Below are 115,343 nucleotides of genomic sequence, written 5' to 3' on the forward strand. Positions count from 1 at the left end.
GCCCAGGAGCTTCATGCAACAACAGAACGCCGGCTTTGGCGGCGCTGTCTCCGGCCGCATAATATCCGATACATTCTGTATCTCCGGCGTCATAACGCCGCTCAACACCCCGCATCTCAAACACCTCCCCGTGTTAAGCTATTGATGATCGGCAGGCCAAAAACCATGGCGTGAATGCCCATGCTCGATATCTGTTTGCACACATCGAGCACTTCCCGCGCGCTTGCGCCATGCTCCAGCGCTGCCCGCACATGTTGACGCACACCGACCGGATTGAGTTGTGTGACCTGCGCATGAACCGCAAGCGCGATCAGATGCGCCTCCTTCATCGACAATGTCGCATCCGGGCCCCGCATTGGGGCGGCCGCGAAATTGAGCCAGCATTGATAGAATTTCGGATCAAGCTTTATTCCGGCCTGAACTTCTTCCAAGACGGCCCCGAAAACGGCGAGATGCTCCTTGCGCACCATCGAAGCTGACGGCTCATCGACAACAATTTCCCCGGGTGCGAACTCGGCAATTGCTTCCGCGGCAAGCAGATAAGAGTGAATGCCCATCGCGCTGACCGTTGCGACCACGCAAAGAAGCTCTGACGGGCTAGCCCCCAATTCCAGTGCCTGCCGGGCGTGGTTTTTAAAGCCCTTTTCGAACATATGTGTGGGCGAACAATTCGTTGCCACATAGATCAATTCGCGCATTTTTGGCGATATCGACCCTTGCTCGTCGGAATAGACGGAGAAATCGAGATAGGCCGCAACATAGGCTGGTGAGTAGGAAAGCATCGCCTCCCAGTCATCATGCCAGTGACCACGCCGACGTTTAAACTCCGCACGGATCCAGTCTGGATCGAGCGACGACCCTGCTGATGTCAAGATGGTCTCCATGGCAGTCAGAACGGGCTGAGCGGGGCAAGCCCGAAGTGAAGGCGTGCGGCGTTGACGGCGGTGCGCGACCGTTGCTGAACAAAATGGGTTTTCTGCACGGCCGCGTCTCGATAGATACGGGCAAGCATGGATTGCTTGGCCCCGGTGCTCGTGCCCGCCGTGGTGAAGATGATTTCCAACCCGTCCCACGCAAGGCGGCAGGCCTCCTGGGCGGCAGCAAAGAGCCGTCTGTCGGTCTCTTCGGTGAAACCCTCGCCAGTTTCCTGGTGCAGGCTGCACGCTTCGAGATAGCGTTCCGTCACCTTCAAAAGCAGCGCTTCGGCGGAATCGATCTTGGTTTGGGCATCGCCATAATATTGCTGGAACTCGTGGCTCTCGTACAAGCGCTGCTTTGATGAGAACCGCATCGGCTTGTTGCGTAAAATGTCTTCGAAAATATCGAGCGCACCCTTTACAGCGCCGACGACAACCGCACCCAGCTCAATCACAAAATACGATGCTTTGCGACCGTTATACATTGGGTTTGCATGCACAGCCGCGCCACGCTCGCCCCGCCACATGACGATGGGAGCGGTGCGATATTCCGGCACGAACACATCCTTGACCACAAGCCGGCGAGAACCGGTGCCCTGCATCCCAATCATGTCCCAGTTATTGACGATTTCATAATCAGAACGGTCAACCAGCATCAATCGGGGCGTCATACTGCCGTCGGCTTCCGGCGTCAGACCACTGACCATGGCGTGGGTTGAGACATCGCAACCCGATGCATAGTCCCAGCCGCCGCTGACACGAAATCCGCCCTTTTCAAGCGTCACCGGAACCGGCGATCCAACCGAGGGACACCGGTAATCTCCGTCATCGCCATAGGCTTCGATCTGAGCACGTTCGCTGAAATCAGCCAGCATGATGGGATGGCCGGACACAAGCGCAAGAACCCAGCCGCTCGAAGGGCAGCCGCGGGCGATTTCCATCATCACCTTCACGTAAGTGGTCAGGTCAAATTCGTAGCCACCGAAACGACGCGGCTGGACAACACGATAGAACCCAGCCCGCATGAACTCCTGATGAGTAACCTCCAGCAGGCGCCCACCGGCCTCGGCATCCGCCTGGCGCGCTCTGAGTGTGCCGATCATGGCCGTAGCTCGCGCGATCATCTCATCTGGCTGCAAGTTCGGCTCCGGCGGCTCCAATCCAACAGTTTCGAACTTTCGCTCAACATTTACCATTAACGCACCTCACCCTCCGCATGAGCCCTCGCAATTGGGACGAGTACTCTCCTGAGGATGATTTGAAACCCGCCATTGGCAATCGACAACAAGGGTCAAGGCCATGTCCGGTATGTGTACACGGATACATCTGCCGGACGCCTGCGTCAGCCAAGATGTAGGGTGCTGCTGAAGGCTTTAGTGTTCAAGTCACGCAGTTAAATGGTTAATTGCGCCCGTCTCCGATATTCGGAACGTTCTCGATATCAAGAGGTCGCCCAATGAGGCTGTTTCCATTTCATTCCACACATCCTCGGTATGGCCGAGCCATCCTGGCCGCATGCTCGCTTATCCTATGCATGAACGCGGCGTTTCCCATCTACGGTGCAAGCGTGATCAACACGTCCATGGTCACATCGCTGGGCTGGGATCGCAGTCTCCTCGGGCTGCTCGTGTCCGTCAACATGGCCGTTACCGGCATTACAGCGCCGCTCGTCGGATCCGCAGTCAATCGCTTTGGTGCACGCCTCGTGCTGATCGCAGGCAGCCTGTTGTTGCTGCTTGGAGCGAGCGCAATGGCTTTCTGGGTTGAAAAGCCCTGGCAGGTCGTCGTTGCATTTGGCATCCTCATGGGCTTGGCCATGAGTGCTGGTGGTTTCGTTGCCAATCAGGCTTGTGTCGCAGCCTGGTTTGATAAAAAGCGGGCTCGGGCCTTTGCGGTGCTTTATGCCACAATGGGCGTTGGCGGTTTTGTTGCGGCACCGCTGATTAGCCGGTCCATTGCCCTTAGCGATTGGCGCGCCGGATGGCTGGTCTTCATCGGTGCCGGAGCCTTGGCTTTGTTTCTGGCAATCTTCGTTGTGCGCGATACGCCACCGGGCGCAAGCGATGCCAATGTTGCGAAATTCGCACAATTCGATGCTTCGGGAGATCAAAAGGGCTCGGTCTACAAATCACCGGCACTGTGGCTGGTGATCACATGCATTGTCACGGCTGGTGCCGGATGTTCATTCTATATCGCCCATGGCTTGGCGCTTCTGCATGATTCCAGCTTTGCCCCGACGGATGCTGCAGCATCACTATCCTTGATGGCCGCCTCGACCTTGCTGGGCAACTTCGCCGTTGGAGCCTTCAGTGAGCGTTTGGGAACCCGCAATATTCTCGCGGCTGGCCTCCTTGTCTTTGCTTTTGGTATATTGACACTCGGTTACGCTCATAATTCAATCATGCTCTATGCCTATGCCGTATTGTTGGGCGCGGGCTATGGTGCGGTGCAGGTGAGCTCAATGGCCCTGCTGAGCGAAACCTTTGATTCACGGCATTTTGCTGCGGTCTCCGGCTTTGCAATTTCAATGATGACGATCGCAAGCGCTGTCGCGCCAATCGTTGTCGGACAGTTGTTCGATCACACCCACACCTATATGCCGAGTGTCCTGACCATTGCCGCGCTGAATGGTATTGCCGCAGTGCTGATGGCCACCAATCGTCGGGCTTTTTTGTCCGGCACCCCCCAGGTACACGCCACCTAAATGGTTGAGGGGCGGCGCCCGCGCCCGCCCGGCCTTACAGGCGTGGTTACGCACTCGTAACGGGATCAGGTTGCGATGAAAGAACAGGAGAAGGTCGACGGTGGCGAAAGCCATGTCGGCCTTCTCCTGTTTGGGCAGGCCACTTCCACGGAACCCTATTCTGCTGAGTGCCGACACAACCCCATGCCAATCAAACTGGTTGAAGCCTCGACACCACAACCGTGCTTGATAACCCCATCCGACCTTCATTGGTTTGCCGCTTGCTCCGAGCATTTCGAGGAGCTGAATGAACAGCTGCGTCACTTTTTGATGTTTGTCATGAACCGTCAAAACCCTATCGCTGCATGTCATCCACAAAGAAAAACCGCCGCTCTTGCGAGCGGCGGTTCAAATGACCCGGTATTGAAATCCTGTTCAGATCTCAGGCTTCTTCAAACTTGTCCTTCAGCCCCTGCAAGGCACCGGAGATGTCGCTGCCAATTCCTTTTTCTGCCATTTCCTGGATCGCACTCGGCACGTCAACAGCAATGCTATACTCAACTTTAGAGCCCGCACCTGACTCACCCACAACGAATGTCGCCAGAAACCCTTCAAGCTTCGGCGCACCTGGAGGCAGATCCTGGTTCGGAACCATTTCGTAAGCAAGTGTGCGCTTTTCATTGTCAAGCACAGCAATGCGATCAAGGATGGTGTTGCCGCGCTTCATCTTGACAATGCGCTCACCCTTGGCTGGCCCCGGAGCCGTAGATTCAATATGGGGCTGCCAAGCATGAAAATTGTAAAAATCGCTGATGAACGTCCAGACTTCCGCAGCGGGTGCCTTCAATTCGACTGACTGAGATAGTTTCATTGTCTTCTCCCTTGTTATTTCCGTCCCGGAACGAAACGGAAGATTAAAAAAATCGTCCCCACCTTTGTTCACGCCACCGCCTGATACCGACCCAATGGCGGCATCAGGCCGCTCACATCGCCTCTAGTGATTGTGCAAATGTGATGTCGATCGGTGTCAGCGCACGAATTTCATCTGGCGTGAATCCTTCTGCAATCGCAGTCACTTCAAAGCCATTTCCCTGACGCACCAGCAGCGCAAGGTCAGTCACCACCGTATCGACACACGCAAGCGCGCTGAGCGGATAGGAGCATTCGCGCACAAATTTTGGCTTACCCTTGCCATCGCAATGTTCCATGAGAACGATAACCTTGCTCCCGGACGACGCGAGATCCATAGCGCCGCCAATGCCGCCACCGGACTGGCCCGGTACGGCCCAATTGGCGAGATCACCCTTTTCACTGACCTGATAGGCCCCCAAAAGAATCGCGGACAGCTTTCCTGATCGCGCAATTTCAAAGGAGGCTACGCTGTCGAACAAGGCACCACCGGGTCGCATTTTGATGAAGTTTCCTGCCGCATCGAAAAAATCGACATCGAATTGCGTAGGATCCTGCAGCAGATCGTAACCGAGAGCCCCATTCTCCGCGTGAAGAAAGATGGATTTGTCCTGCGTGTGCGCAGCCACCAGCGTGGGCAGGCCTGAGCCAAGATTGACATAGGCACCTTCGGGCAAGAGTACAGCAGCACGTTTTGCCATATTCGTCCGGGTTAAGGCTGGTTTGCCGAAATATTCCCGCCCACTCTCAGGCGCACGGCGGCCCATCCGGCCCGCAGGGGCCGGATATTTGGCAACCGTCTGCACGACGCGCGAAACAAAAATCCCCGGCAAGCCGACGCGTTCGGGCGAGATTTCGCCAGCTTCAACAATGTGCTCCACCTCAACGATGGTCAATTTCGCCGCCCTGGCAAAGCTGGCATGAAAATGCGCACTGCTGCCGCGAAATTCGACATTGCCGAAACGGTCAGCGCGGTATCCACGGATCAGCGCAACATCAACGGGCAGAGCATGTTCGAGAACATAATCCCGCTCGCCAAAGCGCCGTACTTCCTTGCCGTCCTGAAGAGGAGTTCCGACAGTGACGGGGCTATAGAAAGCAGGCAAACCGGCACCCGCCGCCCGCAGTCTCTCCACGAGAATGCCCTGTGGCACCATCTCAAGTGCAATCTCGCCTGCCGCAATCTTTTCCTCTTCCGGCGAAGGCATGCCCGGACGGACAGAGAAAGACAGAACAAGCCTGCTCACCTGACCGTTCTGAACAAGTATCTGCGGGCGAAAATCGCCTCCTGCACCCAGAGAATTCGCGATGATGGCGAGATTCTTGGCCCCTTGTGCCTGCAACGCCAACACCAGGCTGTTGGGATAGGAATGGCCAACGCCAAAGCCAGCAATTGCAATCGATGCGCCGTCCTTGATATCCGCAACAGCGTCACTGGTACTTTCGAAGACCTTGTTCAATGCCTCCTCCTTCCACTACATCTAAAATTGAATTCGGCAAATCAGGCCGGTGTGAATCGTGGGAGAGCGGTGGCGTCGCTGCTATTGTGAAACACGACCTTTACGCGCTGACCTATGCGCAGCGTTTCCCGGCTATAGTCGACGAGGTTACTGAGCATGCGCACGCCCTCATCAAGGTCGATCAGCGCAAGAATGTAGCCCGGCGTCTCACGATAGGCACCCTCACCTTTCATGACGTCCGTGAAGCTATAGATTTCGCCCAAGCCGGACGCTTCACGCCAGTCAAGCTCAAAGCTACCGCACGCGGTGCAGAATGCTTTTGGATACCAAACCGGCTTCGCACAATGCGTACAGAACGGCAGCAGCAGCTTGCCTTTCCGGGCATTCGTCCAGAATGGTTCTGTTTCCGGGAAAACCACCGGAACAGGAATGGGAAGCGCTTGCGCTTCTTGACGGTCTTCCATCACGCGTCCTCCTGACCCAACACCAGCGTAACGCTGGCGTGCCGCGACATGCCGCCGCCGGTTCCGTGCGCCAGTGCTATGGTGCAGTTTTTAACCTGTGTATTTGGATTGGCTTCGCCCCGCAGCTGGCGCACCGCTTCGATGGTTCGCACCATACCGCCTTGATAGCCAGGATGGTTGTTGCAGAGGCCGCCGCCATCGGTGTTGATCGGGAGCAGGCCATCAAGCCCCAGCGCGCCGCTGGCAACGAATGCACCACCCTCACCTTTCGCGCAAAAGCCGAGATCCTCCAAAGTCATAATGACTGTGATTGTGAAGGAGTCATAAATCGAGGCATAGCGAACGTCTCGAGGGCTGACACCCGCCTCAATGAATGCACGGGGTCCTGAAAGCGCCGCTGCCGTGCTGGCAAAATCGCTTGGGCCATCTCCACCATGCCGGATCGCTTCGGCATGACCCAAAAGCTTCACGCTCTGGCGCTTCAAGCTGCGCGCAATTTCAGGAGCAACAAGAACAAGAGCGCCGCCACCATCGGTCACGACGCAGCAATCGAGCCGATGAAGGGGATCCGCAATGATTGGTGAATTGACAACATCGTCGATTGAAACGGGCTTGCGCAACAACGCATTTGGATTGTGTTGCGCATAGGCCGCCGCCGCAACTTTGACGGCGGCGAGCTGCTCTGCCGTCGTGCCGTATTCATGCATATGCCGACGCGCAGCCAGCGCATAAATGGCCGCATTGGTTTCGCCATAGACTGTCTCGAAGGGGAACTCCGGGGTATCCGCAGTATGCTTGGCACCGCGAATAACACCCCGCACCTTGGCCCCTTGCGTGACAAGGGCAACCTTGCACTTTCCTGCGGCAATGGCAGCAGCGGCATGGCCGACATGCGCCATATAGGAGGAGCCACCGGTAAAGGTGGAATCGATGTAGTTCAATCTCAGGCCGAGATATTCGGCCATGGAAATGCCACCGAACCCCAACTGACCATTGCTGAAATAACCATCCACGTCTTTGATGGACAGGCCTGCGTCATCAAGTGCGCCCATCGCACATTCTGCGTGGATTTGCTGCACGGAATGGTCAGGCAGATTACGGCCCGGATGCTCGTAGGCCCCAACAATGAAGGCCTTGCCACGGATACTCATATCATCTCCCCAATGTTTACGCAGGCAAGTGTTTGGTGAACAAACGACCAAAAGCCTCGGGGCTATCATTCAACCCAGCATTGCGCAGGCACCACCAGAGCATTGCCTGATTGCTGGTCAGCACAGGCACACCAAGATCACGCTCAAGCGTGGCGACGATATCGATGACGCGAATGGCCGTGCAGCTGAGGAAGTAAACGTCGGCACCGCAACCTGCATGGTCCAGCGCCCAGCGATACCATTGCCCCGGCTCCACCGACGACATCGCCTTGCCTTCATCAAGGTCGCGCCCCACAGCGCGGACCACCTCAAAACCGTGATGTTGGAGAAATGCCGTCTCACGCTCGACGACGGATGAAATATAGGGGGTGATCAGCGCGATGCGCTTGGCACCGAGAGCCTTGAGGCCTGCAATCACACCGTCTGCGGTGCTGGTCGCAGGCCGCGCCGCAATCTTTTCGATCCGCTGGCGCAGCATATTGCCCATTTCCACGTCGAACGTTGATACGGCCGTGCAATTGAAGACAATGCGATCGACGCCTGCGTCGCACAGCAAGGGAACTGCACCTTCGATTTGCCCCGTCATTCCCAAGAGTTCTTCACGGCTACTGCCGGCGAGCTTGAGCCGGGTCGTCAGGAGCGAAACCCCCTGCGGAAGCATCCGCGTCAGTTCCGGCTCGGCCACCGGGTTGCTCGACGGCAACAGCATGCCCAAACTCAGACGCCAGCCATAACCTTTGCCCCGCCCCGAATTGGTTTCTGCATTTGCCATGTTCGCTCCCGGAATAGACATGCGCTTGACGGCGCACCAATGGGCGTATTTCTGACCGTGACACGGCCTAGAGCCAACTCCCATGTGGCGCTCGTCCGCCTGGTGTCTGACCCATCCAATCCACAAAAGTTGCCGTTATGGGCACCGTCCGCTCTTGAGCGCAAAGCATATTGACAGACGTTAAAATGAGTGCCCATTTTGACGCGGGAGGAATAACAACATGTCAGAAAACATCAGAGCTTTGTCCCGTGGACTCAATGTGCTTGAGTTTCTCAGCGAAACCGGCGGCGCGACCAGACAGGCCACGGTTGCCCATTTCGGGCTCTCGCGACCCACGATCTATCGTTTACTCGGTACCCTTGAAAAAAGCGGCCTTATCTCGCTTGGTGACGATGGTGTCTATCGACCGACCATTGCTACGCGCGCCCTCAAGGAAGGGTTGACGGATGACGTATGGGCGCTCTGGGCGGCTGAGCCCATTCTGCTCGAGTTACAAAAGGAAGTGGTCTGGACCAGTGAGATCACCACCTTCGATGCTTACAGCTGTACAATGCTCAAGCGCGATACAACCCACTCACTAAACCCCTATCATATCAACCTGCTGGATTTTGATGACAACCACCGATCAATGCTGACAAGTGCATGCGGTCTTGCCTATTTGGCCTTCTGCCCCCAACAACAGCGGGCGCAGATTCTCGATCATCTCGGACATTTTGGCGATCGGACCCATTCCGATAGTCAGCGGCCCGATAGTCAGCGAGGTGCCGGTGCCCACACTCGAAATTTGATCAACAAAGTTATTAGTGATGGTTACGCTGTCGAGCAACGAAACTCGTATCCACTGATCGCGGCCATCGCCGTTCCCATTCGTTATGACAATCGTGTGCTTGCATGTCTGAGCATTGTTTGGCTTCCGCGTGCTGTAAAGCTGCAGGATGGCATCACTCAGTTTTTACCGGCTCTCAAGCGAGCACAATCTTTCATTGAACAAAAGCTCCTGGACGATGCATCAATTGAATATGATACGAATTTTACTGCCAAATATGTCCATCATGAGCAACAGCACGAGCTGATTTAATCGAAATCCTATCCGTTTATTTTTTAAGTTTCAGGCAATAATCGAGGCAAGACACAAAACCAAAATCGTCGTCTGGCGGTAAACCGGACGACGAAAAATAGTCTCTCGGAATGCGAACATTCAGCAATCAGAAGCTTATATGAGGCGGCTTTGGGCCGCATTCGTTATCGAAGCGTGCACGTCTTCGCATGCCGGAAAATTGGTGCAACGTCACGCGGAATTGCACTCACCTCACGTTGAGAATGCACTTTCCGACGTGTCAAATTGCGGTGTTTATAACCGTCAGAATGTCACTCGAAGCCCGGCATAGAAGGCGCGACCGTCGCCAGGAATGTAACCCAACGAATTTGTCAGGCCCAAACTGGGGATGGAGTTGACTTTTATAAGCGCTGCCATTGCGTTATATTTCGTATCGAAAACATTGGTTATGAGCCCGAAAATTTCAGCATTGTCACTGAGCTTATAGCTCGCATTCAGTGAAAGGAGCGCATAAGGGTCTGACTTTTTGAGCGTATTGTTTTCGTCAAATTGAGCATAGCTTCCAGCAACTCCCGTACCCAACGCGCCAATTTTCAGGCGATCATTGACGGCATAGTCGACACTCACGTTCAATATCTGGTTCGGGATATTGGGCATTTCCGAGCCCTTAGGGACAGTGATATTGCCCATTGCATCTGCAGAGGGATTATCCGAACTGAATTCCGTAAATTCCTTTTCGAAGGTTGATTTTTGCAGGATGTAGTCAAGGCCGATCGTCCAGGGACCGGTTTCCAGGGCCGCATTGAAGCGAACGCCCCGGCGCCAGCTGTCGCCTACATTGCTGAACATCGGGCGTGTTTCACGCAATACCAGCCAATAGGTATCCGAGGTCATCTGCGAAAACAGCCGCACATTCCATGAGAGGGTTGCGTCGCCGAGTACGGTGTTTTGTCCGCGAAGGCCAGCTTCAAAATTGTTCGAGTGCGTCTGCAAAAGCGGTTCGTCGGCGATCGGGAAGTTGGGAAACGCACAGGTTGATGCGAGATTGCTGCACATCGTCCCAAAAGAAGTAGGAGCCCGGCTTTCGCGGTTGTAGCCGGCATATCCCACCAAATCACTGTTGAACTTGTAGGTGAGGCCGATTGAGGGATCGACGCTGTAGTCGGTTTTGTGCATGTTCAGATCATAGTCGTAGGTGACGTTCGTTGCCGAACCGTTGTAGCGATTGAGGTCTGAAACGTTAAATCGCAGCGCACTGCCAACCGTCAGCCGATCCGTCACCGCGAGCTGATCTGCAGCATAAACCGAGAAATAAAGCGCTCGCAAATCGGCCGAGGTTGTCTGATAGATCCCTTGGTCATTGGTGTAGACATAGTCGCTGGTATATTCACCCAGGCTTCTCGAAACCGTACCAGAGGTCGTGGATCCATCGAGTGCGGCCCCAATGACGAAATCGTTCGCCCGCCCCAAAAGGGTATCGCTGACTCGTCCCTCGAGTGATGCACCGTAGGTATAAGCGTCTTCACTGTAATTGGTAAACGATGCGTAACGGTATGAACTGGAATATAATGGAAAACGATTACCATTCAGGGTGAGATAGGGCGAGCCCATCATGTTGCAAAGTGTCGCTGCGTTATCGGCGCAGGATTGCGGGGTTTCACCATCGGCCCATTGCTTGGTCCGTGACACGTGACCAATGTAGGTTTTGCCATTCACGTTCCAACCTGAGTCCGTCTCATGTTCGCCAGAAAGCTGTATCTTCCACCGTCTGTCCGTGTCGCCGCTTGGCGCTATGAAGGAACTTGAACGGTCCTTCGCAAGCATTTCGGCCGGTGTCAGACCGTTGCCGGAGGACTTAAGGTCCTGGCCACTCAAGGAAAGGTGTAGGGCTGACGTCTCATTTCGCCAACCAAGGTCACCATAGAATTCGTACTGTTTACTGTCGGTATTATCACGCCAGCTCGGATCCTGGACTCTGCTACCGGCGAAATAGGTCGAGAAATTGTCTTTGGAATTGCCGGTCTGGACGGTCTCGCGATTGCGCCCGAAGGACCCTCCCATGGTGTAGATCTCAGTCCCGATATGATTGAAGCCGTCCGGAGCCGGGCGCGGTTTGGCCAAGTCCCCAAGGCCGATCAGAATTTGATCCGGCTTCAGCGCTCCAACCATGCCCGGTGGCATCACAAAGATCGGATTGATGTTGCCCACCGCCGGAGGTCCACCAAGCGGGGGACCGAGATTGAACGATTTACGTGGCACGATCATTCCGAAGGGCGGCGGCGGCAATCCATCGGGTCCAGACGCGGCCCCCGGACCGGTGCCCGGCCCCGGCCCTTGACCAGGGCCTGGTCCTGCTCCGGAACCGGGGCCCTGGCCCTGGCCTGGAGCTGCACTTGGACCCACACTTGAACCATTGTCCACCAACGTCAGATCCGGGCAAGTCTTGGTGTTGGGATCTTTCGAACGCTTTGTCTGGTCACCGCCGGGACAATCAAGCTTCTGCGCGTCCGTCGTTGGATTTCGGTTTGCCTTTGCTATTTTAACTGCGCCATCCTGTGCGGACGCTCCCGCGCAAACCATCCCCAAAGTGAGGGCACAGCAACTCGCAGCAAGACATAAGCCTGCCTTTGAACACATTCCTTGTCCTCCCCAAGTTTTGCATGTCGTTTTTTTGGAAATAGCTAATCGTTGACCCGCTCCCATTCGGGCCTGCATTCATCAACGATGACCGATCAGGGGTCGCGCCCTGATCGGTGACGGCTTTCAGAGTGTGAAAGCGATCAAAATTGCACGATTATTCCCTTTGAATTTTGCGGCTTGCTCCCTCCCGCAAGCCCCTCAAGGGCAACGATATTCACGGCTACAGTAAACGAGAGCCCGTGCTCCTTCAGCTTCACTGACCTCGTCAACTTCTGCGATAATGAGCATATGCGTGCCAACAATCTGGGTGAAGCTGACTTGGCAATGGAACACCGCTGTCGCCTCATTCAACTCTGGAATCCCGAATCGGCTGGTCTTCCAGTCGCCCATCGCGAATTTATCGGGCAAAAATGTCCCGAAACGGCCTGCAAAGGCATCGGCTATGGGGATATGCTTGCGTGCATTCAGAACATTGAGAGTGAAATGGCGGTTTTTCTCGAGGGCCTGACATGTGCGTGATGACTGGTTGAGGCAGATCATCAGGGTCGGTCGGTCACCATCGGCAGAGACGGAACTCATTGCTGAGATTGTGACGCCCGCACGTCCTGCCGGGCCATCGGTGGCAACAATAGAAACGGGAGCCGCAACCCGCCCCATGCCAGAGATGAATTTCGCTTTCAGAGCGGCTTTTTCCTCGGCTGCGGTCAGTCCGCCTCCGCTTGTCACAGCCGAAGTCTCTATCTGCTGTGACTCTGATGTCCAGTCCGTTGCAGGAAGAACACTCTTGGTGTCTGCCGCAATTTTGTCGCTGTTGGTGTGAACGTGATGTTGCATACCCACCTCCCATTGAGTTTCGCGTGCGCCTGTTTTCCAATTCCTGTTGCTTACGGGCGGGGGCCTTGCGGTCCTTCTGGAAATTTCCGCGCAGCCAACTGCATGGCCGTTTTGTCGAATTGCAGGCCGGGATTGGTGCGCGCCATGGAAATGTCACGGTAATAGCGCTGAAGCCGTGAACCATTTTTCGCCGAAGTGCTCGTGCCGGCAGCACTATAGAGGATCTCGACGGCGTCCATCGACAGATGCGCCGCGTGCTGCAACCCTGCTTGAATGCGAAGATCGTCGAACTCCGTATAAGCGCTGGGGTCCTTCACGCCACGTTCGCAATAGTCGAGATAGGAACGAGTGCCGGCTGCGAGAGCATTGGATGCCATTTCGAGCATGCCCAGTGCGACGCCATAGGGTCGGTGGAAGTCCGGCGCACCTGGCATCGGCGGTCCGAGTTTCGGAGCCCCTGCCCGCAGTCCTACGATCCGTTCGAATTCGTCCAGCGCGGCAAAGCCGACACCCACCAAAATTGAAGTGATCTCCGCCTGGAAGAAGCCGAACATACGGCCTGAATACATGGAGTTACCGTGCAACTTGTAACCTTCGGTGCCACCATCGATATTGACGGCGAAGAAGTTTTGGCGAACCAGCAGAGCCTTGGGGATCAATTGCTTGTCGATGCGGATACTGTTTGAGCCACTGGCGCGCATGCCGATGAAGTCGCGCCAGTTGTCGATCATCTCCCAGCCAGACCTTGGAACCATTGCAATTCCAAGGTCTGGCGGTCCGTCTTTCGCTGGACCCGCGATGCGAACGCCGACGATAGCATGTGTGCTATAGGGCGAACCGGAGCAATAATCCCAGGTTCCGTCAATAATCCAGCCGTCATCACACTCCGTGGCTGTCCCGCCTGGCACGCCGCGTGCCGGGGCTGCGAATTCGCCGTCATTGCCAAAGATAATGTCTTGGCCGGCCTTATCAAACAAAGCTGCAGCATTCACGGCATGCCCGGAAGCAAGGCAGAGACACCAGCCAGAACCGGGGCAGCCCCGCGCAATTTCGACGATGACGCGAGAAAAAACGGTCAGATCAAACTCATAGCCGCCATACATCACAGGCTGTAGGATTCGATAGAAACCGGCCTTGCGAAAACGCTCATGCATTTCAGGAGAATATGTGCCTCGCTCTTCTGCGTCGGCTTGGCCGTCGAGCAAAAGCGGCCGTAAGTCAATGGCGCGCTGTATGATTTGCTCTGGTGTGAGGCCGGGTTCAGGTTGCGCCAATGGCGTCACCTGTTTTTGAGTGCTCTTTGTGGCAAGTACCACGGTGCGTTCTTTGGCAGCGACCACGTCTGAATGCTCCTTGTTTTGAACTCTTCATTCATCGTGTCAGGCCGACTTAAGACGAACAAGGATCAGACAATGTACGTCCGTCGTGCGTACAAAAATCGATTGTCAAATATAAATATATATAAAATTCAATAGGTTGTATCTATGGCTGAAGAGCGCCCAAGTATGGTGAGCGGGTGTCCCATGTTTGATGTATGGCACAGCGCCGTCCTGTTCAAAGTGCAGGGGCCGCTGGTCTAGATTTGCGTTTGGAAAAGTGTGTTGCTTGCGGTTCTGGGCGGGTTCATGGGCTGATCATTGCCCATCCTTGAGGCATGCTGACCAAGGGCGCCTATGCGCTGTCAACATATCATTCTGGTCAATATTGGCGGATGACCGAGGATCTCGCACTGGTAATTAATGCTGGAATATTCAAATTGTGTGCGAACGGTAATTATCGCACGATGCTCTCCGTCGAAACGAATGTCGCACACAATCCTGAGCCGGAGGCGGCTCTCTCTCGGGAAGAATAACAGATCTTATACAAGGACTCGAAGAGATCGACGCATCCTCGTCTTGCAAAATTCCGAATATCTCAAATGCATCAGATGATTGAGATATTCGAAAATAGAATACGAACCGTCATGTTCTCCGTGTCTTCGTATTAGACAAGCGCAGCTTTTGTTTCAGCTTCGGCTTCAGCGGGTGTGTATAGTTTGAACTTGTTCGTCAGCGGGCCGCCCATGGCAATGAGCAAACCGCCTTCGTCAATCGTGCCAAGATCAATCGGTGTCGCCTTCAGATCCCGCATCAATTGCGCAACTTGCTTCTTGGCCTCCGCATCTGCGCCAGCCAGAAAAAGCACGCTTTCATCCCCAGCGGGAGGGAGTGTTTTGTCGAACACAGGGATCGGCTCATGATTGAAAGCTTTGACCAGCTTTGCACCGGGTAGATAACCCGCGACGAGTTCACTGGCGATTGCATCGCCGATGGCGATGACATCTTCGGGCTTCGGGCCGAGACGATTGTTGGTGGCATCAATGACGGTTTTGCCGTCCCAGGGCAGACCAGCTGTGGCATCGGCGATTTGTGGCCACCGGATTGCAAGGATAATAATGTCGGCGGCCAACACCATGTCTTTGCTGGTGGCTGCGCTGGCATTTGGTCCGAGTTGAGAGACCAAATCAGCCAATGTTTCAGGTCCACGCGAGTTCGAAAGAATAACCCGCCAGCCACCGGCTATCGCTTTTGGTGCGAGCATCTGTGCGAGGCGACCTGCCCCAAGAAATCCAAGTGTTTTGGTCATGCTTTGTCCTTCCTCTGAGCCAATAGGGGCCGCCCACGAAGGAAACCCCTCGTGGGCGGGCCATATTGATGCAATCAAGCAAGGGCTAGACTGTGAGGCAAGCGATCACGCGCTCCCGTCCGCAGGGTGTATGTTTCAGGGAAGCTTGTCGAGTCCAGCGCCGGTCGTGCGAACTGTTCGTGGAGTTGAGCTTCGATCCGGTCACGCGTTGCGAGCAATGGGTCACGTATCTGATCCATTGCGTCTTCAATCGTGAGCATATTGGCCCGCCAGACAACGTTCATGCAGGCAAGTACCTTCCCATTCAAGCGAATGGGTGCAGCAAGGCTGACGCATCGCGGGTGCGGTAGTTCGTTGCAGGCGCTAACACCATCACGACGACCCGTTTCAATAATCTCCTTAATGAAAGCGCGATCGCGCGCGCCCTTATCCTCAGATGCTGATGACGCATTCAGAGCGCAAAGGATCGACTTTAGCTCGTCATCCGGGCAGTGACTGAGATAGGCACGGCCCAGCGGGCTCATCAGCATAGACCGCCGATTGCCGACCATTCCGACATCGCACGACATGGGACTGATGCGATGTGTGGTTCCCTGGATGATCATTGCAGCTTTGTGGTAAACAGCAATGTCCGACGGCCAAATGATCTCCGATGTGAGTTCAAGCAGTGCTGGCAAGGCGATTTCATCAATCCAATTCAGCCGAACGGATGACCTGTTGCCCGCCAATCGCTGCACGCCAGAGCTAAGACGATATTCGTCTCCGAGCTGACTGCGATAGACCAAGTTGAGTTCGCTCAGCGTTTCAAGAATTCGATGGACTGTAGGACGTGGAAGATTGACGTTTTCAGCAATCTCCGGCGGTGCAGCTCCTTTAACCGTATTGAGGTACTGCAACACGTCTATACCGCGCTCCAGTGCTCTGATGCTTTTGTAAGTCATGGTCTCCTCCCATTTGACTTTTTTGGAAAACATGCTCCTCGCTCTATGCATTGTCAAACCTGTCAGATATCGATGAGCGCCGCTCATTCGCCTGCCATCGCCGGCGCTTTACCCGCGAATTCATTGGATTTTCTACCCGTGGTTTCTAGTGGCGGCGTTGGTTCGCCAGGCGGACGGGAGAAAAATAAGACCAAAAAGAACGGGTCGCTTGCCCCGTTCCAAGAGGCGTGACATTGCCATTTGTCGACTGCCCTTGCGACAATCAGAAGCCAGGATTGGCGTCCGCATTCTCAACCGGATGAAAGAACTAAGTCCGCGATTAACCATCTGACGTTTTAGCCAGGTTCTGTTCCCTTTTGATGAAAGGAGGGGTGGGACAAGCCCTTCTTTGCCTGGGTTGGTTTTTCAACTGATGGTCAATGTGATTGTGTTCCGGCGTGCAAAATTGACCCCATTAGCGGGGTAATCGGCGTCCAATTTTGACCCCCTTCGGATTTATCTGACCATCCGTCTTTTGACGGCGGATGGAGAGGGAGTTGAAGCGAGTGGATACGATTGCGCGCGTCCGGCGGGCCTTTCATGTTCAAGGTTGGTCGATGAAGAAGATCGCCCGTGAACTGCATGTTTCCCGCAACACGGTCCGCAAGATATTGCGCAGCGACGAGACCGACTTCTCCTACGAGCGCGAGCGGCAGCCTTTGCCAAAGACGGGGGCCTGGCAGGCGGAGATCGAGCGGTTTCTTGCGACGAACGAAGGCAGGCCATCGCGCGAACGGCTAACGCTGATCCGGATTTACGAGGAGCTTCGAGCGCTCGGATATGACGGCAGCTATGATGCGATCCGCCGTTACGCCAAGGGTTGGGCGAAGAACCGGGGATCAGCGACGGCGCAGGCCTATGTGCCGCTCTACTATGCACCCGGCGAAGCCTACCAGTTCGACTGGAGCCACGAGATCGTGCTGATCAACGGCACGACGACGACCGTGAAGGTTGCTCATGTCCGGCTCTGCCACAGCCGCATGATGTTTGCACGTGCCTATATGCGCGAGAGCCAGGAGATGGTGTTTGACGCCCACGACAAGGCGTTTGCCTTCTTCCGTGGTACCTGCACGCGTGGCATCTACGATAACATGAAGACGGCGGTGGAGGCGGTGTTCGTGGGCAAGGAGCGGCTATACAATCGCCGCTTTCTGCAGATGTGCAGCCACTACCTTGTTCAGCCTGTCGCCTGCACCCCGGCGTCTGGTTGGGAGAAGGGCCAGGTCGAGAACCAGGTTGGCCTGGTGCGCGAACGCTTCTTCACGCCGCGCCTGAGGGTTAAGAGCCTTGAGGAATTGAACGTTTGGCTGCTCGACAAATGCGTCGCCTATGCCAAAGCGCATAACCATCCGGAACAGGCCGACCAGACGATCTGGCAGATGTTCGAAGCCGAACGCAGCAGCCTCGTCCCCTATGTCGGTCCGTTCGACGGCTTTCACTGCGTTCCGGCCTCGGTCTCGAAGACCTGCACGGTCCGTTTCGACAATAACAAATACTCGGTCCTCTCAACGGCTGTCGGCCGCCCGGTCGAAGTCCACGCCTATGCCGACCGGATTGTGGTCAAGCAGGATGGCACGGTCATCGCCGAACATCGGCGCAGCTTCGGCCGCGGCGAGACGGTCTATGATCCCTGGCATTATGTGCCTGTCCTGGCCCGTAAACCCGGCGCTCTTCGCAATGGCGCGCCGTTCCGCGACTGGGTAATGCCGGCGGCGATGGAGAAGGTCCGCAAGCGATTGAAGACAGTCGATGACGGCGATCGGCAAATGGTCACCATTCTCGGATGCGTACCGGGCGACGGTATCACGACCGTTGAGGCCGCCTGCCAGGAGGCGCTTGATCAGGGCGTCTGCTCGGCTGCCGTCATCCTCAACATACTGGCGCGGCGTCGTGATCCTGCTCCGGCTGCGCCCCTGCAAATCCCCGATGCACTGCGGCTGACCCATGAGCCGGTCGCCGATTGCGCTCGCTATGACAGCCTCAGGAGGGCAAGCTGATGGAACGCACACAGGTTCTGGAATTGATGAGCACCTTGAAGCTCTACGGCATGCGCAGCGCCTATGACGAGGTCATGGGCAACGGCATCAAGCGCCAGCATGAGCCGCCGCGTATCGTTGGCGATCTTCTGCAGTCCGAGATCGCCGAGAAGCAGGCCCGCTCCATCCGCTACCAGCTCAGCATCGCCAAGCTGCCGCTCGCCAAGGATATCGACGACTTCGACTTCACCAACACGCCCGTCAATGAAGGCCTTGTCCGCGACCTGGCCACCGGAGCCTTTGTTGCCGATCAGCGCAATGTTGTTCTCGTCGGAGGCACGGGCACCGGCAAGAGCCACCTGGCCATCGCGATCGCCCGCGCGCTCATCCGCAACGGCACACGCGGGCGCTTCTACAATGTCGTCGACTTGGTCAATCGGCTGGAGACGGAGACGCGCAGCGGCAAGCAGGGCCGGACGGCGGACTATCTCAACCGCCTCGACTTCATCATCCTCGACGAACTCGGATACCTGCCATTCGCCCAGGCCGGCGGCCAGCTTCTGTTCCACCTGATCAGCAGGCTCTACGAGCGCACATCCATCATAGTCACCACCAACCTGGCATTCGGCGAATGGCCAACCGTCTTCGGCGACGCCAAGATGACCACCGCGCTCCTCGACAGGCTCACCCATCACTGCGAGATCGTCGAAACCGGCAACGAGTCCTGGCGCTTCAAAAACCGCTCTCAAAGCTAAAGCCGAAGAGCCCCATCACCCGCACCTGTTTCGCCCTCTGCAACCCCGGCCAGCGCCGGGCGATCCAGGTGCTGATCGTCAACACGGGGGTCAACATTGGACGCCGATATGGGGTCAACTTTCCGCGCCGATTGACAAACGAGCACGTTGGGAGAGTAGTAATACTTGTCCGTGAAGTCGATGACCTTCTTACGCTCGTCGGTAATCGACATGGAACTCCAGATAACGTCGAACTTCTTGGCAAGCAGAGCCGGGATGATACCGTCCCATGCGACATCAACGATCTCGCACTTGGCCTTCATCTGCTTGCAAACGGCGTCCATGAGGTCGATTTCCCAACCCTGCCATTTGCCGCTGGCATCTTTTACTGAGAACGGTGCGTAAGGCTCAGCGGCCACGCCGAAACGAATGACATCGTCAGCAGCGGAGGGCGACTTGGTCATGCCGAATGTTGCGGCGATGACGGACAGTACAATTGCGATCTTTTTCATGTTTTAATTCCCCTTTTTTTGTTGCTGGCAGATTTATCAGGTCGAGCCGGTCTCCAGTCGGCCCAAAGCTTCGCAGACGGAAAACAGATAGTTTTCCGTGTTTCTAGGCGTTGTGATCTGGATGGATGCTGGAAGCGCACCCGCCATGGGCACCGGCATTGCAAGCGCTGGTACACCGAAAAAGTTTGCCCAGCGGCGAAAGTGACCTCCGGCCAAGCCATAAGGCATGAAGTCGTTTCCCACTGCCGTCTGCTCGTCCGACAGGCGTGGTGCAAGCCCGGGCACAACTGGCGTCACCAGAACATCGACTTCTGACAACAGTCTGTGAAATTCACCTTGGATTTGCGCTTGGTACGCGACCGCTGATTGATAGGCGGCTTCTGAAATCAAGGCTCCATTCGATAGAAACGTGCGAACCGCTGCCCCAACCCGCCCGGGATGCGCTTCGACAAGCGGGCCATAGAAAGCCGTGAACTCATACACCAGGATTGTCAGCCCTGCTTCGCGAACCTCGCGGGCAAACCGGAATGGGAGGACCTGGATTTGCGCGCCTGCCCTTCGTGCTAAGGCCAGAAACGCGTCATGTGCGGTTGCAATTGCGGGGTCAACCGCTGCTGCATATAAATCAGGGCAGAGACCAATTCGCATTCCCGCAACCGACACGCGTCTCTTCTCCGGCGTATCGATTCCTGCCATGGCATAATGAAGCAGACGGGCATCCGCCACGTTTCTAGCGATTGGACCGATTGTATCGAAGGTCGGCGCGGTGGGCATCGTGCCTGTCGGGTCAATGACACCATTGGTTGGCTTGAACCCCACGAGACCGGTCGCTGCGGCGGTGGAGCGGTTCGATCCACCGGTGTCGGTTCCGATGGCGGCAATACAAAAGCCCGCCGCTACGGCTGCCGCCGAACCGCTGCTCGTTCCGCCGGTGCCTCTTTCGGCGTCCAGCGGATTGACAACCTTTCCGTACCAGGGATTATCGTGGTTGCCTGCCGTGAGTTCGTGCAGATTGCTTTTGCCAATGATGATCGCGCCAGCCGATCTCAGGTTTGCCACACAACGGGCGTCGTTCACTGCATGGTCCCCGTTGAGCAGGCGAGATCCACCAGTCGTTTGCCAGCCACGAACATCGATCATGTCTTTGATCGCAACGGGAATACCGTGCAGTGGGCCAATTCGTTTTCCGGCTCGAATTGCCGCTTCCGCTAGTTGCGCTTCTTCAAGCGCCTCCGCACGCGCTATGAAGATCATCGCTCCAAGTTTATCGTTCTGTTCCTGGATACGCTCAAGGCACGTCTTGACGACCGAGAGGGGCGACAATCCTTCCAGAAACTGGCCTTGAGCTTGGGTAATCGTCTGAGGAAAGGGTTTCGCCACCAGGTTCACTCACTCTCAGGTCTTGGCTTTAGTCAAAATGACGCTAACAGGTCGATTTCAGACTTCCTAATTCCTGCAGGCCGTGGGTTGATTACCAATAGTTATAACGCTGCGGCCACAGCATGTGTGGATCAGGACAGACAGTTCGCTTCAATGTTGGATTTCCGTTCTGTGGCGGTAAACGATACCCGCTGGCCGTTCACTATAGCCGCGAGTTATTCTGTATTCCTCGACGTGAAGAGCACAGGTCCCAAAAAGATTCGGAACTTACAGTCCGTCCAAGAATCGCCGCTGGCCGTCTGCAAATGGCAATTTCTGCGCTTCCGGTACTCACGTACGTTAAGTACGCTCCGTTCCGGTTCTCAAAATCACCATTTTCGCCAGACCAGCAGCAATTCTTGAACAGACTGTTAGAGACCTCGTTTTATTAACTAAGTCGCTGATTTATGTTCTTTTGGGGCATCGCCCATAATATTGGCAAGTCATCCGGCCTGGTTGGACCGTGCGACAGAAGCGGCGAGCCTCTGTCGCAAAGACTGCCGCTCTTCTCTATCGCGCCATTTTTTGCAGAGATTACAAACTGTAACCACCGCGGTTTCCTTAATCGCGGTGGTTATTCTGTTGCAACGGTCTGTTCAGATTCAGGCCGTTCTGTAGCGTTCCAGCCAGTGAGCATATGGTGCGGGAAGTGTCCAGGACGGCTTGTCGATACCTAGCTCAAGCGCCGCTTGATAAGGCCAATGGCTGTTGGCAAGCAGCGGGCGGCCAAGCGACACCATATCTACAAAATCGTCTGCGATCAGTGCATCGGCCTGCTTTGGCTCGCTGATGAACCAGCTCGTGGTGGCGGGAAGTCCAACCTCACGCCGTACCCGTTGGGCGATCGGCCCCATGAAAGCAGGCCCCCAAGGAATATTCGCGGTCGGCGTGGAGAAGCCAATGCTGACATCAATAATGTCGAGGCCGCCAGCCTTGAAGCGGCGAACCATTTCGATCCCCTCTTCAAGGTCGTTCGAACCATCGAATTCGGTCACGCCAAAGCGAGCGGCAAGCGGTAGATGTTCGGGCCAGACATCGCGAACAGCAGCCAGCATTTCGAGCAGAAATCTCGCTCGTCCGTCAAAGTCACCGCCATAATTGTCTGTGCGCTTATTAGACCAGGTCGAAAAGAAGCTTTGTCCGAGATAGCCATGAGCAAAGTGAAGCTCAAGCCATTCAAAGCCAGCGGCCAGCGCCCGCTTCGCCGCAGAGACAAAGTCTGCCTTGATACGCTCGATATCGGCAAGGGTCATGGCCTGCGGCACCTTGCCAAGATTTGCTCCGAACGCAATGGCGGATGGTGCCAGCGTTTCCCAGCCACGCGGGTCAGACCCGGAAATATGGTCGTCTCCCTCCCATGGACGATTGGCGCTCGCTTTGCGGCCCGCGTGTCCGATCTGAATCCCAGGAACGGCACCTGCCGCCTTCATCAAATGCACCGCTTTTTTCCAAGGCTCAATCTGCTCATCGTTCCAGATGCCTGCGCATCCGGGAGTGATCCGGCCTTCTGGCGATACTGCTGTCGCCTCAGCGACCACCAAACCTGCCCCGCCGCGCGCGAGTCCAGCCAGATGGACGTGATGCCAGTCATTGATAATGCCGTCCTCGGCCGAATACTGGCACATCGGCGATACCGCAATGCGATTTCGCAGTGTTATGCCTTTGAGTGTGAAAGGGGTAAACAAGGATGACATGGAGACTCCAATTGATCGTTATAAATGCACATATATATTTTCGATAGTTCGATTACAATCGAACTTTGCAACAACACCTTGTGATGCTAGAATGAATCATGCGCGCCATCCCACATCCCGCTTTGAAAGACGTTACTCTCACCCAGATGCTCTACGCTCTCAGCGACCCTGTACGGCTGGGCGTCGTGCGTCAGCTTTCAAATGAGGGACAGGCCACATGCTCTGCACTGGATGGGGGCCGGCCGAAGTCCAGCATGTCCCACCACTTTAAAGTCTTGAGAGAAGGCGGCCTGGTTTTTACCCGCACAGATGGACCAACGCACTTGAACGAGCTGCGCCGTGAAGAGATCGATGAGCGATTTCCGGGTCTATTGGACGCTGTCCTGGCCGTATCAGACGAGCCGGGCTGACGGCACCGCACGGTGGTCCCATGGTGGTTGATAGCCGCCCGGCTCGGTTGTAATTTGAAGGCCAAATGGCTTTGGATCTGGTGACCAACGTCAAACGTGAAATGCCGTCAAAGCCCTTCTGCATTCATCTGCACGCCAATATCGTAAATGTTTGATCGACATCTCGGGTGCAGCCTTGAGGGGATCGAACCTACGACCCCATGGTTGATATTCGAGGGAAGGCCTAAAATATCAGGCTGTATTGAGGCTTAAAAATCCCAGTCCTCGTCCTCAGTCGCAACTGCCTTGCCGATGACATAGGACGAGCCTGAGCCGGAAAAGAAATCATGATTCTCGTCGGCATTCGGCGAGAGTGCCGACAGGATTGCCGGATTGACCTTGCAGGCCTCTGTCGGAAACAGCGCCTCGTAGCCGAGGTTCATCAGCGCCTTGTTCGCGTTGTAATGCAGAAATTTTTTGACGTCCTCTGTCAGTCCGACACCGTCATAGAGCGCCTCGGTGTATTTGGCCTCGTTGTCGTAGAGCTCAAGCAGCAGGTCGAAGGCGAAGTCCTTGATTTCCTGCCGCCGCTCCTCGCTTAAGGGCTCGAGACCACGCTGAAACTTGTAGCCGATGTAATAGCCATGCACAGCCTCGTCGCGGATGATGAGACGGATCATGTCAGCCGTGTTGGTGAGCCTGGCGCGGCTCGACCAGAACATTGGCAGATAGAAGCCGGAATAAAACAGGAAGCTTTCCAGGAACACACTGGCGATCTTGCGTTTCAGCGGGTCAGGATTGCGATAGTGTTCGAGGATCAGCGCCGACTTCTTTTGCAGAAACTCGTTTTCTTCAGACCAGCGATAGGCATCATCCACGTCGGACGTCGAACACAGGGTCGAAAAGATCGAGGAATAGGAACGGGCATGCACCGCTTCCATGAAGGAGATGTTTGAATAGACCGCCTCCTCATGCGGCGTGATGGAATCCTCCATCAGCGTTGGCGCACCGATGCTCGTCTGTATGGTATCGAGCAGGGTCAGCCCCGTGAAGACGCGGATGGTCAACTGTTGTTCTTCCGGCTTCAACGCCGCCCAGGATGGGATGTCGTTTGACAACGGCACCTTCTCCGGCAGCCAGAAATTGCCGGTCAGCCTGTTCCAGACCTCCAGGTCCTTGTCGTCGTCGATGCGGTTCCAGTTGATCGCACGCACCGGCTTGGTTTGCGTCGGGGTGTTGGTCTTCATCTGTATGTTCATGTGATATCTCGATCTCACAGCGCGCAGGATACGCAGCCCTGCACTTGCGTGCCGGCCAGCGCCATCTGACGGAGGCGAATGTAATAGATGGTCTTGATGCCCTTCTTCCAGGCGTAGATCTGTGCTCGGTTGATGTCGCGGGTGGTCGCTGTGTCGCGGAAGAACAGCGTCAGCGAAAGACCTTGATCCACATGCTGGGTGGCGGCCGCATAAGTGTCTATGATCTTCTCGGGTCCGATCTCATAGGCGTCCTGATAGTAATCAAGGTTATCATTGCTCATGAAGGCGGCCGGATAGTAGACGCGGCCGATCTTGCCTTCCTTGCGGATCTCGATCTTCGAGACGATCGGATGGATCGAGGAGGTCGAATGGTTGATGTAGGAGATCGACCCTGTCGGTGGCACAGCCTGAAGGTTCTGGTTATAAAGGCCGGACGTCATCACCACCTCTTTCAGCGCCAACCAGTCTTCCTGTGTCGGGATCGTGATTCCGGCCGTTTCGAATAGTTCTGCGACGCGCCTGGTCGCTGGAAGCCATTCGGTTTGCGTATATTTGTCGAAATACTCGCCAGACGCATATTTCGAGTTCTCGAAGCCCTTGAAGCTCGGGCCGCGTTCGACGGCAATCCGGTTCGAGGCGCGGATGGCGTGATAGGTCACCGTGTAGAAATACATGTTGGTGAAATCGATGCCCTCTTCCGAGCCGTAGTAGATGCGTTCGCGGGCGAGATAGCCGTGCAGGTTCATCTGGCCAAGGCCGATGGCGTGGCTGTCGTCATTGCCTCTCTCGATTGAGGGAACCGACGAGATATGGCTCATGTCGGACACGGCGGTCAGCGCCCGGATCGCGGTCTCTATGGTCTTGCCGAAGTCCGAGGAATCCATCACGGCTGCGATGTTCAAGGACCCGAGATTGCAGGAGATGTCCTTACCCATGGTCTTGTAGGACAGGTCGTCATTGTAAGTGCTGACGTCGCTCACCTGTAGGATTTCCGAGCAGAGATTGCTCATCGAGATGCGTCCGGCAATCGGGTTGGCGCGGTTCACCGTGTCCTCGAACATAATGTACGGATAGCCGCTCTCGAACTGGATTTCGGCGAGCACCTGGAAAAAATCACGCGCCTTGATCTTCTTCTTGCGAATGCGGCTGTCGGCGACCATCTCGCGATATTTTTCCGTGACTGAGATTTCGGAAAACGCGACGCCGTAGACACGCTCCACGTCGTAGGGTGAAAACAGATACATATCCTCGTTGTTCTTCGCCAATTCAAAGGTGATGTCGGGGATCACCACACCGAGAGACAGAGTTTTGATCCTGATCTTCTCGTCGGCGTTTTCACGCTTGGTATCGAGGAAACGCATGATATCGGGATGATGGGCATTCAGGTAGACAGCCCCTGCCCCCTGGCGCGCACCGAGCTGGTTGGCATAGGAAAAACTGTCCTCCAGCAACTTCATCACCGGGATGACACCCGAGGACTGATTCTCGATCTGCTTGATCGGTGCACCAGCCTCGCGGATATTGGTCAGGGACAACGCCACCCCACCCCCACGCTTGGAAAGTTGCAATGCCGAGTTGATGCCACGGGCGATGCTTTCCATATTGTCTTCCATGCGCAGCAGGAAGCAGGAGACCAGTTCGCCGCGTTGCTTCTTGCCGGCATTGAGAAAGGTCGGCGTCGCCGGCTGGAAGCGACCGGAGATAATCTCATCGACCATGTCCCGCGCCAAAGCCTCATTGCCCTGCGCCAGCGTCAATGCCACCATGCAGATCCGGTCTTCGTAGCGCTCCAGATAGCGCTTTCCGTCGAAGGTCTTCAGCGTGTAGCTGGTGTAATATTTGAAGGCGCCGAGAAAGGTCGGGAAGCGAAACTTCCTCGCATAGGCATGATCGAAAAGATCGCGCACGAAGTTGAACGCATACTGGTCCAACACCGCTTGCTCATAGTAGCCTTCGTCCACGAGGTAATCGAGCTTCTCCCGCAGATTATGGAAGAAGACGGTGTTCTGGTTGACGTGCTGCAAGAAATACTGTTTTGCCGCCAGAGCGTCCTTATCGAGTTGGATTTTACCATCCTCATCGTAGAGGTTTAGCATCGCGTTCAGCGCGTGATAATCCAGCGCCTGTTCGTCCGCCTTCAAAGGGCGCTCGAAAGTTGTGACGTCCAAAATCGTTCCATCCCATATTTGACATTGGCGACATCCTCGTCCGTGCCGAGCAATTCGAACTTGTAAAGGTACGGTACCCGACATTTCTGTGAGATCACGTCGCCGGCGAGACAGAACGTCTCGCCGAAATTACTGTTGCCCGCGGCGATCACGCCCCGGAGATGAGAGCGGTTGTCCGCATCATTGAGGAAGCGGATGACCTGTTTTGGAACGGCCCCTTTGCCATCGTCACCCGAATAGGTTGGCACGATCAGAACATAAGGTTCATTGATCGACGCATTGCCGCTCCGTGGGCTGACGGGGATACGTGACGCGCGCAAACCAAGCTTGCCGACAAAGCGATGGGTGTTTTCCGACGCACTGGAAAAATAGACAATCAGCCCCATCGCCAGACACTCACGCCAACGCGTTGATCATGTCGGGACGAAAACCCGCCCAATGGGTATCGCCAGCGATGACGACGGGAACCTGCCGATAGCCAAGACCTTGAACCTTGGCATAGGCATCCTCATCGACGGAAATGTCGACGATGTGGTAGTCGAGGCCCTGGCGATCGAGCGCGCGGGTGGTTGCGCTGCACTGGACGCAGGCAGGTTTGCTGTAAACGGTGATGGTCATCATATCCTCGTTGGGTTTTGATTTTTGGCCGCAGAAAGGCCTCCGAAGACGTCGTTGCCGACGCTCGTTTCTGGACATTGAGTGGGAGAATGACAGGAGCTCAGACGCTCTTCAGCGACCGTCTTCGTTTAAACGCCGGACCGTTACAGGAAAAATCACGCATGCCTTCACCCCGAAGTGTTTTGACGGATTGTCGGCAAGGAAACGCGGACAAGCGACATCATATCGCTTGCCGTCACGCGACCTTCCGGGCACCCCGCCCGTGGACGTTTTCGTTTGAGGCAGGTCTCCTGGCTCGCGGGTCGTCGCATCCATCCTCGCCTTCCCGAAACATGATGTTTCAGTGGCTTTCACTGGACAAATGCTCGCCGCTTACAGTTGCGGGGGCAGCTTCGGCATTGCCCGACCATCTCTGGTCCGGCGCACCGCATTCCCGTCTTAGCTTTCGATTCATACGGAGAATCGAAAGAACCTCGAACACTATATATGGTATACGAGGTTGAGTTTTCGTCAACAACTATACCGCCTAACGGATAGCTCTCCCCAGGAAAAATGCAGTAGCTTTTCAACCGCACGACACGATCGTTGGCACTCATGGCCGAAGGACTCGATCTGCATGACCGTGCGCTTCAGTTGTTGCGCGATGCCGAAGAAATCGAACAGGTGGCGAAAGCCGAACGGGCGGATACCCTTCGCCTTTCGGATTGGGCCTATCGGACTTGGCCTATCAGACTGGGCCTTAATCCATTGGCTGACTGGAATGAGAGAGGATGCTACGGGCGGAGATCACACTCGAATTCATGAAACTTCGTACTTGCGCGCCAGACGTTTGATGCCTAAATTTGGATAATGTCTGATCATTCGTCTCAACGGTTGTCGCCGTCAAATATCCCAATGGATGCGCTGAGCGAAGTTCTACAAGACTTTCGCTTGAGTGGGGTCAATTATGGGCGTTGCGAACTGCGACATCCGTGGAGCATTGCCCTGCCGCAGCAACAACTGCTTCGGTTCCACTTTGTCAGCCAAAGTCCATGCTGGATTCATACCGAAGCCCAAGGGTGGCAGGAATTGCATGATGGGGATCTGGTGCTACTGCCGCAAGGTATCGCACATCGATTGGCCAGTGCGCCGGATGTTGAGGGCGACTCGCTCAAAAGCTGTCAGATAAAAAGGTTGAGCAGCAAGGTTTGCGAATTGGTGCGGGAAGGAACTGGGGCGACCAGCACTCTTTTCTGCGGTTCCATGGCGTTGAGCGCATATGCCCTTGATCCTTTGATCGCCTTGATGCCGCCAATCATCAAGGGCTGCGATGTCGCTGGCAATGACCCGGTTATTGGCCCCCTGCTGGCGGCTATGACCGCAGAGGCTTCACAGCCCCAGATGGGCAGCGCGACGATCCTGTCGCGTATGGCTGACTTGCTCGTCGCGCGGCTTATCCGCTGTTGGGTCAATTGCAGCGGAGCCGCAACCACCGGCTGGCTCGCCGCCATCCGAGACCCCCATCTTGGCCGTGTGTTGGCAGCCATGCACCGCGATCCCGGCCATAACTGGACGCTTGAAAGCCTTGCCGGTGTCGCGGGCCAATCGCGCTCGATCTTTGCTGAACGCTTCAGCGCTATTTTAGGAGAAGGCGCGGCACGCTATCTCGCTCGCCTGCGCATGCAGCTTGCCCGTGAGTTGTTGGCGCAAGGTGGCATGTCAGTTGCCGAGGTTGCATCTCGCCTGGGCTATGAATCCGAGGCCTCCTTTGCCCGCGCTTTCAAACGCATTACCACAGTCTCACCCGGCGTTGTGCGCCGCACAGTTTCCGGACGAACGGACATGGTTTTCGGATTTTAAGCTACATATAGTCCCAAATCTTTCGTCTATGAAGTGCTTCTGGATTCAGGAGATACGTCAATGACGGACAGAACATCACAATTTAACAGCGCGGATATAGACCTCGATACCGCTGAGCCGGTTGCGTGGAGCCCTGCCACCTGGTTTGCCGTCCTTTCGATGGCGGCCACCAGTTTTGCACTGGTGTCGGCTGAGTTCCTGCCAGCAGGCTTGCTGACGCCAATGGCCCGTGATCTTGGGATCAGCGAGGGAACAGCCGGACAGGTCGTGACTGCCACGGCTTTCGTGGGGGCCATCACGGCCCTGTTGAGCAATGTCCTGATCGGCAGATTGAACCGCAAGACAGTGTTGGTCGGCCTTAGTGCGTTGGCAATCGGCTCCAATATTCTTGCAGCGGTGGCGACGGACTTTTGGCTATTGATGCTCGGTCGGGCAGGCCTCGGCATTGCCCTCAGCGGCTTTTGGGCGCTTTCGGTTGCCGTCGTCGCCAGGTTGGTTGGGGCCAATGCAACAGGACGGGGCATGGCGATCGTCACGCTCGGCGTCTCACTCGCAACGATAGCCGCGCCATCGATAGGCGCTTTGATCAGCGATTGGCTGGGCTGGCGCAGCGCCATGTCTATGACGGCGGGACTTGCTGCAATTGCCATGTTGCTACAGGTCCTCTGCTTGCCGACGCTGCCTGCAAGCACAAGCAACAGTCTCTCTGATGTTTTTCGGCTGACGCGGCGGCGTGGCGTTCAGCTTGGAATGTTGGCCATCCTTTTGTTGATGACGGGACATTTTGCCGGCTCGGTTTATGTACGTCCTTTCCTTGAACAGGTGACGCTGCTTGAAACCGGCCCGATTGCCCTGGCACTTCTCGGCTTTGGCGTTGCCTCGGTGATCGGTAACGTTGCGGGTGGCCGGATGGCGGACGCCAGTATTCATATGGCACTCGCGGTCACCGCCGTGCTGATGGCGTCTGCAGCGCTCGCCTTGGTGCTTTGGGGCAATTATGTCGGCGTTGCCTTCTGCCTCGTGACGCTTTGGGGCTTTGCCTTCGGCATGGCACCCGTGGTGCTGCCGACCAACCTATCGCGCAGCGCACCTGACGCCCTGGAGGCAGCGGGCAGCCTGATGGTCGTTTCTTTTCAGGTCGCGATCACGATTGGCGCGGTTGTCGGCGGCTATGTCGTCGATCATTATGGCGCTGCGGGACCCTTGACCCTGACCGCCGCCCTGGCCGCATTGACTGTCGTCTTGGCGCTGACGCAACCGCGCACCTGATCTTCGCTTTCGGGGCAGCCATCTTTTCCACTTTGAGCCTCGACGTGAACATGAACAACCAGCCGCTGCCCCCTTATGGGGGTAGTCGTCAAAACGGCAGACAGCATGAACGAAGATATCTGAGCAACTGTGATAGTCGTCAGATGGCTGAATCGATAATTTTGCAGATGCCTGTACGCACAACGTCCTTGCTGGTGAGTTGACCGGGCTGGATATCAAAGACAGCATCAATCCTGACGCCTGCCCCTTTCTGACGCGCGACAACCCGAAGGGTCTGAATCCGGCCACTACCGCTGGTTTCCTGGAAAGCGTCGATAGACGACAATTCCTTGTTGACCTTTATGCCGGAAAAACCTTCCGCTGCCACGGCCTGAGCCAGCTTTTTCAGAACAACAGTAGAATTGGCTTTCGGGTATTCCTGCCACGAGCGATAGCTTAATGCGGTGACCATGGGGACGCCGGTCACTTTGAAATTATTCTCGCACGATGCCGCTTGCGCAAGTGCCGTGGCGTTAAAAAGCAAGGCTGCGGCAATGATCGTAACTTTCATTTTTCCTCCTCGCGGCGGACCGTAATCGACCTAACGCATATTCGTTTCGATATTGAAGAAAGGCCGTTAATGCCCCAGTTAGGCATGCAATCAACGCAAACGGCCCGCCAAACCATGGGTGAGGCGAGCGCGTTGTTCAGTATGAATAGTTCAGGGCCACTGACCGCTGACCAGGCATCCGATTGCTTCCCAACCACTGTATTCATACCATGAATAATTGGGGTCGTGGCACCCTTGCGCAAAGCTGGCTGTCTGAACCATGGCAGGTTTTGCTGAATGCTGAGCCTCTGATGGTGAAGCGAGACGCGGAATTGAGGCCGAGGCGCTTGATATCGCGAATGCCATGCCAATTGCAGCAATCAATCCGATTTTGAGTGTTCTCATCGCTAGATCCTTTCGCTTTGCCCCAGCCCCGCGTGACTTCGCGGCATAGGGGGCGTAAGGTCAACTCGTACAGGTGTGCTAGTTTGCCTGATCGAACGGTATTCGGGCAGTCGGTCAGTTCAGAGTTTAAGGGGTGATTTCCGCCTGCGAATTTGCTTGCCCAGAGAATAACGGCGGCACCTCAATGAATGTAGTCTGTGATATTCCTGTGTCGATAATCTCAAAAACCGCCTTGAGCATGCCATCGACATCCTGGCGCACCATTTCGATGTCGCCACCCAAAAGCGCCACAAAGGGATCCCAGTCGAAACAGCCCATCGCTGGTAGCCGATCCGCGACATAGCCGGAGGTCTTGAGCCACTGCATGACGCCTTCCAGAGAGATGGTGGAGTTTACAAACATTCCGCCCGGAATTTCGCCTTCAACCATCGCCAGTGTTTGCAAAGCTTTTTCTGCTTTTTCCGGGGCGTATCCGCAGGTGAGTATGTGGCGTTCATCGATTGGAACGCCCATATCCTGATGGGCTGCCCGAAAACCGCGCACCCGCTCCAAGGTGTTGTGATCAGTGGCGCGCCCGCCAACGAACAGCAGGGGAGCGGCCTTGCCGGTCTTGCTGTGGCAATTTTTTAGAATACGACGGGTCAATTCCCGCGCCCCTGCAAAATTATCCGAAATAACGGAAGGTGCTGCTGTTCCCGGCAGGTCGAGATTAATGCTGCGCGCACCGGCGGAGGTGCATATTTCGGTGATTCGGTCGGGGTTGGTTGCTCCGGTCGAAACCAGCCATTCCACTTGATAGGACAGCAGAGTCCGTGCGGCCTCTACTTCAAGCTCCGGGTCACGTCGCGTGCAGGTGATAATCGGGAAAAGGCCGCGCGAGCGCGCCATGTCCTCGAAGGTCTCTACGATCGAACCAAAATAACGGTTGTCATACTTAGGGACGATCATGCCGATGATCTGGGATTTTTCCCGGCGCAACAGACTGGCCTGCATGTTGAGCGCATAGCCTTGCTCCTCAGCGATCCGTTTGATTTTTTCCGCTAGTTGGGTGCTGATCCGGCGCTTCTTCCAATTGCCATTTAAAACAGCGCTGACAGCACTGGCCGATGTGCCAGCAAGCTCGGCCAGATCGTAGATCGTCGTCTTCCTGGCGGGTTTTTTCTGATTCACGCTGGCCTCCTGTTCATACCCAACTTGACATCAAAGTCAGAAGATGGCAATTCTTGCGTCATCGATTGAGCAGTGTTGCTCAATCGATGACGGCGGTTGACTTCGGAGGGTTGGCCGGGAGACGTTCAAGCAATTCAGGATTGCTGTCGCATCATCGTGCGCTCGATGTGCCGTGATCACGGTCTTCATCGGCATGCGTCTCTCGATACTGGTTTTGGGTTCTAGAGGAGGAAACTATGAAATTTCATTCCATGATGATGGTGTCGGTTGCTGCCGCTGCCATGTTTGCAGGCTCTGCCTTGGCGCAAGAGAAGGCAACCGTTGCGTTTCTGATGCCCGATCAGGCATCGACACGCTATGAAAACCACGATTTTCCGGGTTTCAAGGCAGAAATGGCCAAGCTGTGCGCCGGATGCACGGTGATTTATCAAAACGCCAATGGCGATACCGCACTTCAGCAACAGCAATTCAACTCGGTGATTGCGCAAGGCGCAAAGGTGATTGTGCTGGACCCGGTGGATTCGTCTGCTGCCGCAGCACTGGTTGAGTTGGCGCAGTCGCAGGATGTGAAGGTCATTGCCTATGACCGCCCTATTCCAAAGAAAGCAGCAGATTATTACGTCTCCTTCGACAATGCTGGCATTGGCGAGGCTATTGCCAAGTCCTTGGTGCAGCACCTGAAGGCCAAGGGCGTGCCACAGGGTTCTGGCATTCTTCAAATCAACGGTTCGCCCACCGATGCCGCCGCTGGCCTGATCCGCGATGGTGTTCATAAAGGTCTGAAGGATTCTGGCTACAAAACATTGGCCGAATTCGACACGCCGGAATGGGCGCCACCAAAGGCGCAGGAATGGGCGGCAGGCCAAATCACCCGCTTTGGCGCAGACATCAAGGGCGTTGTGGCCGCCAATGACGGCACAGGCGGCGGCGCGATTGCGGCCTTCAAGGCGGCGGGTGTCAATCCGGTTCCGCCCGTTACGGGCAATGATGCGACCATTGCAGCGCTTCAGCTGATCATTTCCGGCGATCAGTACAACACGATTTCCAAGCCATCGGAAATTGTTGCCGCGGCGGCTGCCAAAGTCACCGTTCAGTTTCTGAAGGGCGAAAAGCCGGAAGCCAAGACCACGCTGTATGACACCCCCTCGCAGCTGTTCATTCCGGCTGTTGTGACGGCAGAAAATATCAAGGCTGAAATCTTCGACAAAAAGATTCAAACCCCTGCCGAAGTGTGCACGGGTGAATATGCCGCTGGCTGCAAAAAGCTGGGCATCACCCAGTAATTGTTCTGATCTGTGTTCGGTCCGGCATTGCCGGATCGAACATGCCTCGAACCTGAAAAGAGCGTTTCGCCATGGTGCAAAATGACCAAGCGGCCCCGAAAACGGGTGGCCCTATTCTGAAATTGCGCAATATTTCCAAGAATTTTGGTGCTGTCTCGGCGCTGACGGATATTGATCTGGAAGTCTGGCCCGGCGAAGTGGTTGCCCTTGTGGGCGATAACGGCGCTGGCAAATCCACCTTGATCAAGGTGCTGGCAGGCGTGCATCAGCCAACCTCCGGCACCATTGAATTTTGCGGCGAAAACGTCTCGCTCGATAGCCCCAGCCGGGCGCTGGAACTGGGCATTGCCACGGTGTTTCAAGACCTCGCCCTATGCGAAAATCTGGATGTGGTGGCCAATCTTTTCCTTGGTCACGAGCTTGCGCCATGGAACCTCGATGAAGTGGCCATGGAAGTGCGTGCTTGGACGCTTTTGAAAGAGCTGGCAGCGCGCATTCCCTCCGTTCGAGAGCCGATTGCCTCGCTATCCGGTGGTCAGCGCCAGACGGTTGCCATTGCAAGATCACTTCTGCTGGACCCGAAAATCATAATGCTGGATGAGCCGACGGCAGCACTGGGTGTTGCCCAGACAGCCGAAGTTTTGAACCTGATTGAGCGCGTGCGCGAACGCGGGCTGGGCGTCATCATCATCAGCCACAATATGGAAGATGTGCGCGCCGTGGCCGATCGCATTGTGGTGCTGCGTTTGGGCAAGAACAACGGCGTGTTTACCCCGGATGCGTCCAACCAAGAGCTGGTTGCCTCCATCACCGGGGCCACGGAAAATTCCGTCTCACGCCGCCTGACCCGCAAGACAAATAGCCAAGAAACCAGCGGGAGGCCCGCATGAGCAATACGTCAAAATCTGAAACCAAGTCCTCCCAAGCCTTGGACCGCAGCGATGAGCGCGTCACCCACGATGATGGTGTGCTGGCCATGCTGCGCAGTTTTATCAATCGGATCAAATCGGGTGATCTGGGCATGTTGCCGGTTGCCATTGGGCTGATTGTGATTTCCACCGTGTTCAGCATTCTCAATCCGATTTTTCTGGCGCCCAACAATCTGGTCAATCTGTTGTTTGATTGCGCAACGGTGGGCATCATTTCGCTGGGCATTGTCTGTGTGCTGCTGTTGGGTGAGATTGACCTCTCGGTTGGCTCCATGAGCGGTCTGGCCTCGGCCATCATTGGTGTCTTGTGGGTCAATTCCGGCCTTCCGGTGATTGTTGCGATTTTTGCGGCGCTGGTCACGGGTGCAGCCGTGGGGGCGCTTTACGCGGTGATGTATAATCGCATGGGCATGCCAAGCTTTGTCGCCACGCTGTCCGGCCTGCTGGCCTTGCTGGGCATGCAGCTCTACATTCTCGGCCCAACGGGCAGTATCAATTTGCCCTATGCCTCGCCTTTGGTGCGTTTTGGCCAGATTTTGGTGATGCCGCATTGGCTGTCCTTCACGCTGGCTTTGGTGCCCGGTGTTGTGATGGTTGTGTTTGGCTTAAGCGTTCGCAGGCGCCGCCAAGCGGTCAACCTGTCCTCAAAGCCCTTGAGTGGGTTGTTGATCAAGGCCACAATCTTGACGCTTGGCTTTGAATTTGCGGTCTACTATCTTAATCTCGGACGCGGCGTGCCTTGGATGTTTGCGCTCTTTGTGGCGCTGGTGGTGGTGGTCAATTACCTCCTGACCAAGACACAATGGGGCCGCTCGATGTTTGCCGTGGGCGGCAATCGTGAAGCCGCCCGCCGGGCGGGCATCAATGTTCGCCGCATCTATATGAGCGCGTTTATGCTGTGCTCAACCCTTGCAGCCCTTGGCGGCGTGCTGTCGGCATCGCGCCTTGCATCGTCCAGCCAGCAGGCAGGCACGGGTGATGTGAACTTGAACGCCATTGCCGCCGCCGTGATTGGCGGCACCAGCCTGTTTGGCGGGCGTGGCAGTGCTTATTCGGCGCTGCTTGGCATTATCGTCATTCAGGCGATTTCCAATGGTTTGACGCTTCTCAACCTTAGCTCATCGCTGCGTTACATGATTACCGGGGCAGTCCTTGCCATTGCCGTGATTATGGATTCGCTTGCGCGCCGCTCCCGTGTCAGCCACGGCCGCGCCTAACCTGTATTTCAAGGAGAATTTAGCCATGACAGATATCATGAAGGGCAAAATCGCCGCTATCACTGGTGCAGCATCGGGCATCGGCTTGGCATGCGCCAAAATTCTGCTGGCGGAAGGCGCAACGGTGGTGTTGATCGACCGCGCCAAGGATAAGCTGGATACGCTTTGCGCAGAACTCGGTGAGCGCGCCAAGCCGCTGGTGGTGGATCTTTTGAATGGGCCAGAGGTCTCCGCCATGCTGCCGCGCATTCTGGAGGTCGCGGGCGGTCTCGATATCTTCCACGCCAATGCAGGTGCTTATATCGGCGGTGCCGTGGCGGAAGGCGACCCAGATGCGTGGGACCGGATGCTCAACCTCAATATCAACGCAGCCTTCCGCTCTGTTCATGCGGTATTGCCGCATCTGATTGCGCAAAAATCCGGCGATATCCTGTTTACCAGCTCCATCGCAGGCGTGGTGCCTGTGGTGTGGGAGCCGATTTATACCGCCTCGAAATTCGCCGTTCAGGCCTTTGTCCATTCCACCCGCAGGCAGGTTTCTCAACATGGCGTGCGCGTGGGTGCCGTTTTGCCCGGTCCAGTCGTCACCGCATTGCTGGATGATTGGCCAAAGGCCAAGATGGATGAAGCGCTGGCCAATGGCAGCCTGATGCAGCCACAGGAAGTGGCGGAAGCCGTGCTGTTCATGCTGTCGCGGCCTCGCAATGTCACCATCCGTGATCTGGTGATTGTGCCCAACAGCGTCGATCTTTAATCGACGCTCACCCTCATAATTGTCCCATCGATATTTGAAGAGCATTTGCCATGACCAAAGCCACGGACACCCTCAATCACTATATTATCGGTGTGGATGTAGGCACCGGCAGCGCCCGCGCAGGTCTGTTTGATCTCAGCGGTGCGCTTCTTGCCGTTGCCAAACGCGATATTGCCCTGTTTCGCGAAGCGGGCAGCATTGCCGAGCAATCCAGCACTGATATCTGGGAAGCTGTCTGCGCCGTGGTGCGGCAAGTGGTGGCGTCAGCTGATGATCCGGCGCAAGTGATTGGTCTTGGGTTTGATGCAACCTGTTCACTGGTGGTGCTGGGTGAGGGCGGGCAACCTCTTGCAATTGGTGCATCCGAATTGCCAGAGCGCGATATCATTGTGTGGATGGATCAACGCGCAGTCACACAGGCGGAACGCATCAACGCCATCGGCCATGATGTGCTGCGCTATGTCGGTGGCAAAATTTCGCCGGAAATGGAGACGCCCAAAATTCTCTGGCTAAAGGAAAACCGGCATCAGACCTTCCAGAATGCTTGGCAGTTTTTTGACCTTGCCGATTTTCTCACCTGGAAGGCAACGGGCGATCTCGCCCGTTCCACCTGCACAGTGACCTGCAAATGGACCTATCTGGCCCATGAGCAGCGTTGGGACCCAAGCTATTTCCACGCCATTGGGCTTGGCGAACTGGCCGACGAGGGCTTCAGCCGCATTGGCCAGCGCATTGTCGAACCCGGAACGCCGCTTGGGCAGGGCCTGACGGAAACCGCCGCTACTGCCATGGGCCTGAAAACCGGCACGGCCGTGGCGGCGGGCATGATTGATGCCCATGCCGGTGGCATTGGCACGGTTGGCATTGGCAGCGGGCCAAAAGACAATATGGCCTATGTGTTTGGCACCTCCTCCTGCACCATGACCTCAACCATTGAGCCCGTGTTTGTGCCCGGCGTCTGGGGGCCATATTACTCGGCCATGGTGCCGGGCATGTGGTTGAATGAGGGCGGGCAGAGTGCCGCCGGTGCGGCGATTGATCAATTGCTGGCCTTTCACCCGGCAGCACCAGAGACCGCCGCAAAGGCGCGCAAACAGGGTATTGCCCTGCCGGTTCTGTTGGCGCAGGCGGCAGCGGCCAAGGTCAGCGCCCTACCCGATGTCGTGCATTTGGCAAAAGGTCTGCACATCGTGCCGGAATTCCTCGGCAACCGTGCACCTTTTGCCGATCCCCACGCACGCGCTATCATTGCTGGTCTGGGTATGGACCGGGATTTTGATAGTCTGGTTGCGCTCTATATCGCGGGCCTGTGCGGCATTGGTTATGGCCTGCGGCAAATCATCGAGACACAGGCCGCATCGGGCGCCTTTATTGAGCGAGTTGTGATCAGCGGTGGCGCTGGCGAGAGCGATCTGGTGCGGCAGGTGTTGGCCGATGCTTGCAGCAAGCCCGTGGTGGCTGCGGGTCTGGATGAGCCGGTGTTGCTGGGCTCCGCGATTTTGGGTGCCGTGGCGGGAAAGGCCTTTTCAGGTGTCAGCCAGGCAATGGAAGCTTTAAGCGGCGTAACAAAGACCTATCATCCGCAGGTCGGCGCTTTGGCCAATATCCACAAACGCAGATATGGCCATTTCACAACGCTACAGCAACAGGGTAGAGAGCTACGTAACGTGTAGATGGACTGAATATCCTTGGGGTTCTCCGACACCTGGACGAAACGACGAGCAGACAATCCGATCGAAATGTTGGCCTCTTGAAATGATGGTCAGCTTTGGAGTCTTAGGGTGTATCGCGTGTGTCGCCGCTCTCCGGTGCGCGTGAATGCACCGATCTCGACAAGGTGCTGGAGGTCACGCGTTGCTGTCGCACGCGATGTGGACGTGATTGAAATGTAATTTTCCGCGCTCAACCCGCCTTTAAAACCAGCAATACCCTCTCGAAAAATACGGGCGATGACTTTTTCCTGGCGTTCATTAAGCCGGTCCCGAAACCGATCGTAGAATTTTGCCTTTTGAATGAAGAAGGCAATACGATCAATCGTTGCCTGTTGGGCCTCCAGGATTGTCTGCGAAAAATAGACAATCCATCCGGTGATATCGAGCTTTCGCTGATGGCGTTCAAGTTCGCAGTAATAGGCCTTTCGGTCACGCTCAATTGTAAAGGCAAGCGAAATCAGACTTGGTTGCCCAATGTTCTGTGCTAGCGATTTTTCAGCTAACGCGCGTCCAATTCTACCGTTACCGTCCTCAAAGGGATGGATGCTTTCGAAATAGAGGTGTCCGATGGCTGCGCGGGTCAGCGCAGATAATGGAGTTGACCCGCCTGGCCCCGACCGATTGAACCAGTCGATGAAAAGCGCCATTTCCGCAGCCACCTGGCTGGATGGCGGTGCCTCAAAATGGATTATAGGCTTGTCCAGGCGACCTGAGACGATCTGCATGGCATCATTGTGGCGACGATAGGAGCCAACTGTTTCGATATATCGGTTTCCCGCCATCAGCATCGCGTGCCAATGGAAAAGGTCCTCATGCTGGAGTGGGCCGGACCAATTTTTATAGACGTCGGCCATCATCTCTGCGATCCCGCGCTCTTGCGGTCGGACCGGACGATTGTCTGTGTTGAGACCAAATTGTCGGCGCAGCGACGACTGGACGCTTGCTCGATCCAGGAACTCACCTTCGATCTCCGACGTTTTGATGGCTTCGTCGCTCAGCAACTCAATCCGCAATTGGTTGCTGTCGTCGTCACTGAAATGCCTGACAGCACCGATAACCTCACCGGATGACTGGAGAAACCTTTGCTCCAAAGGGGCCATGTTCTCAATGTCATAGGAGAAGTTTGGCCAATCGGGCAGTTGCCAGTTCCATTGCATGAGTTATAGCCGCCTTTTCTATAACTCAAAATTATGCTGATTGATGAGCTATTGCAAGTCATTCTATCGATCATCTGGGCTTGAAATCTGCTGTGTACCGTTTGTCAAAGATCCACTTTCATTACCGCTCGCCTCCGACACGAGGTCGACAGAATGGAATTCAAGCATTCCAAGACATGATCGTTCCTAACATCAGTCGGAACTGTGGACCCGTTCACACTCTCTTTCGTAGCTTTGTCCGGCGATCAAGAATGAGGTGATCGACTTTTTCGGAGCGCGCATGATCGGGATCGCTTTCGGCGGCGCTGGTCAGGATTAACTCACCCAGTTTTGCCTGAACGGCCTTGCCGTATGCGCAGTCGCCCCCATGGCCTGGATTGAAAGAGGTCGTTATAATTGGGCCACATCATGCGATTTGCAGGACGATTTTGCCGCGAGTATGCCCGTCTTCGGAAAGTTCAAGCGCCTCCTTGACGCTCTCGAACGGAAGGACAGTGGCGACGTAAGGCTTCACCTTATCTGCTTCTATCAATTCCCGGATCTGCGTGAGTTGCTCCGAATTTGGCACGCACTGCACCCTCGCAACGCCGACGCCATGCTGCTTGTCTTCGTCAGAAGGAAAGGCGACCGCCGTCACCAGGAAGCCATCCTGCCTCAGGGTGGTGAATGCTCGCTTGAATGTCTCGCCTCCAACCGTGTCAAAGACGACGTCCATGTCACGAACGATGTTTTCGAAAGGCTGCCTGGTGTAATCGACGAACTCGTCGGCGCCGAGGCTGCGGACATACTCCTTGTTTCGAGCGGACGCCATCGCGGTGACATGCGCGCCTCGGGCCTTCGCAAGCTGAACTGCCAGGGAGCCGACGCCGCCCGAGCTGTTTGTGATGAACACGTGCTGGCCGGTCGAAAGTTTGGCAACGTCAAACATGGCCTGCCACGCGGTTAATGCTCCGAGCGGCGTAGCAGCCGTTTCGATAAAATCGAGGGTGGAGGGCTTGCGCGCGACATCCGTCGTTTTGGCGATCGCATACTGCGCGAAACCTCCCTGTTTGATAACGCCGTAGACGCCGTCGCCTCGATTGAATTCGGTGACGCCTGGTCCAAGTTTTTCGACAATGCCTGCAATCTCTCCGCCCAGATGGATTGGCAAGGTCATCCCCATTCGCTGGCCAGCGCCACTGCGAATCTTCCAATCCACAGGGTTGACGCCTGCCGCATGGACTTTAACCAGCACTTCGCCTGCTTTCGGCTCAGGACATTTGACCTCGGCATATTTAAGCACGCTGTTGTCGCCATATTCGTTGATAATGATTGCTTTCATGTCTTCGCTCTCGGTTGTTGAGGTTTTGGTGTCGGCTCGACCATCGACAAGTCCTATGCTAGACGAACACCTTATCGATGTTCTGCCAATCTCCATCGCCGAAAAGCCAATCATGCCCAGACATCCTTTCACCTTTCAGCGAGGCTTCAAACAACGCGGCGAAGGCTTGCCAATCCATGCCCACGACGAGGCGCAACTCACCTTTGCCGCATCTGGGATGGTGCAGGTTCACACTGAGGAAGGCCGGTGGCTGGTACCTTCACAGCTCGCAGTCTGGATTCCCGCTCGCGTTCCCCATCGCGTCGATGTCTTGACGGACGCCGAATTATGGATGGTCCATTGGGAGCCATCGGCGGCGCAAGAATGGGCGCCTCCGGTACCGCTCGATCAGACATTCGCTTTACGCGTGACCCCGCTCATGCAGTCTTTGCTCGAGGCGGCCTTCATGGCCGATGTCAGCCGAGAGAAGGGGGAACTCGTAGCCAAGCTCATGCTGCACGAACTGACGTCAACGGCCCACGCGCCAACATTCCTCCCCCTGCCGACAAGCACAATCGGGCTTCGGGTCGCCGACATGGCTCTCACCGATCATCAGAGCCTGATGAGCATAGATGAATTTGCATCGCGGGCCGCGACATCCGTGCGAACCTTAAGCCGATTGTTTCCTTCGGAGACAGGGTTGACCTTCAAGGCCTGGCGACAACGGGCACGGATCGTGCAGTCGATGGATCTACTCGCCAAGGGAAAGCCAATCGCCCGCGTGGCTGCCGACTTCGGGTTTTCCAGTGCCGCTTCGTTCTCGCACGCTTTCCGGCAGGTCACGGCCATGACGCCAACCCAGTTTATGGGGGTGAAACCTTTAGCCTGGAGTCTGTCACGTTCAGATTGAACCAGACAGACTCTAAATTCTCTTGTTTTCGTTTGTGTTTTCGGAAAAATCGGTTTTCCCTTTTCCCTGACAAACTCTAAAGGCGTTCAGCTTCTGGTGTCGCAACCAGTTTTGCGGCTTCGATATTTGCCAGTGAAAGTGCGTCGCGCATCGATTTTCCTGTGGCGAGGGTTGCGGCCATCACGCCGATGAACATGTCGCCGGCTCCGTGCGTGCTTTCCACTTTCACCTTCACGGCAGGCAGGACAATTTCGTCTCCGCCTCGACTTGCGTAGGCGACACCCGCGCCGCCTGCGGTGACCACAACGTCCGGGAAGTTCGCCAACAGCCTCCTTGCCGCTTCCAATGCGCCATCGAGCGTTTCGACAACCGGGACACCCGCCAGCATTTCAGCCTCGATGGCGTTGACGACGATGATGTCTATCAGGTTCTGAAGGTCGGCTGACAAGGCGCGCGCCGGTGCGGCATTGATCAGGACGCGGCCCCCAGCCTGCCGGACGGCCCTTGCTGCGGCGACATTGGCGGCGTCGGGGATCTCGTTCTGCAAGACAAGAACCGTTGTCCGGCCCAGCAGATCGGCTGCGGCTGCGACATCCTGATCGCCAAGCGTCAGGTTGGCGCCGGACACAATAACGGCACCGTAATCGCCCTGCGCATCGAAAATTGCCACGCTCATGCCGGTGGCGTGGCCGGTCGACGCTGCCGCGTCGCGCCGCACGAAGCGATCATCAACCTGTCGGCGTTTAAGATTTTCCAACAGAAACCGTCCGAATTCGTCGTCGGCAACAGCGCCGATCATGAAGGTCGAGACGCCGGCCTGTGCTGCCGAGACAGCCTGATTGCCACCCTTGCCGCCGCTTTTGGGATGCCAGGACGTGCCTGCAACAGTTTCTCCCTGACGTGGCCGGTCTGGACCGAAGACCGCGATATCATAATGCAGGCTGCCGAAAACGGTGACGATAGGCGAGGATGTCATGGAAGGCGATCTTTGCGTTTGGAGGTGACGGCGGACATGGTGCGGTCGAGATTGCGCTCGGCGGCCTGATAGTCGCGCTGGGCGACGGCGACGAAAATGGCGTCGAGAATATTGAGCTGCGCAATGCGCGCCGCGGCATTTTCCCCCATCAAAGGCGAGCCTTGTGCGGTGGAACACAAGACCACGTCGGCGGACTGGGCGAGCGCGGAGGAACCGTAATTGGTCACGGCAATGGTGCTGGCGCCATTCCTGCGGGCAAGTTGCAGGGCCTCGATCACGGCAATCGTATTGCCCGAATGCGAAAAGCCAATGGCGACATCGGTATCGCCAAGAAGGGCTGCCGACATCAGCATCATGTGTGAATCATCGAAGACGCTGGCGCGCACGCCAATTCTCAAAAACTTGTGGGCCACATCCCGGGCGATCTGCGCCGAGCCGCCGACGCCGTAGAAATCCCGGTTTCGAGCCTTATGGATCATGTCCGCCGCCTGGTCGAAGGCTGCCATGTCCAGAATGGCGAGTGTTTCCTCAAGGGCGTGGATCGAGGTGCGAAAGACTTTCTGGACGATTTCAAGCGAGGTATCGTCAACGGACAATTCCTGATGCATTTCGGTGGTCGGCTGGCGGTTATACTGGCTGACGGAAGACCGGAAATCCCGAAAGCCGGAAAAACCGAGCTTCTTGGTGATCTTCACCACCATGGCCTCCGAAACACCGGCATTTTCGGCGATTTGCTTCAGCGAGGTCTCCTCGCTGAAATCACGCATGCCGAAGACCGTATCCACGACCTTTGCTTCCAGCGGCGTCAGCATTGGCATCATCATGCGAATGCGCGGCCCCACCGCCTTCATGTCAAAGCCATCAGCGTTCATTCCCGTCCCCTTGTCGCGCGATCAATCATCATTGCGACAAGGATTATAAGGCCGGTGGCGAGCAGTTGATAGAAGGCCTGGACATTCATCAGCGTCAAACCATTGCGCATGGCACCCAGGATAATGGCGCCAAGAATGGTGCCGACAATACTGCCCTTGCCGCCCATCAGCGATGCACCGCCAATCGCCGCTGCTGCAATTGCATCCAGCTCCCAGAGATTGCCGAGAATGGGCTCGGCTGCGCCAAGACGGCCAATCAGGATGAGAGAGGCGAGTGCGGCCAGCCCGCCGGAAATCACATAGGCGGTGATCTTGGTACGGGCGATTGGAACGCCTGCGACGTAAGCAGCCTCTTCATTGCCGCCGACTGCCATCAGGTATTCACCGATAGGCGTCTTCTTGAGCAGCACCCAGGCGGCGACCGAAACACCGGCAACGATCAACACCGGGATGGGCAGGCCGATCAGGGTTCCATTGAACAGCGCCCGAAAGCCAGGTGGAATGCCCAGCACCGGATTGCCACCGGTGAAGATCAGCGCGATGGCTCGGTAGGTGCTCAGTGTCCCCAGCGTCACGATGAAGGGTTGCAGGCCGATATAGGCGACAAGCACGCCATTAATAAAGCCGCATACCGCGCCGACACCAAGCCCGGCGAGAATCGCCAAAGGAATGGGCGTGCCGCCCAGCAGCAGCGTCGCGGTCATCACGGCGGCAATGGCAGCGGTCGGCCCGACCGATAGATCGATGCCGCCTGAAATGATCACCAGCGTCATGCCCAGCGCCAGGCAGGCATTGATGCTGGATTGCTGGAGAATATTGGTCAGGTTGCGCTCCGACAGGAAGCCGGGAACGAGCGCTGCAAATACCGCCATGATGACGATGAGGCCGATCAGCGTTCCGGCGTCACGCAACGAGACGGAAAACCGGCGAAAGGTCGGGACCGATTGGCTGGCGGCGGATGAAGAGGCGGTCATGGAGAAAGATCCTCTCTGTTTATGCAGGATGTGCGATGGCGGTAGCACCGGCACTCGCTCCTGGAATGGCGTGGGCGAGAATGGCGCTTTCCGTCAGCTGTTCGCGCAAGATTTCAGCCGCGATCTGCCCTTCCCGCATCACCAGGACCCGGTCGGAGAGCCGGATGACTTCGGGAAGCTCGGAGGAAACGACGATGATCGAATGGCCTTCGCGGGCCAGGGCTTCGATCAATTGGTAGATCTCGGATTTTGCCCCGACATCGATGCCGCGTGTCGGCTCATCGAACAGCAGGATCTGCGATTTGGCCGCCAGCCAGCGGGCAATAATGGCCTTTTGCTGGTTGCCGCCGCTGAACAGACGGATAGGACGATCAAGCTGAAACGGCCGCAGATTGACACGCTTCAGCAAATCCTGCGCGCTGGCGCGCAGTTTTCCGGTGCGGATCAGACCGGCAGCGGAAAAGCTGGGAAGCGAGGCGAGCGCCATGTTCAAGCTGACCGGGCGCAAGGGGATAATACCTTCGCGCTTGCGCTCCTCCGGCACAAGGCCGATTCCTGCCGCGATTGCGTCACGGGGATTGCGCAGGCTGACACTCTTGCCATCGATGGTAATAGACCCCTCGCTCAGACGATCGACACCGGCGATCAGCCGCAGCAATTCCGTACGCCCCGAGCCGACCAGCCCGGCAATGCCCAACACTTCACCCCTTTTCAGGGTGAAGGAGACATTTTTGATCTTGGTGGCTGAAGACAGATTGCTGGCTTGCAGCCTGACCTGATCAGTTACGAAGGAATGATGGGTTTCCTGCATCAGTTCACGCCCTACCATCATGGCAATGACCTGTTTTTCCGATGTGGCTTTCATATCAACGATGCCAACGAGCTTGCCATCTCGCATGACGCTGGCGCGCTGGCAGATACGGAAAGCCTCGTCCATCTTATGCGAAACATAAATAATCGACACGCCGCTGGCCGAGAGATCGGCAATCACCTCAGCCAGCCGGTCGAACTCGCTCGGCGTCAAGCTGGAGGTCGGCTCATCCATGGCGATGACCTTGGCCTTGTCGAGCAGTGCGCGGCCGATCTCGACAATCTGCCGCTGCGCGACTTTCAGGCTGGAGATGGGCGCGGCGACGTCAATGCTGCGATCGATCATCGACAGCGCTTCGGCGGCCCGCTGTTCCTGCTCCCTGCGCGAAACGAAAAGCCCGCCCATATGGGTCAGCGAATGGCCAAGAAACATGTTCTGGGCAACACTCAGATGCGGAACCTGTTGAAGTTCCTGATGGATCATCGCGATGCCAGCCTGTCTTGCATCCAGCGGCTTGCGAAATGCGACAGCTACGCCATCGACGAAAACACTGCCGGAGGTTGGCCGGAAGACGCCGGACAGAATGCGCAGAAGCGTTGATTTTCCGGCGCCGTTTTCACCCAGCAGCCCGTGAATTTCTCCGGGAGCGACGTCAAAGCTCACCTCCGTCAGCGCGTTGACGCCCGGAAAGCTCTTGGAGATTGTTTCAAATCCCAGTCTCGGCACCATATTTCACCTCCTCCTGCAAGACACGCACTGCCAACCCTGAAAGCTGGCAGTGCGTTAACCTCGATTATTTTGCAGCCTTGGCATCTTCCATCAGCACGGCGCGCACATCGACGCCCTTGCCTTGGTAGCGGGCGAGGTTGTCGGCGGTGATCAGCGCCTGGGGCGTGGCGACGACGCGCGGCAATTTCTGGCCGGCAACGAGCCGAAGGGCTGTTTCCATGGCCACTTCACCTGTTAGAACCGGAAAGCTATCGACGGTGCCGGTCAGTTCGCCTGCCTTGATCGAGGCGTAGGCGTCTGAAATACCGTCAGTGCCGAAAACCGCGACCTTGCCCGCAAGCCCTGCCGCCTTGACGGCTTCGACCACGCCCAATGCCATGCCGTCATTGTTGGCATAGAAGCCGATAAGATCGGGGTGTTGGTTGAGGATGTTGGTCGCGGCATCGTAGGAGGTCTGCCGGTCCCAATTGCCGGGAACGCTGGCGACGATCTTGAACTTGCCGTTTTCACCGATGGTGGACTTGAAGCCGTCGGTGCGTTGCACGGCGGCATAAACACCGGCCTGGCCCTCGATGATCGCCACCTTGCCGCCCTGCGGACGGTTGGTGATGAACCATTTGGCGACGCGCACGCCGTTGTCGCGCTGAACATTGCCGACATAGTGCTCGGCCTGCGGGATCACTGCATCATTGACGTCAACGACCGGAATATTGGCGGCCTTGGCCTGTTCGATCACCGGCTGAAGATTGGAATCCGTCTGTGGCGACACCAGCAGAACGTTATAGCCTTGCGTGATCATCCCCTCGGCAATCGTCAACTGACCAAGCTGGTCGCCTTCGCTTTGCGCCGCCTGATAGGCGACCGGAACGTTCTTGGCCTTGCCGAACGCGGCATAGCCCTCACCGAGCGACCGCCAGTATTCGTTGGTCAGTGTCTTTGAGACGGCGCCCGCCTTGGTGCCGTCGGGAAGCTTCGGAAAGGGGCCGAACTTTGCTTCCAGCTGCGACCAGTCCATGCGGTCTTTTTCAGTGTCGGAATTGAGTGGGGCAAGCTGCTGCGCAAAGGCTGCGCTGAACAGGAAGCTGGCAGCAAGGCCAGTGGCAAGCGTCAGTTTCATCATGGTCTTCATCGGTTCCTCCCAGGTGGTATCATCAAGCACGCCTCCGGCATGCCTTTGGTTACAAAGGTCTGAAATCTCAAGGTATTTTGAATTGCGGGCCTTAGCCCAGCATCAGTTCCTGAACGATGGCCTGCGCGGACACGGCATCCTGACGGTCGATGGCGCCCGAAAGACGATTATCCTGATCGAGGCGATCGACAATCCGCAGCATGCGCTTGACGGTCTGGATATTGACCTCGCATTCGTGGACGGGATCGAGACCCGTCATGTCCGGGAACGTGTCGAAGTAGATGGCGCCGTCATAGCCGTCCTTGCGGATCTGGCGCAGAAGCTCGACGGTCTGCTGGGTGTGGACCGCGCCCACCATCAGGCCATCGTCGCGCTTGGCATAGCCATCGTTCAGATGCACACCGAGAACGCGGCTATGGCGGGCAATCAAGGCGGCGGCAAAGGCTGGCTGTTCATCGGCGTAGAGAACGTGGGCAAAGTCCAGCGTCACGCCAAGATTGGGCATATCGACATCCCTGATGGCCAGCAATGTCGTTGCCGCATCCGGCATCAGGCTGTAGGACCGAGGTTCGTTCGGCTTGTACTCGATGCTGATCTGGCAATCCGGGTCATGGGCGCAAACTTCACGGATTCCATCAATTTCGTGTTGCCACAGGGTGTGATAATCCGCCTGAAAGGCATAATCGAACCCATCCTGGCCGAGCCAGAGCGTCATCAACCGGCTGCCTGCTGCACGGGCTGCGTCAATACCGGCCTTGGTGAGATCGATGGCTTCCCGCCGGACTGCGGGGTCTGGATTAGTGAATGCGCCGATCTTGAAGGCGGGATTGGTGTAATAGCGCATGGCGAACCCATTGATTGCCAGGCCCATATCGCCAATCTGGCGGGCCAAAACAGCAGGGTCTTCGCCAACATGATCGGGATAATTGAGATCGAGATCCGTTAGCCCATCGACTTTTGCGGCACGCTTTGCCATTTGCAGCATGGTCGGCTTGCCGGACAGGTCCGGCCATTCTGCCTTTGGGCAGGAGGCAAAGGAATTCAGGCGGGTTGCAAATTTCAGCTGGGTCACGGCTCTGGCTCACTTTGATCACTACACTTCATACTTCACAAAATAATTGTGATTTGTAAAGTAAAAAATCTCTTAGACCCCAGTGAATTGCCTGGAGCCAACCTCAGCGACGCAGCAATGCCTCGATTTCGCTGCGCTCCGGCATGGCGGGCGCGGTTCCCCGGCGGGTCACGGCGATGCCCGCCGTCGCACATCCGAACCGGACCGCGTCGAGCGGGGCAAGTCCATCGGCAAGCGCTGCCGCAAAACCGCCAACGAAGGCGTCCCCTGCCCCTGTCGTATCGATGACAGGCCCGGCTGCAATGGCCAGAACCGCCACCGAGGCATCGTGGCTATGAAACAACACGCCTCTGCTGCCGAGCGTGATGATGGCGGTACCGACACCACGCTCCAGAAGCACATCCCCCGCCCGCTTAGCATCTTCAATCGTATCGAGCGGAAAGCCAACCAATGCGGCGGCTTCGGTTTCGTTGGGAATGATATAGTCGCACAGCGGATAGATCGTGTCTGGAAACGGCTCGGCGGGGGCGGGGTTGAAGATAGTGGTGACGCCAGCCTTACGGGCGATCATCAGCCCGTGGTGGGCTGCCTCGGCGGGCTGCTCCAGTTGAGTCACGAAAATTGCGCTGGTCTCGATGGTTTGCCGCGCCGCCTCGACATCCTCAATGGTAATGGTTCCGGCTGCACCTGGATAGACGATGATGGCATTGTCGCCCGTCTTGTCGTTGACATAGATGAACGCGGCACCGGTCGGCTGGTCATCCATAATGGTCAGTTTTGGCAGGACAGCCGCCTCCGCATAGGTCTTCAACGCCAGATCACCGAACGTGTCGCGACCGATCTTCGAGATGAAGGAGACGTTCGCGCCCTCCCCGGCCCTTGCTGCCGCAACCGCCTGGTTGGAGCCCTTGCCGCCCGGACCGACGGAAAAGCCGCTGCCGGTGATTGTCTCGCCCACCACCGGCAATCGCGCCGCAAGATAAGCGGTATCGGCAACAAAGATTCCGAGTATCGAAACGCCCTTGCCCATCCTGCCCTCCTTATGCTCCAGCCGGTGGGATGACGCCCTTGGTGAACAGGAAGCAGCCGTAGAAGCGGGTTTCGCCGGTTGAAATCACACAATAGGCCTTCTTTGCAAGGGAGTAGAATGCAAACCGCTCGATGCCGTACATCGGCGATGGCTTGCCCTCGGCGCGGTCGATTTCCACTTGGACCTCGCGTTGCACCGGCTGAATGTCGTCCGGGGCACCCATGACTTCCATACGACCTGCCGAATTTTGCAGCGGCGTATCGAGCGGCAAAACCGACAGCAGGACGCGCACAGCTTCTGCGGATGACAGATTGGCCATGGACAGGGGACGGCCCAGCACGGTCTGGCGTGCCACGCTATCGCTGGGGAAATTGGTATCGGAAATCACAAGTGTATCGCCATGCCCCATGGATCGCAGCGCATGCAGCACGTCGGCATTCAAGGCAGGATGAAGATTTTTCAGCATGGGACACTCCTTGTTTAACTTAACTTACTACAATGACTGGCCTATTTGACCGCACCGGCGGTCAGGCCCTTGACGATATAGCGCTCCAGGAAAATACCGACCAGGACAAGCGGCATGATGGCGGCGGTGGCGATAGCGGCCATGGACCACCAATTGATGCCTTGCGAGCCAGTCTGGCTGGCCACCATGACGGGCAGTGTCTTGGCGTTCGAACTGGTCAGGAGCGCTGCGAAGAAATATTCGTTCCAGCAAAGAATGACCGACAGGATGAAGGCAGCCACCATTCCCGGCAGGGCGATGGGCAGGACGATCCGCATAAACGCCCCCCAGATCGAGCAGCCATCGACAAGGGCTGCCTGTTCGAGTTCGACAGGGATCGTGTCGAACTGGTCGCGCATGATCCAGATGACGATGGGCAGTACCATCAGCGTGTAGACCAGAACGAGACCGGTCAGAGTATCCAGCAGCATCAGGTGTTTATAGAGCACCAGAAACGGCATGGCGAGCACGACGGGCGGCAGGATCAACTGGGACAGGAAGAAGAAAGAGATATCCTTGTTACGCAACCAGAGGAATTTGTAGGAAAACCGGCTGAGGCCATAGGCCGCCAGCGATCCGATCACCACAGCCAGAAACGAGGCTCCAGCCGAGGCGACGACGCTGTTGAAAAACCGCCGCATGAATTCGTCGCGCACCGTCGAGGCCACAAATATCGTGTCCGGCGAAAGGCCGAGCGAGCGCCAGCCCTTCCAGTCCGGCGTAAAATCCACGAAGGGAATGAGGTGGCCCTGGGTGACATTGACGGCGGTCTTGAAGGATGTCGTGATGGTCCAGTAGATCGGAAACAGCGAGATGAACGCCCAGAACACCAAGGCGGCATAGATCAGCAGACTGCTTGTCAGAAATTGAGGGCGACGAAACCGGGGTTCGGCTCGGCTTTCAGGGCCGTTATGGCTGGTGCTTGTGTTTGCCATGGTCGGTGCCTCAGTTGGAACGTTGCAGCCAGCGGCTCGTCACCTTCAGGATGAGCGAGACGAAGATAATGATGATGACGAGATAGAACTCGGCCAGCATGGTGCCGTAGCCGACATTCGAGCGGTCACGATATTCCCGGAAGATGAAGCTGGAGACCGTATCTGTCGCGCCGCCGGGTCCGCCTGCGGTAACATTGATGACGATATCGGCAAGCTTCAGCTGGAAAATGATCCGCAGGATAATCACCGTGACGCTGACCGGCAGCATCAGCGGAAAGGTGATTTCCTTGAAGCTCTGCCAGCCGGAAGCACCATCGACTTTGGCGGCCTCCTTGATCTCCGTTGGCAAGGCCTGAAGCCCGGCCAGAAGCAGGATCATCATGAAGGGGATCGAGACCCAGGCATCCATGGCCATCAGCGAGAGGCGGGCAAGCCACGGGGTCGAGAAAAACGCCGGGTTGTCCCATCCGAGATGCCGGGCAAGCGTTGCCGCCGGGCCGAAGCGATATTCCATCAGCGATTTGCCGATCATCCAGCTGACGGCAACCGGGCTCAACATCAGCGGCAGAAGGAAGGCGACGCGAAAGAACTTCCGGGCCTTGATTTCGGCGTTCAAAAGCAGCGCGAGGCCAAAGGCAATGGCATATTGCACCAGAACCGCCAGAACATAATAGACCATGTTCAACAGCGCGTTCCAGAAGTAAAAGTCGGCAAACAGCGTGCGCAGGTTGTCGATGCCATTGAAACGCCGTCCTGCGGCAGCGCTGAGGTTCCAGTCGGTGAAGGCAATGTAGAGGCCGAACACCGTGGGAAATACCACCATGGCGACCGTAAACAGCACCGCTGGCAGAACGAACACGGCCCGCTGGCCCGCTTCGCCACGGATCATGATTTGCGCGGCGCACAGAGCCACGGCCCAGACGATATAGGCATAGAGCAAGGGACGCCAGCTGACGAGGCCAAGCGAGGTCACCCCGGCTACATCGAGAACTTGCAGAATGAGCACGCCAAGCAACAGCACCGTGGCCACCGCCAACAGCAGGCGACCACGCCGGGCACCGGTTTGCCGTAGCGATACCCCTTCAGTCGGGCGAATGGCAGGCATGGTCGTGTCGGACATAAGCAAACCCTTGGGCACAACGCCCGAGCAGAGGCCGGAAGCCAAGATTGGCATTAGGCTGATGAATGGACGTCAGGCGAAATGAGAAAGCCGCCTGACGCCGTTTGGGAACACCAGCGGCAGTTTCCCGCCGCTGGCATAGCTCAAACGCCGAGCGAGGCCTTGTAGAGAGATATCTGCTTGTCGCGGCCAAGCTGATCGGTGAGTTTTTCCCAGGCCGCCGCAATCGCATCGGCACCTTCCTGGGGCTTCACCCTTCCCGCAAACACCTTTGCCAATTCGTCTTCCGCCACGCTGTAATATTGGAAGATACCGGGAATACGTGGCTCGATGGCGGCGTTCGGATGGTTGTAGGACTTCGACTGGGAGGCGAGATAATTGCTGATGAACGCCTCCTCATAACCCGCTGCCACCCATTCCTTGATATCGAACTGGCTCTTGCGATAGCACTGGAAGCCGGAGGGATAAGCCGCCGTCCACAAGGCGAGATCCTTGCCACCGAGATGGGCTGCCGCACTCCAAGCCGCCTTCTTTTTCTTCTCGTCCTTATCGACACGAGCCATGACGTAAACGCCCCAGCCCAGATAGGCCATGTTGGGTGCATAATTCGGCCCGCTTGCCAGCGTTTCCCACTTTCCGGTCTTGGCGTTGTAGACATCGTCGGAGCCGGGAAGAATGTCGAAGGCAATGGTATCGCCCACCACCGAACTATCGCTGGTCTGGGCGCTTTGCCCGACATCGCCCCACCAGGAGACCATAGAACCGGTTCCGGCCAGAAACTGCTGGAACGCCGTCGTGCCCGGATCGGCATTCAGCTGGTCGCCGGCTTCGGAAGGCAGGGCATCGACCACATCCTGTATGGCGCGCACCCAGGCAGGATTGTTGATGCGCGGCTTCATCGTATCGATGTCGAACAGCCAGGCCTTATCATCCGGGTGCTTGGCATAGGCCGTTGCGCGGCTGCCGAGGAAGTAGAAACCAAAGCCACCCCAGGCCTTTGGTGCATCAAGATAGCCGATGGCATCGGCACCAGCGATTTTCTTGCCTTTGAGGAACTTGGTCGCTTCCTGCACCTGTTGCCAGGTTTTCGGCACGCCCCATTCGCCCGTATGGCCTTCGGCTTTCCAGGCCTTGGCGAGATCGGTGTCGGTAAAATAATCCTTACGGTAGTTGAAGTTGTGGCAATCGCCGTCCACCGAGACACGGTAGACTTTGCCACCCCAGGTGCCGACCGGGGCCTTCAGGTAATCGACGTAATCGTCCATGTCGATCTGGGCCTTTACCCAGTCCGGCATTTCCGAGGCAAGACCCTTGCCGCAGACATCACCCTCAAACGGCGCGCCCATTTCCAGAAGGTCAAAATCCACGGTGCCGGTGGCAATCGCCTGTTGAAGGCGGGGATTGTAATCCGCCTGGGCCAGGTCGATCCAGGTGATCTTGGCGCCGGTATAATCCTCCCAGGGCTTCAGGAAGCCGCGAAACAGCACATTGTGCAGATTCTGATTGTTCAGGCCCATGAAGGACAGTTCGACGCCAGCGAACTCTCCCTTCTTGACGGTCTTCTTCGTGGCCTCCAGGCACAGCTCGCCGACCTTCTGCCAATCGGCATCGGTGGGAGAGCCCTTTCCAACGCCGGGTATTTGCAGGATCTGCGTGCGCAGGGACGCCTCGTCGGCAAGCGCCGTTCCGGCACTGCCCAACAACCCACCAGCCGCTGCCACAGCCCCAAGGCTTGCACCGGTCTTCAGGATGGCGCGACGGCTCAGGCCTATCGCCATCATCCTCTCGTATTCGCTGACTTTCATACCTGTCTCCTCCCTTGTTCGCCTATGTCAAATAACTGCTTTCACATGTCCCCTCCCGTGGACGGGCGAAAGCAGGCTTCCACTTTTCCCTGACAAACTCTATTCCAACCGCAGCCCCGTTTCACCGTCGAACAGATGGACCATGGCCGGGTTCGGCGTCATGGCAATCATCTGTCCGGACGGCTCTGCCAAACGCTCGCGGAACACGCCGATAACTTTCTGCTGGCCAAGCCGGGCAAAGACCTGGGTTTCCGTTCCGGTCGATTCCAGCACGGTAACGTTAGCGGTTACATCGCCGCCAAGCACAAAATGCTCAGGCCGAATGCCGTAGAAAGCCGCTCGTCCGTCCGAACCTGCAGGAGCCGAATTCAAGGGAAGTCGGATGCTCTCTTCGGTCTCGAAAAACGGCGTTGCAGATGCCCGGATATGACCTTTGATCAGGTTCATCGAGGGCGAACCGATAAACCCAGCCACGAACATGTTGGCTGGCGCGTCGTAAAGCGCTAGCGGCGAGCCGATCTGCTCGACGCGACCATCCCGCAACACGACGATACGGTCCGCCATGGTCATGGCTTCGACCTGGTCATGGGTGACGTAAATCATCGTCGTCGCCAGACGGCGTTGCAATTCCTTGATTTCAGCCCGCATTTGCACGCGCAGTTTCGCATCGAGATTGGACAGTGGTTCGTCAAACAGGAAAACCTTCGGATCTCGCACAATCGCCCGGCCCATCGCCACGCGCTGCCGCTGCCCGCCGGAAAGCTGACGGGGATAGCGGGCCAGATAGGGGACCAGATCGAGAATTTCTGCTGCCTTGCGAACGCGCTCGTCAATGAAGGACTTGGTTTCACCGCGCATCTTCAGCGCAAAGCCCATATTCTCCGCCACGGTCTTGTGCGGATAAAGCGCATAGCTCTGGAACACCATGGCGATATCGCGATCCTTTGGCGGCAGGTCGTTGACGACTTTTCCGTCGATAACGACATCGCCAAAGGTGATCGGCTCCAGCCCGGCAACCATGCGCAGCAGCGTGGACTTGCCGCATCCCGATGGGCCGACAAGAACAACGAATTCACCATCAGGAATCTCGACGGAAACGCCATGGATAACCCTCAGGCTACCATAGTCCTTGCCGACATTGACGATATTCATCGATGCCAAAAGCAGTTCTCCTCCCAGGGCAGCGCGCCTTGCGCACGCCGTTTAAGCGGTTTTCCGGAAAACTGTAACGGTTGGAGACCTCCCTCTCACCGCCACGGTCCTTGCGTCCGGAAAGACGCTATCTTCGTCGAGAACTTCACATAATCTTCTATTTTGGTAAAGTCCGTTATTGCGTTTCTCTTAAATATTTTCGATGTTCATCGAAGCGCAGTCGAAACGGGAGTTTTGGCGACGTTGAACTATGAATTGCGGTGAGTATAGCCCTCGCGCTGCCCTGTTTAAGCATCGCCGCATCGGGAAACATCACAAAAAAATGTCAAATCGTGAAGAAATTCACGACCGCAAAGGGAAGGCAAGCCAATGTTGAAGGGAATAGATCCGGTTTTGAATGCTGAATTGCTGCATGCCTTGATGCTGATGGGGCACGGCGACCAATTGGTGCTGTGCGATATCAACCATCCGGCCGAGACGATTGCCAAGCACACGACCTATGGCAAGCTGATCAATCTGTCGGGTTGCGGTCTTGAGGTTGCCACGGCGGCGATCCTAACGCTTTTCCCCCTCGATACCTTTGTGGAAGCGCCGGTGAAGCGAATGCAGGTGGTTGGCGACCCTGGTGGACAGGTACCGATCTTTTCGTCCATCCAGCGTGTGGTGGACCATGCAGAAGGACGACCGGTGAAGATCGACGCCCTGGAACGTTTCGCGTTTTACGCCGAGGCAAAGACGTCCTTTGCGATCGTCAGAACCTCCGATCCCGGCCCCTACGGATGCTTTATTTTCAGCAAGGGTGTCGTTTGATAGGAAGGCGCCAAGGCGGAGTGACCTATCAAAGGCGTGAATCGATCAGACCGGATCGATTCAGATAACTCGTTGGACGCTTGAATCGAACCACGCCAGACTCTGGCCATGGAGAAAGAGAACAACAGCCCGGTCCAACTTCGCCGTATCGACCCATCGCAAAACATGCGGCGCTTTTACACGCTCGCACTGCAACCGACCCTGTTCGGCGGCGCCTCGGTGATCCGCAACTGGGGACGGATTGGTACGACAGGCCAGACTATGATCGAGACCTTCGACCGAAAAGAGGATGCCCAGCGGGTGCTTTCACGCTTGGAGCGGACGAAAAGAAAACGAGGTTACCATGATGCGGGTCGTCTAACTTGATAGACATCAGACATATTTATGGCCTTTTACAGAGCAGTTGAATTTGCGTACGATTCATCATACATATTCCACTTAGAGAGACGAAAACGGCTCTGCCTTCTGCGGCAGGGCATGAAAGTGGTGGATGGTGTGACCGGTCAAGTGAAAACACGCGCCAAAGGCGCTGGCTCCCTGGTTGCACAGGTCAGCGACAGCCTTCGCAAGGCGATCCTTGGCGGGGACTATGCGCCGGGCGATCGGCTTCCCAGCGAAATGGAACTGACCGAGGCCCATGGTGTCAGCCGGACCGTCATCCGTGAGGCAGTCACCGGCCTGCGTTACGATGGGCTGGTCGAGGTGCGCCAAGGGGCTGGCATTTTCGTCCTCAATCATCATCAATCACGCACAAACCCGTCAAAGCTGGATCGCGCCCGGCTGTCCTCAGATCTTGAGGTTTTGGAGATCCGCACGCCGCTGGAGATAGAGGCTGCCGGGCTTGCCGCGCTGCGCCGTTCGCCGGCGCAGGAGGAAGCGATTTTCGATTGCCATGCAAAATTGCTGGCGTGTATCGAGGCCGACCGCTCCATTCGAGAGGCCGATCTGGCCCTGCATATGGCGATTGCTGCGGCCACCAATAATCCGCTGTTTACGCAATTTCTCGAGATGCACGGCGCATCCGCTATCCCTCAGTCCAAAGTGGTCGCGGAAAACCGGGCGGCTGAACAAACGGCCTATCGCCGCCTCATCCACAGGGAACATCAGGCCGTGGTGGTGGCGATTTCCGACGGCGACGAAAAAGCCGCCCGCGCCGCCATGCAGGATCATCTGCGCGGTAGCCAGTTGCGCTACCGTGATCTGTTGCGCGATCTGCGCGGTATCGGCAGCGAGACCTGAATCTCAGGCTTCCGTCCCCCAGACCTCGATCTGGGTCAGCGCCGGAAACGGCGATGGGTCATCGGCTTTCATCAGACTGTGCAGCCGAACCCATTCGGTGCGCGTTTCGGGCAGGCAAAAACACTGGGCGGCAGAGGATTTAACCAGCGCCAACCGCGTTTCCTCTCCACCCGAAAAGCTCAGAACAGCACTTTCCCACCAGGCATCGTGCGGGAAATCAGCCCGTAGAGTGAGCACCACTTCACGGAGCCTGACCGGGCGACCGAAAAACAGGGTCAGGGCAGCCTGCGGATCCCTGTTGATCCCCCAACTGGTGAAAGGCCAGAAACCGTGATTGCTATTGGCTCGCTCGCCATCGATGACATTGCGAACTGCGAAGGCCGCCTCCCCGCGTGTTTCGACATTGGCCTCGACATGCGGAAAAGCTTGAGAATTGGCGTGGTCGTCCAGGGGATTGAAGGCAAGGTTTCTCTGTGCCGACATCTCTTCCGGCCTCGCCTTCGCAGCGTGAAGCCGGTGCAGGTCTCCGCAAAATGCATGGGGTGGGTAAGCGATCTTTCTGGCACCGAACGGTATGGAAAAGCTAAAACGGCCCTGCGGCAAATACAGGATGGCCGGTGCCATGGCGGCATCGAACGCCAGACGGACATGACTGGGCTCGGACACCTCGACCAATAGCCGGTCGCCGTCCCCGTAGGGCTGGCGATAAACCAGAAAGGCTTCGTGGTCCGCACTGCTCTGCGCCAGGTTTTGGCCCGCAGCATCCACCACAGTGAGTGTCACTCTCATCCTCACCCTCCTCAAGTAATCGTCAGCGACAAACGCGATGTCTCAAACGGCAGCAGAATACGGAAAATTCTCTCCGGCCAAGCCTGCCGCAGCCGGGGATCGCCGATGTCGATTGCCTCGATGATTGGCTCTGCCGCACCGCTCACACTAATTTCGCCGAACCCGTCCAGGACCAGCCTCCCTGCTTCCACACGTGGCGCAATGCAGGTCATCAGCGATAGAACGGCAGGCTTGTCACCGTCATGCTCATCGACAACTTCGATATGGCTGCCACGAATGAGCCTGACGCTGCGGCGATAAGAGCGTAGCGCTGCTTCCTTCGGATAAGCTGCGGCTATCTCCAGCGAAATGCGGACCTCCTCCACCTCGAAAGCCGTTTCGACATCGCGTGCGGCAAATTCCGGTCCATCCTGTTGCATGACGCCCGCAAAAGTTGGAAGGTTGTGGTAGGCCGACTGCATCGTCCAGATCTCATACCGCTGCGGCGAGAAGGTTTTGGCCGTATAGGTTTCCACGCCGATATCGATGAGAAACGGTTGTCCATCCTTGTAAAGCGTCAGGCTGCCGACATCGTTATGATTATGGCTTTCGCCGTTATGCCCACCCTTCACCGCCAGATCGAAACGGTTGTCGCGGGCAATGAAAAGCCCGGTGCCGGGGTAGAAAATATCACCTTTTGCCGCCGGCTTTGCGGGCGCAGGCTTAACGTCCGGCAAGCGTGTGGCTGCCATCAACCGGTACCAAAGGTTCCACTCTTTCGACAACAGAGGATCTGCGGATTGCTGAAGATCGGCAGCGGCAAAATCCATCAGCGCCTTCGAGCCGACCGCTTCGCCGAACAGATATTCTCTGATGCTACAGGGTTCCAGAACTGCGGATGAATCGGCAAAATTGAAATAATACCGTCCAGACACATGCATATTGAGGATGTATTCCGCCATGTTGCGGATCTTGGCTGTCTGCCAAAGCGGACGGCACAGGTCCGGCACCACCTGATCCAGCACGGTCATGGCGCCAAACAGACAGAGAGCGGCATGGCGATAATAGAGCACGCCTTCCTCGCAGGCGCCGTCCTCGGCATAGTCCTTGAGAAAGGCATCGAGACTGCCCAGCGCTTTGACCAGCACTGCACGGCGAATCTCCTGGCTCGTGGGCAGGGAAAACGTGGCGATCAAGACGTTCTGGGTGATCCAGGCGGTCCAGTTGTTCATCCTCTCGTTTCCCTGCCCCATCCACCAGAAATGCCGGGCAAGATAAGGGGTGATGATACGGCGGTGGATCTCCTGCTCTATGCGGGCCGGCAGGTGCGGATCGCGTTGCGCAAGAGCCGGTCTCAGCAGCCAAACCAGGGTTGCCAGGTTCGCCGCCGTTTCCGCCGCGAACAGATCGATCACCGGGTCTTCAGGAGTGGCCAAGGGCTGGCGCGGACCGCCTCGTCCATAAGCATTGTGCGCTGGCAATTGCCACCCACTTTCCTCACAGATCAGGATGACGCCATCGATAATGGCGTCAATGAAGTCGTCTCCGCCCTCACCTGTGTCCTTGGCACATTCCGCCAGAACCAGATCGTTCAGCATCAGGCGGCGACGGAAATACAGGTCTTCGAAGCGCGAACGATTTCCTGTCTGGGTATAGTCACGGTAATGAGAGGCAAGGATTTGTGGCCATTCAGCGTCCATCGCGGTGCGGCCCGCGGCCTGCAGGGCAGCGAGATGGGTAGCGCCCAATCGTTGCAGCAACGCATGGACGTCAGCACCTGCGGCCGGTTGAAAATCGGCAAGATGAGGCGGCAAGCTGCCAATATGCTCGCTGAACATTATGCTCACCTCCCCTTCCTCGCCGTCTAGCAATCCCCTGCTATCATACCTATTTTCACCTTTCCAGTAAATTTGTCTGATGTCATCGGAAGTTGTTTGACCAATAAACGATCTATGCTATGCAGGGATCGGGAGTCGGGTGCAACCGACAGGCGGCCCCGTATGGAACGCTTAAAGCATGGCACGATACGGCTTCGTGCGGGAGGAAAGCTGATGACGGTCATCAGTCCGGTTCTATCTGGCAGCAGCGCCGAGAACGGCAAAGGTGCGACCTCGAAACGCAGGGTGCGGATCGTGTCCAAGCGCCGGCGGCGGATCGAAAATGCACTGATTGCCTATTCCTTCATTGCCCCAAATTTCCTAGGCTTTGCCGTCTTCACGCTCGGTCCCATCCTGTTCGCCTTTGCGCTGGCTTTCATGCATTGGGATGGGTCAAACCCGATCACCTTTGCCGGGCTCGATAATTTCTGGCGGCTGTTTGAAGACAAGGCCTTTATCTCCGCGTTCTGGAACACAGTGATCTACACTCTTGTCTCAGTACCTGCGACACTTGCCTGCGCGCTTGGTCTTGCCATCCTGCTCAACCAGAAAATCCGTGGTCGCGATTTCTTCCGCACCGCGATGTTCTTTCCCTATGTCGCGTCACTGGTCGCCGTGGCTGTCGTCTGGAACATGCTGTTCAACCCCGAAATGGGGCCGGTTAACATGCTGCTCTACACGCTCGGCCTCGACCCCAATGACATGCCCGGCTGGGCGGCTGACCGGCACTGGGCGATGGTCACCGTCATCCTGTTCGGTATCTGGAAGAGCATGGGCTATTACATGGTCATCTATCTGGCCGGGCTACAGGGCATCAATGCCGAATTATACGAGGCAGCCGGTCTCGACGGCGCCAATGGCTGGCAGAAATTCCGGCATGTCACCCTGCCGCAGCTGGCCCCGACGACGTTTTTCGTCACTGTCATGCTGACGATCCAGTCCTTCAAGGTGTTCGACCAGGTCTATATGATCACCCAGGGCGGACCTGGAACCTCGACCCTCGTGCTGGTCTACCATATCTATAATGAAGCCTTCATTTCCTGGGATCTCGGCTATTCCAGCATGATTGCCCTGGTGCTGTTCTTCCTGGTTCTGGCGGTCACCGTGATCCAGTTCCGCCGCCAGAGGGAGGACTGAACCATGCGGATTGCCGGACGCAGGATCAAGGTCTCGACAATTGCCATCTACGCAACGGTCATTGCCGTCACTATCATCATGTTGCTGCCGTTTGCCTGGATGCTGTCGGCGTCGCTGAAGCTCGACCGCGACGTCTTCGTGTTTCCCATCGAATGGATACCGGCCCACCCGCGCTGGCAGAACTATGTCGATATCTGGACAAAGATTCCGCTGGCGCTGTTCATTTACAACACCTCGAAGCTGACGATCATCGTCACGCTTCTGCAATTGTTGACGTCGAGTTTCGCGGCCTATGCCTTCGCCAAACTGCATTTTCCGTTCAAGAACACGCTGTTTCTCGGCTATATCGCCACCATCGCCATGCCCTGGCAGGTCTATATGGTGCCGCAATTCCTGCTGATGCGCGAATTCGGGCTGAACAACACCCATCTGGCACTGATCTGCCTTCAAGCCTTTACAGCCTTCGGCGTCTTCCTGATGCGACAGTTCTATATGTCGATCCCGACAGAACTCTGCGAAGCCGCCCGCATCGACGGCATGAACGAATACCAGATCTGGGCGAAGATCATGCTGCCGCTGTCGAAGCCAGCGCTATCGACTCTGACGATCTTCACCTTCGTCACCACCTGGAACGACTTTCTGGGCCCAATGATCTATCTCACCAAGACCGAACTGAAGACCATCCAGATCGGGCTTCGGATGTTCATATCGCAATATTCCGCCGAATACGGGCTGATCATGGCGGCGTCGGTTGTCGCGCTCATTCCCGTGCTCGTCGTCTTTTTGGCCTTGCAGCGCTTCTTCGTCGAAGGCGTCGCATCAACCGGGCTGAAGGGGTGATGTCATGAATGCCATGTTTTCCAATGCGCCACAGCCGATCACCGATGAAGAGGTGACTATTGCGCTCGACATCGCGGTCGCCCAGGTGCGGCGCAATCTGCCTGACTTCACCTATGCGGCACAAAACCATTCCAGCGTCGGCAACAGGTATCCGGCGGTTGCCAACGACCAATGGACGGCAGGTTTCTGGCCCGGCGAAATCTGGCTCGCCTATGAGCACAGCGGCGATAAGGTCTTTCGATATGCCGCTCAGATTCAGGTGCAAAGCTTCCTGCATCGCATCGAAAACCGTATCGCCACCGACCATCACGATATGGGGTTTCTCTATTCGCCCTCCTGCATTGCCGCGTGGAAACTGGTGGGCGACGAGGATGGACGCAAGGCGGCACTCCTTGCCGCCGACCAGCTGATCGAACGCTACCAGCCCATCGGACAATTCATCCAGGCCTGGGGCGCCAAGGGCAATCCAAACGAATACCGCTACATCATCGACTGCCTGTTGAACCTGCCGCTGCTCTATTGGGCGACTGGCGAAACAGGGGATGAAAAATACCGCGAGATCGCGCTCTCCCATGCGCGCACCACGCTTGCCCATTCGGTGCGGGAGGACTGCTCCACCTATCACACGTTCTACATGGACCCCACCACCGGCGCTCCGGTACGGGGCGTGACCAAGCAGGGCTATAGCGATGACAGTTTCTGGGCACGCGGACAGGCCTGGGGCATTGCTGGCATGGCCCTGTCCTATCGTTACGAGCGCATTGCCGAATACCGAGACGCTTTTGAGCGGCTGCTGGGCTTTTATCTGCAACGGCTTCCGGACGATCTCGTGCCAGTCTGGGATCTTATCTTTTCGGCAGAGGACGGCGAACCGCGCGATAGTTCGTCCGCCTCCATCGTCGCCTGCGGCCTTCTGGAGATGGCCGATCTGGTGGAAGAAGCAGACGCCGCCCGCTACCGCGATCTGGCCCGGCGGATGATGAAAAGTCTGGCCGATCACTATGCCGTCAAGGACCCGTCCGTCTCCAACGGGCTTGTCATGCACGGCACCTATTCGAAGAAAACCCCACACAACACCTGTCGCGGCGAAGGTGTCGATGAGTGCGTGTCCTGGGGCGACTACTATTACATGGAAGCTTTGACGCGCCTGTCGCGCAACTGGTCCTCCTATTGGTGATGCGTGAGGGATAAATGGCAAGCATTTCGCTGAAAAAGCTCAACAAATCCTTCGGTGCACTGAAAGTGGTGCACGATATCGACCTTGAGATCGCCGACAAGGAATTTATCATTCTCGTCGGACCGTCCGGCTGCGGCAAATCCACCACGCTCAGAATGATCGCGGGGCTTGAGGAGATCTCCGGCGGGCAATTGCTGATCGGCGAGGACCTGATGAATGACGTGCCGTCAAAGGATCGCGACATTGCCATGGTCTTCCAGAACTACGCGCTCTATCCGCATATGACTGTCTACAAGAACATGGCGTTCGGGCTTGAGCTGCGGAAAGCGCCGCGCGATGTGATCGAGACAAAAGTCCAGGAAGCGGCAAAGATCCTCGACATCACCCATCTTCTGAACCGCAAACCCAAGGCACTATCCGGTGGCCAGCGCCAGCGCGTGGCTCTGGGCCGTGCCATGGTGCGCAATCCGGAAGTGTTTCTGCTGGACGAGCCTCTGTCCAACCTCGATGCCAAGCTGCGTGGCACGATGCGCGCCGAAATATCCAAGCTGCACAAGCGGCTGAACGCCACCTTCATCTATGTCACCCATGACCAGGTGGAAGCCATGACAATGGCCGACCGCATCGTTGTCATGAAGGATGGCCACATCCAGCAGGTCGATACGCCGCAGCGGCTCTATGACCATCCGATCAACATGTTTGTGGCGGGCTTTATCGGTGCACCGCAGATGAACATGCTGCCCTCGACGATCCGGCACCAGGAGGATGGTTTCGTCGCCGTCTTCAACGATCATGCCCTGCCCTTGCCGAACACCTTCGACCAGAGCCGCATCGCCCCCTATCTGGACCGCGACATCGTTCTGGGCATACGGCCTGAAAATTTCCATGAGCTGGCACCGGGCGATATCGACCCTGCCAATACGGCACCCTTTGAGGCGGTCGTTGAATTGGCTGAACCGATGGGCTCGGAAGTGCATCTCAATCTCGTCGTCGCCGGGCGCTCCATCGTTGCCCGCGTGTCGCCGCGCTTCAAGGCCAGGCTGGGTGAGCAGGTGCGCCTCACCGCGGACATGACCAACGCGCAATTGTTTGACCCGCAGACCGAGCGGTCGATCCTCTACTGACAGGACAACACGATGCAATGGTTGGAGGCCATCTGGACGAAGGAGGGAAAGGGCATCGCCAAGGATGCGCCGAAGCGCACCGGCCTTGCACTGTTTTGCGAGATCATCGGGCGGGAATGGTGGGAACTGGTCAAGCTCAATCTTCTGTTTCTGGTCGCCGCGTTGCCTGTCGTCACCCTGCCCGCAGCCCTCTTCGCCACCGCCAGTATTTGTCGCGCCATGGTGGAGGACCGCAACGTCTACCTGCTGCGTGATTTTGCCGAAGCCTTTCGCCGCTATTTAGCCGTGGCAACAGGCTGGGGTCTGACGACCGGCTTTGCGCTGTGGATCGGTTTTTGTGCGATCTTAACCTATGGCGCCCAAGTGCGCGACAGCCTGATCTACGCCGGCCCTCTGGCTGTCAGCCTTGTCGCGACCGGTTTTGTGGGCGTGTGGTCGGCGCATTTCATTGTGCTTACGGTGATGAGCAAGCGTGGCGCCCTGGAGATCCTGCGGCTATCGGCGCTGGCAACGCTTCTGCGACCTTTGCCGACGGTGGCGGCGCTGGTGTTTATCGCGGCCCTCTGGCTTGTGCATGTGCTGCTCTATCCGGTTTCTGTCTTCATGCCGGCAATGATCAATTTTTCACTTGGAATGTTCGCCGTTTCATTCGCCGCGCATCGGGCAGCCGCACTGGTTTTGGCCGAGCCTGATGCGGCGTATCGGACAACCAAAATATCATAGGAAGCCGCTGGGAGGCGCTTTCAACGAGACAATCAGGGAGGAGAACAGAATGTACAGGCAGAAATTTGGGATATCGCTGACCATTGCCACTGCGGCACTGGGAATGGTCACTGTCATGGCAGGCGGCGCGTTCGCACAATCGGCAGCCCCCGTCACGCTGAAATGGGCGCTGTGGGACTGGGACAAGGTGGCCTATTACAAGCCGCTGATCGAAGCCTATCAGGCAAAACATCCGAATGTGAAATTCGAGCCGGTGGATCTCGGTTCGCAGGACTACACGCAGATGATCGCCACCCAGCTGACCGGCGGTGCCAAGGATATCGACGTCGTCACCATCAAGGACGTGCCGGGTTACGCGACCCTGGTGCGGGCCAACTCTATCGGCGATCTCTCCGGTTTCATGACCGAGCAGAAGATCGACAAAGCGGCTTACGGCGGGCTTATCGAGGAGCTGAGCATTGACGGCAAGGTCTATGCAATACCTTTCCGCTCCGACTTCTGGGTGGTCTATTATAACAAGGACATTTTCGACAAGGCAGGCGTTTCCTACCCGACCAATGACATGACCTGGGCGCAGTTCGATGAGATCGCCGGAAAGCTTAAGGGCGGCATGGGGGTCAACAAGACCTATGGCGCTTTGCTGCACACATGGCGTTCGACCGTTCAGCTTCCGGGCATCATGGATGGTCAGCATACGCTGGTCGGTGGCGATTACGCTTTTCTGAAGCCCTGGTATGAGCGGGCGCTGAAGCTTCAAAAGGAAGGTGCGATCCCGTCCTATGCATCGCTGAAAACCTCCAATACCCATTATTCGGCGCTGTTCTTCAACGGGACGGTCGGCATGCTGCCGATGGGGACCTGGTTCATCGGCACGCAGATCGCCAAGGTAAAGTCCGGTGAATCCAAGAGCAAGAATTGGGGCATCGTCAAATTCCCGCACCCAGACGGCGTTGCAGCCGGCACAACGGCGGCGCAGATTGCGGCTCTTTCGGTCAATAACAACTCAGCCCACAAAGACGTGGCGCTTGACTTCATCAAGTTCGTGACTGGACCTGAAGGTGCGGCAATCATTGCCGATACGGGAACTTTGCCAGCGGTGCGCACAGACGATGTCAGCACCAAGATCACCTCGCTGCCCGGCTTCCCGCAGGACGAAAACAGCAAGGCGGCGCTTAAAGCCGGCAAGTCCTATCTGGAAATGGCGGTCAGTCCCAATGCAGCAAAAATCGAGGTCGTGCTGAATCGTGTGCATGACGCGATCATGACAGACAACACATCTATCGACGATGGCCTGAAGGAGATGAACGACGGCGTCAAGGCGATCAAATAGTCCACAGCAAGTCTGGCCGCAGGTTCACACCTTCCTGCGGCCAATTCATTCGAAACAGTTCATGGATATCGATTGTGGTTTACGATCCGGCCCAGGCCAACCCGCTCTACGGCAACCCCTTGCGCAGCCGCGATGATGTGGCGAAAGCCCTGCTCGACCTGTTCACGCCGCTCCTGCCCTATTTTTCGCAAGGCGGCGCACGGGTAAGGCTTGGCGCATCCGGCGCGATTTTCGATCATGCGGCTGCCGATCTCGAAGGTTTTGCCCGGCCCCTGTGGGGTATCGTACCCTTTGCGGCGGGCGGTGGCGATTTCCCGCACTGGGATCTTTACCGACGTGGCCTGACCCATGGCACCGATCCGCAACACGAAGACTATTGGGGCGATGTCTCTGATCGCAACCAACGGCTGGTGGAGCTTGCCGCCATCGGCTTTGCGCTCGCCATGGTGCCGCAGCATATCTGGGAGCCTCTGGACGATGCTGCCAAGGCCACCGTCTCGGCCTATCTGCTCCAGGCCCGAGACCGCGAATACGTCGATAACAATTGGAAATTCTTCCGGGTTCTGGTCGATCTGGGGCTGGAGCGGGTCGGAGTAGAATTCGACCACACCAAGACTATTGCCTATCTCGATGAGCTGGAAGGATTCGATATTGGTGATGGCTGGTACCGCGATGGGCCGGTGCGTCGGGTGGACCACTACATTCCCTTTGCCATGCATTTTTATGGGCTGATTTATGCCGTGCTTGCCAACGAAGACGACGCCCGCAAAACCCGTCTTCGTGACCGCGCAACGGTCTTTGCCAAGGATATCCGCCACTGGTTCGGCCCGGATGGCGCCGCACTGGCCTTCGGGCGCAGCCAGACCTATCGTTTTGCCGCTGGCGGTTTCTGGGGCGCGCTTGCCTTTGCCGACCTTGACGCGCTGCCATGGGGTGAGATCAAGGGCTATTACATGCGTCATATCCGCTGGTGGTCGGCATTGCCGATTGCCGACCGCGACGGTGTGCTGTCGGTCGGCTACGGCTATCCCAATTTGCTGATGAGTGAGAGCTACAATTCGCCCGGTTCGCCCTATTGGGCGCTGAAATTCTTTCTCCCGCTGGCCCTGCCCGCCGATCACCCGTTCTGGCTGGCGCCGGAAACCGATGCGCCGTCCTTCAATGCGCCCGTGCCGCTCGAAAAGCCGGGCATGGTCGCCATGCACATGCCGGGTAATGTCGTCATTCTCGCCTCCGGCCAGGAACATGACAAGATGCGCGGCTCCAACGAGAAATACGCCAAATTCGTCTATTCGACGCGCTATACCTTCAATATCGAGGCCAATGATCGCCATTTCGATGCGGCCAGTTTTGATGGCATGCTGGGCCTGTCGGATGATGGCGTGCATTTTAGGATGCGCGAGACGCTTGAAGAGGCGATGATCGCCGATGACAGGCTCTATTCCCGCTGGAAGCCCTGGGCGGATGTGACTGTCGAAACCTGGCTCGTTCCACAAAATCCCTGGCATATCCGCATCCATCGGATTGCAACGCCGCGCAGCCTGATGACCAGCGAAGGCGGCTTTGCCATTGCCCGCGTCGACTTCAACCGTGACCGAATGGAAGAAAGCGCTGGCCGTGCCGTGTGGTTCGGGCAAACCGACATCAGCGCCATTATCGATCTTTCCGACAACCAACGCACCGGTCGCGCCCATGTGCCGATTGCCAATACCAATCTTTTATGGGCAAAAACCAACCTGCCGCAATTGCGTGGCGCAGTCGAACCAGGCCAAACCGTGCTGGTAACGGCAGCATTCGCGCTACCGCTGGGACGTGCAGCAGATGAGGCTCTTGCCGCTCTGCCTACTTGCCCCGATCTCGAGGTGCTGGAGCAGCAGTTTAGAGACGCTGGACACCGCGTCGCGGCCTTCGATATCGGCTAAGCGTCATGAGCAGGGGTAACCGCGCCAACGAGGAACAGGCATCCTTGCGCCGCAACCGGCTCAATATCCTCACCTGGGAGCGGAATGCACAGGATATAGAAAGCGCGGCCCATCAGGCACGGCTTCGCCAGCTTCAGACCTATGCCGGCGCAACATTTTCTCCGGGCGCTTATGTCGCGGAAAAGGCTGAGATCCATACGGATAGGCTGGTGATGGGTGCCGGATCGTGGATTGCCGGTCATGCTCTGGTGCGTGGCGATGTCGAGCTTGGCGAGAACGTTTCGATCAATGCCTATGCTTGCATCTCTGGCCGGGTAAGATTGGGAAATGGGGTGCGGATTGCCTCGCATGTCAGCATTGTCGGCTTCAATCATGGCTTCGACGATCTTGAAACGCCGATCTATCGTCAGCCGTTGACATCGCTTGGCATCGAGATTGGCGACGATGTCTGGATCGGTGCCAATGCGGTCATTCTGGATGGCGCCCGGATCGGCAGCGGTGCAATTATCGCCGCCGGTGCCGTGGTCTCAAAACACATCCCACCACAGGCCATTGCGGGCGGCGTACCGGCCCGCGTGCTGCGGATGCGCGGCAAAGACACGGCGTCTACCCGCAAAACCGAGGTGGTCGAGACAGCGCTTGCCGCGATCAATGCTGCTGCTTCCGCTGATTGGCGAGCGGTGGTGGAGCGATATCGTATCGGCGATGATTACAGTGCACCGGATGCAAGCGGCAAACCCGTTACCAGCATTCGCCATCTCTGCGACGCCATCGAAATTGCCGCTGCCTTCGGTGATATCGGCTCGATATTCGATGTCGATGCCACCATCGCCCGCCTGCAAGCCGTTCAGGACCCGCAAACCGGCCTTTTCCTCGATCCTTATCGTGAAACGCAGCAGCCTCTGCATCACGATCCAATTGCCTTGTACAATGTGCTGGCCGTTGGATACGCACTTGAATGCCTGGGATCAGCGCCACTCCACCCTTTCCGGTTCATCGAATGCATGAGTGCAGGTGATCTCGTGCAATGGCTGGATGGGCTGCCCTGGCAAACACGCGCCTGGCATTGCGGCGCGACCGTCGATGCCATTGCAACGGCCTTGCATTTTAACGGCCGTTATTTTGGTGCAGGCGCCAACCGACACAGTTTGTTTGGTTGGCTGATCCTCAACTGCAACCCAGCATCCGGCCTTTGGGGTGCAGAAACACCGGATGGCGGGCTGTTGCAGCCGGTCAATGGTTTTTACCGGCTGACGCGCGGCGCCCATGCGCAATTTGGCATACCGGTTCCTTATCCGGATGCCGCCATCGATTCCGTGATCGCCAATTACCGGGCTCATGAAGGATTTCGTGGACAAGGCTTCAATGCCTGCAATCTGCTCGACACGATCCACCCGCTGCTGCTTTGCCTGAAGCAGACACCTCATCGCCGCGACGAGGCGATGGAAATCGCAACCGGCATCATTCTGCAACTGTCGACACGGTGGCAAAGCGGGCAAGGCTTCCCGTTCGCAGACGGTCAGCCAACCGGTTTGCAGGGAACTGAAATGTGGCTTACGACCTGTTGGCTTGCAGCCGAACTCCTGAACCTCTCCAGCAATCTGTCATTCAAGCCACGAGGTATTCATCGGTACCGAGCGTGAGACCGCATTTTCAAACGCTACTCCCCTCGCCAACCTCTTTGCTGCGAGATATTGATTATGTAATTTTCTACGTAATTTGAAGTGGCCTCCCGGGGCGTATGATCTCGAAAGGCCTGCCATATTCGGGTAACCGCACAAAGTGTCGCGATAAGGCCTCTATGTTCTCCTTCTAAATTGACCTACCGGCCTCATCGAACCGGTGAAGGCATCCCTCCATCGGCTTGACGCTGATGATTTCGCCGATCCTTGGCTCATGGCTGCCGCTGGTGCGGATGAGAAGCTTTCCATACAGAGCGGAGTCGATGGTCATGAACGTATCGCTTCCAAGGCATTCTGCAGCCACCACCACACCGGTCCAGGCGTCATGGTCTTGGGAAAGCACCAGATGCTCCGGCCTTACACCAATGGTTGTTGCACTGTGTCGTTGGGCCGCTTCGCCCGACACCAGATTCATTTGTGGTGAGCCAATAAAGGCGGCGACAAAGAGATTGCCTGGCCTGTGATAAAGCTCCAGCGGCGTGCCCAATTGCTCAAGGACGCCCTTGTTGAACACCGCAATCTTATCGGCCATGGTCATGGCTTCCACCTGATCATGGGTAACGTAAATGGTTGTTGCTTTTAATCTTTTTTGCAATTCCCGAATTTCCGAGCGCATTTGCACGCGCAGCTTGGCATCGAGATTCGAGAGAGGCTCATCAAACAGAAAAACCTTCGGGTCGCGCACAATGGCTCTGCCCATGGCAACGCGCTGACGTTGCCCACCTGAAAGAGCTGCGGGCTTGCGTTTAAGATATGGTTCAAGCCCCAGGACCTCAGACGCCTTTGCCACGCGCGCATGGATGTCCGCCACAGAATGCCCGGCGAGCTTAAGGGCAAAACCCATATTCTCGGCCACTGTCATATGCGGATAGAGCGCATAATTCTGAAACACCATGGCAATGTCGCGCTCACGTGGGCTCAAGTCATTGATGCGGGTACCATCAATGAAGATATCGCCGCCGGATACTTCTTCCAAACCCGCAATCATCCGTAGGAATGTTGATTTTCCGCAACCGGATGGTCCAACCAGTGCCAGGAATTCCCCGTCCCCAACCTCTAGATCCACACCGTGTATGACCTCCAACGCCCCGTAATGCTTGCGTAAATTTTCAATGCGCACCACAGCCATGATTTCCTCCCAGACAAATCGCTTGACGCAAAACAAAAGTGATTTAATCTATTTCTTGCATTCAGGGAATACGCCTGTTGGAGGAGACAGCGGGTGTCGGATGGTGACGCAGGGCGGAGGCTTGCCCGCGATTGAGGGTTTTAACGCATGGCACTCAACGGCATGCGACTTTGGGAGGAAGGCACATGAAAAAGAACAGGCATGCGTTGACGCTTGTCGCGCTGTTGGTCGCCCCAGTGGGCGGGAATGCCAGGGATATGATCACCGGCGACACGGTTGGTCCGGCTGACGCGCCCAATAAAATGACATTCCGCATGACGACCGACGGTCCGCGCAACAATGATCCGGTTGTGGCTGAAGGCTATGGCAAGCTTTTCAATCAGTTTATTGCCAAGCACCCCGGCTGGCGCATTGAATTGCAGATGATGACGGGGGATATCAGCCAAGAGCAGGCCCGAATGGTCGAGCAGGCCAAATCCGGTAATGCGCCCGACTGCGCTGCCGTGGACTCCTTCGTGCTGCCTGTTTTTAAAAAAGCTGGCGTGCTGAAATCCTTCTCGCCCTATTTCAGCAAGGAAGAGATCGACCAGCTTTTCCCCTTCATTCGCGAGGGCGTAACCGGAACGGACGGCCAGATTTATGCCTGGTGGTGGTCTACCGATCTGCGTGTTCTCTATCGCAACAAGGAGATCATTCCCGATGCGCCGCAGACATGGGACGAGACCAAAAAGGCAGCACTTCACTCCGTGAAAGAGGGCATGGAAGGCATTCTGTTCAACGGCTCGCGCTATGAAGGTACCACATTTGACTGGCTGGCCAATTTCTGGGCCGAAGGTGGCAAGCTGGTCGATGAGAGTGGCAAGCCGATCTTTGGAGAAGGTGCTGAGCGGGAAAAATTCGTCAAGGCGGTGAATTACTATCGCGATCTGGTGGAGTCCGGTGCGGCCCCGAAGCGCGTGGCCACCATTGGCAATTATGATGATTTCAATGCCGCCGCAGCCGCTGGCACCACGGCGCTGTTTGTCGGTGGCAATTGGCAATATGGCCAGCTGCAAGCCGCCCTTGAGCCGGAAGAACTGGCAAAATGGACCTTCTCACCTCTGCCCGGCCCCACCAAGGATCAGCGCTCGACCGGCACAGGTGGCTGGACGGTTGCCTCTTTTGCCTCCGATCCGGCAAAAGTGAAAATGTGCGCCGATCTGGCTCGTGATGTCTATATGGGACCTGCCAACGAGGTTCAGGGGCAACTGCCAACCCGCGCCGACCTTTATGAAAAGTACAAGATTTTCTCCTCTGACATCAACAAAGCTTTCTCGGAGGCCCTGAAAGTCGGGCAAGCTCGGCCCGGCGCGCCGGTCTATCCCGAAATCTCCAATCAGATTCAGATCATGATGGGCAAGGTGCTGACGGGAACGCAAGCCACGGATGCGGCTGTCGATGAAGCCTTCAAAGCTTCGCTTGCGGCCTATGATCGCCACTGAACTCCCCTTGATGCTGCGGGACCAAAGGGTTCCGCAGCGCTTTGTGGTCTGAATCCAAAAGGTGCACTCCATGGCAACAATCAGCTTGCAGGCGGGCAAACAAATGGGTGCCGCCCGAAGCCGTCACAGACCAAAGGCAGCGCCGTGGCTTATGCCGCTGATTTTGGTGCTCGGCATTTTCTACCTCTATCCCGTGCTGGATGTTCTGCGTCTGGCCTTCACCAGAGCCACCCTGCTCGGGGATGACGGTGGCTATACCATCACAACATTGATCAACACGCTGACCCGCGCAGAAATTCCGCAGATCCTGTGGGTCACGCTCACCTTCACGGCTGGATCGGTTCTGGCGCAGCAACTGTTTGGCCTTGTGATCGCATTGGTGGTGGTGCGGGCAGAAAGACGCGGTCTGTTCGGTGCGACAATCCTGCGAACCACGGCGCTGATTGCCTGGGTGGTGCCGGGTATTGCTGGCGGCATTATCTGGAAAATGCTGTTTAACGAGGCTCCGTTTGGCGGGCTGAACAGCCTGCTCCGGCTTGTGGGCGCGGGCCCCGTACAATGGCTCTCCGATCCCAACCTCGTGATGTGGTCGGTGGTGTTGTCGAATGTCTGGCGCGGAACCGCCTTTTCCATGGTGGTGATGTATGCGGCCATCAAGGCGATTGATCCGGTGCTTTATGAGGCCGCGGCGGTGGATGGGGCGCGGGCCGATCAGCGGCTGCGCTATGTCACCCTGCCGCAGCTAAAATCGGCCATTCTGGTCAATCTGATTTTGATCACCATCCAGACGCTCAACACCTTCGATGCGATCATCTCCCTCACCGGCGGCGGACCGGGACGGGTGACAGAGGTACTGTCGCTCTACACGTTCAATGTGGTGTTTCGCAATTATGATCTGGCGGCGGGCGCTGCTCTGTCCCTCCTCATGCTGGTAATCTCGCTGACGCTGGCCTTGATCTATGCCGCCTTCCTGCCAAAGGGAGATGACCAATGAAAACCCGTACAAGTGAGCGCCTTGGTGATGCTCTGAGCTATCTTTTCATGGTCATTACCTTCGCTTTTTTCGCATGGCCACTGCTGTGGCTTTTGTCTTTGGCGCTTCGAACCCGCAAGGAAGTGTTTCTGGGTGTCACCCGCTTCATTCCCAAAGCGCCGACGCTGGATAATTTTGCGATGATCCTGTCCTCGGACAAGTTCATTTCTTACCTTTGGAATGCGCTGAAACTCTCCTGCCTGTCAGCGGCGGGCTGCCTGATCGTGGCTCTGCCCGCGGCCTATGCCTTTTCGCGCTTTCAGTTCAAGGGCAAGGGCGCGTGGATGATGGCGCTGTTGTCAGTGCAAATGATCTCCCCGCTGGTGATCATGGTGCCGCTTTACCGCTATATGGCGGCGATGGGCCTGCTGGACAGCTATTTTGGCACCACCATGGTCTATGTGGCCCTTGCCGTTCCGGTTTCCACCTGGATTTTGAAAGGCTCAATCGACGGCATTCCCAAAACCCTTGATGAAGCGGCAATGATGGATGGCTGCACCCGGTTTGGCGTGTTCATTCGTGTCATCCTGCCATTGTCCACGCCCGGCATTGCCTCGGCCTTCATCATCGCGGTCATCAGCGGCTGGTCGCAATTTCTGGTGCCATTCCTGCTGATCACCAAGGAATCCCTCACCCCGATTGGCGTCGGCATTTTTCAATATGCCGGCACGCAAAATGACTCCTCCATCCAACTTCTCGCGGCGGCCTGCCTTGTCTCGGTGGTGCCTGCCATCATCGCCTTTCTCTCGCTCCAGCGCCTTATTCTGGGCGCGATGACCGCCGGAGCCGTGAAGGGTTGAACCCATTCTGTTGAAAGATTTTAGGAAGTTACCATGAGCCTCACCTACACCCAACGTCTTGAGCGGATTGAAGTCCGCAACGCCGAATTCCAGTTCTGGCGCGCCCGCAAAACCGTGACCGTTAACGGCTGGAGTTTTAACGGTCAACCAATTGCCGTGGGCGAGGCCTGGCCGCACAAGACCCCACCCATTGGCTTCACGGCAGATGTGACCGTGCCGGAAGGCTGGCCGCTTGCGGATACCTATCTTTATCTCAACCTTGGCGGCGAAAGCCTGTTGAGCATCACCGCGCAAGATGGTTCTCTCAAGCGCTACGGGCTGGACCCCTACCACCGCGAATTTGCAGCACCTTCGCAAAGCTTTTCACTGCATGCACAATCCGTTCCGCGCCTGCCGTTTGGTGAGCCGGTACGCGCACCGAAGCTTGAACGGGCGGAGCTGTTCTGGATCGACCGTTCCGTGGACCGCATGGGACTGTTGATGCGCCAGATTGCCGAAGCATTAAGGGTGTTGGAAGGCCATGATGTGGTGCCCTATTTGCTGGATGCTGCCGAACAGGCGTTTTACGCCATCGATTGGCCATCGGCGACGGCAGACTATGTGGCGCGCACTGCCCCTGCGGTGATGCAGCAAAAGATCTGGCAGCTGCCAGATTTGAAGGCCGACCCTGAAGGTCTGACCGACGCACAGCGCGCCAAACTGGATCAAGCCTATGAGGCGCTGATGGCGCGCCTTGGCGAACTCCGTGAGCGCTTCCCCCCACAGGGCAAGGTGGCATTGACCGGCCATGCCCATATCGATCTGTGCTGGCTCTGGCCCTATGATGAGACCCGCCGCAAGATGCGCCGCACCTTCCACACGGCGCTGTCGATCATGGAAACATCGAAGGATTTCCGCTTCAACCAGTCAACCGCCCACTATTACTGGCAGTTGGAAGAGGATGACCCTGAACTGCTCAACAAAATCGTTGACCGTGCTAAAGACGGCCAGTGGGAAACACTCGGCGGCATGTGGATTGAGCCAGACACCAATATGCCCACAGGCGAAAGCCTGACCCGACAAATCCTCTACGGCCAGCGCTATTTCGAAAAGCGGTTTGGCACGCGCCACAGCGTGTGCTGGCTGCCGGATTGCTTTGGCTTTGCCGGAGCCTTGCCGCAGCTTCTCAAACAGGGCGGCATGAAAAGCTTCTTCACCATCAAGGTCAATTGGTCCGAAAGCAACCACATCCCTGCCGATCTGTTCTGGTGGGAGGGGCTGGATGGCAGCCGGGTGCTGGCTCACTCGTTCGACAATCCGATGGAGGGCTATAACGGCTTTGTGCGCCCGGATTGCATTACGCCAACATGGAAAAATTATCGCCAGAAAGACCGCCACGACACCACACTGCTGTGCGTCGGTTATGGTGACGGCGGCGGTGGCCCAAGCCCTGAAATGGTGGTGCGGGAAGAACAGCTGCGGGTTTTCCCAGCCATCCCGGAAGCCCGCTGGACCCGCGTGCATGACTTTTTTGAAGATGCCCATGCAATGGCGAAAACCACGCCCGTCTCGGTGTGGAAAGGCGAGATCTATCTGGAACTGCACCGCGCCACGCTGACCACGCAAAGCGCCATCAAAAAACTGCACCGCAAGGCCGAGCGCAGCCTGATTACAGCGGAAACTTTGGCATCCCTTGGCCATCTTTTGGGGGCCGCCAAACCACGCTCATTGGAGCCGGAATGGCGGGTGGTGCTGAAAAACGAGTTCCACGACATTTTGCCAGGCTCCTCGATTGCAGAAGTCTATGTGGATGCGAAAGCCGAGCTTGAACAGGTGTTGGCGGATGGCGCGGCTGCGCAAAAGGCGGCTGTTGATGCCATTCTTGCGCAACTGCCTGAAGGCAATGATGGGGCGGTGCTGGTGATCAACCCCACGTTGAGCGCCCGGCCAGTCCGGTTGACGCTGAATGATAGCAGCATAGCGGCTAATGGCGTGGTGCCAGCCCTTGGTGTGAGCGTTTTGCCAGCCAGCGCCCTTGCCCCCAAACCGGGCTTGAAAGCCACGAAAAACACGCTGGAAAATGACATCATCAAGGTGACGCTGGCGGATGATGGCTCGATTGCCTCCATCCTACACAAAGCATCTGGCCGCGAAGCGGTCGAGGGTGGGGCCAACCGGCTGTTTGCTTATACGGCGGATAAGCCGCGCAATTGGGACGCGTGGGATGTGGAAGAGGATTACGGCCAAAAATCCGAGGAGTTGAGCGGATACGAATCCATCGAACTTGTTGAAAACACCGCCCACCGCGCCGCCATCCGTATCAAACGCCGCTTTCGTGATTCCACCATTGTGCAGACCCTAAGCCTTGCGGCCAACGCCCGCCGTCTCGACATTTTCACCGAGATCGACTGGCACGAACGCCGGGTGATGCTGCGCACCGAAAATGGCGTGGCCGTCAGCGCAGCCCGCGCCACCTGTGAGGTGGCCTATGGCGTGGTGGAACGCCCCACCCATTCCAACACCTCGTGGGATGAGGCGATGTTTGAGGCTCCGGCGCATCGGTTTATTGATCTTTCCGAACCAGGTTTTGGCATGGCTTTGCTGAATGATGCCAAATATGGCCACTCGGCCCGTGGCAATGTGCTGGGCTTGTCCTTGCTGCGCTCGCCCATATATCCCGATCCGCTGGCGGATGAAGGGTATCAGTCCTTCACCTATGCGCTGATGCCGCATGAAGGCACATGGTATGAGGGTCATGTGCGTGAGGAAGCCGATGATTTGAACCAGCCTTTGATTGCCATTCCGGTGTCAGATAAAGCAGCAGGCGAATGGTGCCCGTTGCAAGCGGCAGGGCTGGAAGTCGCTCTATCAGTCATCAAACCTGCCGAGGATGGCGATGGCCTGATCGTGCGGGTGTATGAGCCCGCCGGTCGCCGGGGAGGCTTCCAGCTTGCGCCGTCAGATGGTTGGGTCGTCAGTGGCGCACTCAGCATTCTGGAAGAACCCATGGAGGCGGTGGATGCGGACGCGCTAAAACCCTTTGAGGTGAAGAGTTGGCGTCTGTCGAAAACCGCTTGAAAATGCTTTCACCCCGCACGTCTATGGTGCATGGTTTCCTCGCTGCCGTTGTCCGGCGGCGAGGAGATTGACGATTACGATGAGTTATTCCGGAGCCAATGGCGAACAGGCCGCAGCCCTCAACAGGGCCATCATCCTGAACGCCATTCACCGTGGTGGGCCAATCTCGCGCACCGAAATTGCCAAGCTTTCGCGCCTGACAAAGCAGGCTGTCACCCGCATTGTCGATAAGCTGCTGGATGAAGGTCTGGTGATGGAGGCCCGCCGCCGGCAAGGTTTGCGTGGCCAACCGGCCATCGAGCTGGAGATTGACCCTGAGGGGGCTTTTGCCATCGGAGCCAATATCGACCGTGATCACCTGACCATTGTGGCGGTGGATGCGGTGGGCAATGTGCGCGGACGTCTTCATCATGAAGCGCGGTTTTTGCTGCCAGAGGCTTTTGTAAAGCTGATGGAAGACGCCGTATCGTCCTTCCTGCGCCGCAAGGTTATTCGTGAATCGAGGCTTGCGGGCATTGGTCTTGCCATTCCCGATTGGTTGGGCGAGGTGCAGGTGATTGGCCTGCCAGACACGTATAGCCAGTGGAGCGGCTTTGATGTGCGCGCCGCTCTATCACATATCACTGACCATCCCATCTATATCGACAATGACGCCAATGCAGCGGCCTTGGGCGAGATTGAATATGGGCTGGGCACAGAAATGCGCAGCTTTTTCTATATTCTCATATCGGCCTGTCTTGGTGGCAGTCTGGTGATTGACGGTATGCGCCACAAGGGCGCAGGCGGGCTGGGCGGCGAAATCGGCTGGCTGCCCACGGCGGTGACAACCGGCCCCTTTGCCGGGGAAACCAGGCCATTGGGTGATATGCTGTCAATGTTCGTGTTGCTCGATTACCTTGCCGACAATGGTGTGGATATCGCAACGCCTGCGGATCTGTTGACGCTGGATGCACGGGGACGCGCCCTTCTCAGCGGTTGGCTGAAGAAAATGGCCATCAACCTCGCGGAAGCCGTCAGCGACATCGGCATGGTGGTGGACCCTGATGGCATTATTCTGGGGGGACGCTTACCCGTGCGGCTGATTGATGAATTGCTGCTCTACGTGCATGAGGAAATCAGTAGCCGGGGAGCCTTGGCCCCAAGCTTACACCGTGCTGCGGCGTCTGAAGATGCCGCAGCCCTTGGCGCTGCCGCCATGGCGCTCGCCGACCGGCTCTGTCTTCCTTCCGCCGATCCGGCCCATCTCAGCCGCTCACCGTTGACGACAGCGATCCGGCCTTCATCGATCAATTCGGCTTTGGCAGCAGCAGTTCGATAAAGGGAGCAATAGCAGCACCATAGGCAGCGTCGCGGTCTGGAAAGCTCAAGGGGCGAACAGGCGGGATCCATGCTGCGGGGACAAAATATCGCTCTTTGCTCAGTCGGGCTTCGGCAATTTTTTCAATCAACCGATCTATGACAGCGGCGGGCAATTGCCCGCCCAGCAGCATGGCTCCGGGTGAAATGAAACCGGCAATGGTGACAACGCCGTCCAGAAGGCGATTGGCGGCCTGTTCAATCCAGCGATCAACGTCGTCTTCTCCGTGCGCAGCAATGAAAGCCCTGTAAGACGCTGCACTCGCCATCATATCCAGCGTGCCTTCCGCCAGACCAGGACGCATGGCACCAATTGCGCCCGCTCTGCCATGCGTGCCGCGGTAAAAGCGGCCATTGATGATCAGGCCCGCCTGCACCTGTTCATCAATCAGCACAACAACCAGCCCGCCTTCCGGCTCACCGATGCCAAACAATCTCTCCCCAGCCAGCACCGCCTCAGGCTTTGACAGGGTGAAGCTTGGCAATTCGCCAAAAGCCGTCGTGAATGCATCATCCTTGTCCACGTTCATCACCACGCCGACGCCGATGGGGGCCGGAAAGCCCACCTCTGCCTGCACAATGCGCCGAATAGCGGCAAAAAAGGCTTCGTCTTGATCAAAGCGCTCGTAAAATACCCTATCACCGGCGAGATTGCACAAAGCAAGGGAGCCACCATTCTGGCAGCGCTCAAGGCCAAGACCGTAAGCGCCGGATGACACAAGCGAAAATTCCGCCGCTTTATAGCGTGTCGTGGTCTGGCGATTGCTCTTGCACACAAGGCCCGCCGAAACAAGCCGCTGTAGAATGCCGGTAATGGCTGGCTCTGTAAGCTTAAGCCGTGCGGCAAGCTCCTGGCGCGTCATCGGCCCTTCACGCAGCAAAAGCGCAGAAACGGTGCGTCCGTTATGATCTGCGATATCTTCAGGACTGAGGCCCTGAGCGTCGCGATCCTCCAAGGGCCGAACCGTCTGATACCTTACAAGTCGTCGTCCCACACTCACACTTCCATCGGCGGTTTCATTGCAATCTTTGCCGTCAGTTAACATAGGAAAGCAAATAGGCTTTGCTCAATACAGTCAATCACTTCGTCGAAGCGTCGACGGCCTTGTCGCAGTTTTTTGCAACTAAAGGAAATCGCTGCTCCAAAATTTGCGGAGCGGGCCTATACCTATGAATTCCATTGCCGAAAAGCTGAAGCGACATTCGAAGTCCGTCCTTCAATATGCCTTTCACGAACTCGATGCAATGAAAGGTAGCCGGAAACGCATGACATGTCGGAACGGCAGTTAATTCTGCTCGCAGGCTTTTTTACACCGAGATTACGGCACCGTCGGAGGTTCTATGCATAAAAATGACGCATCATATGCGCTTGCCTAGAATTACACCAAAATCCGCTTGAACGATTGAAAAATATCTATACTGAGGCTCAGGTGATATTTTTTAATCAGGGCCCGCATCTTGGACATTGAAAGCGTACCATCAGAGCAAGAGCGCATGCCAATGTCCCAACGGATCATCCAGGCAACGTTATCGCCCGCCCACCGGCAGATCGCAGATTACGTGCTGGATTATCCCTTGCGCGTTGCCGCGATGCGGGCTGAAGAACTGGCCGAGATCGTTCATGTGTCGGTTCCAACCGTCAATCGCTTTGCTCGCGCCTTGGGTTTTGCGGGTTATGCGCAATTTCGTGCTGATCTGGTGCTGGGGTACGAGACCGCTTTGGCACCTGTGGAAAAATTACAGCGACGGTCGCAGGCGGCAACCAGCCCCGCAGACGTGTTTGCCAACAATCTGGCCATGATAACCAGAAACATTGAGAGAACGCATCAGGCTCTCGATACCGAGACGCTATCGCGGGCTATCGGTCTCATCTTGTCCGCCCGCCGCATTTCCATCATTGGCCTTGGCAGCAGCGCCTGGCTTGGCGGCCTTTTGCAGCGGCGGTTTGATCTGTTTTGTGATGATGTTCGCCTACTGGCCACCGTCGAAGGTGCATCCTTCGCAGCGCGGGCTTTGCGCAATGTTCGCGCCGGTGACCTTGTCATCGCCATCGCCTTTCCACGTTACATGGCTGATACTGTCACGCTGGCAAAACGCCTGCGCGATGCTGGGGCCGATGTTCTGGCGCTGACCGACAATGCCAGCTCGCCGCTGGTAGCCCATGCCACAATGACGCTGTTTGCGCAGGTCGAGAGCGATTATTTCGCCAGCTGTGAGGCCAGTGGGCTGGCCTTGATCGAGTCCCTCTCTGCTGCCGTATCCTACGCCTCAGGCCGCTCCATGCAGGCGGCCACCCAGCTTGTTGATACCGTGCTTCCCTATCTGCACAGCGGCCCAAACCACCCTCATCGGGCATCGGCGAAATCGTTAGCCGAAGACGACGAACCCGAGCTTGACTGATACATTCTCTGACCCATTTTCATTGAGACGATCTGCCATGACCTCTTCTGCGACCCTGCCCCAAACCGCACCCTCTCTGCTGGACAATCAGGTTCTGGCCGTAGATGACCTGACAGTATCCTTTGCCACATCCGAGGGCCGGGTGCAGGCCGTGCGCAATATCAGCTTCGCGGTTGGCCGAGGTGAAACGCTTGCGATTGTGGGTGAATCCGGCTCTGGCAAATCCGTCACCTCGCTGGCGTTGATGCGGCTGATTGAGCATGGTGGTGGACGGATTGATAGCGGTGCTATGCTGTTTCGCCCCAGCAATGACAAGGTGCTGGATCTGGCACGCGCCGATACGCCGTCCATGCGCAGCATCCGGGGTGCGGATATTGCCATGATCTTTCAAGAGCCGATGACATCGCTCAACCCGGTGTTTACCGCTGGCGAACAGATTGCCGAATCCATCCGCCTGCACCAGAAGATGAGCGAGGCAGGCGCTAAATCTGAAGCGCTGCGGATGCTGGATCTGGTGCGCATTCCAGAAGCCAAGCATGTGTTTGGCCGCTATCCGCATCAATTATCCGGCGGCATGCGCCAGCGGGTGATGATTGCCATGGCGCTGGCCTGCCGCCCTTCCCTGCTGATTGCCGACGAGCCGACCACGGCGCTGGATGTCACCGTGCAGGCGCAGATTTTGCAACTGATCCGCCAGCTTCAGGACGACATGAACATGGGCGTGCTGTTCATCACCCATGATATGGGTGTGGTGGCCGAAATTGCCGACCGCGTGCTGGTGATGCGGCAGGGCGAAAAGGTCGAGCATGGCGCTTCTAAAGATGTGTTCGAGCGCCCGAACCATCCTTACACAAAGGCCCTTTTGGCCGCCGTTCCGCGCCTTGGAGCCATGGCGGGCACCGATGGTCCGCGTGCTTTTGATCTGGTGGGGGCCGATAGCACTCAGACCCATGCAGAACAACCTCCAGCACGGTTTGATCTGCCTCCGATTTTGAAAGTGCGCGATCTGGTCACCCGCTTCCCCGTTCGGCGCGGTTTGTTCAACCGGGTTGATAGCTCGGTTCATGCGGTGGAAAAGGTAAGCTTTGATCTGCATGCCGGAGAAACCTTGGCATTGGTGGGCGAATCCGGCTGCGGCAAATCCACCACGGGCCGTTCACTCTTGCGTCTGGTCAACAGTCAGAGTGGAACCGTCGAATTTGATGGCCGCAATGTTCTTGATCTTCCGGCCAACGAGTTGCGCGGCCTTCGCCGCAGCATTCAGCTGGTGTTTCAAGACCCGTTTGCCTCGCTGGACCCAAGGCTAACGGTTGGTTTTTCGATTATGGAACCGCTGTTGATCCACGGCATTGCCAAGGGCGAGGAAGCGAGACAGCGCGTGGCATGGCTGTTGGAACGGGTTGGCCTGTCGGCTGCCCATTCTGAGCGCTATCCGCATGAATTCTCGGGTGGCCAGCGCCAGCGCATTGCCATTGCCCGCGCCTTGGCGCTGAACCCGAAAGTGGTGGTGGCCGATGAATCGGTCTCGGCGCTGGATGTGTCCATTCAGGCGCAGATCGTCAATCTGCTTTTGGAATTGCAGCGCGATCTGGGCATTTCTTATCTGTTTATTTCTCACGACATGGCCGTGGTGGAGCGCGTCAGCCACCGGGTGGCGGTGATGTATCTGGGGCAGATTGTTGAAATTGGCCCGCGCCGGGCGATTTTTGAAAATCCGCAGCATCCCTATACCAAAAAGCTGATGGCCGCCGTGCCAATCGCCGATCCGGCACGTCGCCATTTGAAACGGCAATTTGCTGCTGAAGACCTGCCAAGCCCGATGCGCAAAAAAGGCGATGAGCCGGTGGTGGAAGCCTTGCAAGAGGTATCACCCGGCCATTTCGTCGCAAGGCACAGCGTTGGCGCCTTCAAAATGTAATTCAACACTTACCGAACTGACCCAACCAGCACAGGAGATATTGATGAAGCATAGATTTTCTTCCCGGCTCGCATCTGCCACGGTCTTGGCAGGCATTCTCGCTATTGGTGCGGGACAGGCATTTGCCGCTGGCAGCGTGGTTCTGGCCCTCAATACGCAGGCTGAAACGCTAGACCCTTATAATACCAACACCACGCTGACCACCGCTGTGACAAAGTCCTTCTACGAAGGCCTGTTTGGCTTCGACAAGGACTTGAAGGTGCAGCCGGTTCTGGCCACAGGCTACACCGTCTCTGATGACGGTCTGGTCTATACATTCAAGCTACGTGACGGTGTAAAATTTCAAGACGGCACCGATTTCAATGCCGATGCAGTGAAGGTCAATTTTGATCGTGTGCGCAACCCGGATAACAAGCTGTCGCGCTTCAACCAGTTCAACCAGATCGACAAGGTTGAGGTTGTCTCACCGCTTGAAGTGCGCATCACGCTAAAGCAGCCCTTTGGCCCGTTCATCAACTCGCTGGCCCATGCCTCTGCTGCGATGATTTCGCCAGCCGCTCTGGCCAAATGGGGCAACAAGGAAATCGCCTTCCATCCGGTTGGCACCGGCCCGTTTGAGTTTGTCGAATGGAAGCAGACCGATTACGTCAAGGCCAAGAAGTTTGATGGCTATTGGCGCAAAGGCTTCCCGAAGGTCGATGAAATCACCTGGAAGCCAGTGCCTGATAACAACACCCGCGCCGCCATGTTGCAGACCGGGGAAGCTGATTTCGCCTATCCCATGCCCTATGAGCAGGTGGCAACGCTGAAGCAGAACACCAAGCTGACTGTCACGGTATCGCCGTCGATCATTGAGCGCTATGTCAGCTTCAACATGCTGCAAAAGCCGTTTGATGATCTGCGCGTGCGTCAGGCCATCAACTATGCCATCAACAAAGAAGCACTGGCCAAGGTGGCCTTTAGCGGCTTTGCCAAGCCCGCCGAAGGTGTTGTGCCAGAAGGCGTGCTCTACGCCCACAAGATCGCTCCATGGCCTTATGATCCAGCCAAGGCACGCGCTTTGTTGAAGGAAGCAGGCTATCCAAACGGCTTTGAATCCACCCTGTGGAGCGCTTACACCACAACCACGGCGCAAAAGGCCATTCAGTTCCTGCAACAGCAATTGCAGCAGGTGGGTATCAAGGTGACGCTTCAGGCGCTTGAACCCGGTCAGCGGGTAGAATGGGTACAGACAGCGCCCGATCCAAAGACCGCCAAGGTGCGGATGTATTATGCCGGATGGTCGTCCTCGACTGGCGAAGCCGATTGGGCATTGCGTCCGCTGCTGGCCACTGAAGCTTGGCCGCCAAAGCTGAGCAACACGGCCTATTACAGCAATCCTGTTGTGGACGATCTGATTGCCAAGGCCATGAAGACCACCAAGGACGATGAGAAGAAGACCTTCTATGCCGACGCGCAGGAACAGATCATGAAGGATCTGCCCTGGGCACCGCTGGTGACTGAAAACAATGTGTCGGCTGCGGCAACGAAGCTTGAAGGTGTCTACGTCATGCCGGATGGCAATATCGACAGCTCGAACATTGCTCTGAAGTAATAAGACGTTCTGAAAACGCGATCCCGGCGCTGATCTAGCGCCGGGACACTCCTTTTACGCATTTCCGAACGCAAAACCGCGATACACTTTTGCTGGAAATGCTCCCATCTCTCCTGAAGGCTTTCGCTGCGGTTGCCATGTTCAATTATTTTCTCAAGCGCCTGTTCGGGCTGCTGCCCACACTTCTGATCGTCGCCGTTCTGGTGTTTCTGTTCGTGCATATGCTGCCGGGTGATCCGGCACGCCTTGCCGCCGGGCAGGATGCGGACGAGCAGACCGTGGCGCTGGTGCGCAGCGAACTGGGTCTCGACAAGCCGCTGCCCCAGCAATTTGTCGAGTATTTCACCCGTATGTTGCATGGAGACCTTGGGGTGTCGATCCGCACCCATCGCCCGGTATCTGTCGAAATTGGTGAGCGCTTCATGCCCACCATGCTGCTGACGCTGACCAGCATGATCTGGTCCGTCTCCGTTGGCATGATCATTGGTGTGTTTTCTGCCGTGTTTCGCAACCGCTGGCCGGATCGGCTGGGCATGACCGTGGCGGTATCGGGCATTTCCTTTCCGGCCTTTGCGCTGGGCATGTTGCTGATGCAAATCTTCTCCGTCTGGTTGGGATGGCTGCCCACCGTTGGGGCCGATAGCTGGTGGCATTATATCCTGCCGTCCCTGACGCTGGGCGCGGGCGTTGCCGCCGTCATGGCCCGTTTTACCCGCGCCGCCTTTGTGGATGTGATTCAGGAAGATTTTGTGCGCACTGCCCGCGCCAAGGGCCTGAATGAAAAAGTGGTGATTGCCAAACATTGCCTGCGCAACGCTCTGATCCCGATTGTCACCATGATGGGCTTGCAATTTGGCTTTCTTCTGGGCGGCTCCATTGTGGTGGAGGCGGTGTTCAACTGGCCGGGTGTTGGCCGTTTGCTGGTCGATGCGGTCAACCAGCGGGATTATCCGGTGATTCAGGCGCTTGTGCTGATGTTCTCGCTGGAATTCATCCTGATCAATCTTGTCGTGGATCTGCTCTACGGCGTCATCAATCCGACAATCCGTTATAAATGAGCCGGCCATGAGCAATACCACATCTGCCGTCGTTACACAGACCAGTCGGGCTGTGCGCACCCCCTGGAGCGAGTTCTGGCGCAAGTTCAAACGTCAGCCCGTGGCGCTTGGGGCCTTGGCCTTCATTGTCATCCTGATGGTTCTGGCTATCGCAGCACCCGTGATTGCGCCCTATGACGCCGAGAATTTCTTTGACTATGACATGATCAATGCCGGGCCATCCTTGAGCCATTGGTTTGGCGTTGACCCATTGGGTCGCGATATTTTCAGCCGCATTCTGATGGGCGCGCGCATTTCGCTGGCCACAGGCCTTTTGTCCGTCACGCTCGGTGGCTTTATCGGCACCGTGTTTGGCCTGCTGGCTGGCTATTATGAAGGCTGGTGGGACCGCGTGGTCATGCGCATCTGCGATGTGCTGTTTGCCTTTCCAGGCATTTTGCTGGCTTTGGGCATTGTTGCCATTCTAGGCAGTTCCATGGTCAACGTGGTGGCCGCCGTTGCGGTGTTTTCCGTGCCAGCTTTTGCAAGACTGGTGCGCAGTAGCACGCTGGTGCTGAAAAACATGACCTATATTGAAGCCGTCAGAAGCGTTGGCGCATCAGATTTCATCATCCTGTTTCGCCATATTCTGCCGGGGGCCTTTTCGTCGATTGTGGTCTATTTCACCATGCGACTTGGCACATCCATCATCACCGCCGCCAGCCTTTCCTTCCTTGGTCTCGGTGCGCAGCCACCGACGCCCGAATGGGGTGCCATGCTGAATGACGCAAGAGCCGATATGGTCAACGCACCGCATGTGGCACTGTTTCCAAGCCTTGCGATTTTCGTCACCGTTCTGGCCTTCAATCTGTTGGGTGATGGTCTTCGCGATGCAATTGACCCGAAAATCGACCGGAAATAACCCTCTTTATCTTGGAGCCACCCATGAAAATTCTTATCTCCGTCGATATCGAAGGGGTCGCTGGCGTCTATCACCCGGAGCAGACCCGCGCGGGCAATGGCGAATATGAACGCGCCCGCCTGTTGATGGCCGATGAAGCCAATGCCGCCATCGCCGGGGCCTTTGATGCTGGTGCAACGGAAGTGTTTGTCAACGATTCCCACGGCTCGTTTCGCAATATGCCGCCGGATCGGCTGGACCCGCGCGCCCGCGTCCTTCAGGGCAAGCCGCGCTATCTCAGCATGATGTCTGGCGTCGAGTTTGGGGTCGATGGCGTTTGCCTGATCGGTTACCATTCCCGTGGGCAGGGTGTTGGCATTCTGGCCCATACCATCAACAGCTTTGCCTTTTCGCGGATATTCCTCAACGGTCAGGAACTGGGCGAAGCGGGCATTTATGGTGCTTTGGCGGGTGAATATGGCGTGCCAGTCATTATGGGCAGCGGCGATGATGTGTTTATTGCCGAGAACAAAGACCTGTTTCCCAAAACAGTCTTTGTGGAGACCAAAAAGGCAGGCGGTGCCATCAGCGGTGTCAGCCTGTCGCCATCGGAATCCTGCCTTGCCATTCGTGCGGGTGCGCGGGCAGCTGTGGAACAGGCGAGACAGATACCCAAATTCACGCTGGCTGGTCCCATTGCCGTGACCATCGAAACCCAATCGACGAGACTTGCCGATCTGTTTTGCCAATGGCCGACGCTTGCCCGCACCGGCGGAAATCAGGTGGCGTTCGAAGCGCCCACGGTGGAACATGCGGTGCGGATGATCAACAGCCTATCCGCCATGTCCACCATGCTGCGCTAACAGCGGGCGATTTTTCAAAGCATTTCGAGGCATTCATGAGCGATATCAAACCAAATCCCATTGCCATTGCGATTCACGGCGGCTGTGGCGTGATGAACAAGGCCGACATGCCGGAAAGCGAATGGGAAGCCGCCCGCACTGACCTCAAACGCGCATTAAAGGCCGGATGGAGCTTGTTGCAACAAGGCGCATCCGCTCTCGACGCTGTAGAAGCCGCCGTGATGGTGATGGAAGATTCGGAGCATTTCAACGCGGGCCATGGTGCAGCACTGAACACCGATGGCGATCACGAACTCGATGCTTCTATCATGGATGGTTCCACCCTTGAGGCCGGTGCCATTGCCATGGCACGCACGATCCGCAACCCGATTCGTGCCGCCCGCAAACTGATGCACAGCGGCGAGACCGTGATGCTGGGAGCAAGTGCTGCCGATGCCTTTGCCCAAAAATCGGGCCTGCCGATGGTGGAACAATCCTATTTCACCACCGAGCGCCGGGTCAAAGCACTGGCATCGTTGAAAGAACACGCCAAAGCCGGAACGGCAGCCCTTGCCAGCGAGGCCGAAAAGCATGGCACGGTTGGCGCTGTGGCACTGGACAGCCACGGCCACCTTGCCGCCGCAACATCCACAGGCGGCTTCAACAACAAGCCTTCAGGCCGCATTGGCGACACCGCCGTGATTGGTGCCGGAACCTATGCGCGGGATGGCGTCGTGGCAGTTTCCGGCACCGGCAAGGGTGAATTCTTCATCCGCCATGCCGTGGGCCACGAAATCGCCAGCCGCATGCAGTACTTGGGCGAAAATCTGGAAGATGCCTGCCAGCATGTGGTGTTCACCGATCTTGCCCCCCATCATATCGGAGCAGGGCTTGTCGCGGTTGGTGCAGATGGCTCCATCACAGCACCTTATAATACCGCCGGGATGTTTCGCGGCTGGATTAATCTGGATGGGCACATGGTTGTCGCAAGCCATGACACGCTGTTTGAAATGCATATCTAGAGAATTGTTTCGTTTTATGGAAACACTGAATGTTGGAGCAGTGTCGGAGGTTGACCTCTATGATCACTCCCGTAGAGCCGTGATTTTTTGAGATAAAATGGAGACCGGGTGGCACGACGGGCGCTGTAGATCAGCCCGATCTCGTTACGATCTTGCAATTAAAGTCAGGCAATTACTGACTTCGAAGGGGCAACCTTCCTCAGTCCCAATGATTTTGAACCCAAGACGGGATTAGCTTAATGCGGCATCTGAAAACCGGCTGCAGGCCAAGCCTCCTGGGCTGTCCGTGATTTACGCCCGGCGCACGAGCCTGAGGAGCAGCAGAAGGAGGATCGCCCCGACCGTAGCGTTGACAATCGCTCTGACGATGCCCGTACCCAGGCTGAAACCGAGGCGGGGGAAGAGCCATCCCGCGATGAACGCGCCGATGATGCCGACAAGGATATCTCCGATCAGACCAAAGCCGCCACCACGTACCACCAGACCGGCAAGCCATCCAGCAAGGGCGCCAACAAGAAGAAATACAAGCAGGCTCTCATTCGACATCATACGACATTTCCTTGGCTGGTGGGATTAGGCAATGCTTTGCATTGGCAGGGTCGCCTTTCCTAATTCCTATAATGCCTATCGTGGTCCTGCCCTTACGTCAAATAGCCAATAGCCAGACCGTGCTCTTGCTTGGCGGCGAGAGCACGGTCTGGATCGAGGATACTCAGGGACGCTTTTTTGTAATCCACGGTATCGCCGCCATCCCTTTCCGAGTCTTTGATCGGAATGCTGGCCAACTTCATGCCGGAATCAGCGACATAATCGAGCGTCTGTGGGCCTCTATCTTATCATCGCTTAGTGGTTATGCCCTTTCTTGAAAATCGGAATCCTCAGCATCGGGGCCACCCATCGACATATCGAGCACCCAGCCTTTTACGCGGGCCTGCTGACCTGCAACGGAGTGGCCGGGTTTGGACATATGGGCCATGGCTGCCGGTTTTGTTGAGATATTGCTCTTCGTCCGGGCCTTCGTCGACTGGTTGCGTGATGCTTGCACTTTAACGTCAGCAGCATTGTCGACCTTAAAGAAGGCGATGGAGGTCTGAAGCTCCTCGGCTTGTGCTGCGAGTTCTTCAGAGGTTGCCGACATTTCTTCCGAAGCGCCGGCATTCTGCTGTGTCACCTTGTCGAGTTGCTGGATCGCCTCGTTGATCTGCGAGGCACCGATATCCTGCTCACGGCAAGCCGCAGAGATTTCAGAGACCAATTCGGCAGTCTTACGGATGTCGGGAACCAGACGCGCCAGCATTCCACCAGCTTCGGTGGCAACCTGCACAGTCTGTCCAGACAGACCGCTGATTTCGGCGGCGGCTGACTGGCTGCGTTCGGCAAGCTTTCGCACTTCAGAGGCAACAACGGCAAAGCCTTTGCCATGCTCTCCAGCACGGGCTGCTTCCACGGCGGCATTCAGAGCGAGAAGGTCAGTCTGACGGGCGATTTCCTGCACTATGGAAATTTTATCGGCAATCGTGCGCATCGCGGTAACGGCCCGGTTGACGGCCTCGCCGGAAGCTTCAGCATCCTTCGAGGATTGGCGGGCGATCTTTTCGGTTTGAGCAGCATTATCAGCGTTCTGCTTGATATTGGCCGCCATTTCCTCCATGGATGCAGAGGCTTCTTCAGCCGCCGCAGCCTGTTCGGTCGCACCTTCCGAAAGCTGCTCTGACCCGGCGGAGAGCTGCTGCGAACCCGCTGAAACATTTTGACTTGCGGTTAATGCGTCGGCAACAACCCCGCGAAGGCGCTCAACCATCGACACAAGCGCTATTCCCAGCGTGTCCTTGTCTGAAAGTGGCTCCGGCTCGACGGTCAAGTCGCCACTGGCGATCTGGTCGGCTATGGTTGCTGTGTTGCGCAGGTTGTCGACCATATTGTTGATCGCATTCTTCATGCTCGCATGATCGCCTTCGCATTCGATGTCCACATGTTGGGTAAGATCACCGAAACTCACCTGGCGAAGAACGCGATTGCCCTCAGAGATCGGAAGAATGATAGAATCCAACATGCCGTTGATTCCCGAGACCAGCTTGGCGAAATCCCCGACGAAATGATCGGCCGCGCCCCGCTCAGAGAGCTTGCCGGCTGTAGATGCGGCAATCAAGCGCTGAAGTTCAGTGGTAATCGCCCGTAAATTTCCACGCAGCGTCTCGATAGTCTCATTGATGAAAGCTTTCTTGCCGGGGAACTGCTCGAGCGGCGCTTCAAAATTGCCCTCACCCAGCGCCTTGATGCAGGCCATGGCCTTCTTTTTGACGGTGATGTGGCTGCTAACCATATCGTTGACGCCCTTGGCCATCACGGCAAAATCGCCCTTGAATTTCTCAACCGGCACGAAGATGTCAATGTCGCCTTTATCGTGCTCGATCGACATCGTATTCATTTCAAAAATCAAACCCTTCAGATTTGCGCGCAAGGTTTCGATCGTCTCATTGATGAAGGCTTTTTTGCCGGGGAACTGCTCGAGCGACGCTTCGAAATTGCCCTCACCTAGCGCCTTGATGCAGGCCATGGCCTTCTTTTTAACTGCAATGTGGCCCGCGACCATATCGTTGACGCCTTTGGCCATCACGGCAAAGTCGCCCTTGAATTTCTCAATCGGCACGAAGACGTCAATGTCGCCCTTATCGTGCTCAAGCGACATCGTATTCATCTCAGAGATCAGGCCTTTGAGATTGGTACGCAAGGTTTCGATTGTCTCGTTGATGAAAGCTTTCTTGCCGGGAAACTGCTCGAGCGGTGCTTCAAAATTGCCCAACCCAAGTTCCTTGACGCAAGCCATGGCCTTTTTCTTGACCGCGATATGTCCGCCGACCATGTCGTTAATGCCTTTGGCCATCACAGCGAAGTCGCCCTTGAAGTCCTCTGAAGGTAACCTGATATCAATGTCGCCCTTGTCGTGCTCACCTGACATGTCAGCGATAGATGCCCCCAGCTTTTGCATCGGCTGCATACTGGCCTCAAGTAATTCGTTGACAGCAATCAGCATCTCTCTGGCCTCGCCAGTAACTGCATCGAGATTTGCACGCGCGGCTAGTTTTCCGTCTGCGATACTAACTTTGACGCGCTGTATCTCAGCCACAGCCGCCTGAGATTTGGAAGATTTCTTCATTTGAGTGTAGAAAGACATCGTATATCCTCTATCGGAAGCTGTTTTGGGAGTTACTGTCGCTGATAAGTCGTTGGCGCCCTACGGCGACCGCCCTGTCAAGAACAGACCGGCCAGGTTTCTGCTGAAGCCCAAGCAGGTCATCAAAGCTACCTGGAATGCGCACTGGACCCCTATGGCCAAGCCCGCTTCCCTTTCGATGACCCGCTTGATAAACGCGGTAGCCAAGACACTGTTATCACTGACGAAAACGCGCACGAATTCCTCTCGCTCCTTGAGGCTCAAGGGATCGACTACGAAACTCAGTCTTAAAACGTGATTTTATGTCGCGTCATGCGAAGGAACATCTCAACTGGATGCTGTGTGGTCTCAATTATAAGATGTAATTGTTAACCATGCCCTAAGGCAATCCCCTTTTTTTAGTGGGATCTCATGTAGTGCTCATGGATCTGTCGCGAGTTTTGGAAGGGTTTCATAAATGACCGTCGCTGGACGCAGTTATGGCGCAATATTGCAAATATTGTGATTTGGCTGGAGCTGCCTATTATCGCCCGATCATCTGCCCTGACGTTTGATACCAAGTCTCGATAATGCGTCAGCATCTTCGAGACTTGGTATGAGAGGGGTCAAGACGTTGAAAACGGCCTATGTGACGATCAAAGGGTTAGAGGCCATGCGAGCGTTACGCAAAGGCCAGGCTACGATTTTCAACCTGACAAAAGGCATCCGTGGGCAGGCCCATATCGTTGAATGCTCCTTTGCCGTTCAAGAGGTTTGCAACAGAGCTGGATCGGCGTCCGTATTGTCAACCGGATAACAGCCAGAAATTGTGGTGCTGATGCTGACCATTTTTGACGGTCTGCATAGAGTATTCGGGAACGTGACTGACGTCTACTCTTGCGAAGATCTGAGCGGCTTTATACGAACATCGGCAGAAGATTGCATTTGATCGCCTGCTGCACACAATGAAAGCCGCCAGAAATGTCTCTTGGATGTTACGATATCGAAATGCGCAAGCGGAACGCCGCCGTTCTCGTCGTGCTGTTCTCCCATTCGACCAAGCATCATTTCAAGTCTGTCGATTTTCCGGCAGACGTCCTGAGCATCGCGGATAAGGAAGACACCTATTTCACCAACACGCCAGATATTCTGGCGAATTTCATAAAAGATGTCAGTGCGCCATACGATCTGGTGATTACGATTGGTGGAAGCAAAGGAGGGCATGGGGCGCTGTATCACGGCACGCTTCTCGCACGCATGATCGAAAAACCTGTTCGTGTCCTTGCCTTCAGCCCGGTTGTCATGCTCTCGGATAACCCAAATGACGTGCCATATGTGTCCTACCAAAAGCTGATGGAGCGAGCGCAGACGACACCAGAACTGGCGGAAAACCTGCGCCAGTCAACCCAGGTGATAACAGCAGACCCGCCGCCCAATCTCACGGCCTTCTGCATCGTCGGGGCCGACAATCAATGCGACTGTGTCGAGGCCAGCCGACTGATCGGCGCGCATATCTTGACGCTGCCCATGCATCACCATGAAACTGTCATCCCATTCCTTTGCGATACCAGCGATGCCAGAGCGGTGACGAAAACCGTGCTGGTGCTGTACGATAGAGCCGCAGAGGAGGCCGATGTTGCGCATCTGCTTGAAAAAGGCAGCGTTGACAAAATGATCGCGGACCTTTCCCGCGTTCCAAAACAGCCTCGCCTCGATGAACTGACGAATCTTGTCATAAACGGTGATGCCAGCATTGTGAGGCAGGCTGTGACAACGGCAGGCGCTCTTCAAACCTGATCGAATCGACCTAAAGCCTGCGCTTGCATTCATCATTGCCGTCACAAGCATCTCACAAGGATCGAAGCGTCGTCTTGAACGACAAAGCTCCCGCGCGGGCGAAAAAAATCTTACGCTATGGTCCCAAACCGAACCGGCGACACGTCTATCCATCAGCAAGCGAACGCGGTGCCTCCTGAGGCGCACCTTTGATCTCCTGCATAGTTTCTCAAGCCAGAGTTGGATCACAGAGAAAATTATGCAGCGAATATAAGGAATTACGGCGTTGTTTGTGCGTTTTCACAAGACGCACGTCGCTTAAGCAATGTGTTGGGGAGAGAGGGATGATGCATTTCACACGCGAAACCATGACCGTCCTTGCGGTCCTCACGGCCTGTGCGTGCAGACCCGGCCGTAAGCTTGCCTTCCGGGAACTGACCGAATTGCACAATGGCCCCACCGGAGAGGTCGTCAAAAGCATCTTGCTGTTGCTCCGGCATGAACTGTTGCACCGCGAGCCAGACGGCCGCGTGATACTCGCCATCAATCCAGCCAGCGTCACACTGGGTGCCATTCTGCGGCTCACCCAACCCGATCTTCTCCAAGGTGATAAACACCGCAGCCATAGGCAGCAGAACGTATTCATGCTCGCCGTTGAAGCCGCATCAGTGAATTTCGTGCGGATGGCTGACAAGTTCACGCTCGCCGATCTCATCGCGGGCAGCCCATCCGGGACATGCCACGCGGCATGAACGCCCTATTCGCGTCTTGAATCATGCGGTATCGGTTCTGTTCACGGACATCCATCCGTTGCCTCAGGGCAATCAGGCGTCTGCTTCCAGACTGTCGTCCACGGGGGACAACTGGGGCGCGGGCAACAGCATCAGACGTTCGCGAACAGGGCGTGAGGTCACGAGGCTGCACTCGAGACAAGCGATAGCGGAGCTATCGGGCGATGCTACGAGGTCCGCGACAGTGAAACGGTCGAGCAAACTGACAAGAAAGGACGAGGCCGCGGCAACGATGCCGTCAAGCAAGGGTTGGCCGTTGAGCGTGCCGGGCTCCGGTTCTTCCGCGTTGCCGTCCAGTTCCGGCTGGGTGATCCGCAGCACGTCGGCGAGCTTGATGTCGTTGGGATCACGCGCAAGGCGCAGACCACCGCCTGGCCCGCGATCGCTGTTGAGAAAGCCGTTGCGGACCAGAAGAGCGACGACTTGATAGGCATGATCCCTCGTCGCGCCGACCTCTTGCGCCAGATGCTGGGCTGGGTATTTCGTCGATGGACTTTTCGCGCAGGCTGTCAATATACCGATCGCAATTTCGGATTGCCGCTTCAGGCGCATGGATGACACAATCAAGGGAGTTGCTCGTTCAGCCATAGTCGCATATTTGGCTGATGGTGACCATGGGCTTCATTGTGCAAAACAATATCAGGCAATGGCATTGCGCATCCATCCCCGACCGTGCCAGCGCGAAAGCATGAAACCGGCCTTGAGTGTCTCTTCGATGATCAGCGCGTACCAGACACCTTCCACCCCATAACCCGCCTCCACGCAAAACAGCCAGGCCAGCGGCAGGCCAAGCCCCCAAGTCAACCCGATACTGACGAGGACCGGAACCCTGACATCGCCGACAGCCCTGAGCGAATGCAGCAACACTGTATTGAAGGCGAAGCCGGGCTGGATCAAGATCGTCAGCAGCAGCAGGTAGGTGGAAAGCGCCAGAACTTCACCGCCCTGTCCGAACAATCCGAGATATTGATCGGACAAGAGCCAGAACAGCAGCGCGATTGTCGTCGTGACCAAGGTCGCCGCAAAGCTGGAGCGCAACGCCTGACGATAGGCGTCCTGCCGTCGGCCTTCGCCCCAGCGATAGCCGACGAGTACCTCGTTGCCTTGGCTCACAGCCATGACGACAAGAATGAGGAACGTCATGGCCAGCATGACATAGGTGCGGCTCAAGACACTTGAGACGCCGAACCCCGCCACGAAACCGAGCAGGACAAGCTGGTAAAAACCGTAGCCGATATAGTCCGAAACACTCGGAAAGGCGAGGACGAGCATCCGCCGCACGAGCGAGAGCCGCGCCCTGATCGGCCCAGCCACGAAACGAAGACCGAGCGTCCAATAAACGGCAAGGCCAAACATCAGCGCCATTGCAATCCTTGAGCCGAGTGTTGCATAGGCCGCACCTGTCACCCCAAGCGGGGGAATCGGCCCGACACCAAGCACAAGAACATAGGTCGCCCCAATGTAAATTGCCGACAGGAGCAAGCCGGTTATCACGATCACCCGGCTGCTGCCGAAAGCCCTCAGGCAGGCAATCGCAGCCGTGGCAAGCGCATTGAAGACCATGGCAGCGGCGGCGACGGAAAGATAAAGGCTTGCATCGTCAACGATTGATGCCGGGACATCGAGAATCCGCAAGATCACCGGTCCACCCAGAAACAGCAAACCGCCGACCAAAAGGCCAAGGAGCGTATTGGTGAAGACCGCAAGCGTTGCAATCTGCCGCGCACCCTCCTCGTCACCGCGCCCGAGACTGTGCGATATCAGGATGACCGCGCCGATCCCGACCATGCTCGAAATCTCGAAAACGACCTGAAGCACCTGCCGCACAATCGCCACGGCTGCCGCTGCATCGGCGGAATAGGCACTGACGATCAGCATTTCCGACAGCATGACCAGAAAGGTCAGCAGCGAATGCACGAACATCGGCAGGCTAAGCCGGAAAAGCGACTTTGTCGTTCGCGCCGATGGCGGGCGGCGCGGCGCGTCCGCATCGCCAAGGGTTTCAACTGTCTGCATGCGTCAGGCACCTGTGCGTTCGGCCCGCAGGCCACGGCGGCCGGCAAGGCGATCGCGGCCCGTCTGGCGCAAGAGGGTTCGATCATCTCCAGACCATTCGCCTTCACGACCGGCTTGGAGCTGCGCGATATGGGCGGCCATTGTTTCCAGCGTCGGAAACTGGAAAAAGGCCGTAATATCAATCGATATTCCAAAACGCTTGCCGATTACACCCTGCAAAGAGACAACAAGCAGCGAATGGCCGCCGCATTCGAAGAAATTGTCACCCGGATTGATGTGGTCGAGTTTAAGCGCCTCTCGCCAGATTGTGGCAAGCGTAGCCGTAGGTTCGCCGGAGATCGGCAGGTGCGTTTGCCGCTGTGCCGGTTTTGGCCGGCAGGCCGGAAGTGCGCGGCGATCAACCTTGCCGTTTGGCGTCAGCGGGAAGGCATCAACCGCGACATAGGCCGATGGCAGCATGTAGAGCGGCAGGCTATCGGCCATATGGGGTCCAAGCTCCGCGCTTGCATCGCCGACAAATGGCTCTCGCCAACGCAGATAGGCGACAAGCTGCTTGCCAGCACCGCCATCCTCAACAAGCACTGCCGCTTCGGCAACGCGAGGATGGGCCGCAAGCCTTGCCTCGACCTCGCCGAGTTCGATTCGGTAGCCACGCAGCTTCACCTGATTGTCGATCCGTCCGAGAAAATCGAGCGTGCCATTCTCCGCCAAGCGCACGAGGTCGCCAGTGCGGTACAGATGGTAGCCGTCCTGCGGACCACGCCGGAAAGGGTTGGGGATGAACCTGTCTGCCGTCAGGCCGGGTTTGCCCCAATAGCCCGGGCTCAATCCCGCACCACCGATGTGCAATTCTCCCGGCGTGCCGGGTGGTACGGGTTCCCCGCGCCGGTCGAGAACATAAAGCTGGGTATTCTGAATGGGGCCAGCAACCGTGACACTGTGACCGTTGAGGTCTTCACGCCGCACCTCAGTGGCCGCAGACCAGATGGTTGTCTCGGTTGGACCGTAAAGATTCCACAGGCAATCGCCCCGATCCAGCAACTCGGCCGCAAGAAGGCTGTCCAGCGCCTCGCCGCCGCACAACATACGAAGCCCCTTGCCATGCCTCTTGTCACTGGGCCACCCCGCCTCGATCAGCATGCGCCACCCGGCGGGCGTCGCCTGCATAACGCTCGGCTGCACACGATCAACCAGCGCGGCAAGACGCCGACCGTCGCGGGCAATAGTGCTGTCTGCAAGCAGCACTGTTGCGCCTTGCGAAAGGGGGGCGAACAATTCCAGCCCCGCAATATCGAAGCCAATCGTGGTCAGCGCCAGCAGTCGGTCGTCCTCGCCAATCCCCGGCCTTTCGGCCATGGACTCGATGAAATTGGCAAGCGCACCATGGGTGATTGCCACGCCCTTGGGCTGGCCGGTACTGCCGCTGGTATAAAGAATGTAGGCGAGATCATCGGCCTGAACCGCAGCAGGTTCGAAGGATACCGACGCACAACCGAATGTCTGGGTCGGGTCCATCACCGGAACACCTTGCGGTATGACCGCCCGCTCACTGTCCCCAAGATCCGTCAGGACCAGCGCCGCACCAGAATCGGCCAGCATGTAGGCAATGCGCTCTGCCGGATAGTCGGGATCAACAGGCAGATAGGCAGCACCCGACCGCATGACGGCCAGCAGTGAAGGCAGCAATGCACTTCCACGCCGCTGATAGACCGCAACGACCGCGCCCCGGCCAATGCTGTGCTGGTAAAGGCGAAGGGCAAGAGCGTCCGCATAACCGACGAGATCGCCGTAGGACATGGTGCTATCGCGGCCCTCACCCACCTGAACGACGGCGGCTTTACCCGGTTTGCTTTGCGCCCGCGCGATGATCTGGTCGTGGACCGCCACACTTGGCTGTGTCTGCGAACCTCGGCCAGTCTGGAGCAGGATTTCTCGCTCCTCGGGGTTAAGCATCTCGATTGTGCCAAGGCAGGCTTGCGGATCATCAACGATGGATGAGAGCAAAGTCTCGTAATGGCGCAGCAGACGATCAGCTCCGGTGGACGACAGACGGGATGGGTCCGCGGCAAGCGCAATCTCTATCTCGGCACCGGGAAAGACCCGGAGCGACAGCGGATAATGCGTGCGCTCATAGCTGCCGGGATCGCTGAGGGTGAGCGTGTGCGTTCCTTCCGCAAAGGCCGCCTGCATCGAAAGTGGCAGGTTCTCGATGATAAGCAATGTGTCAAAAAGCGGTTGATCGGCGGTCTTGCCAGCCCAGCGTTGAATATCGGCAAGCGCTGCATGCCCGTGCTTTTCCCGCTGGCGATGCGCAGACTGGAGGCCCTGAAGCCATTCGGCCACCGTCTCCTCCGGTCGCGTGCGGGCGCGGAACGGCACCGTGTTGAGGAACAGACCAATCATTCGGTCTGCATCTGGCAGGTCAGGCGGGCGGCCCGACAAAACCGTTCCGAAGATCACATCGTCCTCGGCCCCATACCGTGACAGAAGCAGCGCCCAGGCCCCCTGTAACACGGTCGCCAGTGTCAGCCGCTCCCGCCGCGCCATCATGGTCAGCCGCGTGGCGAGACTGGCATCAAGGCTGCGCCGGATCTCGACAATGGCCTCTTGTGCCGCCTCGCCAATTTTTGTCTCACCCAAAAATCCGCCTTGCGGAAGATCGGCAAGAGCGTGCGACCAATAGGCTTGCGCAGCGGTGATATCCTGCCTGTCGCGCCACGCGACGTATTGGCGATAAGACGGGGGAGGCGCTGGCAGGCTTTCGCCTGCATAAGCCTTCAACATTTCGCCGACAAGCAGCGAGCCGCACCAGCCGTCCATCAACAGGTGGTGGAAACTCCAGACGAAGCGATGGCGCCCGGGACCGAGCCGGATCAGCGCAAACCGCAAAAGGAGTGCAGCATCCAGCGTAAAGCCACGACGGCGATCCGCCTCCAACCATGCCGCAAAGGCTGTCTCCTGCCCTGCCGCATCGTCGCCCGACCAGTCCGCTTCGCGCCATTCGGGCACAACATTCTCGGCAATGACCATGATGGGCCGCTCGACATCCGTCCAGCGGCAGGCACCGCGCAAGACCTCGTGGCGGGCGATCACCCTTCCCCACGCCGATTTGAAGGCATCGGCATCCAGCGGGCCTTCCAGCACGCACCAGCATTGCTCGATATAGGTGCCTGAGGCTGGGGCCATCAGACTGTGGAACAGCATGCCCGCCTGCACTGGCGTCATCTCGAAGCTGGAGCCGCTTTCGGCAACCTCGATTATCTGAATCGCGTCTTCGGCAACGGCGGCGTCCGCCTGTGCCGCGATTGTCTGCAACTCGAAAATCTGGGTCGGTTCGAGCTTCAGCCCCTTGGCTTGCGCCTTCGCGACGATCTGGACGCCGATAATGGAGTCACCGCCGAGATCGAAGAAATTATCCTCGATGCCAAAATCCTCGCGCCGCAGCACGGCCTTCCATATCTCCAGCAGCGTCGCCTCAATGGCATTGCGGGCTGGAACCAGCTCCGCACGCATTGTGGAAAGTTGGGGGATCGGAAGCTGTTTGCGATCCACCTTACCGTTCGGGTTGAGAGGAAATTCATCCATCATCACAAAGGCGGTCGGCACCATGTAGCGCGGCAATTGCGCAGACAGTGATTGGCGAAGCTTACGCTCAATCTCACCATCGTTCGTCGTCGGCCAATCGCGAACGAGCACATAGGCAATCAGCCGCTCGTTTTCCGCGTCGAGCGTGACGATGGCCTGCTCAACGACGCTCTCGCGCAGCAGCTTGTCCTCGATCTCACCAATCTCGATGCGATAGCCCCGCAGCTTAACCTGAAAATCCGTGCGGCCGATAAATTCGATTTCACTATTTGCCAGACGAACAACCGCATCGCCTGTGCGATAGAGCCTAAGCGCAGGGCTGTTCTCATCGTAGAACGGGTTCGGCACAAAACGCGCGGCTGTGAGAGCCGGGCGGTTCCAGTAACCGGGGCTGAGGCACGGCCCGCCGATGTAGAGTTCGCCGCCAATGCCGCGCGGCAGGGGCTGCATATAGGCGTCGAGAACGTGGAGGTGGGTATTGTCGAGGAGGCCACCAACCGGGACCTTGCCGCTTTCCGCGTGGGCGTGGGTGACCTTCAGCGCGCTTGCCCAGATTGTCGCCTCCGTTGGCCCATAGACGTTCCACAGCTCTTTCGTGCGGTCGATCAGCTTGCGGGCAAGCGGCGCATCCAGCGCCTCGCCGCCGCAAAGGGCGATGAGATGCGGCAATCCCTCCCAGCCGCTGTCGATCAACATGCGCCAATAGGCGGGCGTTGCCTGCAAATGCGAGATACGATCCGTCACAAGCACGTCGGCGAGCCGCTGTGGCGCAAGCAACAGGTCTTGGCCGTAGAGCACGGTGGTCGCGCCGACGCTGAGCGGCAGAAGCATTTCCAGAATGGAAATGTCGAAGGTGGGCGTGGTGATTGCCAAAAGCCGATCACCGGGTGCAAGCCCCGGCGAGACGGCCATGGAGCGCAGATGATTGAGCAGGCTTGCATGGCCAATCGGCACGCCGTTCGGTCGGCCCGTACTGCCGCTGGTGTAGAGAAGATAGGCGATGCGCGCGGGATCAGAGGGGGGCAGCGCGGCAGGGGTCTCGCTCATCGGCATTGGGCGGGTCGGATCAAGGGAGCGATGGGCCGGATAGAGGTCTGCCCTGTCCGTCAAGACCAGACTGACACCGGAATCTTCAAGCACATAGGCAACCCGGTCCGCCGGATGATCGGGATCGAGCGGAACATAGACAGCACCCGCTTTCAGAATGGCAAGGAAGGCGATGACGGATTGCCCCCTGCCCGGCAGCGAAACGGCGACCCTATCGCCGGGGTGAACCGAAAGGCTGACAAGCGTGGCGGCAAGCGCGTCCACATCTGTCTGTAGTTCGCCATAGGTCCAACGGCGGCCCTGACTTTCAAGTGCAATCGCATCGGGTTGGTGCCGGGCGACGTGTGCGATTGCCTCGTGCATGGTGATGTCAGGCACGGGCCGCGCGGTTGGCGTTCCAAGCGCAACCACGGCGGCATGCTCTTCCTTTGATAGATAGGCGAGCCTTGGCAGCAAAGCATTGGGAGATTGCAGGATAGAGCCGAGCAAAACCTCGAAATGGGCGGCCATGCGCTCGATCCGCCATGAATCAAAGATCGCCACGCGATATTCGATGTTCAGCAGATAGCCGGATTCCCGCTCCATCACATACCAGCTGAGATCGACCTTTGTTTCACTCAACCGTGCTGGCTGTTGGCGAACCTTGAGACCGTCGATGCCGAAGTCGATCTGCTCGGCATTCTGTGCGCGGTAGTCTTGCGACTGCAATTGGAACATAACCTGCGAGAGCGGGTTCTGCCGTTGGTCGCGGCTCATGCCAAGTGCCTCAGCAATCAGCGGAAAGGGAAATGCCTGATGGTCGAGCGCGTCCGAGAAGCGCTCCTGCACCGCCCCGACCCACTGCGAAAACGTCATGCGCGGGTCAAGTTGCGCGCGCAGCACCAGCGTGTTGGTAAACAGACCAATCAGCCCTGCGGCATCCGGATCGTTCCGTCCGGCGACGGGCACGCAGACCGACAGGTCGCGCTCGCCACTGTAGCGATGAAGCAGCAGCGAGAAGGCCGCAGCCATCACCACAAAAGGCGTTGTTCCAAGCTGGCTGGCAAGCGAGGCGACCTGCGAGGACACCGAGACGGGAATAACCCGTGTCACGGTGGCCGCCGTCATGTCAACGCTGCTGCTGCGGGATCGGTCGCTTGGCAATTCCAGCGGCTTGAGATCGGCGAGGGTTTGCTTCCAGTAGTCGCGGGCTCGTTCGCAGTCTTGGCTTCGAAGCCATGCGTGTTGATCAAGAACCAGATCACCAAAATCGCGGGTGATGGGCGAAAGCGCGGGCGCGGTACCCATACGATAGGCGCGGTAGCAGGCCGTCAGCTCGCGCATCAGCACACCGCGTGACCAGCCATCCGCGACAATGTGATGAAGGGTGATCGCCAGCAGGTGTTCGCTCTCATTCTGCCGCAAGAGATGCGCCCGGATCAGCGGTGCCTTTGAGAGATCGAAAGGGTCAGTCGCAACAGCCAGCGCCAGCGCCTCTCCATCTTCGCCTGTCGCCTCCAGATCGGTAAGGCCCATGGCAAAAGCGTGGTTCGGATCAACCTCCTGCCACGGCTCGCCTGCCTCCACCGGAAAGGCGGTTCTGAGCGGCGCATGCCGGGAGACAATCGTTGCAAGGCTCCGCTCCAGCGCTGCGCGATCAAGCGGCCCCTCAAACCGCCAGCGATAGGCAACGTGATAAGCAGAACTCTCGGGATAGAGGCTCTGCTGGAGCCAGAAATGCTTCTGGCCGGGTGTCAACGGCAGGCGCCCGGTGCGCGTTGACACCCTTGGCGTCTCTTGTGGCGTCTCTTCCGGTGCCACCCGTTCCCAGGCGATCCCACGGGCTTCGAGCTGGCGGCGGAAAGCCTCGCGTTCCGCAAGACTGAGCGCCGCAACGCGGGCGCGCAGCGCCAGAATCGGATCGACAGAGTTCACGGGCAGTCTCCCTATACGGCTTGCGCGATTGTCGGCTGCGGCGCATGCTGGCGCGCAAGCCGCGCGAGATGCGGCAGACCGCCCATGACGAGATCGTAATCCTGCACGAAGTCGATCAGGCAGGCGATTTCATCGATGCCCGCCGCAGCCAGCGCCTCCACGGTCTCTGCAGTGCTTTCCGGCGTGCCGATGAGAGAGCGCCCCTTGATGAAGCCCTCAACTCCGAACTCGATCAGGCTGTCGAGATCGTCCCGGCTGAAATTCTCGAGCGCGATATCAAGACCCATGCTGCGGGCCAGCCCCTCAAGCAAATGATAATGGGTTCTGAGATAATCGCTGAAGGGGCCCTTTACATTGGCCTTCACGGTCTCGACATCGCCGCCGAGATAGGTGTGCACCATAATGGTGACGGTGCCCGCAGCCGGATCAAAACCGTTCTTTTCCAGCGACCGGCGGTAGGCGGCGATCTTGGGCGTCAGGCTTTCCAATGTCTCACCAAGCAATGCCGTCAGCACATTGATGCCGCGACGGCCCGCTTCCACAAAGGTCTCCATGGACTGGCACGCCACCCAGAAAGGCACGCGCGGCTGCACCGGGCGCGGCAGCGTCTTTGCCTCGACGGCATTGCCTTCCGCATCTTCAAAGGTCAGCGTCTCGCCAGCAAGCAGCTTGGTAACCTGATCAAAGCTCCGCCACATCAAGCTGCGGCGGCTGCCGTGCGGTTCGCGCGACAGCACAAATTCGTTGCGCGTCCAGCCGGATGCTATCGCCACACCCACACGGCCTTGCGAGAGATTGTCCACAACGGCAATTTCTTCCGCAACGCGCACGGGATGATGGAGCGGCAGAACAATGCTGCCGGAGCGCAATTGCACCCGCTTCGTCACCATGGCCAGTGCGGCATGGATCATCGACGGATTGGGATAGAGGCCGCCGAAGGCATGGAAATGGCGCTCCGGCACCCAGAGCGCGCTCAGGCCATTGTCATCGGCAAACCGTGCGCTGTCCATCAGCAGCCGATAGCTATCACCGTTCGTAGCAGAGCCATCACCATCGAAATAGAAGAGGCTGAATTTCATCGTCGTCGTTCCTTTACGTATTACTGATGGAAGGCGGTGACAGTCAGGCTTCCTTGCGGAGCGCCCCTGCCTCAATGTCGTCCAAGAGGGCGGCAAGCTCTGCCTGTTCTTTCCGTGCTGCCTCGAGGCGCTCACGGATGACGGCCGCGATGCCGCCTACGGTCGGTGCATCAAACAGCAGGGCGCGCATGGGCAGCTCGATTGAGAATTGCTTGCGCAACCGCGTCACGACCTGCACGGCAAGCAGGGAATGCCCGCCAAGCTCGAAGAAATTGTCATCGATTCCGACACGCGAAATGCCAAGGAGTTCCCCGATAACAGCCGCCACATCGGTCTCGATGGGATCGCGCGGGGCTATGAACGCTGCCTGCACACGCTCGCGCCCGGTGTTTTCCTTCTGATCCACGGCCACACCGGCTCTCGGTTCTTGGCGGGCTGCGGCCATGCGATGGCGCAGATCAACCGGCGTCACCGCGAGCCGCGAGACCTGTGGATGGGCGAGAACCGCCCGGGTCGCCCGCCAAACCTCGTCGGCGTCAATCGCGTCGTTAAGAAAGCCTGTTGCCTCCTCTCGCGTGGTGCCGAAAGGAAGGCATGTATCCCAGGCGATTGCCTGCCAGACCGGACGCTGTGCGCCGCGCCGTGCATCAACGAAGCCATCAAGAAAGCTGTTGGCACCCGCATAGGCAGCAAGACCCGCGCCGCCGACCAGCGTTGAGAGGGAGGACTGAACGAGGACGAAATCGGGGGTGTGATCGGCAAACGCCGCTGACAGAGCGTCTAGGCCATCAACCTTGGTTGCAAACAGTGCAGCACTGCGCTCCGCTGTCGCCTCTGTGAGCGGGCAGTGATAAACCTCGCCCATAGCCGCCGTCTGGAAAACCCCACGGATTGGGCCAAACGGTGCGCCAAGCGAATTGAGGCATGCAGCAAGCCAAGCGGGGTCAGCGAGATCTCCGCTGAACAGCAAGTAGTCATCCCCCGGTGTGCCAATGCCGCGCAAAGCCCGGATCAACACGCTCATCGGATGCTTCGGCCCGTGCGATGCAAGCCAGTGTTCCCAATCCGCAGGATTCGGAAGCCCGCTTGGTCCGACAAGGACAACCTTCGCGCCCAATGTTTGAACGAGCGCCCTAGCATAAACGAGGGCGAGACCGTCGAGGAGATCGCCTACGATGAGGTAAGTGGCCCCCGTCGTGAGAGCCGGAACATCGGCTGGCTCCGGCAAGGGCGTCGGCACATGGCTCTCGACCCAGCAATAGCCATTGCGCAGCGCCATCACGGTCCTGTCGTCACGCCAAGGGCGTGATAGCGCCTCAGCGAGGCCGGGAACAATGGCACCTTCTGCCGATGGAAGATCGATGCTTCGGCAGGAAATGCCGGGAATTTCCTGCGGCAGGACGCGAAGCATGCCAAGCACCTTTGCCGCCTGCGCATCAACAACCTCCGCGCCGGTCACACCATGCAGGCCGCATGCCAGAACAGTCAGAAGCGGCGGGCGGCTCTCACTGGCGATCAGGGCTTTCGCAAGCGCAAATGTGCTGGTGAAAGCTGTGTCCGGGGCAGCGTTGGCGTCAAGGGAGAAGCCATTGACGATCTGGGTTGGTGTCGCACCGTTGGCGGCAAGATCGGCAAGAACTGCGCTGTAGTGCTGCGGCTCAGCGGGGTCGATGTGATACGCCCCCCCGGCATTCTCATAGGCTATGCCAGTCCGTATCCGTGTGACCTTGATCTGATCCGAAACCGGACCGATCGCGGCAACAGTCTCGTCGCCACCAAAGATCAGCCAATGCTCGTGACCGCTCGTTGTGAGATGCTCAAACGGCGCACGTTGCCAGACCGGCTGGTTGAACCAGTCCTCTATCGACGTGCGCCGGGCGGCTTCGTCGGGCATGGATTCGGTTGGCGCAATCCGCGCAATCGCGTAGGAACTGCGCTGGAAAGGGTAAGTTGGAAGTGGCACGCGGTGACGCGGGCCTGCCTCTTTTTCGGCAACAAGCTCGACATCGATGCCCGCGATCCAAAGCTCCGCCAACGCCAGCAGCGCGTGGTCGCAGGCATCCTGCGGTGCCTTCGCATCGGGCAGCGAGGTGGCAACGCGAAGCAGCGCTTTTCCTTGTTGGCGAGCAAGCCGGGTCAGTGTCGAGCCGGGCCCAACTTCGAGAAGAAACGGGGCTGGCAATTCAAGCGCCCGCGCAAGGCAGGGGCCAAACAGAACGGTTTGGCGCAGATGGGCCACCCAATAGGCTGGGTCGGTTGCCTCCTGTGCCGTCAGCCAATTGCCCGTCAGGTTCGAAACAATGTCAATCTGCGGCGGGTTGAGCGTCACCGTAGCAAGCACCTGCGCAAACGCTTCAAGCGCAGGCTCCATCATGAAGCTGTGAAAGGCGTGGGAGGTTTTAAGCTCATGCCTGCCAATACCGCTGCGATCAAACCGCTCCGCGAGTTCTGCAATCGCCTCTGCCGTGCCCGCCAGAACCGTGCTGCGCGGACCGTTGACGGCGGCAAGTTCCACGTATGGCGAAAGCGAAGCGCGCGCCTCCTGCTCCGAGAGCATAACGGAGAGCATGCCACCGGGAGGGCAGGCCTGCATCAGCCGCCCACGGGCAACAACCAGCTTCACCGCGTCTTGCAGCGAGAAGACCCCGGCAAGGCAGGCCGCAACATATTCCCCGAGACTGTGACCGACCATGGCCCGTGGCTTGATGCCCTTGGCAAGCCACATCTGCGCCAGCGCGTATTCGACTGCGAAAAGCGCTGGCTGCGTTACCTCTGTGCGGGAAAGTTGCTCTGTCGTTGTGCCATCGCCAAAGATGATGGCCGCGAGGTCAAGTTCGGTCGGCATCAAGCGCAGGCAGGCATCGAAGGCGGTGCGGAACGTGGCATCCGTCTCGTACAGCGCCCGCGCCATTCCCGGATATTGTGCGCCCTGTCCGGGAAACAGCAGGATCAAACTTGCATCGCCCGCCAGCGGCTCACCCGCGACACAATCGGGGCCTTCACCGTTGCGGATGATATGCGCAGCGTCGTCTCGCTCTTTTGCGAGCGCGACAAAGCGATGCTCCATCTTTCGGCGGCCCTGCCGGAGGGTATAGGCAATATCGGCAAGCTGTGCGCCATCATCGGTGCCAAGATGATCGGCGAGAGTGCTTCGCATCGCCGCCAGCGCTTCCGGCGTCTTGGCCGAGAGTGGCAAAAGATAAGGCCCAGTGGTGTCCACTTCGCGGTCCCGAACCGGAGGCTCCTCAATGATCACATGCGCGTTCATACCGCCCATGCCAAAGGCGCTTATGGCCGCGCGACGCTTGCGCAGCTTTGTCACCGGCCATGCCCGCTGCTCCGCAACGATGTCGAAAAGGCTTGACGCCAGATCAAGGGCCGGATTCGGGCTGGTAAAATTGATGCTGGCGGGCAGGATCTGGTGCTTCAGCGCAAGAATGGTCTTGATCAGCCCTCCCATCCCGGCGGCCACATCCATATGTCCGAGATTGCCCTTCACAGAACCAAGACCGCAGCGGCGGCCCTGCTGTTTCAGCGCATCGCCATACACACTGGACAGGGCGCGGATTTCGATGGGATCGCCAAGAGCCGTGGCGGTTCCATGTGCTTCGACATAGTCCACCTCAGAGGCTTCAAGGCGGGCGTCGGCAAGGGCTGCCTGAAGCACCGCCGTTTGCCCGGCAACGCTGGGTGCCGTCAGCCCGACCTTGGCGGAACCGTCATTGCCGATGGCCGATCCGCTGAGAACAGCATGAATCGTATCGCCGTCAGCAATCGCGTCGCTCAGCCGTTTGAGAACGAGGACGCCGACGCCATTGGTGAACACGGTGCCCTTGGCATTGGCGTCAAACGGACGGCATGCCCCGTCCGGGGAGGCGATGCCTTCGCTCTTGTAGAGATAGCCTTCCGGGCGCGGTTGGCCGATGGCGACGGCACCGGCCAGCGCCATATCCGCCTCGCGCGCTAACAGGCCGCGCGCCGCGAGATGAAGTGCCACGAGCGCCGTGGCACAAGTCGCCTGAACGCCTACGGTTGGCCCGGTGAGATCAAGGTGATAGGCGACACGCGAAGCAATCATGCCAAGCACATTGCCAAGGCCCGCATGGATCGGGTCCGTTGCCTCCCTGAGCTGCGGATTGGCCTGTATCTGGCTGAAATGATAGTTGAGCCCGCCACCGGCATAGACGCCGATACGGCCGGCATAGGTGGCACTGTTATAGCCCGCATGGTCGAGAGCATTCGCTGCGCATTCGAGAAAGACACGATGTTGTGGATCAAGCAACTCCGCATCGCGCGGCGAGTAGCCGAAGAAACCGGCATCGAAAGCCGTTGGATCATCGAAGCCACCCCAGACGCGGACATAATCCGGCCGGGCCGCCATCTTGGGATCGACGCCAGCCTCTTGCAATTCGTGATCCGTGACAGAGCGAAGGCCGCTTTGACCTTGCTTCAAAAGGCCCCAGAACGCGTCGATATCATCGGCTCCGGGAAAGCGCCCGGCCATGCCGACAATTGCCACGCGCTCGTCCTTCTCCCTTTGCGCCGCCTCCAGACGCGCACGCGCATCCCTCAGAATCGAGAGGACCTCATTCTGGTCTATGCTGTCGGGGGTCGGGTTTTCAACGTCAGTCATAGGGTTTCTCTCGTTCAAATTGCGGATGCTGTGCTCAGCGAAGCAATGCCTTCAGGGCAGCAAGTTCCGAGGTAATCGTGGAGCTGGCGACAGAGGCAGACGCAGATGCTAACGGGGTCGGGTTCTGAGCCACAGGCCCATTGCTCCGGAGCTTTACGTCCTGAAGAGGCACTGTCTCCGATTGATCGTCTTCGATGAGGCCGTAGAGATGGTCCGAAAGGGCCAAGATGGTGGGATGTTCGAAAATCAGTGTTGGCCGAACCGGCACGCCGAGTTCCCGCTCAACCGTCGCGCCGATATTGACGAGCGCCACAGAGTCGAGACCAAGATCGAAGAAGCCAGCGGAATTTCCGGGCAAATCCCCTTCTCCCAGCCGGGCAAGCATAGCCACTTCCTGCCGCAGCAGATGCCGGAGTGCTTCCTTGCGCAGCGTTTTCGGCGATTGCAAAAGCTGGTCACGCCAGCTTCGTTGCTCGGCAATTGCCGGGGCATTGAGCACGCTCTGCGGCTTTGCATCCCAGCGGGCAACGATGCGCAGATCACCCGTTGCGATACCCTGTCGGCAAGCGAAGCGGCGGACTTTTCCGCTCGGCGTGCGTGGCAGGCTGCTCGGCCGCAGCAGCGCGATGACGGCGGCCCTGACATTGTGATTGCGCGAGACGGCACCGCGAACGGCACGGATGACATCATCACCATCAAGATCACGCAGGCCCTCGCGGGTCAGCTCACAGACCACGCCCAATTGCTCCTCGCCATCGACCTCGATGGCAAAGACCCCTGCCCGGCCTTGTGCAAGCGCCGGATGGCTGGAGAAAACGGATTGCTCAATATCTTCCGGGTGATGGTTCTGCCCACGGATGATCACCAGATCTTTCAGCCGACCAGTGATGTAGAGCTGCCCGTCACGGCGAAAACCCAGATCGCCGGTCCGGCGCCAACCACGCGATCCATCCAGCACCTGATCAAAGGTCTCTGCGTTCAGCTTAGCGCGGCCCCAATAGCCGGGCGTCACGTTCGGACCCCGGATCCAGATCTCGCCGACCGTGCCATCATCCACACGCAGGCCCGCCTCGGGATCGACAAGCGCAAGGTCAAGCCCCTCGGCAGGGCGGCCGCAGGCGGCAAGGGCGAGCTTATCATGCTCGTCGCCATCATCCGCTTCGACCGCAGCCCCGGTTTCGACAAGCGCCTTGCGGCTGACGGACAGGATCAGCGGTGGATCGTCGGGACTGTTGCCCGTCTGGAACAGCGTGGCTTCTGCCTGCCCGTAGCAACAATAAAAGGCCTTGCCACGGAAACCGTGGGGCGCAAAGGCGGCGGTGAAGCGCTCCAGCGTTTTCGGGCGGATCGGTTCGGCCCCGTTATAGGCGATGCGGACGGTGGAAAGATCAAGTCCGGCGGCAGCCTCCGGCGCATATTTATCGACGCAGTGCTCGTAGGAAAAATTCGGCCCACCTATAACGGTGGCGCGCACATGGCTTGCCAGCTCCAGAAAGCGCAGAGGCCGACGCAGGAACGAGGCAGGTGCCATCAGCGCCACTGGAAAGCCGTTGAACACCGGCGACAGAATGCCGTCGATCAGCCCCATATCGTGATAGTGCGGCAGCCAGCAGGCGGATATGTCGGATGGGCCGTATTCGAAGGCAGTGCTGATCTGCCGCAGATTGGCCATCAGGTTGCCATGCGTGACCATGACCCCCTTCGGATCGCTCGTCGAACCCGACGTATATTGCAAGAAAGCGACATGCTTTGCCTCCGGCGCATGGAATGGCCTGCCGTCATCTTCAAAGACGACCGGGCGCGCCGGATCGGCTGCTTTAGGGGCGAGCGCAAAGCCATGTCCGACTGCCCGTTGAAGGGGGCGAAGCCCGTCCAGAAGGTCGTCGGCACAGAGAATTCCGGAGATCCCAGCATCCCGCGCAATATGCAGCCAGCGATTGATTCCGTCAGCACGCCGCGGGGCCGGAACGGGCACGGGAACAGTGCCTGCGTAGAGACATCCAAGGAAGGTGGCGATGAAGTTAAGGCCCGGCGGATAGACCACAAGAATACGTGCGCCGGGGATGACAAGCCCTGTCTGCGCAATCTCGCGACCGACAAGCCGCGCCCGATCACGAAGCATGCGCCAGGTCCAGCAATCCGGTTTTGCCTGCGCCGCGGCGACCGCATCATCATGAAAGAAGCGCATGGCCACATCATCCGCCATATCTCGAGCACGATGCTCAAGCATATGAATTATAGATATAAATTCCACTGAACTTTCCGAGGTTTGTTGCGTCCAGGACGTATCGTTCACTGCCATCCACCCCTTGCTGAAGAGCGCCGCGGAAAATCCGCCCATCGCCGACCCATGCTCTTTTCTCTTTCAAAAAGGACACTCAGCCGCTTGAAATTTCGGTGATGGCAATCTGTGGTCGCCATCGAATTGGCACTTGCATATAATTCTTGAATATCTTAGTCAACAATATAAACAGCAGCTCAACGCCTCCATAATCGAAATTCACAATCCAATCTGAGGTTGTAATGACGTTCAAAATAGTCCCGGGCAAAGGCATCTCCAAGATGGTCGTTTCCACACATCAACTGTGTGTGCAACAGGTCCGGTGCGCTCTGGCGGAGGCATGCCGATGACTGCTCTAGAAACGGTGGAAGCGCTGCTGTCGCGCCTGTCAAAAAAAGGCATCCGCATCACATGCGTCGATGGGCGGCTGCGACTTTCCGGCTCCGAGAGCGTGCTCACACAGGATATCACCGACGCGATCCGCACCCGCAAGACGGAGATCATTGCGAATCTTTCCCTGGACGTCGCTTATCAAGACGCGACACATAGCGAGACGATCCCGGCCCGTCATGCGGACACGCCGCCGCTTTCCTTTGCCCAGCAGCGCTTGTGGTTTGTCGAGCAGATGATGCCGGAGGCTGGCCTTCACCACATATCGCTGGCTGTTGAGGCCCACGGCAGGATCGATCTTTCCGCATTGCAGGCAGCGCTTCAGGCCGTCGCAGAGCGCCATGCCATCCTGCGCACCCGCATCAATATGCGGGATGGCATGCCCTCTCAACGCATCATCGCCGACAGTGATATTCCGCTGCAATTGATCGATCGGCAGGGTGATATGCCCGATGAGGCGGAACTCGACCGGATACGGCAAGAGGAAGCGCGACGGCCATTTGATCTGGCCTTTGAGCCGCCACTCCGTCTCACGGCAATTCGCCTTGGCTCTGAGCGAACCCTTCTTCTGCTGACGCTGCACCACATTGCCGGGGACGGTTGGTCGATGGATGTGCTGCTTGGCGATCTCTCAGTGATCTATCAGGCCAAGGTGTCGGGCGTTGAGCTTGATCTGCCAGCGCTTCCCATCCAATACGGTGACTTCGCCGCATGGCAGCGCGATTATCTTGCAGGCCCGGCGCTTGAGCGGTCTCTGGCGTTCTGGACAGATCATCTGGAAGCACCGCTTCCCGCCACGCAATTGCCGGGGGATTTCACCCGGCCACCTGTTCAGGCCAATGCCGGAGCCTTGCATTCCATCGCCTTCGATGCTGGCACCACGGCCCGGCTGAAAGCGCTTGCGAAAGCAGAAGGTGCCACCCTCTTCGCCACGCTGTTTACGGCCTTCAACACGCTCGTCTATCGCTATACCGAGCAAAGGGATCTGGTGATTGGCACACCCGTCGCCAACCGTCGTCACCGGGAAACGGAAGGGTTGATTGGCCTGTTTGTCAATCCGCTGCCGGTCCGCTCACGGCTTACGCCCGCAGCGAGCTTCCGCGAGACGTTGCGCCAAAGCCAAGCGACCCTCTGGTCGGTGCTTGACCATCAAGACCTGCCTTTTGAGCAATTGGTGGAAGCACTGAAGCCGGAGCGCGACCCCAGCGTCCATCCACTTTTCCAGCTGAAATTTCAGCTTGATACTCAGCCTTCGCAGAGGGTCGGACTTTCGGGCCTCACGTTGACCCGCCTGCCACGGCGCGACGGTGTTGCGAAACTCGATCTCAGCCTCAACCTGATCGATGCCGGAAGCACCATCCATGGCACTTTCGAATATGACACAGCGCTTTTCCGCCCTGAGACAATCGCGTCTCTTGCCGCCCATTTCGGTGTGCTGATCGAGGCGATTGCCATTGAGCCGGACACGGCCCTCGCTGTTCTCCCCTTGCTGGGAACCGAGGAGCGTCAGCGCCAGATCGTCGGCTGGAATGCAACGGCAGCACCCTTTGATGAGAAGGCCTTTTTCCACACGATCTTCGAGGCTCATGCGGCCAGCACACCAGACGCGATTGCGCTTGTTCATGTCATCGACGGCAAGCGACACACTCTGACCTATGACGACCTCAACCGACGCGCCAACCAGATCGCACACCACTTGCGCGGTCTGGGCGCCGGTCCAGAGACCATTGTTGCCATCGCGCTTGAGCGTGGCTTCGATATGATTGCCGCCTGGCTCGGCGTGCTCAAGTCTGGTGCTGCCTATCTGCCGCTTGATCCGGCCTATCCGCCGGAACGCCTCGCCATGATGCTCTCAGATTCGCAAGCCCGTTTGGTTTTGACCGAGAGCCGCCGGACATTGCCGGAGACGGTGACCCGCATTGATCTTGACACCGATTGGCCACGGGATGCGGCGACGGACAATCCTGATCTCATCAACAGGCCCGATCACCTTGCCTATATCATCTACACTTCGGGATCGACCGGGCGGCCAAAAGGCGTGCTTGTCGAGCACAGGGGCCTCGTCAACCTCACGCAACACAAAATCAGAGTCAGTGGGGTGAAGCCGGGCGATTGTGTGCTCCAATTTTTCTCCTTCTCGTTTGATGCCTCGATTCCAGAACTCGTCATGGCACTCGGCGCGGGCGCGTCGCTGCTGCTGCTGCCCGCCAGCGAGCTTTTGCCCGGACCAGCACTTGCCGAACACATGAAAAGGCAAGCCGTAACGCATGTGACAATGACACCCTCTGCGCTCATTGCGCTGCCAGTTGACGACTATGCAGCACTGCGCATGGTGCTGACCGGAGGCGAAGCCCCGACGCCCGAATTGATCGAACGTTGGGGAACGGGGCGGCTGTTCATCAATGCCTATGGCCCGACGGAAACCACGGTCAATGCAAGCATGGTTCCTTGCGGCAACGGTCATTCTAATGATGCGACCTTGCTGCCTGCTGCCAACAAGCAACTCTATGTGCTCGACGCCAATCTAGAGCCGGTTCCAGTCGGTCAACCGGGTGAGCTCCATATCGGCGGGCTTGGCATCGCCCGGGGCTATCACGGTCGCCCGGCATTGACAGCCGAGCGCTTCGTGCCCGATCCATTTTCGCCAACAGGCGGCGTGCTCTATCGAACAGGCGACCGCGCCTGCCAACTGGCGGATGGCCGCATCCGGGTGCTTGGCCGCCTTGACGATCAGGTGAAAATCCGTGGCTATCGCATTGAGCCGGGTGAAATCGAAGCCATGGTGCTGGCGCATCCCACTATGGCTGCTGCGGCAGTGGCAATCCACGAGATTGATGGTGAAAAGCGCGTCATTGCCTACGGCGTCGCCAAGGATGCAACCACCATCACCGCGCTGGACATGAAGACATTCCTCGCCGCACATCTGCCCCGATACCTTGTGCCGGACGCCTTTGTCTGGCTTGATCGCTTGCCACTCACCGTCAATGGAAAGATCGACACCAGAGCACTTCCGCTTCCAGATCTGTCGCCACAGGTGGGTCGTCCGCCGGAAGGAGAGACGGAAAAAGCAATTGCTGCGATTTTTGCGCAAATCCTCGGGTGCGCGCCTGTTTCGGCCACCGATGATTTCTTCGCAATCGGCGGACACTCGCTGCTGGCCACGCAGTTATCGGCGCTTGCCAAATCGGCGTTCGGCCTCGACATCGCCATTATCGATCTCTTCGAGGCCCCGACGGTCGAAGCACTGGCGGCAAGAGTGAGCAACCGAAACCAGAGCCTGATGACGGAAGAGGAGATGTGCCGGGCCGATACCGAGCTTGATACGGCCATCCGCATTCCGGCGCGGATTGTGTCTACTCATCCTTTGAACCATGTGTTTCTCACCGGAGCGACAGGCTTTCTGGGCGCGTATCTGCTCAGTGAACTGCTCAAGGACACGTCTCGCACAGTCTCTTGCCTCGTCCGGGGCGTGACTGGGGCGGATCGCCTGCGCCAATCGCTTCAATCCTACGGCCTCTGGCGGGATGAATTTGCGGAACGTATCAGAGCTCTGCCGGGCGATCTCTCACAACAGAGGTTCGGGCTTTCCGATGCTACGTATACTGCACTTGTCGAAAGCGTAGACGCCATCATCCACAATGGTGCGGAGGTTCATCACCTGCATCCCTATGAACGCCTCCGCGCTCCCAATATTGGTGGCACGGTCGAGGCGATCCGGCTGGCGGCGGCAGGCCGGGGACGGCCCCTGCATCTTGTCTCCTCGCTCAGCGCCCTGACACGACGAGGTGCAGGAGAGGCCATTGCCGAAAGTGCTACGATCCGGGACTTTCCCTTGCCTGCTGGCGGATACAACCAGACCAAATGGGTTGCGGAGCATCTTGTGGAGGCCGCCAAAGAGCGCGGTCTTCCGGTGACGATCTACCGCCCCGGCGCGATTTCCGGCGATAGCCGCACCGGCACCTTCAACAAAGCCGACATCCTGTGCAGGCTCATGCAGGGCTATCTGCGCTCAGGCCTTGCGCCGGAGGGTGACACCCCGCTGGAAATGCTGCCGGTGGACACCGTCGCCCAAGCAATCATTGCCCTTGCGGACAGGCCGTCATCGCTCAGTCAAACCTTCCATCTGGTTCATTCGTCGCCAGTCTCGTCTGCGCTGCTGTTTGAAGCGGCAGCCGCCGAAGGGCTCCATCTGCGACGCATTCCCCGGCTGGAATGGCGCACCGAACTTGATCGCATTGCGCGGGAAGAGACCGATCATCCGCTTTACCCGCTGATGGGCCTTTTCGAACAACGACCTGCCAGTTCATCGCAGGGCGCAATCCGCACCGTTGAACGCAGTGAAACACATCGTGCGCTGGCGGCTGTATCGATTGTCGAGCCAGCGCTCGATCTTCGCCTTTTTCGCTCCTATCTGCGCGCTTTCATTCGCAATGGCGCGCTCAACCCTTCCAAAGAAAATGAGCAGAGATATGCTTGAACAAGCAAGCAAATACGATCACTGGGCGTGGCTTTACAACCGCACACTTGGCCCCCGCTACGGCGCATACAAGATCGGCCCGATTGAGCGTGTGGTGCTGCCCCATGTGCCAGCTGGTGGTGCTATTCTGGATCTGTGCTGCGGCACCGGCCAGCT

The 115,343-nt window shown here is 57.4% G+C and carries 87 protein-coding genes, 4 pseudogenes and 1 riboswitch (2 of these 92 cut by a window edge); of the genes and pseudogenes, 42 read left to right on the forward strand and 49 right to left on the reverse strand.

Annotation, left to right across the window (positions count from 1 at the left end; all coding sequences use genetic code 11):
• The 3 genes in view from IEI95_RS10115 to IEI95_RS10125 are tightly spaced (at most 17 nt apart) and all read right to left on the reverse strand, a layout consistent with a single transcriptional unit that may run on beyond the window.
• Positions 1-115, reverse strand: partial view of a dienelactone hydrolase family protein gene (locus IEI95_RS10115; RefSeq protein WP_156534745.1) — the beginning only. Its footprint begins 590 nt before the window's first position; the window shows 115 of its 705 coding nt (coding positions 1-115); the start codon lies at positions 113-115; the stop codon falls past the left edge of the window.
• A 1-nt stretch (position 116) separates the two neighbouring features.
• Positions 117-872 (reverse strand): carboxymuconolactone decarboxylase family protein, encoded by a 756-nt coding sequence (locus tag IEI95_RS10120; RefSeq protein WP_234891082.1) that lies wholly within the window; start codon positions 870-872, stop codon positions 117-119.
• A 17-nt stretch (positions 873-889) separates the two neighbouring features.
• On the reverse strand, positions 890-2,056 hold the full coding sequence (locus IEI95_RS10125) for an acyl-CoA dehydrogenase family protein (protein WP_234643932.1): 1,167 nt from the start codon (positions 2,054-2,056) through the stop codon (positions 890-892).
• Between the two features lie 317 nt (positions 2,057-2,373).
• Here IEI95_RS10125 and IEI95_RS10130 point away from each other — a divergent pair, with 317 nt between their 5' ends.
• Positions 2,374-3,621 (forward strand): MFS transporter, encoded by a 1,248-nt coding sequence (locus tag IEI95_RS10130; RefSeq protein WP_081355359.1) that lies wholly within the window; start codon positions 2,374-2,376, stop codon positions 3,619-3,621.
• Positions 3,622-4,042: 421 nt separating this feature from the next.
• On the opposite strand, the gene IEI95_RS10135 is transcribed toward IEI95_RS10130, so the two are convergent.
• Genes IEI95_RS10135 through IEI95_RS10155 form a run of 5 tightly spaced genes read right to left on the reverse strand, consistent with a single transcriptional unit; the run spans position 4,043 to position 8,356 of the window.
• On the reverse strand, positions 4,043-4,543 hold the full coding sequence (locus tag IEI95_RS10135) for an SRPBCC family protein (protein ID WP_197433162.1): 501 nt from the start codon (positions 4,541-4,543) through the stop codon (positions 4,043-4,045).
• A gap of 40 nt (positions 4,544-4,583) precedes the next feature.
• Positions 4,584-5,969, reverse strand: a complete 1,386-nt coding sequence (locus tag IEI95_RS10140) for a 3-oxoacid CoA-transferase subunit A (RefSeq protein ID WP_156534743.1) — start codon at positions 5,967-5,969, stop codon at positions 4,584-4,586.
• A gap of 41 nt (positions 5,970-6,010) precedes the next feature.
• Positions 6,011-6,433 carry a Zn-ribbon domain-containing OB-fold protein gene (locus tag IEI95_RS10145; RefSeq protein WP_156534741.1) on the reverse strand — a complete coding sequence of 141 codons (423 nt, stop codon included), beginning with the start codon at positions 6,431-6,433 and terminating at the stop codon, positions 6,011-6,013.
• Positions 6,433-7,584 carry a thiolase domain-containing protein gene (locus IEI95_RS10150; protein WP_156534739.1) on the reverse strand — a complete coding sequence of 384 codons (1,152 nt, stop codon included), beginning with the start codon at positions 7,582-7,584 and terminating at the stop codon, positions 6,433-6,435. Before IEI95_RS10150 ends, IEI95_RS10145 begins: the two co-directional genes overlap by 1 nt.
• 16 nt (positions 7,585-7,600) lie before the next feature.
• Positions 7,601-8,356, reverse strand: coding sequence for a maleate cis-trans isomerase family protein (locus IEI95_RS10155; protein ID WP_156534737.1), 756 nt, complete (start codon positions 8,354-8,356; stop codon positions 7,601-7,603).
• 220 nt (positions 8,357-8,576) lie between these two features.
• Between IEI95_RS10155 and IEI95_RS10160 the strand changes: the two genes are divergently transcribed.
• On the forward strand, positions 8,577-9,434 hold the full coding sequence (locus tag IEI95_RS10160; protein ID WP_156534735.1) for a helix-turn-helix domain-containing protein: 858 nt from the start codon (positions 8,577-8,579) through the stop codon (positions 9,432-9,434).
• A 282-nt stretch (positions 9,435-9,716) separates the two neighbouring features.
• On the opposite strand, the gene IEI95_RS10165 is transcribed toward IEI95_RS10160, so the two are convergent.
• The 5 genes from IEI95_RS10165 to IEI95_RS10185 all read right to left on the reverse strand — a co-directional run bounded on the left by IEI95_RS10165 (position 9,717) and on the right by IEI95_RS10185 (position 16,453).
• Positions 9,717-11,699, reverse strand: coding sequence for a TonB-dependent receptor domain-containing protein (locus tag IEI95_RS10165; protein WP_234894745.1), 1,983 nt, complete (start codon positions 11,697-11,699; stop codon positions 9,717-9,719).
• A 552-nt stretch (positions 11,700-12,251) separates the two neighbouring features.
• Positions 12,252-12,887 (reverse strand): flavin reductase family protein, encoded by a 636-nt coding sequence (locus IEI95_RS10170; protein ID WP_156537467.1) that lies wholly within the window; start codon positions 12,885-12,887, stop codon positions 12,252-12,254.
• Positions 12,888-12,937: 50 nt separating this feature from the next.
• Positions 12,938-14,227 (reverse strand): acyl-CoA dehydrogenase family protein, encoded by a 1,290-nt coding sequence (locus tag IEI95_RS10175; protein ID WP_194416376.1) that lies wholly within the window; start codon positions 14,225-14,227, stop codon positions 12,938-12,940.
• 643 nt (positions 14,228-14,870) lie between these two features.
• Positions 14,871-15,512 (reverse strand): NADPH-dependent F420 reductase, encoded by a 642-nt coding sequence (locus IEI95_RS10180; RefSeq protein ID WP_156537569.1) that lies wholly within the window; start codon positions 15,510-15,512, stop codon positions 14,871-14,873.
• Positions 15,513-15,586: 74 nt separating this feature from the next.
• Positions 15,587-16,453 carry a helix-turn-helix domain-containing protein gene (locus IEI95_RS10185; protein WP_234891079.1) on the reverse strand — a complete coding sequence of 289 codons (867 nt, stop codon included), beginning with the start codon at positions 16,451-16,453 and terminating at the stop codon, positions 15,587-15,589.
• Positions 16,454-16,989: 536 nt separating this feature from the next.
• Between IEI95_RS10185 and istA the strand changes: the two are divergent.
• Both istA and istB read left to right on the forward strand, forming a co-directional pair.
• Positions 16,990-18,556 (forward strand): annotated as a pseudogene (gene istA / locus IEI95_RS10190) (IS21 family transposase).
• Positions 18,489-19,223, forward strand: a complete 735-nt coding sequence (gene istB, locus IEI95_RS10195) for an IS21-like element helper ATPase IstB (RefSeq protein ID WP_156543945.1) — start codon at positions 18,489-18,491, stop codon at positions 19,221-19,223. The pseudogene istA and the gene istB overlap by 68 nt, the downstream one beginning before the upstream one ends.
• Before the next feature lie 137 nt (positions 19,224-19,360).
• Here the strand turns inward: istB and IEI95_RS10200 are convergent.
• From IEI95_RS10200 to IEI95_RS10210, 3 genes and pseudogenes are all read right to left on the reverse strand, one after another.
• A pseudogene (locus tag IEI95_RS10200) lies at positions 19,361-19,666 on the reverse strand (transporter substrate-binding domain-containing protein); the annotation flags it as partial.
• 84 nt (positions 19,667-19,750) lie between these two features.
• Positions 19,751-21,094: an amidase gene (locus IEI95_RS10205; protein ID WP_234934198.1), complete on the reverse strand. Its 1,344-nt coding sequence runs from the start codon at positions 21,092-21,094 to the stop codon at positions 19,751-19,753.
• Positions 21,095-21,735: 641 nt separating this feature from the next.
• On the reverse strand, positions 21,736-22,827 hold the full coding sequence (locus tag IEI95_RS10210; protein WP_156533106.1) for an NADH:flavin oxidoreductase/NADH oxidase: 1,092 nt from the start codon (positions 22,825-22,827) through the stop codon (positions 21,736-21,738).
• Positions 22,828-22,925: 98 nt separating this feature from the next.
• On the opposite strand from IEI95_RS10210, the gene IEI95_RS10215 reads away from it, so the two are divergent.
• The gene (locus IEI95_RS10215; RefSeq protein WP_156533104.1) at positions 22,926-23,237 is read left to right on the forward strand and encodes an ArsR/SmtB family transcription factor; all 312 of its coding nucleotides are present in this window, start codon (positions 22,926-22,928) and stop codon (positions 23,235-23,237) included.
• 248 nt (positions 23,238-23,485) lie between these two features.
• Here the strand turns inward: IEI95_RS10215 and nrdF are convergent, their stop codons facing one another.
• Genes nrdF through nrdH form a run of 4 tightly spaced genes read right to left on the reverse strand, consistent with a single transcriptional unit; the run spans position 23,486 to position 27,261 of the window.
• A complete protein-coding gene (nrdF, locus tag IEI95_RS10220; RefSeq protein ID WP_156533102.1) occupies positions 23,486-24,475 on the reverse strand; it encodes a class 1b ribonucleoside-diphosphate reductase subunit beta in 990 nt (329 codons plus the stop codon).
• A 14-nt stretch (positions 24,476-24,489) separates the two neighbouring features.
• Positions 24,490-26,616 (reverse strand): class 1b ribonucleoside-diphosphate reductase subunit alpha, encoded by a 2,127-nt coding sequence (gene nrdE / locus IEI95_RS10225; protein ID WP_194416430.1) that lies wholly within the window; start codon positions 26,614-26,616, stop codon positions 24,490-24,492.
• Positions 26,613-27,029, reverse strand: a complete 417-nt coding sequence (gene nrdI, locus IEI95_RS10230; RefSeq protein WP_194416378.1) for a class Ib ribonucleoside-diphosphate reductase assembly flavoprotein NrdI — start codon at positions 27,027-27,029, stop codon at positions 26,613-26,615. The genes nrdE and nrdI overlap by 4 nt, the downstream gene beginning before the upstream one ends.
• 10 nt (positions 27,030-27,039) lie before the next feature.
• Positions 27,040-27,261, reverse strand: coding sequence for a glutaredoxin-like protein NrdH (gene nrdH / locus IEI95_RS10235; RefSeq protein ID WP_041700049.1), 222 nt, complete (start codon positions 27,259-27,261; stop codon positions 27,040-27,042).
• Between the two features lie 263 nt (positions 27,262-27,524).
• Positions 27,525-27,752: riboswitch (cobalamin riboswitch) on the reverse strand.
• A gap of 70 nt (positions 27,753-27,822) precedes the next feature.
• On the opposite strand from nrdH, the pseudogene IEI95_RS29425 reads away from it, so the two are divergent.
• From IEI95_RS29425 to IEI95_RS10245, 3 genes and pseudogenes are all read left to right on the forward strand, one after another.
• Positions 27,823-27,963, forward strand: a pseudogene (locus IEI95_RS29425) (LysR family transcriptional regulator); the annotation flags it as partial.
• A 147-nt stretch (positions 27,964-28,110) separates the two neighbouring features.
• Entirely contained in the window at positions 28,111-29,100 is a 990-nt protein-coding gene (locus tag IEI95_RS10240; protein ID WP_194416379.1) for an AraC family transcriptional regulator, read from the forward strand.
• Positions 29,101-29,160: 60 nt separating this feature from the next.
• Positions 29,161-30,369, forward strand: coding sequence for an MFS transporter (locus IEI95_RS10245; RefSeq protein WP_194416380.1), 1,209 nt, complete (start codon positions 29,161-29,163; stop codon positions 30,367-30,369).
• Positions 30,370-30,508: 139 nt separating this feature from the next.
• Here the strand turns inward: IEI95_RS10245 and IEI95_RS10250 are convergent, their stop codons facing one another.
• Positions 30,509-30,919, reverse strand: coding sequence for a hypothetical protein (locus tag IEI95_RS10250; RefSeq protein ID WP_156533092.1), 411 nt, complete (start codon positions 30,917-30,919; stop codon positions 30,509-30,511).
• A gap of 510 nt (positions 30,920-31,429) precedes the next feature.
• Positions 31,430-32,473 carry a LacI family DNA-binding transcriptional regulator gene (locus tag IEI95_RS10255; RefSeq protein ID WP_194416381.1) on the reverse strand — a complete coding sequence of 348 codons (1,044 nt, stop codon included), beginning with the start codon at positions 32,471-32,473 and terminating at the stop codon, positions 31,430-31,432.
• A 236-nt stretch (positions 32,474-32,709) separates the two neighbouring features.
• Between IEI95_RS10255 and IEI95_RS10260 the strand changes: the two genes are divergently transcribed.
• The 5 genes from IEI95_RS10260 to IEI95_RS10280 all read left to right on the forward strand — a co-directional run bounded on the left by IEI95_RS10260 (position 32,710) and on the right by IEI95_RS10280 (position 38,329).
• Complete coding sequence (locus IEI95_RS10260) at positions 32,710-33,756, forward strand: ABC transporter substrate-binding protein (RefSeq protein ID WP_156533090.1); 1,047 nt, start codon at positions 32,710-32,712, stop codon at positions 33,754-33,756.
• A 71-nt stretch (positions 33,757-33,827) separates the two neighbouring features.
• On the forward strand, positions 33,828-34,646 hold the full coding sequence (locus IEI95_RS10265) for an ATP-binding cassette domain-containing protein (RefSeq protein WP_071203421.1): 819 nt from the start codon (positions 33,828-33,830) through the stop codon (positions 34,644-34,646).
• The gene (locus IEI95_RS10270) at positions 34,643-35,902 is read left to right on the forward strand and encodes a sugar ABC transporter permease (protein ID WP_156533088.1); all 1,260 of its coding nucleotides are present in this window, start codon (positions 34,643-34,645) and stop codon (positions 35,900-35,902) included. Before IEI95_RS10265 ends, IEI95_RS10270 begins: the two co-directional genes overlap by 4 nt.
• Before the next feature lie 25 nt (positions 35,903-35,927).
• Entirely contained in the window at positions 35,928-36,656 is a 729-nt protein-coding gene (locus IEI95_RS10275; RefSeq protein ID WP_087730629.1) for an SDR family oxidoreductase, read from the forward strand.
• 50 nt (positions 36,657-36,706) lie between these two features.
• Positions 36,707-38,329, forward strand: coding sequence for an FGGY-family carbohydrate kinase (locus IEI95_RS10280; protein ID WP_156533086.1), 1,623 nt, complete (start codon positions 36,707-36,709; stop codon positions 38,327-38,329).
• A gap of 89 nt (positions 38,330-38,418) precedes the next feature.
• On the opposite strand, the gene IEI95_RS10285 is transcribed toward IEI95_RS10280, so the two are convergent.
• Together IEI95_RS10285 and IEI95_RS10290 are read right to left on the reverse strand one after the other, a co-directional pair.
• The gene (locus IEI95_RS10285) at positions 38,419-39,525 is read right to left on the reverse strand and encodes a Fic family protein (protein ID WP_156533084.1); all 1,107 of its coding nucleotides are present in this window, start codon (positions 39,523-39,525) and stop codon (positions 38,419-38,421) included.
• Positions 39,526-39,931: 406 nt separating this feature from the next.
• Positions 39,932-40,846 (reverse strand): NADP-dependent oxidoreductase, encoded by a 915-nt coding sequence (locus IEI95_RS10290; protein ID WP_156537468.1) that lies wholly within the window; start codon positions 40,844-40,846, stop codon positions 39,932-39,934.
• Positions 40,847-40,958: 112 nt separating this feature from the next.
• On the opposite strand from IEI95_RS10290, the gene IEI95_RS10295 reads away from it, so the two are divergent.
• Entirely contained in the window at positions 40,959-41,735 is a 777-nt protein-coding gene (locus tag IEI95_RS10295; RefSeq protein ID WP_156533082.1) for an AraC family transcriptional regulator, read from the forward strand.
• Between the two features lie 76 nt (positions 41,736-41,811).
• On the opposite strand, the gene IEI95_RS10300 is transcribed toward IEI95_RS10295, so the two are convergent.
• The 12 genes from IEI95_RS10300 to IEI95_RS10355 all read right to left on the reverse strand — a co-directional run bounded on the left by IEI95_RS10300 (position 41,812) and on the right by IEI95_RS10355 (position 54,854).
• Positions 41,812-42,711 carry a ribokinase gene (locus IEI95_RS10300; protein WP_156533079.1) on the reverse strand — a complete coding sequence of 300 codons (900 nt, stop codon included), beginning with the start codon at positions 42,709-42,711 and terminating at the stop codon, positions 41,812-41,814.
• Positions 42,708-43,583 carry a MurR/RpiR family transcriptional regulator gene (locus IEI95_RS10305; RefSeq protein WP_156533078.1) on the reverse strand — a complete coding sequence of 292 codons (876 nt, stop codon included), beginning with the start codon at positions 43,581-43,583 and terminating at the stop codon, positions 42,708-42,710. Before IEI95_RS10305 ends, IEI95_RS10300 begins: the two co-directional genes overlap by 4 nt.
• Positions 43,580-44,557, reverse strand: a complete 978-nt coding sequence (locus tag IEI95_RS10310) for an ABC transporter permease (RefSeq protein ID WP_015918470.1) — start codon at positions 44,555-44,557, stop codon at positions 43,580-43,582. The genes IEI95_RS10305 and IEI95_RS10310 overlap by 4 nt, the downstream gene beginning before the upstream one ends.
• Positions 44,558-44,576: 19 nt before the next feature.
• Complete coding sequence (locus IEI95_RS10315) at positions 44,577-46,097, reverse strand: sugar ABC transporter ATP-binding protein (protein WP_156537469.1); 1,521 nt, start codon at positions 46,095-46,097, stop codon at positions 44,577-44,579.
• Positions 46,098-46,161: 64 nt separating this feature from the next.
• On the reverse strand, positions 46,162-47,226 hold the full coding sequence (locus IEI95_RS10320) for a sugar ABC transporter substrate-binding protein (RefSeq protein ID WP_174083755.1): 1,065 nt from the start codon (positions 47,224-47,226) through the stop codon (positions 46,162-46,164).
• A gap of 91 nt (positions 47,227-47,317) precedes the next feature.
• Positions 47,318-48,289 (reverse strand): sugar phosphate isomerase/epimerase family protein, encoded by a 972-nt coding sequence (locus IEI95_RS10325; protein WP_156554446.1) that lies wholly within the window; start codon positions 48,287-48,289, stop codon positions 47,318-47,320.
• A gap of 112 nt (positions 48,290-48,401) precedes the next feature.
• A complete protein-coding gene (rbsK, locus tag IEI95_RS10330) occupies positions 48,402-49,328 on the reverse strand; it encodes a ribokinase (RefSeq protein WP_156537470.1) in 927 nt (308 codons plus the stop codon).
• A gap of 10 nt (positions 49,329-49,338) precedes the next feature.
• Positions 49,339-49,794 carry an RbsD/FucU family protein gene (locus IEI95_RS10335; protein ID WP_194416382.1) on the reverse strand — a complete coding sequence of 152 codons (456 nt, stop codon included), beginning with the start codon at positions 49,792-49,794 and terminating at the stop codon, positions 49,339-49,341.
• 41 nt (positions 49,795-49,835) lie between these two features.
• Positions 49,836-50,768, reverse strand: coding sequence for a carbohydrate ABC transporter permease (locus IEI95_RS10340; protein WP_234643918.1), 933 nt, complete (start codon positions 50,766-50,768; stop codon positions 49,836-49,838).
• A gap of 10 nt (positions 50,769-50,778) precedes the next feature.
• Positions 50,779-51,888: a carbohydrate ABC transporter permease gene (locus IEI95_RS10345; protein WP_156533070.1), complete on the reverse strand. Its 1,110-nt coding sequence runs from the start codon at positions 51,886-51,888 to the stop codon at positions 50,779-50,781.
• A gap of 143 nt (positions 51,889-52,031) precedes the next feature.
• Positions 52,032-53,693, reverse strand: coding sequence for an ABC transporter substrate-binding protein (locus tag IEI95_RS10350; RefSeq protein ID WP_156533068.1), 1,662 nt, complete (start codon positions 53,691-53,693; stop codon positions 52,032-52,034).
• Between the two features lie 99 nt (positions 53,694-53,792).
• On the reverse strand, positions 53,793-54,854 hold the full coding sequence (locus IEI95_RS10355; RefSeq protein ID WP_156533066.1) for a sn-glycerol-3-phosphate ABC transporter ATP-binding protein UgpC: 1,062 nt from the start codon (positions 54,852-54,854) through the stop codon (positions 53,793-53,795).
• A 360-nt stretch (positions 54,855-55,214) separates the two neighbouring features.
• Between IEI95_RS10355 and IEI95_RS10360 the strand changes: the two genes are divergently transcribed.
• The 3 genes from IEI95_RS10360 to IEI95_RS10370 all read left to right on the forward strand — a co-directional run bounded on the left by IEI95_RS10360 (position 55,215) and on the right by IEI95_RS10370 (position 56,894).
• Positions 55,215-55,655, forward strand: coding sequence for an RbsD/FucU family protein (locus IEI95_RS10360; RefSeq protein WP_156533064.1), 441 nt, complete (start codon positions 55,215-55,217; stop codon positions 55,653-55,655).
• A 108-nt stretch (positions 55,656-55,763) separates the two neighbouring features.
• Positions 55,764-56,021, forward strand: a complete 258-nt coding sequence (locus IEI95_RS10365) for a WGR domain-containing protein (RefSeq protein ID WP_071203409.1) — start codon at positions 55,764-55,766, stop codon at positions 56,019-56,021.
• 111 nt (positions 56,022-56,132) lie between these two features.
• Positions 56,133-56,894 carry a FadR/GntR family transcriptional regulator gene (locus tag IEI95_RS10370; RefSeq protein WP_156533062.1) on the forward strand — a complete coding sequence of 254 codons (762 nt, stop codon included), beginning with the start codon at positions 56,133-56,135 and terminating at the stop codon, positions 56,892-56,894.
• 3 nt (positions 56,895-56,897) lie between these two features.
• On the opposite strand, the gene IEI95_RS10375 is transcribed toward IEI95_RS10370, so the two are convergent.
• Both IEI95_RS10375 and IEI95_RS10380 read right to left on the reverse strand, forming a co-directional pair.
• The gene (locus IEI95_RS10375; protein ID WP_156533052.1) at positions 56,898-57,683 is read right to left on the reverse strand and encodes a carbohydrate-binding protein; all 786 of its coding nucleotides are present in this window, start codon (positions 57,681-57,683) and stop codon (positions 56,898-56,900) included.
• Between the two features lie 11 nt (positions 57,684-57,694).
• Positions 57,695-59,500 (reverse strand): heparinase II/III domain-containing protein, encoded by a 1,806-nt coding sequence (locus IEI95_RS10380; protein WP_194416431.1) that lies wholly within the window; start codon positions 59,498-59,500, stop codon positions 57,695-57,697.
• A 213-nt stretch (positions 59,501-59,713) separates the two neighbouring features.
• Here IEI95_RS10380 and IEI95_RS10385 point away from each other — a divergent pair, with 213 nt between their 5' ends.
• The 8 genes from IEI95_RS10385 to IEI95_RS10420 all read left to right on the forward strand — a co-directional run bounded on the left by IEI95_RS10385 (position 59,714) and on the right by IEI95_RS10420 (position 69,435).
• Positions 59,714-60,676 carry a carbohydrate ABC transporter permease gene (locus IEI95_RS10385; protein ID WP_156533050.1) on the forward strand — a complete coding sequence of 321 codons (963 nt, stop codon included), beginning with the start codon at positions 59,714-59,716 and terminating at the stop codon, positions 60,674-60,676.
• 3 nt (positions 60,677-60,679) lie between these two features.
• Positions 60,680-61,516, forward strand: a complete 837-nt coding sequence (locus tag IEI95_RS10390) for a carbohydrate ABC transporter permease (protein ID WP_156533048.1) — start codon at positions 60,680-60,682, stop codon at positions 61,514-61,516.
• 4 nt (positions 61,517-61,520) lie between these two features.
• Entirely contained in the window at positions 61,521-62,693 is a 1,173-nt protein-coding gene (locus IEI95_RS10395; RefSeq protein ID WP_156533046.1) for a glycoside hydrolase family 88 protein, read from the forward strand.
• A 14-nt stretch (positions 62,694-62,707) separates the two neighbouring features.
• Positions 62,708-63,817, forward strand: coding sequence for an ABC transporter ATP-binding protein (locus IEI95_RS10400; protein WP_156537476.1), 1,110 nt, complete (start codon positions 62,708-62,710; stop codon positions 63,815-63,817).
• A gap of 12 nt (positions 63,818-63,829) precedes the next feature.
• Entirely contained in the window at positions 63,830-64,540 is a 711-nt protein-coding gene (locus tag IEI95_RS10405; RefSeq protein ID WP_156533042.1) for a DUF624 domain-containing protein, read from the forward strand.
• A gap of 49 nt (positions 64,541-64,589) precedes the next feature.
• Positions 64,590-65,870, forward strand: coding sequence for an ABC transporter substrate-binding protein (locus IEI95_RS10410; protein ID WP_156533040.1), 1,281 nt, complete (start codon positions 64,590-64,592; stop codon positions 65,868-65,870).
• A 74-nt stretch (positions 65,871-65,944) separates the two neighbouring features.
• Positions 65,945-67,792 (forward strand): DUF2264 domain-containing protein, encoded by a 1,848-nt coding sequence (locus IEI95_RS10415; RefSeq protein ID WP_194416383.1) that lies wholly within the window; start codon positions 65,945-65,947, stop codon positions 67,790-67,792.
• Positions 67,793-67,797: 5 nt separating this feature from the next.
• Complete coding sequence (locus tag IEI95_RS10420) at positions 67,798-69,435, forward strand: acyltransferase (RefSeq protein WP_194416384.1); 1,638 nt, start codon at positions 67,798-67,800, stop codon at positions 69,433-69,435.
• Between the two features lie 169 nt (positions 69,436-69,604).
• Here the strand turns inward: IEI95_RS10420 and IEI95_RS10425 are convergent, their stop codons facing one another.
• Entirely contained in the window at positions 69,605-70,603 is a 999-nt protein-coding gene (locus tag IEI95_RS10425; RefSeq protein ID WP_194416385.1) for a sn-glycerol-3-phosphate ABC transporter ATP-binding protein UgpC, read from the reverse strand.
• A gap of 185 nt (positions 70,604-70,788) precedes the next feature.
• On the opposite strand from IEI95_RS10425, the gene IEI95_RS10430 reads away from it, so the two are divergent.
• The 5 genes from IEI95_RS10430 to IEI95_RS10450 all read left to right on the forward strand — a co-directional run bounded on the left by IEI95_RS10430 (position 70,789) and on the right by IEI95_RS10450 (position 78,292).
• Positions 70,789-72,084 carry an extracellular solute-binding protein gene (locus IEI95_RS10430; protein WP_156533036.1) on the forward strand — a complete coding sequence of 432 codons (1,296 nt, stop codon included), beginning with the start codon at positions 70,789-70,791 and terminating at the stop codon, positions 72,082-72,084.
• A gap of 70 nt (positions 72,085-72,154) precedes the next feature.
• Entirely contained in the window at positions 72,155-73,078 is a 924-nt protein-coding gene (locus IEI95_RS10435; RefSeq protein ID WP_194416386.1) for a carbohydrate ABC transporter permease, read from the forward strand.
• Positions 73,075-73,917: a carbohydrate ABC transporter permease gene (locus IEI95_RS10440; RefSeq protein ID WP_194416387.1), complete on the forward strand. Its 843-nt coding sequence runs from the start codon at positions 73,075-73,077 to the stop codon at positions 73,915-73,917. The genes IEI95_RS10435 and IEI95_RS10440 overlap by 4 nt, the downstream gene beginning before the upstream one ends.
• Positions 73,918-73,950: 33 nt before the next feature.
• Positions 73,951-76,974, forward strand: coding sequence for an alpha-mannosidase (locus IEI95_RS10445; protein ID WP_194416388.1), 3,024 nt, complete (start codon positions 73,951-73,953; stop codon positions 76,972-76,974).
• A gap of 79 nt (positions 76,975-77,053) precedes the next feature.
• A complete protein-coding gene (locus IEI95_RS10450; protein WP_194416389.1) occupies positions 77,054-78,292 on the forward strand; it encodes an ROK family transcriptional regulator in 1,239 nt (412 codons plus the stop codon).
• Here the strand turns inward: IEI95_RS10450 and IEI95_RS10455 are convergent.
• Positions 78,261-79,325, reverse strand: a complete 1,065-nt coding sequence (locus IEI95_RS10455) for an ROK family transcriptional regulator (protein WP_194416390.1) — start codon at positions 79,323-79,325, stop codon at positions 78,261-78,263. The genes IEI95_RS10450 and IEI95_RS10455 overlap by 32 nt on opposite strands.
• 499 nt (positions 79,326-79,824) lie before the next feature.
• On the opposite strand from IEI95_RS10455, the gene IEI95_RS10460 reads away from it, so the two are divergent.
• From IEI95_RS10460 to IEI95_RS10490, 7 genes are all read left to right on the forward strand, one after another.
• Positions 79,825-80,730, forward strand: coding sequence for a MurR/RpiR family transcriptional regulator (locus tag IEI95_RS10460; RefSeq protein ID WP_234934200.1), 906 nt, complete (start codon positions 79,825-79,827; stop codon positions 80,728-80,730).
• A gap of 37 nt (positions 80,731-80,767) precedes the next feature.
• Positions 80,768-82,648: a dipeptide ABC transporter ATP-binding protein gene (locus IEI95_RS10465; protein WP_194416392.1), complete on the forward strand. Its 1,881-nt coding sequence runs from the start codon at positions 80,768-80,770 to the stop codon at positions 82,646-82,648.
• Between the two features lie 43 nt (positions 82,649-82,691).
• Positions 82,692-84,242 carry a glutathione ABC transporter substrate-binding protein GsiB gene (gene gsiB / locus IEI95_RS10470; RefSeq protein ID WP_156533026.1) on the forward strand — a complete coding sequence of 517 codons (1,551 nt, stop codon included), beginning with the start codon at positions 82,692-82,694 and terminating at the stop codon, positions 84,240-84,242.
• A gap of 137 nt (positions 84,243-84,379) precedes the next feature.
• Complete coding sequence (gene gsiC, locus IEI95_RS10475) at positions 84,380-85,300, forward strand: glutathione ABC transporter permease GsiC (RefSeq protein ID WP_156533125.1); 921 nt, start codon at positions 84,380-84,382, stop codon at positions 85,298-85,300.
• A gap of 7 nt (positions 85,301-85,307) precedes the next feature.
• Complete coding sequence (gsiD, locus tag IEI95_RS10480) at positions 85,308-86,201, forward strand: glutathione ABC transporter permease GsiD (RefSeq protein ID WP_156533024.1); 894 nt, start codon at positions 85,308-85,310, stop codon at positions 86,199-86,201.
• A 23-nt stretch (positions 86,202-86,224) separates the two neighbouring features.
• The gene (locus IEI95_RS10485; RefSeq protein WP_156533022.1) at positions 86,225-87,043 is read left to right on the forward strand and encodes a M55 family metallopeptidase; all 819 of its coding nucleotides are present in this window, start codon (positions 86,225-86,227) and stop codon (positions 87,041-87,043) included.
• Between the two features lie 35 nt (positions 87,044-87,078).
• Positions 87,079-88,044, forward strand: coding sequence for an isoaspartyl peptidase/L-asparaginase (locus tag IEI95_RS10490; RefSeq protein ID WP_156533020.1), 966 nt, complete (start codon positions 87,079-87,081; stop codon positions 88,042-88,044).
• 291 nt (positions 88,045-88,335) lie between these two features.
• Here IEI95_RS10490 and IEI95_RS10495 read toward each other — a convergent pair whose 3' ends face one another.
• From IEI95_RS10495 to IEI95_RS10505, 3 genes are all read right to left on the reverse strand, one after another.
• Positions 88,336-88,590, reverse strand: a complete 255-nt coding sequence (locus IEI95_RS10495) for a GlsB/YeaQ/YmgE family stress response membrane protein (RefSeq protein WP_041700031.1) — start codon at positions 88,588-88,590, stop codon at positions 88,336-88,338.
• 95 nt (positions 88,591-88,685) lie between these two features.
• Positions 88,686-88,835, reverse strand: coding sequence for a hypothetical protein (locus tag IEI95_RS10500; protein ID WP_156533018.1), 150 nt, complete (start codon positions 88,833-88,835; stop codon positions 88,686-88,688).
• 59 nt (positions 88,836-88,894) lie between these two features.
• Entirely contained in the window at positions 88,895-91,219 is a 2,325-nt protein-coding gene (locus tag IEI95_RS10505; protein WP_194416393.1) for a methyl-accepting chemotaxis protein, read from the reverse strand.
• A 595-nt stretch (positions 91,220-91,814) separates the two neighbouring features.
• Here IEI95_RS10505 and IEI95_RS10510 point away from each other — a divergent pair.
• From IEI95_RS10510 to IEI95_RS10520, 3 genes and pseudogenes are all read left to right on the forward strand, one after another.
• Positions 91,815-92,015, forward strand: a pseudogene (locus tag IEI95_RS10510) (hypothetical protein); the annotation flags it as partial.
• Between the two features lie 191 nt (positions 92,016-92,206).
• Positions 92,207-92,995 carry a hypothetical protein gene (locus IEI95_RS10515; protein ID WP_234891000.1) on the forward strand — a complete coding sequence of 263 codons (789 nt, stop codon included), beginning with the start codon at positions 92,207-92,209 and terminating at the stop codon, positions 92,993-92,995.
• A 323-nt stretch (positions 92,996-93,318) separates the two neighbouring features.
• Entirely contained in the window at positions 93,319-93,726 is a 408-nt protein-coding gene (locus tag IEI95_RS10520; RefSeq protein WP_156533012.1) for a hypothetical protein, read from the forward strand.
• Between the two features lie 72 nt (positions 93,727-93,798).
• On the opposite strand, the gene IEI95_RS10525 is transcribed toward IEI95_RS10520, so the two are convergent.
• The 6 genes from IEI95_RS10525 to IEI95_RS10550 all read right to left on the reverse strand — a co-directional run bounded on the left by IEI95_RS10525 (position 93,799) and on the right by IEI95_RS10550 (position 110,380).
• Positions 93,799-94,326, reverse strand: a complete 528-nt coding sequence (locus tag IEI95_RS10525) for an Rrf2 family transcriptional regulator (protein ID WP_234934213.1) — start codon at positions 94,324-94,326, stop codon at positions 93,799-93,801.
• A 78-nt stretch (positions 94,327-94,404) separates the two neighbouring features.
• Positions 94,405-95,781, reverse strand: a complete 1,377-nt coding sequence (locus IEI95_RS10530; protein WP_156537485.1) for an MATE family efflux transporter — start codon at positions 95,779-95,781, stop codon at positions 94,405-94,407.
• A 3-nt stretch (positions 95,782-95,784) separates the two neighbouring features.
• Positions 95,785-102,327: a non-ribosomal peptide synthetase gene (locus tag IEI95_RS10535; RefSeq protein WP_234934201.1), complete on the reverse strand. Its 6,543-nt coding sequence runs from the start codon at positions 102,325-102,327 to the stop codon at positions 95,785-95,787.
• Between the two features lie 11 nt (positions 102,328-102,338).
• Positions 102,339-103,406 (reverse strand): LLM class flavin-dependent oxidoreductase, encoded by a 1,068-nt coding sequence (locus tag IEI95_RS10540; RefSeq protein ID WP_156537487.1) that lies wholly within the window; start codon positions 103,404-103,406, stop codon positions 102,339-102,341.
• Positions 103,407-103,449: 43 nt separating this feature from the next.
• Entirely contained in the window at positions 103,450-108,039 is a 4,590-nt protein-coding gene (locus IEI95_RS10545) for a type I polyketide synthase (protein ID WP_194416394.1), read from the reverse strand.
• A 34-nt stretch (positions 108,040-108,073) separates the two neighbouring features.
• Complete coding sequence (locus IEI95_RS10550; RefSeq protein WP_420481790.1) at positions 108,074-110,380, reverse strand: AMP-binding protein; 2,307 nt, start codon at positions 110,378-110,380, stop codon at positions 108,074-108,076.
• A 286-nt stretch (positions 110,381-110,666) separates the two neighbouring features.
• On the opposite strand from IEI95_RS10550, the gene IEI95_RS10555 reads away from it, so the two are divergent.
• Together IEI95_RS10555 and IEI95_RS10560 are read left to right on the forward strand one after the other, a co-directional pair.
• Complete coding sequence (locus IEI95_RS10555) at positions 110,667-115,187, forward strand: non-ribosomal peptide synthetase (RefSeq protein ID WP_194416396.1); 4,521 nt, start codon at positions 110,667-110,669, stop codon at positions 115,185-115,187.
• Positions 115,180-115,343, forward strand: the beginning of a protein-coding gene (locus IEI95_RS10560) for a class I SAM-dependent DNA methyltransferase (RefSeq protein WP_234934203.1). It continues 715 nt past the right edge of the window; the window shows 164 of its 879 coding nt (coding positions 1-164); the start codon lies at positions 115,180-115,182; the stop codon falls past the right edge of the window. Before IEI95_RS10555 ends, IEI95_RS10560 begins: the two co-directional genes overlap by 8 nt.

This window comes from Agrobacterium vitis (assembly GCF_014926405.1).
In the GTDB taxonomy this organism is placed as follows: Bacteria; Pseudomonadota; Alphaproteobacteria; order Rhizobiales; family Rhizobiaceae; genus Allorhizobium; species Allorhizobium vitis_H.

Bases quoted from the DNA above. Each gene is read 5' to 3' on its own strand.
- nrdF (WP_156533102.1), bottom strand. From the start codon at position 24,475: ATGAACATACAGATGAAGACCAACACCCCGACGCAAACCAAGCCGGTG.
- IEI95_RS10180 (WP_156537569.1), bottom strand. From the start codon at position 15,512: ATGACCAAAACACTTGGATTTCTTGGGGCAGGTCGCCTCGCACAGATG.
- IEI95_RS10170 (WP_156537467.1), bottom strand. From the start codon at position 12,887: ATGCAACATCACGTTCACACCAACAGCGACAAAATTGCGGCAGACACC.
- IEI95_RS10385 (WP_156533050.1), top strand. From the start codon at position 59,714: ATGACGGTCATCAGTCCGGTTCTATCTGGCAGCAGCGCCGAGAACGGC.
- IEI95_RS10340 (WP_234643918.1), bottom strand. From the start codon at position 50,768: ATGGCAAACACAAGCACCAGCCATAACGGCCCTGAAAGCCGAGCCGAA.
- IEI95_RS10250 (WP_156533092.1), bottom strand. From the start codon at position 30,919: ATGAAAGTTACGATCATTGCCGCAGCCTTGCTTTTTAACGCCACGGCA.
- IEI95_RS10520 (WP_156533012.1), top strand. From the start codon at position 93,319: ATGATGCATTTCACACGCGAAACCATGACCGTCCTTGCGGTCCTCACG.
- IEI95_RS10500 (WP_156533018.1), bottom strand. From the start codon at position 88,835: ATGAAGTTGGCCAGCATTCCGATCAAAGACTCGGAAAGGGATGGCGGC.
- IEI95_RS10380 (WP_194416431.1), bottom strand. From the start codon at position 59,500: ATGTTCAGCGAGCATATTGGCAGCTTGCCGCCTCATCTTGCCGATTTT.
- IEI95_RS10275 (WP_087730629.1), top strand. From the start codon at position 35,928: ATGACAGATATCATGAAGGGCAAAATCGCCGCTATCACTGGTGCAGCA.
- IEI95_RS10490 (WP_156533020.1), top strand. From the start codon at position 87,079: ATGAGCGATATCAAACCAAATCCCATTGCCATTGCGATTCACGGCGGC.
- IEI95_RS10260 (WP_156533090.1), top strand. From the start codon at position 32,710: ATGAAATTTCATTCCATGATGATGGTGTCGGTTGCTGCCGCTGCCATG.
- IEI95_RS10445 (WP_194416388.1), top strand. From the start codon at position 73,951: ATGAGCCTCACCTACACCCAACGTCTTGAGCGGATTGAAGTCCGCAAC.
- IEI95_RS10160 (WP_156534735.1), top strand. From the start codon at position 8,577: ATGTCAGAAAACATCAGAGCTTTGTCCCGTGGACTCAATGTGCTTGAG.
- IEI95_RS10360 (WP_156533064.1), top strand. From the start codon at position 55,215: ATGTTGAAGGGAATAGATCCGGTTTTGAATGCTGAATTGCTGCATGCC.
- IEI95_RS10505 (WP_194416393.1), bottom strand. From the start codon at position 91,219: ATGTCTTTCTACACTCAAATGAAGAAATCTTCCAAATCTCAGGCGGCT.
- IEI95_RS10350 (WP_156533068.1), bottom strand. From the start codon at position 53,693: ATGAAAGTCAGCGAATACGAGAGGATGATGGCGATAGGCCTGAGCCGT.
- IEI95_RS10130 (WP_081355359.1), top strand. From the start codon at position 2,374: ATGAGGCTGTTTCCATTTCATTCCACACATCCTCGGTATGGCCGAGCC.
- IEI95_RS10150 (WP_156534739.1), bottom strand. From the start codon at position 7,584: ATGAGTATCCGTGGCAAGGCCTTCATTGTTGGGGCCTACGAGCATCCG.
- IEI95_RS10300 (WP_156533079.1), bottom strand. From the start codon at position 42,711: ATGACATCCTCGCCTATCGTCACCGTTTTCGGCAGCCTGCATTATGAT.
- IEI95_RS10485 (WP_156533022.1), top strand. From the start codon at position 86,225: ATGAAAATTCTTATCTCCGTCGATATCGAAGGGGTCGCTGGCGTCTAT.
- IEI95_RS10540 (WP_156537487.1), bottom strand. From the start codon at position 103,406: ATGAAATTCAGCCTCTTCTATTTCGATGGTGATGGCTCTGCTACGAAC.
- IEI95_RS10270 (WP_156533088.1), top strand. From the start codon at position 34,643: ATGAGCAATACGTCAAAATCTGAAACCAAGTCCTCCCAAGCCTTGGAC.
- IEI95_RS10410 (WP_156533040.1), top strand. From the start codon at position 64,590: ATGTACAGGCAGAAATTTGGGATATCGCTGACCATTGCCACTGCGGCA.
- IEI95_RS10495 (WP_041700031.1), bottom strand. From the start codon at position 88,590: ATGTCGAATGAGAGCCTGCTTGTATTTCTTCTTGTTGGCGCCCTTGCT.
- IEI95_RS10515 (WP_234891000.1), top strand. From the start codon at position 92,207: ATGCGCAAGCGGAACGCCGCCGTTCTCGTCGTGCTGTTCTCCCATTCG.
- IEI95_RS10425 (WP_194416385.1), bottom strand. From the start codon at position 70,603: ATGGCTGTGGTGCGCATTGAAAATTTACGCAAGCATTACGGGGCGTTG.
- IEI95_RS10290 (WP_156537468.1), bottom strand. From the start codon at position 40,846: ATGAAAGCAATCATTATCAACGAATATGGCGACAACAGCGTGCTTAAA.
- IEI95_RS10315 (WP_156537469.1), bottom strand. From the start codon at position 46,097: ATGGTGCCGAGACTGGGATTTGAAACAATCTCCAAGAGCTTTCCGGGC.
- gsiC (WP_156533125.1), top strand. From the start codon at position 84,380: ATGTTCAATTATTTTCTCAAGCGCCTGTTCGGGCTGCTGCCCACACTT.
- IEI95_RS10285 (WP_156533084.1), bottom strand. From the start codon at position 39,525: ATGCAATGGAACTGGCAACTGCCCGATTGGCCAAACTTCTCCTATGAC.
- IEI95_RS10345 (WP_156533070.1), bottom strand. From the start codon at position 51,888: ATGTCCGACACGACCATGCCTGCCATTCGCCCGACTGAAGGGGTATCG.
- IEI95_RS10405 (WP_156533042.1), top strand. From the start codon at position 63,830: ATGCAATGGTTGGAGGCCATCTGGACGAAGGAGGGAAAGGGCATCGCC.
- IEI95_RS10335 (WP_194416382.1), bottom strand. From the start codon at position 49,794: ATGCTGAAAAATCTTCATCCTGCCTTGAATGCCGACGTGCTGCATGCG.
- IEI95_RS10370 (WP_156533062.1), top strand. From the start codon at position 56,133: ATGAAAGTGGTGGATGGTGTGACCGGTCAAGTGAAAACACGCGCCAAA.
- IEI95_RS10265 (WP_071203421.1), top strand. From the start codon at position 33,828: ATGGTGCAAAATGACCAAGCGGCCCCGAAAACGGGTGGCCCTATTCTG.
- rbsK (WP_156537470.1), bottom strand. From the start codon at position 49,328: ATGGGCAAGGGCGTTTCGATACTCGGAATCTTTGTTGCCGATACCGCT.
- IEI95_RS10430 (WP_156533036.1), top strand. From the start codon at position 70,789: ATGAAAAAGAACAGGCATGCGTTGACGCTTGTCGCGCTGTTGGTCGCC.
- gsiB (WP_156533026.1), top strand. From the start codon at position 82,692: ATGAAGCATAGATTTTCTTCCCGGCTCGCATCTGCCACGGTCTTGGCA.
- IEI95_RS10375 (WP_156533052.1), bottom strand. From the start codon at position 57,683: ATGAGAGTGACACTCACTGTGGTGGATGCTGCGGGCCAAAACCTGGCG.
- IEI95_RS10465 (WP_194416392.1), top strand. From the start codon at position 80,768: ATGACCTCTTCTGCGACCCTGCCCCAAACCGCACCCTCTCTGCTGGAC.
- IEI95_RS10440 (WP_194416387.1), top strand. From the start codon at position 73,075: ATGAAAACCCGTACAAGTGAGCGCCTTGGTGATGCTCTGAGCTATCTT.
- IEI95_RS10550 (WP_420481790.1), bottom strand. From the start codon at position 110,380: ATGGGCGGATTTTCCGCGGCGCTCTTCAGCAAGGGGTGGATGGCAGTG.
- IEI95_RS10545 (WP_194416394.1), bottom strand. From the start codon at position 108,039: ATGACTGACGTTGAAAACCCGACCCCCGACAGCATAGACCAGAATGAG.
- IEI95_RS10420 (WP_194416384.1), top strand. From the start codon at position 67,798: ATGAGCAGGGGTAACCGCGCCAACGAGGAACAGGCATCCTTGCGCCGC.
- IEI95_RS10435 (WP_194416386.1), top strand. From the start codon at position 72,155: ATGGCAACAATCAGCTTGCAGGCGGGCAAACAAATGGGTGCCGCCCGA.
- IEI95_RS10215 (WP_156533104.1), top strand. From the start codon at position 22,926: ATGCGCGCCATCCCACATCCCGCTTTGAAAGACGTTACTCTCACCCAG.
- IEI95_RS10245 (WP_194416380.1), top strand. From the start codon at position 29,161: ATGACGGACAGAACATCACAATTTAACAGCGCGGATATAGACCTCGAT.
- IEI95_RS10395 (WP_156533046.1), top strand. From the start codon at position 61,521: ATGAATGCCATGTTTTCCAATGCGCCACAGCCGATCACCGATGAAGAG.
- IEI95_RS10185 (WP_234891079.1), bottom strand. From the start codon at position 16,453: ATGACTTACAAAAGCATCAGAGCACTGGAGCGCGGTATAGACGTGTTG.
- IEI95_RS10280 (WP_156533086.1), top strand. From the start codon at position 36,707: ATGACCAAAGCCACGGACACCCTCAATCACTATATTATCGGTGTGGAT.
- IEI95_RS10530 (WP_156537485.1), bottom strand. From the start codon at position 95,781: ATGCAGACAGTTGAAACCCTTGGCGATGCGGACGCGCCGCGCCGCCCG.
- IEI95_RS10450 (WP_194416389.1), top strand. From the start codon at position 77,054: ATGAGTTATTCCGGAGCCAATGGCGAACAGGCCGCAGCCCTCAACAGG.
- IEI95_RS10320 (WP_174083755.1), bottom strand. From the start codon at position 47,226: ATGAAGACCATGATGAAACTGACGCTTGCCACTGGCCTTGCTGCCAGC.
- IEI95_RS10365 (WP_071203409.1), top strand. From the start codon at position 55,764: ATGGAGAAAGAGAACAACAGCCCGGTCCAACTTCGCCGTATCGACCCA.
- IEI95_RS10240 (WP_194416379.1), top strand. From the start codon at position 28,111: ATGTCTGATCATTCGTCTCAACGGTTGTCGCCGTCAAATATCCCAATG.
- IEI95_RS10295 (WP_156533082.1), top strand. From the start codon at position 40,959: ATGCCCAGACATCCTTTCACCTTTCAGCGAGGCTTCAAACAACGCGGC.
- IEI95_RS10305 (WP_156533078.1), bottom strand. From the start codon at position 43,583: ATGAACGCTGATGGCTTTGACATGAAGGCGGTGGGGCCGCGCATTCGC.
- IEI95_RS10400 (WP_156537476.1), top strand. From the start codon at position 62,708: ATGGCAAGCATTTCGCTGAAAAAGCTCAACAAATCCTTCGGTGCACTG.
- IEI95_RS10310 (WP_015918470.1), bottom strand. From the start codon at position 44,557: ATGACCGCCTCTTCATCCGCCGCCAGCCAATCGGTCCCGACCTTTCGC.
- istB (WP_156543945.1), top strand. From the start codon at position 18,489: ATGGAACGCACACAGGTTCTGGAATTGATGAGCACCTTGAAGCTCTAC.
- nrdH (WP_041700049.1), bottom strand. From the start codon at position 27,261: ATGACCATCACCGTTTACAGCAAACCTGCCTGCGTCCAGTGCAGCGCA.
- IEI95_RS10155 (WP_156534737.1), bottom strand. From the start codon at position 8,356: ATGGCAAATGCAGAAACCAATTCGGGGCGGGGCAAAGGTTATGGCTGG.
- IEI95_RS10555 (WP_194416396.1), top strand. From the start codon at position 110,667: ATGACTGCTCTAGAAACGGTGGAAGCGCTGCTGTCGCGCCTGTCAAAA.
- IEI95_RS10145 (WP_156534741.1), bottom strand. From the start codon at position 6,433: ATGGAAGACCGTCAAGAAGCGCAAGCGCTTCCCATTCCTGTTCCGGTG.
- nrdI (WP_194416378.1), bottom strand. From the start codon at position 27,029: ATGGGGCTGATTGTCTATTTTTCCAGTGCGTCGGAAAACACCCATCGC.
- gsiD (WP_156533024.1), top strand. From the start codon at position 85,308: ATGAGCAATACCACATCTGCCGTCGTTACACAGACCAGTCGGGCTGTG.
- IEI95_RS10210 (WP_156533106.1), bottom strand. From the start codon at position 22,827: ATGTCATCCTTGTTTACCCCTTTCACACTCAAAGGCATAACACTGCGA.
- IEI95_RS10460 (WP_234934200.1), top strand. From the start codon at position 79,825: ATGCCAATGTCCCAACGGATCATCCAGGCAACGTTATCGCCCGCCCAC.
- IEI95_RS10390 (WP_156533048.1), top strand. From the start codon at position 60,680: ATGCGGATTGCCGGACGCAGGATCAAGGTCTCGACAATTGCCATCTAC.